We start from the raw sequence: 114732 nt of genomic DNA, 5'->3' as shown, positions 1-114732 counted from the left end.
CGGTGACGGGGCGCGCGATGTGGACGTGCGGTCCGCCGTTCTCCCGGTACCGCCACAGGATCCGGCTGCCGGGAGCCCAGTGGTCCACCGGGCCCGCCGGACCGTCCGCTCCCGGCCCCGTCGCCGCGCTCACCGCTTCTCCGTCTGCCATGGAGAGATATTAGGTGCCATGGCCAATCGCCGCGCCGAAGATCGCGAGAGCGTGCGCCGGCGCACGCCCCCGCGTTCCGCCGGGCGCCGTCACGGACGGGTCATCCGCAGCACGTCCAGCGCCTCGTCCAGCTGTTCGTTCGTCAGGTCGCCGCGTTCGACGTATCCGCCCTCCAGCACGACCTGACGGATCGTCTTCCGCTCGGCCAGCGCCTTCTTGGCCACCTTGGCGGCCTCCTCGTACCCGATGTACTTGTTGAGCGGCGTGACCACGGACGGCGACGACTCGGCGTACTCCCGGGCCCGCTCCCGGTGCGCGACGATCCCGTCCACGGTCCGGTCGGCGAGCAGCCGGGAGACGTTGGCGAGCAGCCGCACCGACTCCAGTACGTTCTTGGCGATGACCGGCAGCATGACGTTCAGCTCGAAGTTGCCGGCCGCTCCGGCGGCGGCGACCGTCGCGTCGTTGCCGGTGACCTGGGCGGCGACCATGAGGACCGCCTCCGGGATCACCGGGTTGACCTTGCCCGGCATGATCGACGATCCCGGCTGGAGGTCGGGCAGCGAGATCTCCGCGAGTCCGGTGCGCGGCCCGGACGCCATCCACCGCAGGTCGTTGGCGATCTTCGTCAGCCCGACGCCGATGGTCCGCAGCTGCCCGCTCGTCTCGACGATGCCGTCCCGGGCGCCCTGCGCCTCGAAGTGGTCGCGCGCCTCGGTCAGCGGCAGCCCGGTCGCGCGGGCCACCTCCTCGATGACGGCGGCGGAGAAGCCCGGCGGGGTGTTGATGCCGGTGCCGACGGCGGTGCCGCCCAGCGGCAGCTCGGCGAGGCGGGGGAGGGACGCGTTCAGCCGCTCGATGCCGTACCGCACCTGGGCCGCGTACCCGCCGAACTCCTGCCCCAGGGTGACCGGCGTGGCGTCCATGAGGTGCGTACGCCCCGACTTCACCACGTCGGCGAACTCCCGCGCCTTGCGCTCCAGGGCGCCGGCGAGGTGGTCCAGGGCCGGGATCAGGTCGCGGGTGACGGCGGCGGTGGCCGCGATGTGGATCGAGGACGGGAAGACGTCGTTGGACGACTGGGAGGCGTTGACGTGGTCGTTGGGGTGCACGTCCCGGCCGAGCCGCTCGGTGGCCAGGGTCGCGAGGACCTCGTTGGTGTTCATGTTGGACGAGGTCCCGGACCCGGTCTGGAACACGTCCACGGGGAAGTGCTCGTCCCACTTCCCCTCGGCCACCTCGGCGGCCGCCTCCCGGATGGCCCCGGCGACGTCCGCGTCGAGCACCCCCAGCTCGGCGTTGACCTTGGCCGCCGCGCCCTTGATCCGCGCGAGCGCCTCGATGTGCGCGCGCTCGATGCGCTGCCCGGAGACGGGGAAGTTCTCCACCGCCCGCTGGGTCTGGGCGCGCCACTTGGCGTGGGCGGGCACGCGGACCTCGCCCATGGAGTCGTGCTCGATGCGGTAGTCGCTCATACCGGGTACAGCGTGCGGGACGGTGCGGATGTTCCGGGCCCGGGCCGCATTCGCCCCCGCCGCCCCTTCCCGTCCCGTCTCCGGGGCTCCGCCCCGGACCCCGCTCCTCAAACGCCGGAGGGGCTGACAGACCAGCCCGTCCGGCGCTTGAGGACGAGGCCGTCCAGGCCGAACGGGGGTCTGGGGGCGCAGCCCCCGGGGACGGGACGGGAAGGGGCGGCGGGGGCGAAGAAACCCTCGGCCGCCCCCTCCGGCGGGCTACGCCAGCCCCGGACCCCGGACCGGAATCGTCGTGAACGTCGGCGCGGGCGCCGGGTCCTGGAAGAAGTCGTTGCCCTTGTCGTCCACCACGACGAACGCCGGGAAGTCCTCGACCTCGATCTTCCAGACCGCCTCCATGCCCAGCTCCTCGTACTCGACGACCTCGACCTTCTTGATGCAGTCCTGTGCGAGCCGGGCCGCGGGACCGCCGATCGAGCCCAGGTAGAAACCGCCGTGCGCGTCGCACGCGTCGGTGACCTGCTTGCTCCGGTTGCCCTTCGCCAGCATCACCTTGGAGCCGCCCGCCGCCTGGAACTGCTCCACGTAGGAGTCCATGCGCCCGGCGGTGGTCGGACCGAAGGACCCGGACGCGTACCCCTCCGGCGTCTTCGCGGGACCCGCGTAGTACACCGGGTGGTCCTTCAGGTACTGCGGCATCTCCTCACCCGCGTCCAGCCGCTCCTTGATCTTGGCGTGCGCGATGTCGCGGGCCACGACCAGCGGACCGGTCAGCGACAGCCGGGTCTTGACCGGGTGCTTGGTCAGCTCGGCCAGGATGTCGTCCATGGGCTGGTTGAGGTCGACCTTGACGACGTCCGAGGCCTCGTCCAGGTGCTCGTCCGTGGTCTCCGGCAGGAACCGCGCCGGGTCGGTCTCCAGCTGCTCCAGGAAGACGCCCTCGGCGGTGATCTTCGCGACCGCCTGCCGGTCGGCCGAGCAGGACACGGCGATGGCGACCGGGCAGGACGCCCCGTGCCGGGGCAGCCGCACCACGCGCACGTCGTGGCAGAAGTACTTGCCGCCGAACTGCGCGCCGATGCCGATCCTCTGCGTCAGCTCGAAGACCTTCTCCTCCAGCTCCTTGTCCCGGAAGCCGTGCCCGAGCGCCGAGCCCTCGGCCGGGATCTCGTCCAGGTAGTGCGCGGAGGCGTACTTCGCGGTCTTCAGCGCGTACTCGGCCGACGTGCCGCCGACCACGATCGCCAGGTGGTACGGCGGGCAGGCGGCCGTACCGAGCGAGCGGATCTTCTCCTCCAGGAACTTCATCATGGAGGACTCGTTCAGGACGGCCTTCGTCTCCTGGTACAGGAACGACTTGTTGGCCGAGCCGCCGCCCTTCGCCATGAAGAGGAACTTGTAGGCGCCGCCGTCGGTCGCGTACAGCTCGATCTGCGCCGGGAGGTTGGAGCCGGTGTTCTTCTCCTCCCACATGGTGAGCGGAGCCATCTGCGAGTAGCGCAGGTTCAGGTTCTTGTACGCGTCGTAGATGCCCCGGCTCAGGGCCTCCTCGTCGCCGCCCGCCGTGAGCACGTTCTGGCCGCGCTTGCCCATGACGATCGCCGTGCCGGTGTCCTGGCACATCGGCAGCACGCCCGCCGCCGCGATGTTCGCGTTCTTCAGCAGGTCCAGGGCGACGAACTTGTCGTTGCCGGACGCCTCGGGGTCGTCGACGATGCGGCGCAGCTGCGCCAGGTGCGCCGGGCGTAGGTAGTGCTGGATGTCGTGAATGGCCTCCTCGGCCAGCTTGCGCAGCGCCTCCGGCTCCACCTTGAGGAAGGTCCGCCCGTCGGCCTCGAAGGTGGAGACACCCTCGGCGGTCACCAGCCGGTACGGAGTGGTGTCCTCGCCCTGGGGGAGCAGATCGGTGTACGCGAACTCAGGCATCTCGCCCATTCCTCACTCGACATCACGCGCGGCTGGATTCCTCAGCAACGACGGCTGGCCTCCATTGGCAGCGCCAACCAGCGTAAAACCTGCCCGTGACGCCGAGCGGGTGAGGTAAGACTCAGTTGGCCGCTCCGGGTCCGCGACAAGGTTGTCCACAGGGCTAGTCGCGATCTATCGCGTTTCGGTACGCTACTGCCGTGGACCTTCAGAAGCACGCCCCAGCCGCACCGCGCACCTCCGAGCTGCGCGCCTCGGACGCCGACCGCGACCGTGTCGCCGACATGCTGCGCGAAGCCCTCGCCGAGGGACGGCTCACCGCCGACGAGCACGCCGAGCGCGTCGAAGGCGTGCTGGCCGCCAAGACGGTCGGCGAGCTGGACGTCTTCGTGCGGGACCTGCCCGCCGGCCACCGCGGCCGGGACACCTTCGACCCGGCCCCCCACCGCCCCACCGCCGGCGCCATCCCGGCGGAGCCCGACGAGAACGTGGTCGCGGTCTTCAGCAGCGCCGTCCGCAAGGGCCGCTGGCGGGCGAACCGCCGCATCCACGCCTACGCGGTCTTCGGCAGCGTCGAGATCGACCTCAGCGAGGCGGTCTTCGAGTACCAGCAGGTGGTCATCAAGGCGTTCTCCGTCTTCGGCAGCGTCGAGGTGCGCGTCCCGGAGAACGTGTCGGTGCGCGGCGCGGGCGGGAGCGTGCTCGGCAGCTTCGAGGTCCACACCCTCGACTCCAGCGAGCCGGAGGCCCCCGTCATCTACATCGACGGCTGGGCCGTGCTGGGCAGCGTGGAGGCCCGTCCCAAGCGCGGAAAGATCGTCGCGGACATCCTCGACCGGGTGCACCGCCGGGTCGAGAAGGGTTTGCGCAAGCACGTGTAGCGCGGCACCGGCAGCGGTTGCGAACCCAGTGCATAGGCGCGCGTACAACGGGTAAGCCTTGACGCATCGTCTCTCGCTAGCGAAGCCGTCGTCAGGAGTAGACCCGTGCTGCAACCGCCGCATTCGTCCCTGCAGGTAGCTGCCGTTCCGGCCCAGCGGGTGCCCGTGCGGGACAGGGACCAAGACGCTCCCTGGCACACCGAGGCGGTGTGCCGGCGCGACGAGGCCGGACTGTTCTTCGCCCCCTCCAAGGAACCGACCGCGGCGCGTCTCTCCCGCGAAGAGGCCGCCAAGCGCGTCTGCGCGCGCTGTCCGGTCATGGTCGAGTGCCGCGAGCACGCCCTGCTCCAACCCGAGCCCTACGGCGTCTGGGGCGGCCTCACCGCCGCCGAACGCCGCGTGGTCCTGGCCCGGCGCCGCCGCCGCGACGTCGAACTCAAGAAGGCCGCCCGCCCGACGGGCCGCATAGCGGCGGCCGGCTAGCCCACAGACACCCGAAGGGGCACCCTCTCCGCACAGAGGGCGCCCCTTCGACGCGGAGGCCCCACGGCCCCTGCCCAACCCGCGGCCCGCCCCGCAGCCGCAACCGACGGCGCCTTCTAATGCCGGGGCCCGCAGCCGCCCAAACGGGCGCGGGGCTGTACCCGATCGTGGACGCGACCCACGGCGCCTTCTAATTCCGGGGCCGCAGCCAACCAGCAGGGGCGCGGGGCTGTATCCGATCTGCGGCCCCGCCGCGTGGGCGCGACTGACGGCGCTTTCTATTGCCGGGGGCCCGCAGCCAACCAGCAGGGGCGCGGGGAACTGCGCGACAAGCCACGACGCCGCCGCAGCCGCCACACACCAGGCACCCCCGACGCACTAGGCGCCCCGCGAACCCGACGGAGTCACTTCGCCCGGTCGAAATCCACCGCGCTGTACGCCCGCAGCTTGCTCAGCCGATGCTCGGAGTCGATCCGCCGCACCGTCCCCGACTTCGACCGCATCACGATCGAGTCGGTCGTCGCCGTCTCCGACCGGTACCGCACCCCCCGCAGCAGCTCCCCGTCGGTGATGCCGGTCGCCACGAAGAAGACGTTGTCCCCGGAGACCAGGTCGTCGGTGGTGAGCACCCGGTCCAGATCGTGCCCCGCGTCGACCGCGCGCTGCCGCTCCTCGTCGTCCTTGGGCCACAGCTTGCCCTGGATCGTGCCGCCCAGGCACTTCACGGCGCAGGCCGAGATGATGCCCTCCGGCGTGCCGCCGATGCCGAGCAGCAGGTCGATGCCCGTACCCTCGCGCAGCGCCAGGATGGAGCCGGCCACGTCGCCGTCGGAGATCAGCTTGATCCGGGCGCCGGTCTCCCGGACCTCCTTGATGAGGCCCTGGTGCCGCGGCCGGTCGAGGATGACGACGGTGACGTCCTCGGGCGTGCGCCGCTTGGCCTTGGCGATCCGGCGGATGTTCACGGCGACGGGCGCGTTGATGTCGACGAAGTCGGCGGCCTCGGGGCCCGTGACCAGCTTGTCCATGTAGAAGACTGCGGACGGGTCGAACATGGAGCCGCGCTCGGCGGCCGCGAGCACCGCGATCGCGTTGGTCATGCCGTTGGCGGTCAGCGTCGTGCCGTCGATCGGGTCGACGGCGATGTCGACCTCGGCCCCGGTCCCGTCACCGACCCGCTCCCCGTTGAAGAGCATCGGGGCCTCGTCCTTCTCGCCCTCGCCGATGACGACGACGCCGTTCATCGAGACGGTGTGGACGAGGGTCCGCATGGCGCGCACCGCGGCACCGTCGGCGCCGTTCTTGTCACCGCGCCCGACCCAGCGGCCGGCGGCCATCGCCGCGGCCTCGGTGACCCGCACGAGCTCCATGGCGAGGTTGCGGTCGGGGGCCTCCGAGGGGACGTCCAGCTCGGACGGGAGATGATGCTCGGTCATCGGAACGCACCTTTCTGATACGACGACGGCCGGATGAGGGTATGGCCACGACTCTATCGTCAGTCCGACAAAATGAGCAGGGGACCCCACGTATGAGCGGATCAGGCACCTGCGACGATAGGGGGCGTGGCAGGTATGAAAGGCAAGCAGAAGTCGGCCCGGGACATGATTCTGTCCCTCGGGGTCATCGTCCTCGCGGCGGGCGTGATCTGGATCTTCATCCCGCACGACGACGGCGAACCGGACGTCAAGCGGGTCGACTACCGGGTCGAGCTGCTCACCGCGCAGCGCGCCGCGTCCTACCCGGTGGCCGCGCCCGAGGGGCTGTCCGAGGACTGGAAGCCGACCTCCGTGCGCTTCCGGGGTGACGACTCCGACGCCTGGCACCTCGGGTTCAGCGCCCCGGACGGCGAGTACGTGGCGATCGAGCAGTCCACGAAGAAGCCGGCCACGTTCATCCACGACGCCAGCCAGGGCGCGCGGGCGACCGAGCGGACCGAGGAGATCGGCGGCCGGACCTGGACGCGGTACACGGGCGGCCGGTACGACGCGCTGGTGCTGCACGGCACCGACGACATGGAGGGCGCGACGACGGTCGTGGCCGGCACCGGGTCGTTCGAGCAGCTCGGCAAAATGGCGGCGGCCCTGAAGCTGACGTGACCGCCCGAGGGGCGGGCCGAGCGGCCCGGCCCGCCGCCCTCACAGGTCATGGCGAAGCCCCCGGCGGGATGCCGGGGGCTTCGTCGCGCGTGCGGTGCCGCGTGCCTCAGACCGTGGTGACGACCTGGTCGTAGGCCAGGCGCGGGGAGCGCGGGAACCAGGCGTCCGGGCCCGGACGGCCGATGTTGACGACCATCAGCGGGGTGTGGTCGTCGTCCAGGAACTCCTTGCGCACGCCCTCGAAGTCGAGGCCGGTCATCGGTCCGGCGGCCAGACCCGCGGCGCGGACGCCGACGATGAAGTAGGCGGCCTGGAGGGCGGCGTTCAGGGTGGCCGCGCCCTCGCGGACCGGGCGCTCGCTGAAGAAGGCGTCCTTCGCGGCGGGGAAGTGCGGGAAGAGCTCGGGCAGCTCCTCGTGGAACTCGTTGTCCGCGGACAGGATCGCGACCAGCGGGGCGGTGGCGGTCTTGGGCCGGTTGCCCTCGGCCATGTGCGCGACCAGACGCTCGCGGGCCTCGGGGGAGCGGACCAGCGTGATGCGCAGCGGTGACTGGTTGAAGGCGGTCGGGCCGTACTTGACCAGGTCGTAGATCGCCTGCACCTGCTCGTCGGTCACCGGCTCGTCGGTGAAGGTGTTCGCCGTGCGGGCCTCGCGGAACAGCAGGTCCTGGGCGGCGGGGTCAAGAACGAGAGACATGCGTGATCTTTCTCCGGGGGTGCGTCGGCTCCGCGCGGCGTGGGACCGGGAGCCCTTGGCGCTGACGACACTACGGCAAAGAAGTTCAAACTTCAACCAAAACGGGATTGCGGTGATCCGCTTCACACGTCCGCCCGGGTGACGGGGCCCTGGCGTGTGCGGCGGCGCGTGTGTCGATAGGGCGCGGTTTCCGCGCGGCGCGTCTATATGACGATGTGAAATTCAAGTCAGCCAGCTCCGGCATTGATGCATCCGGACCAACCGTCGCGGTCGTGGGACTCGGCTACGTGGGACTCCCCACCGCACTCGCCCTCTCCGACGCGGGCGCCACCGTCATCGGCGTCGACAGCAGCCCGGACCGGCTGCGGGACATCGCACGCGGAGCCGTGGACCTGCTCCCGCTGCACCACGCGCAGCTCGCCTGCGCCTCGGCCGGCGACCGCTTCCGGCTCACCCCGGACGCCACGGCGGTGCGCGACGCCGACGCCGTGGTCATCTGTGTGCCCACCCCCGTCGACGCCCGGCGCCGGCCCGACCTCACCGCGCTGTCCTCCGCCTGCGCCTCGGTGGTGGAGCACGCCGTGCCCGGCCAGCTGATCGTGCTCACCTCCACCAGCTACGTCGGCACCACCCGCGACCTGCTGGTCGAACCGCTGCGGGCCCGCGGTCTCACCGCCGACGAGGACGTCTACGTCGCCTTCGCCCCCGAGCGGATCGACCCCGGCAACGAACGCCACACCCCCGAACGCACCCCGCGCCTGGTCGGCGGCGCCGGACCGCGCAGCAGTCGCGCCGCCGCGGACCTGCTGGCCCCGACGGCCTCCGTCGTCCGCACGGTGCCCGACCCCGAGACCGCCGAGATGGCCAAGCTCTGGGAGAACACCTACCGCGCCGTCAACATCGCCCTGGCCAACGAACTCGCCGACGCCTGCCAGTCCCTCGGTCTGGCACCGGTCCCGGTGATCGAGGCCGCGGCGACCAAACCGTACGGCTTCATGCCCTTCTACCCGGGTCCCGGTGTCGGCGGTCACTGCATCCCGTGCGACCCGCACTACCTGCTCTGGCAGCTGGCCAAGGCCCGGCAACAGGCGCCGCTGGTCGCCACCGCTCTCGCGGCCAACAGCCGCCGGCCCGCACGGATCACCGAACGCGCCCTCGACCTGCTCGCCGACTCCGGCGTCCCCGCGCGCGACGCCCGCGTCCTGCTGATCGGCGTCGCCTACAAGGAGGGCGTGGCCGACGTCCGGGAGAGCCCCGCCCTGGAGATCCTCGCCGGGCTCGCCGAGGCCGGCGCGCACGTCGCGTACTGCGACCCCCTGGTGCCCTCGCTCCACGTCGGCGCGGACGCGCTGCACCACGTACCCGACCCGCACACCCGCCCCTGGGACCTGGTCGTCCTGCACACCGTCCATCCCGTGCACGACCTGACGTGGCTGTGCGCCGCCGGCGCCCCGCCCGTCCTGGACACCCGCCAGCGCGGCCCGCTCACCAAGGCGGCGGCGCGGGCCGGTACCGGCGTCCCGCCCGCGGCGGAGGCCACCGCATGACCGTCCTGCGCCCCGGCCACGGCCCGGCCGTCCCGCCCCGCTCCGCCGCCCGCCGGCGCCTCGGCGCCCGCCTCGAGACCCTGCACCCCGGCGTCCGCCGCGACGTCGTACGGCTGCTCACCCTCCTCGCCCTGCTGCCCCTGCTCCTGCTGCTGGCCCGCGGCGCGGTGCGCCTGCCGCACGCCTTCGACCCGCTCGCGCTGTACGGCCTGGCCGTCCTGGCCGGCACCGTCTGCCTCCTCCACCTCGCCTACAGCCGCTACGACGACCCGGCCGTACGCCCGCTGCGCAGCCGCCCGCGCGACGCCGAGGCCTTCCCGGCCCTGCCCGCACAGCCCCGGGTGAGCTTCCTGCTGGCCGTGCGCAACGAACGCGCGCACATCGAGGCCTGCGTGCGTTCCATGGCCGCCGTGGACTACCCCGACCTCCAGCTCGTCGTGGTCGACGACGCCTCCGACGACGGCACACCCGCCGTACTGGAACGCCTCGCCGAGGAACTGCCGCTCACCCTGATCCGGCTGGAGCAGAACCTCGGCAAGAAGGGCGCGCTGGTCCGCGCCTGCGCCGTCGCCGACGGGGACGTGCTGCTGTTCACCGACTCCGACTGCGTCGTCGCGCCGGACGCCGTACGGCACTGCGTCACCGCCCTGGTCCGGCACCCGGAGCTGGGCGCCGTCAGCGGACACTGCCGGGCGCTCAACACCGACGCCGGTCTGCTGGCACGGGTCCAGGACATCTGGTACGAGGGGCAGTTCCGGATCAGCAAGGCCGCCGAGGCCGCCTTCGGCGCGGTCACCTGCGTCTCCGGGCCGCTCGCCGCCTTCCGCCGCGAGGCGATCTACAACTACCTGCCCGCCTGGGCCGAGGACCGCTTCCTGGGCGCCCCCTTCCGCTTCGCCACCGATCGCCAGCTCACCGGCTACGTCCTGGGCCAGGCCTGGCACGGCCGCGCGCTCAAGGACCGGCACGCCGACTCCCCCTTCGTCCGCGCGCACGACTATCCCGAACTGCGCTGGGAGGTCGGCTACACCCGGTCCGCCCGCGTGTGGACCCGGGTGCCGTCCCGGCCCGGCTCCTTCCTGCGCCAGCAGATCCGCTGGAAGAAGAGCTTCATCAGGAACCTCTTCTTCACCGGCGGCTTCATGTGGCGCCGCGGCCCGGCCGCCGCCGCCCTGTACTACGGGCACGCCCTGTGGGTGATCGCCGCACCGGCCCTGGTCGTACGGCACCTGCTGTGGGCCCCGCTGCACCTGGCGGGCTTGCTGACCCTGCTGTACCTGGGCGGGGTCGTCCTCAAGGGCTGCGTCTGGGGCCTCGCCTACCGGCTCGACCACCCGGGTGACCGGGCCTGGCGCTGCCGCCCCCTGATGAGTCTGCTGTCCTGCTGCGTACTGGCCTGGCTGCTGCCGTACGCCCTGCTCACGCTGCGCCGCGGCGTCTGGTCGAGGAGTGCCGCATGAGAGTCCTGCTGCGCGGGCTGGGCCGCTCGCTCGCCGTCGGCCTCACCTGCGCCGTCATCGCCCTGGTGTACCTGTTCGTCGTCACCCGGGGACGGTGGATGTGAAGAGCGACGACTGCCCTGCGACCCTGCCCCGTCGGAGCCGGGACGTACGCCCCCTCCTGCGCGCCGCCCTCGGACTGCTCACGGCGGCCGTCGTGGCCCTGCCCTTCACCGTCGCCTGGCAGTACGACGCCCTCCGGCGCGCGGTGGCCGAACAGACCGCGCCGCCCCTGCCCGGCGGCGACTCTGGCGCCGGCGCGGACGCCAAGGCGACGCCGCCCGCCGGGAGCGCGCCGGTCGTCCTCGCCTACCACGACATCGGCCCCGACGACCGCAGCCGCTACACCGTCTCCCTGGAGCACTTCGACGCCCAGCTGCGCGCTCTGCGCGACGCCGGCTACCGGACGCTGTCCACCCGGGAGTTCACCGACTTCCTGCGCACCGCCCGCACCCCGCAGCCGCGCACCGTCTACCTCACCTTCGACGACGGCACGCACGGACTGTGGACGCACGCCGACCCGGTCCTGGCCAGGTACGGGATGAAGGCCGCCGCCTATCTGATCACCGGGCAGGTGGGGACCCACCGGCCGTACTACCTCTCCTGGCCCGAGATCGAACGGATGGCGCGTTCCGGACGCTGGGACTTCCAGGCCCACACCCACCTCAGCCACGAACGCGCGGCGGTGGACGCCGCCGGACACGAGCGGTCGGTGTTCACCAACCGGCGGTGGCTGGCGGACGAGGGGCGCGCCGAGACCCCCGACGAGTACCGGCGCCGGATCGCCGCGGACCTGGACCGGTCGGCCCGCACCCTCGTGCGGCACGGCCTGCCCCGACCGCGGCTCTTCGCCTACCCCTTCTCGGAACGGCTGGACGAGTCCAACCTGGGCGCGCGCGACGCCGAGGCCCTGCGGTCCGCGCTGCGGCAGCGGTTCACCGCCACCCTCACCAACAGCGCGGCGCGTCCGTCGCCGGCCGGGCCGCGGGCGGCCGCCGTCGGAGAGGTGCAGCGCCTCGAGGTCACGCGGGACACCACCGCGGCCGGTCTGCTGCGCGAACTGGCCCGCTGGGACCCGGTGGCGCCGCGGGACGCCGGCCGGCCGCTGTCCCACCCGGCGCACTGGCAGACGACCGGTGCCTCCGAGCAGGCCGGGCCCGGGATGCTCACCGGCGACAGCCGTCCCCCGGACGGCACCGCGTACGTCTCGGCCGACTACCGCCCGCTGGCCACCGCCGACTGGACCGACTACCGCCTGCGCGCCACCGTCGGCGGCCTGCACGGCACCTCCAACGGCGTGGGCATCACCGTGGGGGCGGGCAGCGACCATCCCGTGTCGCTCTCCGTCGGCCACCACACGGCGAGCCTCACCACGGACGGCCCGGCGGGAACCGGCGACCGGCGCAGCTGCCGGCTCGACCCCTCCGCCACCCACCGGATCGCCGTCTTGGTGACCCCGCGGCAGGTGCGGGTGAGCGTCGACGGCAAGACCTGCACGGCGTTCCGCGCGGGTCGGTGGCGGGTCGCGGAGGGCGCCGGGGGCTTCTCCCTCAACGTGCGCAACGACGGGCCCGAGCGGCAGTGGCCCCGCTTCACCTCGTTGCAGGTGGAGTGACGTGCCTCACAGGCGTTCCGCGATCACTTTCCGCGCCGGCCGCGGTCGACAGGATGCAGGAGCACATCGCCACTCGTACGTCGTCCCAGGGAGCGCATCGACATGACCGCCACCGTGAAGGGCCCGGCCAGTTACTTCCCGTCCATCGAGAAGAAGTACGGCCGTCCGGTCGAGGAGTGGAAGGACCTCATCCGTACCTCGCCACTCACCAAGCACATGGAACTCGTCGCCTGGCTCAAGACCGAGCACGGCCTGGGCCACGGACACGCCAACGCGCTCGTCGCGCACACCCTGGCCGAGGACACGGCGAAGGACGCCTAGCCGGTCAGGCCCCCGGGGTGTCGCCGCCCGCGGCGGCGGCGTCCTCGGCGCCCGCCTCCTCCTCGGCCAGCGCCGCGTCCAGGCGGGCCCGCGCGCCGTCCAGCCGGCGGCGGCAGACCTTCGCCAGCTCCTCGCCCCGCTCCCACAGGGCCAGGGACTCCTCCAGCGTCGTACCGCCGGCCTCCAGGCGCCGGACCACCTCGATCAGCTCGTCCCGCGCCTGCTCGTAACCGAGCGCCTCGGACATCGCCGTCGGCTGCTCCACCTCGCTGGTCATCCACCCACCCTATGCGTCGACTCGTACGGAGAAATCGCCCTCGGAGACCCGAGCGCGCAGCGTCTCGCCGGGCTCCACCTCGCCGGGGTCGCGGACGGCGTGGCCGTCGGCCCGCTGGAGCACCGCGTACCCGCGCTTGAGGGTCGCGGCGGGGGAGAGGGCCACCACGCGCGCGTGCGTGTGCGTCAGCTCGGAGTCGGCCCGGTCGAGGTGGTGCCGCAGCGAGCGGCGGCCACGCTCCAGCAGCGCCGTCACCTGCTCGGCCCGCTCCTCGATCATCCGGTGCGGGTCCTGTATCGACGGCCGGGCCAGCGCGTGGGCCAGCCCGCGCTCCTCGCGGTCGACGAACGCCGCCACGCACCGCCGGGCGCGGTCCCGCAGCAGCCGCACCCGCTCGTACTCCTCGCCGACGTCCGGTACGACCTTCTTCGCCGCGTCGGTCGGTGTGGAGGCGCGCAGGTCGGCGACCAGGTCGAGCAGCGGGCTGTCCGGCTCGTGGCCGATCGCCGAGACGACCGGCGTACGGCAGGCCGCCACCGCCCGCACCAGCTGCTCGTCGGAGAACGGCAGCAGGTCCTCCACGCTGCCGCCGCCCCGCGCGACGACGATGACGTCCACGTCGTCCAGCGCATCCAGCTCCTTCACCGCCTGCACCACCTGCGGCACCGCGTGCACGCCCTGCACCGGGACGTTGCGCACCTCGAAGCGGACGGCCGGCCAGCGGTGCCGGGCGTTCTCCAGGACGTCCCGCTCGGCGGCCGAGGCCCGCCCGCACACCAGGCCGATCAGCTGCGGCAGGAACGGCAGCGGCTTCTTCCGCTCGGCCGCGAACAGCCCCTCGCGCGCGAGCGCCTTCTTCAGCTGCTCCAGCCGCGCCAGCAGCTCACCGACGCCCACCGGCTTGATCTCGGCGGCCCGCAGCGACAGCTGCCCCCGCGGCGCGTACCACTCCGGCTTGGCGTGCACGACCACCCGCGCGCCCTCGCCGACCACGTCCGCCACGGCGTCGAACACCTGCCGGTAACAGGTCACGCTCACCGAGATGTCGTACGACGGGTCGCGCAGCGTCAGGAAGACCACACCCGCGCCCGGCCGGCGCGACAGCTGGGTGATCTGCCCCTCGACCCAGACCGCGCCGAGCCGGTCGATCCAGCCCCCGATCAGCCGGGACACCTCGCCCACGGGCAGCGGGCTTTCGGGAGTCGAGTTGGCAGCCATGCGCCCGAGCGTAACGGCCGGGTCCGACAATCCGGCCCTTCGCGTCCGTCCCCCCTCACGCGCCCGCCCGGTCCGTGTCCCTCCGCCCCCTCCACTGCACCGCCAGCACCACCAGACCCACCGCCAGCCAGATCGCGCCGACCACCTGGGCCGTCCCCGACGCCTCCACGATCACCGCGACCGTGATCGCCGCGCCCAGCACCGGCACCACCAAGTGCCGCCACCAGCTGAGGGTGTCCCCGCGGCGCCGCACCACGAACCAGCCCACCACGCTCGCGTGCAGCAGCGTGAACGCGGTCAGCGCGCCGACGTCGACCACCGAGACCAGGTGGTCGAGACCGTCGTCCCGGCGCGCCGCCCACACCGCCGCCGCCATCGTGATCACCGCCGACACCAGCAGGGCCACCCGCGGCACCCCGGCGTCCGTCCGCGACAGCACCCCCGGCAGCCGCCGGTCCCGGCCCATCGCGAACAGCAGCCGCCCGGCCGCCGCCTGCCCGGCCAGCGCCGCGAACGCCGCGCCGATCGCCTTGCTCACCGCCACCAGATCGTGCAGCCAGGTGCCCACCGACGCGTCCACCGCGTCGTAGAACGCCGAGCCCTGCCGCTCCGGCTCCGCCGCCAGCTGCGCCGACGACACCGGCTCCAGCAGCGCCACCAGGTACGTCTGCGCCACGAACAGCACACCCGCCAGCGCCAGGCAGAACAGCAGCGCCCGCGCGACCTTCGCCGAACCGCCGGTGACCTCCTCGGCGAACGTGGCGATCGCGTCGAAGCCCAGATACGAGAGCACCGCCACCGACACCGCCCCGACCACCGCCGACAGCGCGAACGCCCCCTGGGTGCCGTCCCCCGACAGCGGCGACAGCCAGTCGCGCTCCGCCCCGTCCTGCGCCAGCACCACGATCGCGGTCGCCACGAAGACGAGCAGGACGACGATCTCCATGGCGAGCACCAGGAAACCCACCCGGGCCGCCGTCCGCACCCCCCACAGGTTCAGCAGCGTCGTGACGACCACCGCGATCGCCGTCCACACCCACCGCGACACCTCGGGAACCAGCGCCTCCATCGCGATGCCGGAGAACAGGTACGCCACCGCCGGGATGAGGATGTAGTCCAGCATCGCCATCCACCCGGCGACGAACCCGGCCCCGTTGCCGAGCCCCGCGCGCGCGTAGGCGAACACCGAGCCAGCCTGGGGGACCACCCGCACCATCTGCGCGTAGCTGAATGCGGTGAACGCCATCGCGACCGTGGCGACGAGGTACACCAGCGCCACCGCACCGTGCGACTTGGCGTCCAGCGTGCCGAACACGCCGACCGGCGCCATCGGCGCGATGAACAGCAGGCCGTAGACGACCAGGTCCCTGAAGCCCAGAGTGCGCCTGAGCTGGTGCTCACCACCGGCCCCCGGGGCCGTCGTATCCGCCTGCGACATCGTGCCTCCGCCAGTACTTCGGTTCCCGCCCGGGTTTCCGCCTCGGGCCACGCATCGGAACGTTCCCGCCAGTCTCCCCGGCAACGCCGTACCCACGCGATCTCTGACCCGCCGAACGCGGCCTTACGATGGGTGCCATGACTGCTTCGCCTGGCCGCCGTGTCCTGCTCGCCGCCCCCCGTGGCTACTGCGCGGGTGTGGACCGCGCCGTGATCGCCGTCGAGAAAGCCCTGGAGCAGTACGGGGCTCCGGTGTACGTCCGGCACGAGATCGTCCACAACAAGTACGTCGTGCAGACCCTGGAGAAGAAGGGCGCCGTCTTCGTCGAGCGGACGGAAGAGGTCCCCCCGGGGAACATCGTGATGTTCTCCGCGCACGGCGTGGCCCCCGTCGTCCACGAGGAGGCCGAGCGCGGGAAGCTCGCCACCATCGACGCCACCTGCCCGCTCGTCACCAAGGTCCACAAGGAAGCCGTCCGCTTCGCGAACGACGACTACGACATCCTGCTGATCGGCCACGAGGGCCACGAGGAGGTCATCGGCACCTCCGGCGAGGCCCCCGACCACATCCAGCTCGTCGACGGCCCCGAGGACGTCGCGAAGGTCGAGGTCCGCGACCCGTCGAAGGTCGTCTGGCTCTCCCAGACCACGCTCTCCGTCGACGAGACGATGGAGACCGTCGACGCGCTCCAGGACAAGTTCCCGCAGCTCATCTCCCCGCCGAGCGACGACATCTGCTACGCCACGCAGAACCGCCAGCTCGCGGTGAAGCAGATGGGCGCCGAGGCCGAGCTGGTGATCGTCGTCGGCTCGCGCAACTCCTCCAACTCCAAGCGCCTCGTCGAGGTCGCCAAGCAGGCCGGCTCCCGCGCGGCGTACCTGGTGGACTTCGCCGACGAGATCGACGAGTCCTGGCTGGACGGCGTCACCACGGTCGGTGTCACCTCCGGTGCCTCCGTCCCCGACGTCCTGGTCGAGCAGGTCCTGGAGTGGCTCTCGCGGCGCGGCTTCGAGGACGTGGAGATCGTCAAGGCCGCCGAGGAGTCGATCACCTTCTCGCTGCCCAAGGAGCTGCGCCGCGACCTGCGCGAAGAAGCGGCCTCCCTGGTGGCGGAGCGGGGCGGCTCGGGGACGGCGGGGGACTGACCACCGACCGGGGCACCGCCTGGGTGACTGTCAGTCGTCCGTCGTAACGTAGGGCCATGCAGATCTTCGGCGTGGACATCGGCGGATCCGGGATCAAGGGCGCCCCTGTGGACCTCGACAGGGGCGACCTGGCCCAGGAGCGCTGCAAGGTGCTGACCCCGCACCCGGCAACCCCCGACGGCGTGGCCGACGGGGTCAAGGAGGTCGTCGAGCACTTCGGCTGGACCGGCCCGGTCGGGCTCACCTTCCCGGGCGTGGTGACGGGCGGCGCGACGGTGCGCACCGCGGCCAACGTCGACAAGAGCTGGGTCGACACCGACGCGCGCGCCCTGTTCAGCGAGCGGCTGGGCGGGCTCGACGTGACGGTGGTCAACGACGCGGACGCGGCCGGCGTCGCCGAGATGCACTTCGGCGCCGGGCGCGGCCGCAAGGGCACGGTCATCCTGCTCACCTTCGGCACCGGCATCGGCAGCGCGGTGTTCACCGACGGGGTCCTGGTCCCCAACACCGAGCTGGGCCATCTGGAGCTGGAGGGCCACGACGCGGAGAAGCGGGCCTCCAGCAAGGTCAAGGACGACCACGACATGTCCTGGGAGCACTGGGCCCACCGCGTCCAGAAGTACCTCGCACACGTCGAGATGCTGTTCTCGCCCGAGCTGTTCATCATCGGCGGCGGCGTCAGCCGCAAGTCCCAGAAGTTCCTGCCCCACATCGAGGGCATCCGCGCGGAGATCGTCCCCGCCCAGCTCCAGAACAACGCGGGAATCGTGGGAGCGGCGATGCGCGCGGCGGGCTGAGCGGGGGCGGGCGTCCGTCCTAGCGGGAGCGGGCCGAGCGGGGTGGTCGGGCCGGGGCCCGGTCGGAACAGGGGCTGGTCGGCTGGTCAGGCATGCGGCCGGGTCCGAACAGAGGCCGGGCAGGCCGGGTCTGGGTCCGGGTCCGGGTCCGAACAGGATGCCCGGGTCAGGCAGGCGGCCGGTCCGGACAGGGGCAGGCCAGTGAGGCATGCGGCTGGTCCGGACAGGGGCCACTCCAGACAGGGGCTACTCCGGACGGGGGCCGGTCAGGCCGGGGGCCGGTTGCGGGCGGCGGCCCGTCGCCGTACCAACCGGATCCGGCGGACGATCACGGCCGACCCGGCGACCAGCGTCCCGCCGTACAGCCACCCGGCCTCGGTGGCCAGCGCGGTGACCAGCCCCATCAGCCGCCCGCCGATTCCGTCCCCGCTCTCCGCCACGGGCACCAGGCCCACGGCGAAGGCGATCGGCACGACGACGGGTGCGGTCAGCAGGTCGCCCCGGCGCACCCACAGCGCGGTGAGCAGGCTCACCGGCACGAACAGCACCCCGTACACGGTCAGGGACGCGCCGAAGAGCAGGTCGTCGAGGAAGCCCAGCAGGGTCATCACGGCAGCGCAGAAGAGACCGCTGCCGAGCCCGGTCAACCGCGGATTGGGCATCCCCCGCAGGGCACGCACGACCCGGGCCACCGGTGAACCCGCCCCCGGAGCCGGGCGCACCGGCTGCGCGGGCCGTCCCACCGGCCGCCCGGCCCCCCGGCCCACCGGCGGCCGCGCGGCGGCGGCACCGCCCCGCCCCTGGGCGGGCAGCGGCGCCCCGCTTCGTCGCGGTCCGTACTGGGCAGGTCGCGTCCTGTGTTGCTCCACTGGACCAACTTAGGTCGGTTTATGTGCCGAATAGGCCGACAGACACGCCGCCGGGCGTGTCTTGGCCAAGCGTTCGACTCCGCGCGGGTCCGGTACGGCACACCCCGTAGACTGGTGGATCGGCCCATGCGTGGCCCGCCCCATCCCACCCGCTCCTCCGCATCTCACGTACGGGAAGTCGCAACGTGTCGCTCACGATCGGAATCGTCGGTCTGCCGAATGTCGGCAAGTCGACCCTGTTCAACGCCCTGACCAAGAACGACGTGCTCGCGGCCAACTACCCGTTCGCCACGATCGAGCCCAACGTCGGCGTGGTCGGCGTCCCCGACCCCCGCCTGGCGAAGCTGGCCGGGATCTTCTCCTCCGAGAAGATCCTCCCGGCGACGGTCGACTTCGTCGACATCGCGGGCATCGTGCGCGGCGCGAGCGAGGGCGAGGGCCTGGGCAACAAGTTCCTGGCCAACATCCGTGAGTCCGACGCGATCTGCCAGGTCATCCGCGCCTTCAAGGACGAGAACGTCGTGCACGTCGACGGCAAGGTCTCGCCGAAGGACGACATCGAGACGATCAACACCGAGCTGATCCTCGCCGACCTCCAGACCATCGAGAAGGTCCTCCCGCGCCTCCAGAAGGAGTCGCGCATCAAGAAGGACATCGCTCCCAAGGTCAAGGCCGTGGAGGAGGCCAAGGAGATCCTGGAGAAGGGCGACACCCTCTTCTCCCAGGGCATCCTCCAGGGCACCGAGCGCGCGGAGCTCCTCCACGACCTCCACCTCCTCACGACCAAGCCCTTCCTCTACGTCTTCAACGTCGACGAGGACGAGCTGACCGACGACGACTTCAAGGACGAGCAGCGCGCCCTGGTCGCCCCCGCCGAGGCGATCTTCCTCAACGCCAAGCTGGAGGCGGACCTCGCCGAGCTGGACGAGGACGAGGCCCTGGAGCTCCTCCAGTCCGTGGGCCAGGAGGAGCCCGGCCTCGCCACCCTCGCCCACGTCGGCTTCCGCACCCTCGGCCTGCAGACCTACCTGACGGCCGGCCCCAAGGAATCCCGCGCCTGGACCATCAAGAAGGGCGCCACCGCCCCCGAGGCCGCCGGTGTCATCCACACCGACTTCCAGAAGGGCTTCATCAAGGCGGAGGTCATCTCCTTCGACGACCTGGTCGAAACGGGCTCGGTCGCAGAGGCCCGCGCCAAGGGCAAGGCCCGCATGGAGGGCAAGGACTACGTCATGCAGGACGGGGACGTGGTGGAGTTCCGCTTCAACGTGTAATCGAGCGATTACTGAACGTTGATGCACTTCGTTTGACGTGCAGAACAGGGGTCGAGCTCTCTTGAGCTCGACCCCTGTCGTCAGCGCATCGGCCCTGGCTGGCCAGATTGACGGCTGAGCGCCGTACTTCTCGATAATGCGATGCATATCAGCTCGCTTACGGGCCCAGAGCGTCTCGACTTGAGTCCATAGTCAAGGCGAGGTGGAACATCAGCCGCCCGGCGCTTCCATTGCTGACGAGCTGGGCGACAGGTTGCGTCTCGTCACCGGAAGACCTGCTGCCGTGAGTAGGAGTCTCGCCAATCGACCACATCCGCAGGGCTGTTGTCGGCCCTACGGTTTTGCCTTCGATCATGCGGCCGCCACTTGAACACGAGCTGCGTGAAGCGCTCGTACGTAACTTGGAGTTGATCGAGCCGGGCCTCCGGCCGGTTCAACTCAAGGAGTACCCCCTGCCCAATGCCCACGGCACCAAGGGCAGCATCGATATCTTGGCTCGAGACCGTCACCAGATGTGGGTGGTCGTCGAGCTGAAGCGGTCGCGGTCCAGCGCGCGGCAGGCTCTGCATGAAGTGAACAAGTACGCCGAGCTCCTCTGTCGGGAGAAGCATCTCGCATCTGACCGTATCCGAGCTGTGATCGTGGCAATGCCAGATGACTGGGAGGAGTTGCTGACGGCCGTCAGCAACGCAGCGCGAGACTGGAGCCATGACCTTCGTGGCTACCGGCTCCTCCTGGATGATGGTGGTCATCCCATCGCTGCCGAGCGGGTACAACTGCTGCCGCGAGCCTTCGAGCCCCGCATCACCCCCATTCACAACCTGTTCTTCTTCAAAGCAGAGGAACAGCGGTTGCACGGCTGGAACCTCATCAGCAAGGTTGCCGCCGATCTCGGAGCGCTGGATCTACTGGCGGCGGACTTCGACCGCGTGGCGCAGAAGCAAGGGATCCCTGCCCCGTTCGGCCTCTACCTGGCGGTAGGCCGCGTCGATGAGGCAAGCGCATCGGTGGACCTTCTGAATGGTTATGACGGTCCGGAACCGTTTGCCGCCGAGCATCCTGCCGAGTATCTGGCCCTTTGCGCGATCTGTAACCGCCTGGCGCGCAGCGAGATACCGGGCATGACTATGGAAGGAGCTCGGCCGGGATTGCTGACCAACCTTGCTGACGATCCCAACTGGGCCATTCAAGGCTTCCGAGGCACTGGAGCTTTCGACGGCACAGCAGCTTATGAAGACCGAGACCTATTTCGGTTTCTCTCCGGGGACGATCGAGGTGACGGTCAGGTTCTCTACACGGGGTCGGCGAGCCCGCGGGTAGCAAGCCGCTGGCGAGGGTTCCGGAGAGAGATCCGACAGAGTCTGGCCGGCAACCCGGTGTGGGAGTCGCTGGTTGCAGGTTGGCTTGATGAGGCGAGTGAGAAGGTCGGATACGGGGACATTGGCCTGCACATCTACAACCCCTGCAACCTCCTGCAAGCGATCATCCATGGATGGCCGAGCCGATTGGAGGAGTTCCTTCCTATGGTCATGGGGGAAGCTGTATCCGATGAGGGGCAGCACAGTTCAGTGCGGGGCGCCTTGTGCTGGAACGGTCGAGGTATGTCCCTCCCTGAGGCGGTGCGGCTCGTCCATCAGGACTCTCTGGCCCTGATGAGCAACATGTACGGGGGGACCATGTGGGAGCGTGACCGAGAGCTGCTGGAACTTCTCGGGCTTCAATATGTGCTCTTGGAGAAGATCGGCCCGGGCCAAGCCGAGACATCTGCAGTCGATGAGCGTCGTGTATGGGTGCGACACACGCAGGGCGCTCGCGCCTACTCCGCACGCGCGAACCCATCCGCATACGCACAGGCATGTGCGGACATAGCGGCGAACGGAGAGATTATCTCCGTCACGCAGTACCTCAACAAGCATTCTCGTGAGGTAGAGCTGGTAGCCAGGGAGTATCGCGCCTTCATTCATGTTATTTAGCTCCGCCGGAAACGAGTCAGCGACTGGCCTTCCTCCCCGGCGGGCGCGGCTGTCGACGTTCCTGCCGTTCAATCAGCGAACACGGTGCCTGTCCGCTTGCGGCACTCGACCCCGGCGGCGGCCGTCCTGCTGTTGTGGTGCGCCTCGTCGAGGAACGGGCTACCGGATCAGTTGTCGTCCTGGTCGTCCTCGGACCGCTCCTGGGGCGTGGCAGGCCGGTGAGTGTCGTGAGGGTCGTCCCAGAGGTTCCGGCTTTGTGTGATGTCATCGCGCGCCTCCCACCAGCCTCGTTCCTGTGGGCGTGGGGAGCTGTCCCCCGTCCCCGGCGCGTTGGTGTCCGTCTCGACTTCAGGCTCCGCGGCCGCGTCGGTGGACGCTGGGTCGTCAGCCGATCGCGTGCCGGGCGCCCAGGGGCCCGTGGTCCCTCGGTCGGTCCAGGCCTCCGCCTCCGGATGCTCGACCCCTTCTTCTCCCTGGGCCGGCGTCAGGAACGCCTGCCTGATTTCCTCGGCGGCCTCTTCCAGCCCGGTGGCCTCCAGGCTCCGTACCACGCGATGCACGAATACCGTGTACTCGTCCATCTCCGACTTCAGGCCCAGGGTCGCCAACAGGAGGCCCAGCCGGTCCGAGACCCCTACTTCGTCCTCGAAGTCGGATGTTCCCCCTCCGTAGCCGTCGCCTCCGCTCCACATCGGGTTTCCTGACGTCGTCTCGCTGCCCACGCCTACGGGCGGGACGAGCAGGTGGCGGAAGAGCTCGGGCACCTCCTCGTCGTTGGCCGCTGCCGCGATCTGCGCGAGTGGGCCAATCATGGCGACCGCCTTCTCGATCTCGTCCTCGTGGCGGGCGAGCCACCACACCACCGCGCTGCCCGCGCTCTTGAGCACGTCGTCTCCGAGGTAGTGCCGCATGCTGCGCTCGCGCCGGCGCTCGTACTCCCAGATCTCCTCATCCTTGCGGAGATCCTGGAGCTTGCGCAGACGTTCACGGTCGGCGTGGGCAAGGGTCAGTGTCACATCGGCCGCGAGAGCGGTTACCCGTCCGCTCCGGTCGGGGAGCGCGACGGCCAGTTCGCCCTCGAGGACGTACCGCGCGAAACTCGCCCGCTCGGGCTCCTCCTGATGGAGGATCCGCACGGCCCGGCTGACGATCGAGGACGCGGCGAGTGCCGGGAATGCGCCGTCCGAGCGGTCGGTGGCGTGATCGGGGAGCGGCTGCCACCAGACGGTGGCCGAGAAGAGGAAGTCGTAGCCTTCTGTGGCACTCGGCAGTGCCGCGTCGATCACCCGCGTCTCCCGGTACGGCGGTTCCGCCGGCGCGGCGGGTGGCTCGGGCCCCCCGGGATCGTGCCGGCCGGCGGGCACTCGGTCGTCGCCGGAGGCCGTCATCACCATCAACAGGCAGCCCGAGAGGGCGACCATGGACATGAAGCCCCACATCCACGCTGACCAGTGCAGGAGATGTCCGAGTACAGCCGGTACGAGGCCGCCCATAGCGACGAACAGCAGGCTGGGAAAGCGGTGTTTCATCAGGCCTCTTCCATGGTTCGTGGTCCGGCGCCCGCCTGCTCCGTGCTCTGCGTGCGGGCGTACTGTGCGTCGTCGATGTGCTGCCAGAAGACGGCGGCGACGGCCGCCCGGGGCGGGTGGCGCGCGGAGCTCGCCCAGTCACATGCGATGGCGTAGAGACGGTGGAGAGCCGCTGTACGGCCGTGCGTCGCCCGGACCATCACGTCCAGCGCCGTCTCCCGCGTCCTGTCGGCCGCCGCGATGTTCAGCCAGCTCCTCACCAGCGGGTTCCACAGCGTCGTCGGCGGCTGGGAGAAGATCGCCTCCCAGCCCAGGAACAGGTCCGGCCACGACGGCGGATCGGGGGACCGGCCGCTCGTCATCAGCTCGGTGAGCAGCCGGAGATGGGGCTGCTCAGCCTGGCGCGTCCGGTCTCGCAGGCGGTCGACCAGCAGCCGGTAGAGGCGGCGGTCACGGCCCGCAAGGCCGAGAAGTCCCTCCCCGGCTTCGAGCCCTACTTGGCCCTTACGCAGGGCGAGGTGGTGGAGGCGCACCAGCGCCTGATCCGGGTGGGTCGATGCGAGGCTTTGGACGCAGGCGGCGATGAGCACGCGGGCGAGACCGTCCGACAGGGGCCCTGACCGCACACAGTCGTACATCCGCTTGCGGAACCATCCGCCACAACGCTCGTGGCTGAGCCCGAGTTCGAGGGCCCGTACGGCCAGTGGGTCACAGGACGCACCGGCCGCGCGGTCGGCCCAGCGTGCCACGAGATCGAAGAGGTGATCGGGGCGTGCGACGGCGAGAGAGCCCTCACAGAAGCGGACAACGACGTTCATCCGGTCGTCGGTCGTCAGGCCGTGCAGGCCGGCGGCTTGGCCGATCCAGTCCCTGAGGTCGTCGCGCACCCCGGGGAAGTTCGTCCAGAAGTACGATCGCACGGCATCGGCGTAGGCCAGCCGCTCGAAGCGGATCCGGCCGTCGGGGCCCCGCTCGATCCCCAGCGCCTCCAGGCTCGCTCCGAAGTCGGTTCGCTCGAATTCGGTGGCTTTCCCGTCCTCCTCATGTCCCACCGTTCTCAGCAGCACGTGCCACGCCTCGTAGACGGTGTCGGCGAGAGCCTCCTCGAACACCGCTGTGGTGATCAGCAGGGCACGCTCGGCCGTGGTGCGAACCGTGTCCATCTGTTCACGCACCTCGGCCGCACGGTCGGCCACCGCGTGCATGGCCTGGTCGCACCATCCCGTGATGTCGGTGCCGAATCGGTCGCTGTCGCGAGCGATCCTCACCAGCCCCGCGAACCGGGCCAGTTCCCGCATGGGCGAGCGGTCGAACAGGCGCTGGAGGCCGGCACTCCTCAGGTCGCCGGAGCGGAACGACATTCCGTCCATGCGGAGGTACCGGGTGACCACGGCGACCCCCCGAGGACGGCCCAGCCGCACCGTGTGCGGCTCCAGGTCCGGCACGGGGGCGTGCGCCATGCCCCAAGGAAGGACGACGACCATGTGGGCGTCCGCCTCCTGAACCTGCGACCGGTAAACGGCCAGACGGTGCTGGGCCTCGGCGTACGACTCGTCGCCGGAGATGCCGGACAGGTCGAGGAGGTAGCGGTCGCCCTCTGCAGGCGAGAACGAGACCTCACCCCTGTCCTTGTCCTTGTCCGTGGCGGGAAGCTCGTCGAAGCGGACCGGTTCCTCGATGGTGTCCCCGTCCTTCCCGAGTTCGTGCAGCAGCATGATCGCCGCGGCGCGGCGGCCACTGCCCGGCCTTGCCTCCAGCAGCACCACAGATCCGGGCTTCACCAAGCGCTCGGCGGCGGCGCGGTAGCCCGAGGGCCGGACGAACCGGTCGGCCAGACGCACCCGGTCCTCGCGGACGATGCGGAGAGGCTCGACTCCCCTGCGGATCATCCAGTCCGGCCCGCCGTAGAAGACGTACTGGTGCCCGCCGCCGCTGTACACCGGTCCGCTCGGGTCGTTGACGGTGACATGGTCCCGCTCGGTCATCGTCCGTTGTCCGAACGCCGACGCTTGGGCTCGAAGCGCTGATGGACCGTGCCGCTGTTGTCTCCAGCCGTGAACTGCACCCCGGTGTTGTCGCCTTCGAAGTGGGGCGCGTTGTACTGGTGACCCCGGCCGGTGTGCACGGGGCCCTGCGGCTCGTTGACGAAGGTCCCGGACAGGTCGCCGTTGAGGTTGCCGATGCCGCCGCGCACGCGCTGCTCGACGTCCCGCGCCTGCATCCTGGTGGGCTGGGCGTTCCCGGACGTCTGCTTACGGGGCTGCGCCTGCGAACGCTCGCGTGTCGCACGGGCATCGCGGTCCAGGTCGCCCAGTTCGGGCAGCAGCCGGCCGAGGGCGTCGCCGAGCGCGGCCAGGTCCGCCTCGGCGTTGCGGTGGTCGAACCGCCTGTACTGACACTCCGCCAGTTCCCGCAGGTCCCGCGGGAGCACGGCCGGGTCGATCCGGGTGGCCTTGCCTACGAGGACGGGAAACACGAGGATTCCCCGGTCGAGCGCAGTGCGGATCTCGCGACGTGTCCAGTCCTGTTCGGCCTCGATGGCGGGACGGCCGTCGGCCCCCCGCACCTCTGCCCAGCGCGGGCCGATCACGGCGAGCAGGGCACTGCATTCCTCCACCGCCCTGATCAGTTCCGCCGGGAAGCGGCGTCCGGGCTCGATGGAGTCGCTGGCGAAGAAGATCCGCTCGCGGCCGAACCGCCGGGCCAGTTCCCGGGCGATCATGGTTGCTGCGGACTCCTCATCGCCTGTCCGGTAGTTGACGAAGACGTCGGGCATGAAGGTTCCCTTCCTGAGAGGAGGACGGTCGAAGCGGCACGGCGCCAGGACTTCGTGACCTTTGCCGGGCCGGACCGTGAAGTCCTGACCGTGCGACGGCATAGCGGGTCCACGGGAGTGTGTGGGTGGAGCACCGTCGCGCGCGTCAGGTGCTGCGAACGGTCCGAGGGGCCGGGGAGCGTGGTGTAGCGCGTCGGCCGGGGTCAGAGCTGTACCGCGGGCCGCCCTGGGGTCGCCCGATTTTCGGGGCGGACGAGGCGGCGTCGGGGGGAGGGTCCGTGTCAGCCGTGCGTGCGAGCCGTCACTCGTGCCAACGTCGGCTGCAGGTCGCGCACGGCCTTGCTGCTCCTGAATCGGGAGAGTTCCCGCGCGAGGCGACGGATGTCACTGTCGACCGTCGCCGACGGCACGGCCGGCATCATCCCCAGCAGTTCCCCGGCGATCGCGCACGCGTGTTCGATCTCGCCCGAGGCTGCGTGGGCCAAGGCCCTGCGGAAGCCGTACCGGGCACGCGTGCGCAGCGCGTGAGGCGGGAGACGGCGGCATTCCCGGTCGAGGACTTCGGCTGCAGCCCTGGGGCGGCCGAGGTCGTACAGGCACCAGCCGGTTGTCATGGCCGCCGGGTCGGTCACGTGAGTGGTACCGATCACGGGCTCGGTGCTGTCGGGGGCGTCGTCGCGAGAGAGGAGGTCTCGTGCCTTGTCGAGGCTGCCGAGGCAGGCGCCTTCCTCGCCGGCGAGTGCGTGTCCTTGCGCCTCTCGCTGGGCCGCGAGTCCCCGGATGCGGGCCGGGAGTCCGTCCTTCTGGGCTCGGCGGGCCAGGGCCACGGTACCTGTGGCGTCACCGCTGTAGAGCGTAACCAGAGCGCGCCTTACGAGTGCGTAGGAACCGAGGGACGGATCTCCTCCGGCGCGCGCCAGTTCCGCCGCCTCGCCTGTCCGGACGAGCGCCGTGCGGCTGTCCCCGGACTCCTGGGCCATCCAGCCCGTGAATTCCGCGAACCGAGAGGCGAGCAGGAGCGCGTGGGCCCGAGTGGCGGACTGAGTCTCGGCGGCCAGTCCGGCGACCATGCGCGTCTGCGTCTCCAACAGGGGGAGCAGGACCTTCGGCGCGGTGGACTGGCCTAGGGTTCGCAACTGGTCGAGCTGGGCTCGGAAGGAGTGCAGGAGGGGCCCGGCAGCAAAGGACGCTTCACTGCTGCGCCTGAGGCCGAAGTCGACCAGCGACCCGGTACCCGCTGCCAGGACAGCCCGGCGCCCCACGCTCGAGAGACTCGGCGAGGTATGGAATTCACCGCTTTCCGAGTCGGTGTCGGCGCGGATGGCGAGGCGCTGCAGTTCGCCGTTCGCGCCGAGGAAGGCGTCACACCGCCGCGCCAGTTCGGGTGATGCGGAGCGCTCACCGCGCTCCACCTTGCTGAGGTGTCCCTTGTCGTAGTTGAGCGCCACGGAGAACTCGGTCAGGGACAGCCTCGCGCCCAGTCGTAATCGGCGAAGCTCCGGACCGAAACGTCGACTTGTATTCATCGTCAACCCCCACCTGGACAGCGACCACGAGGGTCGTGCGCCCTCGTGAGGAACTCTCGTTCGTCGTTCACTGGCCGACGCGAAGACCGTGATGGACACCCGCCGTGACGGGTCCGTGTCTCTTCGCGTCCGAGAGTGAGTTTGACACGCGGGGCGCTCGCGGAATCGGGGTTCGACGTGGTTGCCCGTTGCCTCTTTGCCTTCTTCGGTTCTCGACGGGTCCGCGAGCCGGAGGTGACAGGGCGGGAGTGGGTCACTAATGTCAATGTTACTAACATTTTCGTTAGTGCTGTGGAGGTTGTAGGGCATGGTCGATTTCGTGGGTCGTCGGCAGGAACTGGCGACGCTTGAGCGTGAACTGCAGAAGGTCGCCGGGGGTGCCGACGGCGAGCGGCCCGGGCGGTGCGTGATGCTGCGTGGACGGCGGCGGGTGGGTAAGTCGCGGCTGGTCGAGCGGTTCGCGGAGCGTTCCGGGGTCCCGTTCCTGTTCTACGCGGCGACCGGCGCGTCGGCCAAGGACGATCTGGCACGGCTGGCTCGGGACGCCCAGGCATCGACGCTGCCCTTGGCGGGACTGGTGGCCGCCGCGCGGCCGGAAAACTGGGACGCCGCGTTCGACGTACTGGCTGCTGCGCTGCCGGCCGACCGGGCAAGCGTGCTGGTCATCGACGAAGTGCCCTACCTGATGGATGCTGACGGCGCCTTTGAGGGGGTGCTGCAGCGGGCCTGGGACCGGGTACTGGAGACGAAGCCGGTACTGCTGGTCCTCATCGGCTCCGATCTGTCGATGATGGAGGCACTGAACAGCTACGGACGCCCCTTCCACCAGCGCGGCCGTGAGATGGTGCTGGGGCCGCTCAACCCTGCCGAGGTGGGGCAGATGCTCGGCCTGGATCCGGCGGAAGCCTTCGACGCCGCGCTGGTCACCGGCGGGCTGCCGCTGATCTGCGCGGAGTGGCCACCGGGAGCGGGGATGTGGGACTTCCTCGGGGAGGCGCTGAGCGATCCGGTCTCGGCCCTGCTGGTGTCGGCCGAACGCTCGCTGGCTGCCGAGTTTCCGCCTCAGGCCCAGGCGCGTACGGTGCTGGCGGCCATCGGCAGTGGTGAGCGGACCTTCACCAACATCGCCCGTGCCGCCGGCGGAATCGGGGCGACACCGCTTCAGCGAGCGCTGGAGCTGCTCGCCGAGAAGCGGGTCATTGCGGCGGAGCTGCCCGTGTCGCTGCGTCCGTCCAAGGATCGTCGCTACCGGGTGGCAGATCCTTACCTGCGGTTCTGGCTGCATTTGCTCGGCCCGTCCATGGAGGAGATCGAGCGCGGACGAGGTGATCTGACCTTGGCACGGATCCGGGAGAGCTGGACCAGTTGGCGCGGCCGGGCGGTCGAGCCGCTCATCCGCGAGGCGCTGGTCCGCGTACTGCCCGACGACCGGCTACCCGCGGCCCCCGCAGTGGGCGGCTACTGGACCCGCACCAACGACGTCGAGATCGATGTCGTCGGGGCGGACCGTGCTCCCGTCGCCAAGGAGCTCTTCTTCGTCGGTTCCATCAAGTGGCTGGAGCGGTCGTCCTTCGACCGGCACGACCTGGCAGCACTTCTTCGGCACCGGGCCGCTCTCACCGACGAGCCCGTCCCGGTGGTGGCGGTCTCGCGCAGCGGCGTGGACTCTCCGGGTCTCGACGCCGCGTACGGCCCCGGCGACCTGCTCACCGCCTGGACGTTGTGAGCGGCGGACTACGGGTGAAACCCGCGCCAGTGCGCTGATCCGGCGTCCGCCAGTGCGTCGTCGACCGTGTCGCGGAGTTGGGCGCGGGCGGTGATGCCGAGCTTGGGGAAGGCGCGGTAGAGGTGGGAGCCGACCGTGCGGGGGGAGAGGAACAGCTTCTCCCCGATCTCGCGGTTCGTCAGGCCGCGGGCGGCGAGCCGGACGATCTGTTGTTGCTGCGGGGTGAGTTCGGTGAGCGCGCCGGGGGCGGCGCTGTCCGCCTCGATGCCGGCGGCCCGGAGTTCCGCCTTCGCGCGTTCGATCCAGGGGCGGGCGCCGAGCCGCCGGAACGTGTCGAGGGCTCCGGTCAGCAGCGGGCGGGCCTCCGCGATACGACGCCGGCGGCGCAGCCACTCTCCGTAGTCCAGCCGGGTCTGGGCCCGCTCGAAGGGCCACTGCTCGCCCGCCTCGTCCGCCAGCGCCGCCCGGAAGTGCCGTTCGGCGTGTTCCGGTTCGGCGAGCAGGGCGCGGCCTCGTTCGACCAGGGAGGAGGCGCGTACCGACGGGCTGGTGCCCGTGCGCCGTGCCGATCGCTCCAGCAGGACCGCGGCGGGTTCGCGCCGCCCCCCGCGGACGGCCGCCGCGGCGAGTTCGGCCAGGACGGTGGGGGATACGTGGTAGTGGACCGGGTCGCCGTCCTCGGTGAAGGCGGCGCGGAACTGCGCGTACGCGGTGTCGTAGTCCCCCTCGGCCACCGCCGCGAGGCCCAGGGCGCGGCGGGCGAAGACCGCGACGGAGCGGCTCTCCAGGGGATCGACGAGGGCCAGGGCCCGCTCGGCGTTCCGGCGGGCCTCGGCCGGGTCACCGAGCAGCGCCAGCACGGTCGCGTCGAGGGCTCGTGCGCATGCCTCGGCGTGGACCAGTCCGGCCTGCGAGGCCACCTCCGTGATCTCGGCGGCCACCGAGCGGGCCTCGGCCCAGCGGCCCTGCTCCAGATAGGTCCAGCCGGCCGCGCAGGCCAGACCGGCCGGCAGCGGTCCCAGGGCCTGCCAGCGGCCGAACGCCTCGTCGAAGGTCCTGGCGGCCAGCGTGGTCCGGTCGAGGATCCAGGCCACCACGGCGAGGGCCATCAGGGATCCGGCGTCGTCCCCGGCCGCGGCGATCAGCCGGGGCAGCGCCGGGGCCAGGGACGCTCCCGCGCCGGTGGGATCGGAGACGGCCAGGGTCCAGGCCCGCAGCGCACCACCCGCCGGGGAGTCCGGCACCTGGGAGAGCAGGGCCTCGATGCGCTGCCGCTGGGACTCCTCGCCCGAGTAGTAGCGGACCACCGCCGCCGCGGCGAGCGCGTCCAGCAGGTGGGGCGAACTGGCGTCCGCCGCCTCCCCGGCAATGCGCGACAGCAGGGCGAAGGCGGCCGTGTGGTGCGCACCCACGGTCATGAGCTGCCCCGTCGCCAGCGCGGCCCGGCTGATCAGCGCCGGGTCGTCGGTGCGCTTGCCGACCTCGGCGGCCAGGTGTTCCACCCAGCCGAGCTGGCCGGTGAGGACCGCCGCGCCCGCGGCGTCGGCCAGCAGCCGCGCCTGGTCCGCGCGGCGCGGGCTGAGGTGCGCGGCGCGCTCCAAGGCGGCGGCAGCGGCCGCGTGGCCGCCCCGGCGCCGGGCCCGGCCGGCGGTTTCCAGGAGGGCCGCCGCCACCTGCGCGTCGGGGCGCACGGTCGCGGCGGCGAGGTGCCAGGCACGCCGGTCGGGCTCCTCGCCCAGCAGCCCGGCGAGCGCCAGGTGCGCGCTTCTGCGCTCCTCGAAGGGTGCGGCGTGGTAGACCGCCGAGCGGACGAGCGGGTGCCGGAAGGAGACCCCGCGGCTGTCCCGTCGTACGAGACCGGCCCGTTCGGCGGGCGCCCACACCGTGTCGGCCGCCTCGGGCAGGCCCCGTGCGGCCGCCGGGGCGTCCGCCGCGTCGGTGGCGGCGAGCAGCAGCAGGGCGCGGCGGGTGGTGTCGGGCAGGTGCCGCAGGTGCCGGGCGAAGACCCCCTCCAGCCGGTCGGTGACGGGCAGCGGGCCCTCCCGACCGGCGCCCTCCGGCTGTCCGCTCGCGGCGGCACGGGCCAGCTCGACCAGGGCCAGCGGGTTGCCCGCCGCCTCCTGGAGGATCCGGGCCCGGGTACGGCCGGTGGGACGCCCCGGCTGCTCGTCGAGCAGCCGGTTCGCCGCATCCGCGCTCAGGGGACCGATCACCAGGCGCTCGTACCCCTTGTCGAACCCGGGCAGCACGGCCGCGGCACGCACGCCCATCAGCAGCGTCACGGGCTCGCTGTCCATGCGCCGCGCCACGAAGGAGAGAACGTCCAGTGACGCGCGGTCGATCCACTGGGCGTCGTCGACCACCACCAGCAGCGGCGCCGGTTCCGCGAGGTCCGACACCAGGGTCAGCACCGCCAGGCCGACGAGCAGGGCCTCGGGGGGCGCGGCGGGGTCGGCCAGTCCCAGAGCGGCCCCGAGCGAGGAACGCTGCCGTGCGGGCAGTGCGTCCAGGTCGCCGAGTACTGGGCGCAGCAGCTGGTGCAGACCGGCGAAGGCGAGATGCTGCTCGGACTCGCTGCCGACCGCTCGCAGCACCCGGTGGCCGGCACCGCGCGTCCGCCGTACGGCGAGGTCGAGCAGGGCGCTCTTGCCGACACCCGGTTCGCCCTCGACGACCAGCACCGCGCTGCGGGACCGGCCGTCGGCGACGCGCCGCATGAGGTCCGCGGTCTCGGTTTCCCGGCCCAGCACGGTCGGGCCGGGGTCCGCGGCCGGACTCCGGCCCGCTCGAGCGCTTCCACCGTTCGCCACAGCTGCTCCAGAAACTGGCACTTCTCCGACAGTAGCCGGACGGCGCCGCGGTCGTGGCGCAGGGGCGGCGGGGGCGGTGGGGGCGGCAGGGGCGGCGGGGCCACCCCGCCCCGGTTCCGCCCAGCCCCGGTTCCGCCGGCCCCGGTTCCGCCCAGCCCCGGACCCGCACGGCGCAGGCCGGGCCGGCCCGCCGGCCCAGTACGCCGGCCCGCCGCAGCCAGGTGCAGCCCGCCGCAGCCAGGTGCAGTCACCTGACGCATACCGCCGCCCGGCACCCCGACGCACCCTTGCGGGAGAACTGATCGAACTGGAGCGCACCATGGACACCATCACCCTGGGCGACGTCACCGTGACCCGGGTCCGGGAGTACTACGGTCCCGTCGACCTGACGCCCGAGGCGTTCGTCCCGGACAGCCCGGCCCAGGCGTGGGACACGCACCGGTCCTGGCTGGTCCCGGACTTCCTGGACGCCGAGACCCGCATCGTCAACACCGCGATCCAGACCTGGGTCCTGCGCAGCGAGGGCAGGACCATCCTGGTCGACACCGGGGTCGGCAACCACAAGGACCGGCCGTACGCGCCGGTGTGGAGCCGCCTGGACACCGACTTCCTGGGCAATCTCGCCCGCGCCGGGGTGCGCCCCGAGGACGTCGACATCGTGATCAACACCCACCTGCACGTCGACCACGTCGGCTGGAACACCTACCTCGACGGCCGGACCTGGGTACCGACGTTCCCCAACGCCACCTACCTCATGGCCAAGGCGGACTTCGACTACTGGAACCCCGCCAACGAGATCAAGACCCTGCTGGGCCGCGGCAACCAGAACGTCTTCGAGGACAGCGTCGCCCCCGTGCACGAGGCCGGTCTCGCCCTGCTGTGGGAGGGCAGCCACCGCATCGACTCCCACCTGCGCCTCGACCTCGCCCCCGGCCACACCCCGGGCTCGTCGGTGCTGCGGCTGGAGTCCGGCTCCGACCGGGCCCTGTTCGTCGGCGACCTGATGCACAGCCCGATCCAGATCCACGAGCCCGACGCCAACAGCTGTTTCTGCGAGGACCCCGCCGAAGCCCGCGCCACCCGCCACAAGCTCCTGGGCGCGGCGGTCGACAGCAACGCCCTCGTCTTCCCCGCGCACCTCGGCGGCCACGGCGCCGCCGAAGTCGTCCGTTCCGGGAGCAAGTTCGCCATCAAGGGCTGGGCGCCCTTCGCCAAGTACACCGAGACCGAGCAGGCCTGAGAAAGACACGCGAGATGAACCAGCATTCCGGGCCCGTCGTCACCACCGCGCAGGGCGCCGTCCGCGGCCTGCGCCGGGACGGCACCCTCACCTTCCTGAACATCCCCTACGCCGCCCCGCCCCGCGGCGCCGGCCGGTTCGCCCCGCCACGGCCGCACGAGCCGTGGGACGGCGTACTGGACGCCACCGCGCCGGGACCCAGCGCCCCGCAGTCCGCGCGCAGGCTCGGGGACATCGACATGACCCCCTACTTCGGCCCCGGCTGGAGCCGCGGCGAGGACTACCTCACCGTCAACGTCTTCGCGCCCGCCGCCGGGGGTGACGCCCTGCCGGTCATGGTGTTCGTCCACGGCGGCGGTTTCGTCGCCGGATCGACGCGGGCCGCCCTGTACGACGGTTCCGCGTTCGCCCGTGACGGTGTCGTCCTCGTCACCCTCAACTACCGGCTCGGGATCGCCGGGTTCCTCGACGTCCCCGGGGCGCCCGCCAACCGCGGTCTGCTCGACGTCGTCGCCGCGCTGCGCTGGGTGCGGGAGAACGTCTCCGCCTTCGGCGGCGACCCGCGCAACGTCACCCTCTTCGGCCAGTCGGCCGGGGCGACCATCGTCGGCGGCGTCCTCGCCACCCCCGAGGCCGCCGGGCTGTTCCGCCGGGCGATCGTGCAGAGCGGCAGCGGCCGGGGCGCGTTCACGCCCGAGCAGGCCGCCCGTGTCACCCGGGCCGCGGCCGGGGCCCTGGGCATCGAGCCGCACGTGGACGCCTTCGGCGCGATCCCGGACGAGCGGCTCGTCGAGGCGGCCGGGCAGCTGACGGGCATCGACCTGCGGACCGGGACCCACGGCGACCCGCTGATCGGCCTCAGCCCCTTCAGCCTGGTCCTGGACACCCAGCCCGCCGCGTCCGTCGCCGCCGGTCTCGCCGCCGACGTCGACCTGCTCGTCGGCACCAACGCCGAGGAGGGCAACCTCTACCTGGTCCCGGTGGGCACGTACGCCACCTCGACCGCCGCCGACGTCGACGAGGCCGCCGCACGCTCGCACCCCGATCCCGAGCGGCTCGTCGAGACCTACCGCGCGGCGCGCCCCGGGGCGTCCTTCGCGGAACTGCGCTCCGCCATCATGGCCGACGCCCTGTTCGGCGCGGGCAGCCGCGCGCTGGCCGACGCCCATGCCGCCCACCCGCGCTCCGCCACGTATGCCTACCGGTTCGCCTGGCGCTCCCATGCCCTGGACGGCGAACTGGGTGCCACCCACGGGGTCGAACTGCCCTTCGTCTTCGACCTCGCGGACCGGCCGGAACTCCACGGCCCGGACGCCCTGCTCGGCCCCGACGAGGCCCCCGCGGACCTCGCCGGCCGCGTCCACGACACCTGGGTCCGGTTCGCCCGGACCGGCGACCCCGGCTGGGACCCGTACGACACCGACCGCCGGGCCACCATGTGCATCGACGCCGAGTGGACCCAGGCCGACGACCCCCGCGGCCGGGAACGGCGGGTCTGGAGCTGACCGGGGGTCACTCGGGGGCGCGGTGTCCCGACACGCCCAGGCCCTCGACGGCGATCTCCATGAGCCGCGTGGCGTGCCGCGCGGCGTCGGGGGTGTGCTCGGCCGCGAGGGACACCGCGTTGGCGAGGGAGACCAGTTCGACGACGGTGACGTCGTCGCGGACGGTTCCGGCGTGCTGGGCGCGGGCCAGGAGGTCGCCGCCCGCGTCCATCAGCAGCTGCTCGCAGTGCGAATCCGGCGCGGTCGACGCGGTCGACGCGGTCGTGCCCGTTGCCCGCAGCAGGGCACGGGCGGCGCCGCGCGTCACGGCGCCGAAGACCGCCAGGGACGTCAGCCAGGTCGTCAGGGCGGTCGCGGGCGGGTGCTCGCCCGCCAGGGACCGGGCCTCGCCGCAGAGCTGTGCCACGCGCTCCTGGAAGACGGCCTGGAGCAGGTCCCAGCGGGACGGGAAGTGGCGGTGCAGCGTGGCGGAGCCGACGCCGGCCCGCCGGGCGATCTCCTCCAGGGAGGCGTCGGCTCCGCGCCGGGCGACTTCGGCCGCGGCGGCCTCCAGGATCCGGTCGTAGTTGCGGCGGGCGTCCGCGCGTTTGGGCGGGCCCGGGTTCTCCCTGGTCACGCTCGTGGTCTCCTTCCTCCCCGGCAAAACGGGGTGCCACCCCATTCTCGCACCGCCGTCGGACTCCACCGTTTGACAACAAGTGGGGGGTGCCCCCATATTCAGAGAAACGGAGGGGCACCCCGTTTTTGTCCACGACACAGGAGACGAAGGCATGCGCGCCGTACAGTTCGACCGATTTGGCCCGCCCGACGTTCTGCGTGTCGACGACATCCCCGCGCCCCGGCCGGGACCCGGAGAAGTCCTCGTCGACGTGCACGCCGCGAGCGTGGACGCCGGCGAGACCGCCTTCCGCGCGGGCAGGATGCGCCGGGTGACCCGCGCCCGCTTCCCGCGCGGCCTGGGCAGCGACTTCGCCGGCCGGGTCGCGGCCGTCGGCAGTGGCGTACGCGCCTGGGCCGTCGGCGACGCGGTGTGGGGCCTCATGCCGCACCTCACCTTCGGCGCCATCGCCGACCACGTCGCCGTGCCCGAACAACGGCTCGCCCGCGCTCCGGAGAACCTGAGCCCGGTCGAGGCCGCCGCCCTGCCGGTGGTGGGCACCACGGCGATGACGGCCCTGATCGGCAAGGCGCGACTCCAGCCGGGCGAGAGGCTCCTGGTCCGTGGCGCCACCGGCGGCGTCGGCAGCATCGCCGTACAACTGGGCAAAGCGCTCGGTGCGCACGTGACCGCCCTCGCCGGCGCCCGCAACCTCGACTGGATCACCCGGCTCGGTGCGGACGAGGCCGTGGACTACCGCACGACCCGGCCCGGCGACCTCGACCGCTTCGACGTGATCGTGGACGTCGTCGGCACCGACCTGGGGGCCTACCAGGCGCGGCTGGCCCGCGGAGGGCGTCTGGTCGCCCTCTCCTTCGACTCGGACCGCGTCGTCTCCTCGATGCTCGGCATCGCCCTGCGGGCGGCCGCCGCTCCCCGGCGCGTCAAGATGTTCAGCAACAACCCGTCGGCCGACCGCATCGCCGACCTCACCCGGGCCGTCGAGGCGGGAACGATCCGGCCGGTCGTCGACACGGTCTTCCCCGTGGGGGACATCGCGGCGGTCCACCGTCGGCTCGAATCCGGCGGTGTCCGCGGCAAGTACGTCATCGACATGCGGCTTCCCTGAACCGGCCGGACCGGCACGCCGGCGCGATGACCCGCGCCGCCGGTCCAGGACCGCGCCGGCGCGTCAGCGGGGCAACGGGCGACTGGGCCAGCGGGCGAGTGGGCGAGTGGGCCAGCCGGTCTGTGGGACGGCGTGTCAGCGTCTCAGCGCGCACTCCGCCGCCGCCACCACCGTGCCGGTCTGGAGTGCCACCTGGTCGGCCACGGGCACCCAGCGCAGTCGCAGGGACTGCTCGAACTCCGTGCACCAGGTGGTGAAGAGTTCGTCCAGTTCGTGGCGGAGTCCGGCGGCGGCCGGGTCGTCGGCCTCCCGGAGGAGCCGCAGCAGGAGCCCCGCGGCGCGCAGCGGCTGGCGGCGCGCGACCACCTCGAGGGCGCTGATCCCGGCCGTCGTCAGCCGGGGTGAGGTCGTCGTGCGGGGATCCTCGTCCGGCTGTCGGAGCAGGGGCTCCCAGGATGCGGCCACCAGGTCGTACAGGCCGTCGGCCATCCACTCGAGTACGCGTCTGGGCGGGCTGTCCCCGGCCGGCGGCAGGAAGCCCCGGGCCTTCTCGAAGACGGCGGTCACCTGCCGTCCGCCCTCCCGCACCAGCCCCGACAGCTCGCGCAGGGCACCGGCCGGGTCGGGGTGCGGGGACAGGTCGTCGGCCGTACCGGTCGCCCACAGGGGGACCTCGACGATCGCCGTGACACCGCCGTACCTCCGGGGCGCGCACCAGGTGGACAGGCCGATGTTCTCGGACCCGGCCGCCAGCCGGGCGGTGCTGTCCGGCGGAGGCAGGACGTGGATGCCGGGGGCCGGGTTCTCCCAGTACAGGGCGTCGTACGTGCCGTGCTGGACCGGGACGCCGACCGAGGTGGCGGACGCGCGGAAGGGCGCCGCGAGGCCGGGAAGGCCACGGGTCAGCTGGACCCACGTGCCACCGGCGTCGACGCTGTGCAGCGAGCACTGGAGGACGGGCCGCAGCTCGTCGATCGCGTCGAACAGCGCACGGCTCTCCGGGAGCCGCCACCCCTCGATGGGCGCCCACTCCGGCTGCTCCGCCGCGACGGGGCGGAAGGCGGTGCGGTAGTAGCGGTCCAGGGTGTGTCCGGGACCGGCCGTCGCCGCCTCCAGGCCCTCGCTCAGGGCCGCGCCGTCCGGGTCGAGGCACAGGACGATGTCCCAGGTGACGGTGTCGGGGTCGGTCGCCGTGGACCGGCGGTCGCCGTCGGCCACGCGCTCCGCCAAGGCCAGCGCGGTCGCGCCGCCCACCGGCTCGTCCGAGTGCGGCCGGGCCACCACCAGGACGTGCCGAGGCCCGTGGCCCACGGACAGCATCAGGATCGGCCGGCCGGCCCGGGACGTGCCGATCCGGCGCAGGCGGCAGGACCCGGGGAACCGGGAGACCAGCCGCCGCGCCGACTCGGTGACTTCCGCGACCGTGAGGTAGCGGTGCATCGGGCGCGTCCGGTCAGGCGCCGCCGTTGCCACCGCTGTCGCCGGTGGTTTCCTTCTTGTCCAGCGGACGGATCTCGATCTTGTTCGCCATGCCGTCTCCTTCCGATGGTGCCTGCGATGCCCGCCGTGCCCGGGGCACCCGTGGTGCCCGTCGTGCCTCTGGCACACGCGGTGCCTGTGGGTGTGCGGGGCACTCTGTGCCCTTGCCAGCGTTCGCCCACCCCGTCACTGTTGTCAACGTCCCTTGTCGACCGTGCGGTTGGGAAATGCGAGGTTGGCGCGAAAATGACGGTGCACGCGATGCGGCGGCCCCGGATCAAGCCGGAGCACCGCGCCTACCGGACCGTGGACGGTCACGTGCGGATCGGCAGCGTCGTCCACGGCATCGGTGCCGAGGTCAAGGACCCCGACGGCTGGGTCTGGACGCTGGTCCGGGCCATGGACGGGACGCGGGAGGCCGCTGACGTCGTCGCCGAGGTGTCCGGGCGCCACCCGGAACTGCGGCTGCCCGCCCCTGACATCGTCCAGGCGATGGCGGACCTGACCGACGCCGGGTACGTCGAGGACGCCGGTGCGCCGCCGCCTCCGGAACTGTCCGAGCGGGACCGCGAGCGTCACAGCAGGGGCATGACCCTGCTGCGCTGGATGGACCTGCGGCCCAGGAGCAGTGCCTGGGAGCCGCAGGTGCTGCTCCGCCGGGCCCGGGTCCTGCTGGTCGGCGCCGGGGGCACCGGCTCGGCCGCCGCTCGCGACCTGGTGGCTTCGGGGGTGGGGCGGCTGCACTGCGTCGAACCGGACGTGGTCGAACTGTCCAACCTCAACCGGCAGACTCTCTTCGGCGAACGGGACCTGGGCAGACCCAAGATCGACGCGGTGCTCGCCGGGCTGCGCGCGCTCAACGCGGACGCCGAGGTCACCGGCGAGCGGCGCGAGGTGCGCGGCCCGGCGGACCTCGAAGACCTGCTGACCGGTGCCGGCGGTGCCAATGGTTCCGGCGATGCCGATGGTGCCGATGGCCCCGACGGCTCCCCGGGCTACGACGCGCTGCTGCTCGCCGCCGACCGGCCCGCCACGATCCGCAGGTGGGCCAACCAGGTCTGCCTGGCCTCGGGGACGCCGTGGGCGGAGGCGGGCTACCGCGGGCCGCTGGTCAGCGTGGGGGTCTTCACGCCCGGCCGGGGCGCGTGCTGGCAGTGCCTGCGCGACGCCGAGATCGAGCGGCGCGACCTGCGGCTCGCCCCGGGACAGGACGAGGACGTGGCCTCGCCCCGGATGCCGTGGAATCCGGCCAACGCCGTGACCGCGGGCCTGTCCGGCGGGCTGCTGGCCCACGCCGCCCTGATGCTGCTGTGCGGCGTCCCGCCCGTGGAACCCGGCTGCCGGTTCGGCCTCAACCTCATGGTGCCGGGCGACCCGGTCCTGCAACGCTCACCGCGACGCCCCGACTGCCCGGCCTGCCGCCCGGTGGAGCCCGATCCGGCCCCGGCCGCGCGTCCCGGCTCGGGCGACCGGGGTCCGTCGTGACCGACACCGCCGGCCCCGCGGCCGACACCTCCGAGGCCGACACCTCCGACACCGCCAGCGAGGCCGACGCCGCCGCCGACGCCGCCGCCGTGGGCACCGACGCCGACGGCCCGCCCCCGATCGCGCCGACGACCCGTGTCCTCCTGCACGACCTGGCCGTACGACGGGACCGGGACGAGTGGATCGTGGGCCGCATGACCACCCGGACCTTCGTCGCCCTGCCCGCGGCCGGGGCGCGTGCGGTGGAACTCCTGGGCGCGGGGCTGAGCGTGCGGCGCACGGAGGAGTCGCTGCGCGCGGAGACCGGGGAGGAGTTCGACATCGCGGACTTCGTCGGGGACCTGGCCGCGCTGGGGTTCGTGGCCCGGATCGGCGACCACCCCGTGCCGGATGCCGAACCGCCGCGGGCGTCCCTGCCGTGGCTGCGCCCCCGCCACGTCCGCCTCGCCCTGCACCCGGTGCTCCCGCTGCTCGTCGGGGCGCTGCTGGTGGCCGCCGTCGTCGTCCTGGTGCGCCGCCCCGATCTGCTGCCGGGCTACCGCGACCTGCTGTGGAGCCGCCACGGCAGCGTGGTGCTGCTGAGCGGGGCGGCGGCCGGGTGGACGCTGCTGCTGGCCCATGAACTGGCACACCTGGTCACCGCCCGTGCGGCGGGCGTGCCGGGGAAGATGCGGCTGGGCACCCGGCTCCAGTTCCTCGTCATGCAGACCGACATCAGCGGCATCGAACTCGCTCCCCGCAGGCACCGGCTGACGGCCTATCTGGCCGGAATCGCCCTCAATCTGTCCGTCGCCTCGTCCCTGGTCCTGACCCTCGCCCTGACGGAGACCGGCACGACCGCCCACCGACTGCTGGCCGCGGCCCTGCTGCTGGCCCTGCTGCCCCTGCCCTTCCAGTGCATGGTCTTCACCCGCACGGACCTGTACTTCGTCCTCCAGGACCTCACCGGCTGCCGCGACCTGTACGGCGACGGTCTAGCGTACGCCCGCTACCGGGCCCGCCGATCGGTGCGGGCCGTGCGGAGCGTACGCCGCGGGGTGCGTGCGGGGGGCCGGGACGACGACCCCAGTGCCCGGTTGCCCGCGCACGAGCGCCGTGCCGTGCGCGTCTACAGCGTCGTCCTGGTGGTCGGCACGGCCGCCTGCCTGGCGTTCATGGCCGCGGTCACGCTGCCCGTCGACCTCGCCCTCCTGGTCCGCGCGGTGCGCGGCCTGGGGCCGGGCCACGGCCTCGCCGGGAACGCCGACGCGGTGACGGTGCTGGTGGTCCTGGGCGGGGTCAACGTCCTCTGGCTGGTGACCTGGTGGCGCAACCGCCGCTCACGCCGGTCCGCGGGCGCGACCTGACGGCTCCCGGCCCCTTCGACCGTACGGGCCCCGTCAGCGCCCCGTCGTACCGTCGATCAGTTCGCGCAGGATATCCGCGTGGCCGGCGTGTCGGCCGGTCTCCTCGATCATGTGCGTCAGGGCCCAGCGGACGCTGGGCGCGGGGCGGCCGGGACGGGCCCGGGGGAGTGGTGCGCCGAGGTCGGCGCAGGCGTCGAGCACGCGGTTCGCCCGTTCGACGGCTGCGCGGTAGCGGGCGAGGACCTCGGCCACGCCGTCCTCGGGAGCGGCCCGGAAGGTGGCCGGCCAGCTCCGCACCTCTTCCCCGAGGAAGAGGGCGCGCTCGACGTGGGTCAGGTGGTGGAGCAGCCCGAGCAGGTTGGTGCCCGACGGCACGGCGGCCGTGCGGACCCGTGGTTCCGGGGCGCCCTCGACCTTGCCTGCGATCGAGGTCCGCAGATAGTCGAGGAACCCGCGCAGGGTCTCGGCCTCGCTGCCGCCGGTCCGGGGCGGCGGGGTGTCCCGTCGGTGGGTGCGGGGGGTGGTCGACATGGTGACCGGCCTCCTTGAGGCGTGAGGCGTGAGGCGTTTGGCGTGGCGTGCGACGTGGGGCGTTTGGCGTTGGGGCGTAGGGCGTGCCCTGTGCGGCGCCGGCGGAGCCGCGGCGTACGGCCCGTCAGCCCGCGCGGCGGACGAGCAGCACGTGGTCGACGACCTCGGCGGTGCGCCCGCCCGGGCCGGTCGCGGTCCGGCGCGGGGCGTCGGCCCGCTCGACCCGCCACGTCCCCGGGTCCAGGGCGAGGTCCGCGGCGACCTCCTCCGGGGACGGGAACCGCGCGTCGGGGTCCTGGTCCCACGACCACGGCGCGGTCGAACCGTGGTCGACGACCAGCAGCCGCCCGCCCGGACGCAGCGCGTGCGCGGCCGTACGCAGGACCGACGCGCGGTCCAGGTCGAAAGGGGTGTGCAGGTAGTGGGCGCAGACCAGGTCGAACCGGCCCTCGGGAAAGGACGCGCGCAGGTCGTGCCGTACGGCGTCGACCAGGTCGCCGAGGGCGTGCGCACGTGCGTGCCCGGCGAGCCGCTCGGCCGCCACGCCGGAGATGTCCACGGCCGTGACCCGCCAGCCCCGCCGGGCCAGCCACAGCGCGTCGCCGCCGCTGCCGCACCCCAGGTCCAGCGCGTCGCCGGGCGGCAGGCCGGTGACCGTCTCGACCAGGCGGACGTTGGGGCGCGGCGCGTCGGGCGCCGGACGGGCGGCGTACACGCCGTCCCAGAACGTGACCGCGTCGGTGGCACTCATCGGAACTCCTTCGGTCGGCTTTCGCTTGGCCCCGTCGGCTGTTGTGCGGCCTTCGGCCGGTTGTTCCCCGGCCTTCGGCCGGCCCGGTCGGGCGCGAGCGACGGACTGACGTGGCCAGTCTCGGCAGCGACCGCCCGATCCGGCACGAAAACTTGCCGTTATGACAAGGTGGCCCGATGGACGCCGGAACGGACGACGTACTCGACGCGGTGGGCCCACGCCTGCGCGCGCTGCGCCGCGAGCGGGGCATCACCCTCGCCCACCTCTCGGCGGCGACCGGCGTGTCGGAGAGCACGCTGTCCCGGCTGGAGAGCGGGCAGCGCCGCGCCACCCTGGAACTGCTGCTGCCGCTCGCCCGGATCTACGACGTCCCGCTGGACGACCTCGTCGGCGCCCCGCGCACGGGCGACCCCCGTATCCACCTGAAGCCGATCAAGCGCTACGGCATGGTCTTCGTGCCGTTGTCCCGGCGGCCGGGCGGCACCCAGGCGTTCAAGATGATCATCCCGAGCCGTCCCGCGCCGCTCGAACCGACCCCGCAGACCCACGAGGGCTTCGAGTGGCTGTACGTGCTCGGCGGCCGTCTGCGGTTGCTGGTCGGCGAGCGCGACCTGACGCTGTCGCCCGGCGAGGCGGCCGAGTTCGACACCTCCCTTCCGCACTGGCTGGGCAGCGCCGACGGCGGCGCGGTGGAACTGCTCGTGCTGTTCGGTCTTCAGGGCGTGCGGGCCCATGTGCGCAGCGGCTGAGGGCCGTTGGACCGGGCCGGGAGGGGACGCCGTGCGCGAGGGGACGAGCTGAGCGGGAGACGGCCGTCCCGTGGGACACGGCTTCGAGAGGCCCCCGACGAACGGTCCGCGCGGCCGTCCTGAGGGGCGGTCAAGCCCGGCCCGCCACCCGGCGGCACGCCTCCACGTACCCGCGCACCAGCGGCCGCCCCTCGTCCTCGCGGCGCCGGGCCAGAGCGTAGCGGCTGGGGGCCACGCCGCGGACCGGGCGGGTGACGACGCCGCCCAGAGTGATCAGCGGGGCGTTGCCCGTGGCCACGAAGCAGATGCCGAGACCCGCGACCAGGGCCTCGTACGTCTCCTCCGTGCCGGAGATCTCGGCGCCGACGCGCGGCGGCCGGGCGTCCGGTCCGCCCAGTGCGCGCCGTTCGTCCAGCGCCAGCCAGAAGTCGCGCAGCACGCCCGCCTCCGGGGGCAGGGCGAGGAACGGCTCGTCGGCCAGGTCCGCGAAGTCGAGTTCCTCGCGGGCGGCGAGGGGGTGGGTGTCGGGCAGGGCGACCAGGCGGGGCTCCTCGGCGACCACCGTCCAGGCGTAGCGGTCGGCGTCGGGCAGCGGCAGCCACACGTACGCGACGTCGGCGGTGCCGTCGGCCAGGCCCGCGGTCGGGTCCTCCCAGGTCACCTGCCGCAGCCGCAGGACCGCCTCCGGGTGGGCCGCCGTGAAGCGGGAGCGGATCGCCGGCAGCAGACCGCCGCGACCGGGGCTGGTGCTCATGCCGACGACGAGGGTGCCGCGCCGAGCCGCACGCGCCGCCTCCACCGCCGCCGCGCCCTCGGTCCAGTCGGCCAGCACGCGCCGGGCGTGCGGCAGCAGAGCCGTGCCCGCCTCGGTGAGGGTCACACCCTGGCGGTCACGGCGGAACAGCTCGGCGCCCAACTGCCGCTCCAGCGCCCGGATCTGCTTGCTCAACGCGGGCTGCGACACGTACAGGCGCTCGGCCGCCCGCGTGAAGTGCAGCTCCTCGGCCACCGCCGCGAAGTAGCGCAGCTCCCGCACGTGGACGTCCGTCGTCATGCCCATGGGTTATCACCGCGGGTCTTGGACCGGCAACCGCCGTGTGGCCCAGGGTGGTTGGCGTCGGAGCAGGGGAACCGAGGGGACCAGGGAGTCGGAATGAACAAGGTGTGGCTGATCACCGGTGCGAGCAGCGGCTTCGGGCGGGCGATCGCCGAGGCGGCCCTGGCCGACGGCGACGTCGTGGTCGGCGCGGCACGGCGTCCCGAGGCGCTCGACGACCTCGTGGCCGCGCACCCGGACCAGATGGAGGCGCTGCGCCTGGACGTCGCCGACACGGCCGCCGCCGGGGACGCCGTACGGGACGTGCTGGCGCGGCACGGACGGATCGACGTGCTCGTCAACAACGCGGGCCGCACGCACGTGGGCGCCCTGGAGGAGACCGGCGAGGACGAGCTGCGCGCGCTCTTCGACGTGCACGTCTTCGGACCGGCCGCGCTGACGCGCGCGGTGCTGCCGTCCATGCGGGAGCGCCGCTCGGGAGCGATCGTGCAGATGAGCAGCATGGGCGGGCAGATGTCCTTCGCGGGCTTCTCGGCGTACAGCGGCACCAAGTTCGCCCTGGAGGGCATGTCCGAGGGGCTCGCGGACGAGGTCCGGGACTTCGGGATCAAAGTGCTGATCGTCGAGCCGGGTTCCTTCCGCACGGGTCTGTTCGAGGCCGGGAACGCCGGGATCAGCGCGGACGGCGGCGCGTACCCCAAGGTCGGCGAGACCCGCGGGATGATCGCCGCGGGCGACGGCAGCCAGCCCGGCGACCCCGCCAAGGCGGCGGCGGTCATCCGCGCGGCCCTCGCGGCCGAGCACACCCCGTTGCACCTGCCGCTGGGGGACGACGGCGTCAGCGCGGTCCTCGGCCACCTCGGCCGGGTACGCGAGGAGGTCGAGGCCTGGGAGAAGCAGACCCGGGCCACCGCGTTCGACGACTGAGCCCCGGCGCGACGGAATCCCCGGCATGGTTCGGTACACGGCGGGGAGGCCGGTGCCCGGACTCCCCGCCCGACCGTGTCCGTGCCGACCGATCCGTGCCGACCGATCCGTGCCGAACCAGGAGTCCCTCGTGCTCGCGTCCTTGAAGGCCCTCAACCTGCTGGTGATGTTCCTGCTGGAACTCGCGGTGTACGCCGCGGTCGTGCTCTGGGGGGTCGCCGTCGGCGACGCCCGGCCGGTCGAGGTGGCCCTCGGCGTGGGCGCGCCGGTCGTGATGATGACGGTGTGGGCGCTGTTCGGATCGCCGCGCGCCCGGTACCCGGCGCGCGGAGGCGGACGGATCGTCCTGGAAGTGCTGTGGTTCGGCGCCGGTGGCGCCGCCCTGGCCGCCTCCGGCAGACCGCGCTGGGCAGCGGTCTTCGCCGGCGTCTTCCTGGTCAACGCGGCGCTCAGACGGCTGTGGAGGCAGTGACGCCCGGCGCACCCGTTCCCGGCGCACCCGCGCCCCGCGCCCCGCGCCCCGCGCGCCCGCTCCTCGCGCGGCGCGCCCCGCGCAGCGCTCCCTGTGCGCGCCCCCTTACGATGCGCGAGGCCGCACCCGTCGCCGCACCAGCCTCTCGAACAGGAGCACGGTTCCCGTGTCGATACCGCCACCGCCGGGACCCCAGGGGCAGTACCCCCAGGGCCCGTACGCTCCGCAGTGGGGCCACCCGCTCGCGCCGTACCCCCGGCAGGCTCCCGTGAACGGGCTCGCCATCGCCGCGTTCGTGCTCGGCGTGCTGTGCTTCGTGCCGGCGGTCGGGCTCGTGCTCGGCCTGATCGCGCTGGCCCGGATCCGCAAGCGCGGCGAGCGGGGCAAGGGGTTCGCGGTGGCCGGGTGCGTGCTGTCCTCCGTGGGGCTGGCCCTGTGGACGCTGACGCTCGCCACCGGCGCCGCCGCCGACTTCTGGGACGGCTTCCGGGACGCCGCGCGCGGCGAGGGCACCGCCTACTCCCTGGAGAAGGGCCAGTGCTTCACCACCCCGGGAGGCTCCCTCCAGGGGGTGACGTACGACGTCGACGAGGTGCCCTGCACACAGGAGCACGACGGCGAGGTGTTCGCCGCCTTCGACCTGCCGGACGGGTCCTACCCGGGCGACACGGAGATCACGCGCGCCGCCGACGACCGGTGCTACGCCCTCCAGGACGCCTACGCGATGGACCGCTGGGCGCTGCCGGCCGACGTCGACGTGTACTACCTGACCCCGACCTCCGCGAGCTGGCGGACCGGTGACCGCGAGATCACCTGCCTGTTCGGGAACACGGACGAGCGGGACACGCTGACCGGCTCGCTGCGCAACGACGGCGCGCGGCTCGACCCGGACCAGCACACGTACCTCCTCGCGGAGGGCCACCTGAACCGGGCCATGGACGAGGTGCCCGCGGCGGAGGCCGTCGAGGAGGATCTCTCGGGCTACCGGGTCTGGGCGGGGCAGGTCTCGGAGGCGCTCAGGGAGGAGATCGCGATGCTGGACGGGCACGACTGGCCCGCCGGTGCCCGGCGTCCGGTCGCCGAGTTGACCGAGGACCTGCGGTCGGCACAGCGGGAGTGGGGCCTGGCGGCGAAGGCCACCGGTCTCGACGCGTACTTCGAGCACTACAGCAAGGGCTACGACCTCGTCGTGGCCGACAGCACGGTCACCGCCCGCAAGGCTCTGGGCCTTGCCACCACGCAGCCGGACTACGAGGGCGGGAGCGACGGCGGGGGAGACGACCCCGGCGTGGAGGTGTGAGAGCGGCCTCAGTGGGGAGAAAGTGCCTGCGTAAAGCCCTCGGGCCGCACAAGTCATCACATCGAGTGATTCTTTGGCCTTTGCTTGCCTGAGCCAACCTACGGTTGCCACGCTGTTGCTGTCTGTACAACCTGATGGGAGCGGCCAGTGACATTCGGTGAGCAGCCGGCGTATCTGCGTGTCGCGGGTGATCTCCGCAAGAAGATCGCCGACGGCCTGCTGCCGCCCCATACCCGCCTCCCGTCCCAGGCGCGGATCCGCGAGGAGTACGGCGTCTCGGACACCGTCGCGCTGGAGGCCCGCAAGGTGCTGATGGCCGAGGGGCTGGTCGAGGGCCGCTCCGGTTCCGGCACCTATGTGCGCGAGCGGCCCGTCCCGCGCCGCGTCGCCCGCTCCGGGTACCGGCCGGCGGGCGGCGCCACGCCCTTCCGCCAGGAGCAGGCCGACGGCGACGGGCGCGGCACCTGGGAGTCGCGCAGCGAGCAGGCCGAGGCGAGCGGGGCCGTCGCCGAGCGGCTGGGGATCAAGCCCGGCGACCGGGTGATGTGCACGCGGTACGTCTTCCGGGAGGCCGGTGAGGCCGTGATGCTCTCCACCTCGTGGGAGCCCCTGGACCTGACCGGCCGCACCCCGGTGATGCTGCCCGAGGAGGGGCCGCTCGGCGGCATGGGCGTCGTCGAGCGCATGGCCGCCATCGACGTCGTCGTGGACAACGTCACCGAGGAGGTCGGCGCCCGTCCCGGCCTCGCCGAGGAGTTGCTCGCCCTGGGCGGCGTACCGGGGCATGTGGTGCTGGTCGTCCACCGCACGTTCTACGCCTCCGGGCGCGCGGTGGAGACCGCCGACGTGGTCGTCCCGGCCGACCGTTACCGGGTGGCGTACCACCTGCCGGTCCGGTAGTCCGTCAACCAGCGCCACGGCCGGGGGAGTTCAACCGCCCGGCCGCGACCTGAGCCGGTGTGAGATGGCGCACGCCTGTCGTGCGCCTCCCGCGCTCCAGCCCGGCCCCCGCACGGCCTCACGGGCCCGCGGCGCCGCACGCGCCGGCGCCGCGATCCGGCCGTTTCCCCAGGTCGCCTCGCCCGGTCCCGTCATGCCCGCGACCGGAGGTGTCGGGGTGCGCAGACGGCGCGTTCCGCATCGTGCGCCCCCTGCGTTCTGGCTGGTTGCGTACCTCTTTGTGTAAAGCCGTATTCGCTCCGTGAAGGTTGGGCGTAGGCTCGGGCATATGCGGATTGCGGTTTCCTTGGCGGGCGGGGCGCGGCGGGTGCCGCGGGCGGCGGGAACGGGAAGCGGAGGGGCGCGATGAACGACAGCACGGTCACTCTTCCCTGGCTGGTCTTCCGGCAGGACGACAACGGCAATCGCTACCGCGTGGGCAGGTACGCGACCCGGGCGGAGGCCCAGCAGATCGCGGACACCCTCGACGGTCGCGGGCACAAGCAGCTCTACTGGGTCGAGAAGCTCGGCACGGCCGGAACGGCCACGACGGACTGACCCACCGTGGACCGATCACCGCGGACCGGCCGACCCTGGTCCGGCCGACCCCGGACCGACCCACCGTGGACCGACCTGCCGCGGACCGACCCACGGCGGCGGGCCGGGCAGGCCGTAGGCTCCGGCGCATGACGGAACGGATCGTGGTGGGCGCCGCCCTCGTCGACGGCGGGCGCCTGCTCGCCGCGCGCCGCAGCGCACCCGCCGAACTGGCCGGACGGTGGGAGCTGCCCGGCGGCAAGGTCGAGCCGGGCGAGACGCCCGAGGCGGCACTCGTGCGCGAACTGCGCGAGGAACTCGGGGTGGCGGCCGAGCCCGGTGAGCGCGTCCCGGGGCAGTGGCCCCTGAGGGCGCCGTTCGTCCTCCAGGTGTGGACCGCCCGCCTGCGCCCCGGCTCCGCCGCCCCCGAACCCCTTGAGGACCACGACGAACTGCGCTGGCTGACCCCCGGCCAGGTCTGGGACGTGCCCTGGCTCGACCAGGACGTACCGGCCGTCGAGCGGGTGCTCGCCCACCTCGGGCGCGAGGTCGGGCCCCGGTGAGCGGTACCGCGCCCGGATAAAGGGTATGTGCCCATTAACCCCATGAAAACGGACAGGGTGGGGTCGTCGGCCGGGGAAGTGATCGGCGTGAGTGACGGCGAGGGCGACTGTGCCGAGTGGGTCTTCCCCGCGGCGCCGGACGCCGTGCGCACCGCCCGCTCCCTGGTCCGCCGCACGCTGGGCGAGTGGCGGCTCGACAGCATCGGGGACATCGCCGCCCTGCTGGTGAGCGAGCTGGTCACCAACGCGCTGCGGCACGCCACCGGCCCCATCGGTGTCCGCCTGGTGTGCGACCCCGCCGGAGCCGCCGGGGCTGCCGGGGTTCTGCGGGTGGAGGTCTCCGACCCGCTGCCCGACCCGCCCCGCGAGCGCGTCGCCCGCCCCGACGACGAGGACGGCCGGGGTCTGCAATTGGTGGCGTCCGCCGCGCGCCGCTGGGGGACCCGCCCCGGTGAGGCGGGGAAGACCGTGTGGTTCGAACTCGCCCTGCCGCGCTAGCGCGACAGTCCCGTGACGCACCGTCGCCGTCGCGCCGGTCGAACGTCCGTAATGTCCCGACATCGTCCCTGGCCCCGGCCGTCAACCGGTTCAGGCCAGTGGCAGTTGTGGAACTGCGTGATTCGATGCCGTGTCCGCTGGTTAGAAGACTGGAAGTGTTGTCGCGGTCCGGACCGAAAACCATCGGGACCGTGCTGTGATCGTGAACACCGTGTCGTGCGGCGCCGTAGTGCTGGATACTGCGGGCAGCCGCCTCCGGTGACCGGTGCCGGATGCGGTGAGCTGGAGGGGACGGTTCGCGTGAGCGAGATACCAGCGAGGGCCAAGGAGCCCACGGAGTCCACGGAGTCCGAGGGCCCGTCGGCAGACGCGCCACTCGGTGACGCGGTGTGGCAGAGCAGCCCGCCCGGCTCCATCTACGACTACATCAAGGTCGCCTCCTTCTCCATCGGCCCCGACGGGCTCGTCGACCAGTGGAGCCTGCGTGCGGAGCAACTGCTCGGCATCCGGGCCGAGGACGCGGTGGGCACCGATCCCATCGAGGCCTTCATCGATCCCGACCTGCGCGAGCGCGGCCAGCGCAAGATGACCGAGATCCTCGACGGGCGGGAGTGGACCGGCGTGGTCCCCTTCCGGACCCCGGACGAGGACGAAGGAACCGGCCGACAGGAGACCAACCGACAGGAGACCGGCGGGCAGGAGACCGGCCGGCAGCCGGGAGAGCGGCGCGGACGGCGCGGGCTGGCCGAGGTGTACGTCATGCCGACGCGCACCGAGGACGGGGAGAAGGCCGCCGTCTGCATCGTCGTCGACGTCCGCGTCCTGCGCAGCATCGAGACCGATCTGGCCGCGTCGCAGGCCATATTCGGCCAGTCTCCGTTCGGCTTCCTGCTGATCGACCCCGACCTGCGGGTGCGCCGCGCCAACCAGCGGTTCGCCTCCATCTTCGGCGGCACCCCCGACGACCACCGCGGCAAGGGCGTCCACGACTACCTGCCGCGCGCCGAGGCCGACCGGGTCTCGGCGACCCTGCGCCGGGTCCTGGAGACCGGCGACTCCATCACGGACATGCACGTCACGGGCTTCGTGCCGAGCTCGGAGGAACGCCGCCACTGGTCCGTCAACCTCTACCGCGTGCACAGCGGTTCCGGCCGGCCCATCGGCGTCGCCTGGCTCGGCACCGACATCACCGCCCGCCGCCAGGCCGCCCGCGAGGCCGCCAACGCCCGGCGCAACCTCGCCCTCCTCAACGAGGCCGGCGCCCGCATCGGTAACTCCCTCGACCTGGAGACCACCGCCCGCGAACTCCTCGACGTCGTCGTCCCCGGCTTCTGCGACCTGGCCACCGTCGACCTCTACCAGGGCTTGCTGGTCGGCGACGAGACCCCGCCCGGACTCGCCGACGGCAGCGCGGAACTGCGCCGCGTCGCCTTCTCCAGCGCCGTCTCCGACGCCCCGTTCCTCGGCACCGGCGAGCGGGTCAAGCTCGGTGCCGTCCACCACTACCCGTTCAACTCGCCCTGTGCCGACGCCCTGCGCACCGCCCGGCCGCGCTCCGTCCCCGCCGAGGACGGGGGCCTCGTGCAGTCCACGCTCGCCGTGCCGATGGTCGCCCACGACACGGTCGTCGGACTCGTCCAGTTCGCCCGTACCAAGGGCAGCGAGCCGTTCGGCGACCGCGACCGCGACCTCGCCGTGGAACTGGCGGCGCGCGCCGCCGTCTGCATCGACAACGCCCGGCTCTACCGGCGCGAGCACGAACGCGCGCTGATCCTGCAACGCTCCCTGCTCCCGCCCGGGGACCCGGAGGCCTCCGGTCTCGACATCGCCTGCCGCTACCTGCCCGGCGAGGCGGCCACCGGCCGGGCCAGCGAGGTCGGCGGCGACTGGTTCGACGTCATCGAACTCCCCGGTCACCGCACCGCGCTCGTCGTCGGCGACGTCATGGGCCGCGGTCTGCGCGCCGCCGTCGCCATGGGCGAACTGCGCACCGCCGTACGCACCCTGGCCCAGCTCGACCTCGAACCGGCCGAGGTGCTCTCCCAGCTGGACGAGATCGCCCGCGGCCTCGGCGCGCCCGGAGGGGTCCAGCAGGCCACCCGGGCGGCCCGCCGCCCCCGCGAGGCCGACCTGTCCGAGGTCTACCTGGCGACCTGCGTGTACGCCGTCTACGACTCGGTGACCAGGCGCTGCACCTTCGCCAACGCGGGCCACCTGCCGCCCGTCCTGCTCGAGCCCGGCGAGACCGCGCTGATGCTGGACGTGCCGCCCGGCCTGCCGCTGGGCGTCGGCGGGGAGCCCTTCGAGGAGGTGGAGGTCGAACTGCCCGAGGGTGCCCTGCTCGCCCTCTACACCGACGGCCTTGTCGAGAGCCGCGACCACCCCCTCGACGAGGGCCTCCAGGCCTTCGTGGGCGCCCTCACCGACCCCGCCCAGCCCCTGGAGGACGTCTGCGACCAGGTCCTCAACACCCTCGACAGCCACCACGGCGAGGACGACATCGCGCTGCTCATGGCCCGCGTCCAGGGCCTGCCCAGCGAGAGCGTCGGCGACTGGACCCTGCCGCGCGAGCCGCGCAGCGTCGGCCGGGCCCGCGAGTACGCCCGCGCCCAGCTGCTCGCCTGGGACATGGAGCCGCTGGTCGACACCACGGAACTGCTCGTCAGCGAGCTGGTCACCAACGCGCTCAGGTACGGCGAGGGCGAGATCAGGCTCCGCCTGCTGCTCGACCGCACCCTGGTCTGCGAGGTCTGGGACTCCGGCCTGGTCCAGCCGCGCCGGCGCCGCGCCCGCGACACCGACGAGGGCGGCCGCGGGCTGCAACTGGTCGGCCTGCTCAGCGCGGCCTGGGGCTCACGGCGTACGCCACGCGGCAAGACGGTCTGGTTCGAGCTGCCCCTGCCGGGTGCCGACACCCAGCTCACCGACCCGGCGGAGGCCCTGCTGAGCCTGTTCTGACCCGGCCCGGAGTCGTCCGGGTGCGGGCCCGCCGGGTGCGGCGCACATGCCCGTACCCGGCCAGCAGCAGCGCCGCCCCGGCCGCGACCAGGGGCGGCACCAGATCGCCGGAGATCATCGCCACGCACCCCCGACCGCAACCGGAAGACCGGTTCGAGTCGTCCCCGCTGGCACCACGCTCGCAGCGTATGCACGGCGACCGGCCACCGCGACCGGAGCCGGGCCACAGGGAGGGGACACCGTGGAGGACACGGAACCGAGAAACACGGAACCGGGAAGCATCGAACCGAGAAACACGGAACTGGGAAGCACCGAACCGGGAAGCACCGGACCGAAAGCCGCCGACGGCGAGGACGGGCCACCGGGGCCACCCGCACCCGACGACGAAAGCGGCACGGATGGTGCGGATGGGAACCGGGACGCCGAAGGCGAAGCCGAGGCGACCCGACGAACACGCCGCCGCACCCGCACCCGCACCCGCACCCGCACCCGCACCCGCACCCGCATCCGCCGGACGGCCCTAGCCGTCCTCCTGGTCCTGCTCGTCCCCCTCCTCACCGCCGAGACAGCCCTCCGCATCAACTACATGGGCGACCCCGCCGACGGCACCTACACCAGGAACCGCGACGCGATCTGGCTCGGCCACGCGTGGGTCGACGGCCGCAAGGACGACGCGGACCTCGCCGCCTTCGCCCGCCGCGTCAAGGCGACCGGCATCCGCGACCTCTACGTCCACACCGGCCCGATGGAGCACGACGGCACGCTGCCGAAGTCCCTCTACCCCAGGGCCCGCTGGCTGGTGGACGCCGTGCACCGCGAGATGCCCGGCGTCCGCGTCCAGGCCTTCCTCGGCGACGTCCTCGCCACCGAGAGCCCCGACGGCATGCGCCTGGAGAAGGCCGACACCCGCGCCGCCGTCGTCGGCTCGGCCCGCCAGGTCCTGGACGTGGGCTACGACGGCGTCCACCTCGACCTGGAGCCCCTGCACTCGGGCGACCGGAACTACCTCTCCCTCCTGGACGACGTCCGCGCCGTCACCCGCGCCCGGGACGCGCAGCTCTCCGTCGCCGCCCACCAGATCGACCCGCTGCCCGGCTTCCACTCCTTCTGGGGCACGGTCGCCGGACACCCCAAGTGGTGGTCCCAGGAGTTCTTCGGCCAGGTCGCCCGCCGCGTCGACCAGATCGCCGTCATGTCGTACGACACCATGCAGCCGCTGGAGAGCCTGTACGGCGGCTACGTCGCCCAGCAGACCTCGCTGGCCCTGGAGGCCACCCCGCCGACCACCCACCTCCTGATGGGCCTGCCCTTCTACCACGAGAACCGCTTCGGCCACTGGAACCACGCGGAGACCGTCGCCGCCGCCGTCCGCGGCGTCCGCCTCGGCCTGTCCCGCACGGACGCCGGCCGCGAGAGCTTCGGCGTCGCCGCGTACATCGACTTCGCGGCGACGGACGAGGACTGGGAGTCGTACCGCGACGGCTGGGTCCGCTAGGCGCCGTCCCGGGACCGGCGCCCGATCTTCGACCCCAGCCAGACCAGCGGGTCGTACTTGCGGTCGACGGCCCGTTCCTTCAGCGGGATCAGCGCGTTGTCCGTGATCTTGATGCCCTCGGGGCAGACCTCCGTGCAGCACTTGGTGATGTTGCAGTAGCCGAGGCCGTGGTCGTCCTGGGCCGTGCGGGACCGGTCCAGGCCGGTGTCACCGGCGGCGTCCAGCGGGTGCATGTCCAGCTCGGCGACGCGCATGAGGAAGCGCGGGCCTGCGAAGGCGGGCTTGTTCTCCTCGTGGTCGCGGACCACGTGGCAGGTGTCCTGGCACAGGAAGCACTCGATGCACTTGCGGAACTCCTGCGAGCGGTCGACGTCCTCCTGCATCATCCGGTACTCGCCCGGTCCGAGGTCGGCGGGCGGTACGAAGGCCGGGACCTCGCGGGCCTTGGTGTAGTTGAAGCCGACGTCGGTCACCAGGTCGCGGATCACCGGGAAGGCGCGCAGCGGCGTGACGGTGACCGTCTCCTCGCGGGTGAACACGGACATGCGGGTCATGCACAGCAGCCGGGGCCGCCCGTTGATCTCCGCCGAGCACGAACCGCACTTGCCCGCCTTGCAGTTCCAGCGCACCGCGAGGTCGGGGGCCTGGGTGGCCTGGAGGCGGTGGATGATGTCGAGGACCACCTCGCCCTCGTTCACCTCGACCGTGAAGTCCTCCAGGCCGCCGCCCTCCACGTCACCGCGCCACACCTTGAAGCGGGCCTCGTAGCCGCTCATTCGGACCGGCCCTCCAGTTCCTCGTCGGCGAGGTACTTCACCAGCTCCTCCTTGTCGAAGAGGGCGAGCAGGTCGGGCCGGATCGGCTCGGTGGTCTGCCGCTCCAGGGCGATCCGGCCGCGCTCCGGGTCCGCTTCCGCGCGTTCGCCCGTCGGGTCGGCCAGCGAGCAGAGCAGGTTGGCCGGGCGCCAGCGCCGGTCCATCGACGGATGGTCCTCGCGGGTGTGCCCGCCGCGCGACTCGGTGCGCTCCAGCGCGGCCCGCGCCACGCACTCGCTGACCAGCAGCATGTTGCGCAGGTCCAGGGCGAGGTGCCAGCCCGGGTTGAACTGCCGGTGCCCCTCCACGCCCGCCCGGCGGGCGCGCACCCGCAGCTCCGCCAGCTTCTCCAGGGCCTGCTTCATCTCCGCCTCGCGGCGGATGATGCCCACCAGGTCGTTCATGGTCTGCTGGAGTTCCTGGTGCAGGGTGTACGGGTTCTCCGGCGGCCCGGCGCCGGGCTCGTGCGCCTCGGCGGAGAACGGCCGCAGCGCCTCCGCGGCGGCGGCGGCGACCTGCGCGTCGTCGACCCGGGTGCGCGCGCCCCCGTCCGTCCGCCCCTCGGCGTACTCGGCGGCGTGCCTCCCGGCCCGGCGCCCGAACACCAGCAGGTCGGACAGCGAGTTGCCGCCCAGCCGGTTGGAGCCGTGCATGCCGCCGGCCACCTCACCGGCCGCGAACAGCCCCGGTACGCCGCGCGCGGCCGCGGTGTCGGAGTCGACGGCGACGCCGCCCATCACGTAGTGGCAGGTGGGCCCGACCTCCATCGCCTCGGCCGTGATGTCGACGTCCGCCAGCTCCTTGAACTGGTGGTACATGGAGGGCAGCCGGCGCCGGATCACCTCGGCGGGCATCCGGGTCGACACGTCGAGGAACACCCCGCCGTGCGGTGACCCGCGGCCCTCCTTCACCTCGGCGTTGATCGCGCGGGCGACCTCGTCGCGGGGGAGCAGCTCGGGCGGGCGGCGGTTGTGGTCCGGGTCGTCGTACCAGCGGTCGCCCTCCGCCTCCGACTCGGCGTACTTCTCCTTGAAGACGTCCGGGATGTAGTCGAACATGAACCGCTTGCCCTCGGAGTTGCGCAGCACCCCGCCGTCGCCGCGCACCGACTCGGTGACCAGGATGCCCTTCACCGAGGGCGGCCAGACCATGCCCGTCGGGTGGAACTGCACGAACTCCATGTTCAGCAGCGGCGCCCCGGCCAGCAGCGCCAGGGCGTGACCGTCGCCCGTGTACTCCCACGAGTTCGACGTCACCTTGAACGACTTGCCGATGCCGCCGGTGGCGATCACCACCGCCGGTGCCTCCAGGACGAAGAAGCGGCCGCTCTCGCGTTCGTAGCCGAAGACGCCCGAGACCGTCCGGCCCTCCTGGAGCACGCGGGTGACCGTGCACTCCTGGAAGACCTTCAGCCGGGACTCGTGGTCGCCGGTCTCGCGGAAGTCCTCCTGCTGGAGCGAGACGATCTTCTGCTGGAGGGTGCGGATCAGCTCCAGGCCCGTGCGGTCGCCGACGTGGGCGAGGCGCGGGTACTCGTGGCCGCCGAAGTTGCGCTGCGAGATCCGGCCGTCCTTCGTACGGTCGAAGAGCGCACCCCAGGTCTCCAGCTCCCACACCCGCTGCGGGGCCTCCTGGGCGTGCAGTTCGGCCATCCGCCACTGGTTGAGGAACTTGCCGCCGCGCATGGTGTCGCGGAAGTGGACCTGCCAGTTGTCGCCGGAGTTGACGTTGCCCATGGAAGCGGCGATGCCGCCCTCGGCCATCACGGTGTGCGCCTTGCCGAACAGCGACTTGCAGATCACGGCCGTACGGGCGCCCCGTTCGCGGGCCTCGATCGCGGCGCGCAGCCCGGCGCCGCCCGCGCCCACCACGACGACGTCCCATTCCTGCCGGTCGACCACGGACATCAGAAGGCCTCACTCATCAGAAGAAGCGCGGATCGTCGAAGGCACCGGACGCGACCAGATACACGTAGAAGTCGGCGAGCGCCACGCTCACCAGCGACGCCCAGGCGAGCTGCATGTGCCGGGCGTTGAGCCGGCCGACCAGCTGCCACATCCGGTAGCGCACGGGGTGCCGGGAGAAGTGCCTGAGCTTGCCGCCGACGATGTGCCGGCAGGAGTGGCAGGAGAGGGTGTACGCCCAGATCAGCACGATGTTGGCGAGGAACACCAGGGTGCCGAGCCCCATGTGGCCCCACGCGTAGTGCTCGTCGCGGAAGGCGAGCACGGTGTCGTAGGTGAGGATCAGCGCGACCAGCAGCGCCGCGTAGAAGAAGTACCGGTGGACGTTCTGGAGGATCAGCGGGAAGCGGGTCTCGCCGGTGTACTTCTTGTGCGGCTCGGCCACCGCGCAGGCCGGCGGGGACGCCCAGAAACCCCGGTAGTAGGCCTTGCGGTAGTAGTAGCAGGTCAGGCGGAAGCCGAGCGGGAAGATCAGAATGATGATCGCGGGGGAGATGCCCCACCAGGTGCCGAACAGCTCCCAGTTGGGGCCGCCGCGCATCGGCTCGCAGTTCTCCGCCAGACAGGGGGAGTAGAAGGGCGAGACGTACGGCGCCGCGTAGTAGTCGGCGTTCGCGAAGGCCCGCCAGGTCGAGTAGACGACGAAGGCCAGCAGGCCCGCGGCGGTGGCGGCCGGTGCCAGCCACCAGCGGTCGGTGCGCAGGTGCGGGGCGCGGATGGCGGCGCGCGTCGGGGTGTGGACGCCACCGTCCGGGGGCCGGTCTTCGGTGGCTGGAGGTTCGGTGCCAGTGGCCACGGGCGACTCCGGTCGGTCGGGTCGGGTTGAGGACCTGTCTCGAGTCCCCGGGACGGCCTAGGGGGCGCGGCGGTCGCGGGCGCCGAGACCCTCGTCGTCCGAATCCGTCCACAGTGAGCCGTCGTACGGCGTGTCGGGGATCGGGACGAGGTCCGGACGCCTGGGCGCGTCCGGCGGGGCGACCGCCGCCCGCAGCAGCGCGACACTCTCGCGCAGGTGGTCGGCGTCGGCGCGGACCCGGCGGACGTCCAGGCCACCGCTGCCCAACTGCTGTTCCAGCCGGGTCACCGTCCGGGACAGGTCGTCCAGGCTGCGCTGTGCCGATGACAGATCGTCGTGCACGGACAAGACGTGACCTCACTTCCGTCGGACACGGCAGCGGCCGGCCGGCCCTGGGGGGTTACGTTCATGCGCCTGAGAGTGTCGCGCGTCACACCAGTCGCTGGGAAGGGATGTGCAGCGATTGGCCGGGGCGTGTCGGTGCACCGCGGGTGGCGTTGCGCCGCACGGGTGACGTTACGCACCGTCGTCGCCGTGTCTCCCAGCGTGGCGGAACCGTTTCCCCTTCAGTGGCCGCATCCCCGTCCGGATACAAATGATCAACTTGAATACCGCACATACGGCAAATGCGGCACCACGCAGCAAACGCGGCCTTCCGGAGGTAGCAGAGATGTCCCACGTCGGCGTCGGACCGCGCGCGGTCATGCGTTCGGTCGCCTTCCTCACCGCGGGTGTCCTCGCGGTCCCCGCGCTGGCCGGCTGCACCTCCGAGGACCCGTCGGGCAAGCCGCTCGCCGAACAGGACGTCGCCGCCGCGGCCCGCGCCCGGATCTCCGACGGCGGCACCCTGCGCTGGGCCGTGGACTCCGTGCCGGACACGCTGAACGCCTTCCAGTCCGACGCCGACGCCACCACGACCCGCGTCGCGCAGGCCGTGCTGCCCTCGATGTTCCGGATGGACGAGACGGGCAGCCCGGTGCGCAACCCCGACTACCTGGAATCGGCCGAGGTCGTCGACACCGAGCCCAAGCAGGTCGTCGTCTACAAGCTGAACCAGCAGGCCGTCTGGAGCGACGGCCGGGAGATCGGCGCCGCGGACTTCGCCGCCCAGTGGCGCGCCCTGTCCGGCAAGGACAGCGCGTACTGGACCGCCCGCAACGCGGGCTACGACCGGATCGAGAAGATCGAGCGCGGCGCGAACGACCTGGAGGTCAAGGTCACCTTCAGCCGGCCCTACGCCGACTGGAAGGCGCTGTTCACGCCCCTGTACCCGAAGGACGTCACGGGCACCCCCGACGCCTTCAACGACGGCGCCCGGCGGACCCTCAAGGTCAGCGCCGGCCCCTTCGCCGTCAAGAAGGTCGACACCAAGGGCGACCAGGTCGTCCTCACCGGCAATCCGCGCTGGTGGGGCGAGCCGGCGAAGCTCGACCAGATCGTGCTGCGCGCCGTCCCCCGCGACGAGCGGGTCTCCGAACTGGTCGCCGGCGAGCTCGACCTCGCCGAGATCGACCCGGAGACCGCCGACGAGGTCGGCCTGGCCGCAGGGCCCCGCGGCCCCGCCACCGGCACCCCGCTCATGGGCCCCGGCGGCACCCCGGCCCCGGGGGCCCAGGGGAAGTCGGCCGCCGAGGCGCTGCGCTCCTGGGCCGTCGCCAACGGCTCCGACGAGGAGGCCGCCGAGGAGGAGGTCCTCGCCCGCGAGGAGCGGCGCGAGGCGGAGGCGAAGGCCCGGCGCCGCCAGCAGGCCCTGAGCGGCTTCGAGGTCCGCAAGTCGCTGGAGCCCGCCTACACCCAGCTCGCCCTCAACGGCGCCGACGGCCCCCTCGCCGACGAGCGCGTCCGCCGGGCCGTGGCCCGCGCCCTGGACCGCCAGAAGCTGGCCGAGGCGGTGCTCAAGCCGCTCGGCCTGCCCACCGAGCCCGTGGGCAGCCACCTCGCGCTGTCCGGCCAGCCCGCCTACGCCGACGGCAGCGGCGCCCTCGGCGAGCAGAACGCCAAGGAGGCCCGGGCCCTGCTCGCGGACGCCGGCTGGGTCCCCGGCGGTCCGGTGAAGAAGAAGGACGGCGAGGAGGCGGCCGGCGCCGAGAAGGACGAGAAGGACCAAGGCGAGAAGGACGGAAAGAAGTCCGAGGGCGACGACGACGGCACGTACATCGTCGGCGAGGACAACAAGAACGAGGACAACAAGAACGAGGACAACAAGAACGAGGACGACAAGAGCGACGGCGACCGGAACGACGGCGGCGACGACGCCAAGGACGGCGCCGACCGGGAGAGCGGCGAGAAGCACAGCAGCGGCAAGAACACCGCACAGGGCGGCGCGCCCGGCGCCTACGCCCCCAAGGGCACCGCGGCCCCGGCCGGCGCGGCGGCCGCCCCGCTCGCCAAGGACGGCAAGGCGCTCACCCTCCGCTTCGTGCTCCCCTCCGGCCCCGGCTCCGGGACCCTGCGCACCGTGGCCGACCGCATCACGGACATGCTCGAGGAGATCGGCATCGGCACCGAGGTCACCAAGGTGTCGGACGAGAGCTACTTCAAGGACCACATCGCCGCCGGCGAGTACGACCTGGCGCTCTACTCCTGGCCCGCCTCCGCCTTCCCCGCCACCGACGCCCGCCCCATCTACGCCAAGCCCGTCCCGGCCGCCGACGGCTCCCTGAACGTCGCGCAGAACTACACCCGGGTCGGCACCGACCAGGTCGACCAGCTTTTCGACCGGGCCATGACCACCCTGGACCAGAAGGAGGCCCGGGACCTGCTGCGCAAGGCGGACTCGCGGATCTGGGCGGCGGCCGGCTCCGTCCCCCTCTACCAGCGCCCCCAGCTGGTGGCGGCCCGCGAGAACCTGGCCAACGCGGGAGCCTTCGGCTTCGAGACGCCGGTCTACGAGGACATGGGCTTCCTCAAGAAGGGCGCCCAGGGGTCCCGGCCCTCCGCCCCGGCCCCGTCCTCGCCCTCGTCCTGAACCCTCCCGGCAAGCCGCAGTCTCCGGAGCCCCGTACCATTGGGTGAGGCCGTGGCATGTACCGCCCGGCAGGCCCGCGTGACACGGACGTCCGCGAGGGCCGTCCTCACACGCTCCGGGAGTACGCCTCACATGACCGCGTCTACAACGCGTCACGACATCCGCAACGTCGCCATCGTTGCCCATGTCGACCACGGCAAGACCACGATCGTCGACGGAATGCTCAAGCAGGCCGGTGCCTTCGCCGCGCACCAGCTCGAAGGCGTCGACGACCGCATGATGGACTCGAACGACCTGGAGCGTGAGAAGGGCATCACGATCCTCGCCAAGAACACGGCGGTGAAGTACCACCCCAAGGATGGCGGCGACGTCATCACCATCAACATCATCGACACCCCCGGCCACGCCGACTTCGGCGGCGAGGTCGAGCGCGGTCTGTCGATGGTCGACGGTGTCGTGCTCCTCGTGGACGCCTCCGAGGGCCCGCTGCCACAGACCCGCTTCGTGCTGCGCAAGGCGCTCGCCCAGCGGCTGCCGATCATCCTGTGCATCAACAAGACGGACCGTCCGGACGCCCGGATCGACGAGGTGGTCAACGAGACCTACGACCTCTTCCTCGACCTGGACGCCGACGAGGAGCAGATCGAGTTCCCGATCGTCTACGCCTGCGGCCGGGACGGCGTCGCCTCCCTCACCAAGCCCGAGGACGGCACGGTTCCGACCGACTCCACCAGCCTGGAGCCGTTCTTCTCGACGATCCTGGACTACATCCCCGCGCCGACCTACGACGCGGACGCCCCGCTCCAGGCGCACGTCACCAACCTCGACGCCGACAACTTCCTCGGCCGCATCGCGCTGCTGCGCGTCCACCAGGGCGAGCTGAAGAAGGGCCAGACCGTCGCCTGGATGAAGCGCGACGGGTCCGTGCAGAACGTGCGGATCTCCGAGCTGATGATGACCGAGGCGCTCACCCGCAAGCCCGCCGAGAAGGCCGGCCCCGGTGACATCTGCGCGGTCGCCGGCATCCCGGACATCATGATCGGCGAGACCCTGGCCGACGTGGAGAACCCGGTACCGCTGCCGCTGATCACGGTGGACGAGCCCGCGATCTCCATGACCATCGGCACCAACACCTCCCCGCTGGTCGGCCGCGGTGCCACCGGCAAGGGCGCCGACAACAAGGCGGCCGTCAAGGACCGCAAGGTCACCGCCCGCCAGGTCAAGGACCGGCTGGACCGCGAGCTGATCGGCAACGTCTCGCTCCGCGTCCTGGACACCGAGCGCCCGGACGCCTGGGAGGTGCAGGGCCGCGGCGAGCTGGCGCTGGCCATCCTGGTCGAGCAGATGCGCCGGGAGGGCTTCGAGCTGACCATCGGCAAGCCGCAGGTCGTCACCAAGGAGGTCGAGGGCAAGACGTACGAGCCCGTCGAGCGCATGACGATCGACGTGCCCGAGGAGCACATGGGCGCGGTCACGCAGCTGATGGGCGTACGCAAGGGCCGGATGGACAACATGTCCAACCACGGCTCCGGCTGGGTCCGCATGGAGTTCGTGGTGCCCTCGCGCGGCCTGATCGGTTTCCGTACGGAGTTCCTCACCCAGACCCGCGGCACCGGCATCGCGCACTCCATCCACGAGGGCCACGAGCCCTGGTTCGGCACCCTCACGACCCGTAACAACGGCTCGCTGGTCGCCGACCGCTCGGGTGCCGTCACCGCGTTCGCGATGACGAACCTCCAGGAGCGCGGCGTGCTCTTCACGGACCCCGGCACCGAGGTGTACGAGGGCATGATCGTCGGCGAGAACTCCCGCGCCGACGACATGGACGTGAACATCACCAAGGAGAAGAAGCTCACCAACATGCGGTCGTCCTCGGCCGACTCGTTCGAGGCGATCGTCCCGCCGCGCAAGCTCTCCCTGGAGCAGTCCCTGGAGTTCTGCCGCGACGACGAGTGCGTCGAGGTGACCCCGGAGGCCGTTCGCATTCGCAAGGTGAACCTGGACGCCCGCGAGCGCGCCCGCGCCGCGAGCCGCGCCAAGCACGGCTGACCCGCCCGCCGCTCCGGCGGCGGCGTAGCCCGGGTGCCCCCATCATGGGGGCACCCGGGCTTTTTTCAACCGGTTTTTCGGACGCCGGGCGTCCGTTCCGACCGCCCGAGCCCTCCCATGTGTCCGACATGCGGAGATCGGCGCCCGATAGCCATGTAACACGTCCGTTTCGCGGCCTTCTCGTCCCGAACGGTTTGTCCAGATTTTGGAAGAGATACCCCTCAGCCGTGACCGAATTGAGATTTAAAGACGGTGGTCGGTTCTTCTGCTCATGGCAGATAGTTAGCCGCGTAACGCTCGGGTCAATGGGTCAAGCGCTGTGGGGACAGTGCCGACTCACGAGCACCAAGGGGTGACTGAGCTTCCGTCAGGGGTGTCGGAAGCCAGATGAATTGCCCCTCCTGTCGGTGAACACGTGGAGTCATGAGGAGGAGTCCCATGCGCGGTGTCACGAACACCAGGTGGGTCACACGGTCCGTCGTCCGTAGCTGTGCACCGTCGGACGGCGACCGACTCTGAGGAGCGGGCCGGCCGCTGAAGTCCGGGCATCCGGCTACGCGCGTCCGGCTGCGGGTTTCCGGTGTCCTCCGGAACGTCCCGACGCTTCTTCATGATCCGTACCCGCGACGGCGCACACCCCGCGCCCGTCGCCCGGTCCGGCACACCCACACCTGTGAAACGGACGAATTGTGACGAGTCCAATCGACATTGAGGACGGCGGAACGGCAGCCGTCGCCGACGCTGCTCCGCAGCCCGCCAAGGCGGGGGAGGAGAAGGGGCACGAAGGCCGGTCACCCGGGCAGTTGATGTGGATCCGGTTCAAACGCGACCGGACCGGGGTGGTCTCCGCGTGCATCGTGATCCTCTACTTCGCCGTCTCCGCGCTGGCCCCGCTCATCGCGAAGGTGTACGGGAAGAACCCCTACACGCTGTACGCACGGGAGCCCGAATACCCCTTCCTCCTGGACGACTTCGCCATGCCCACCGGCTCCTTCGGCGGCATGTCGGGCGACTTCTGGTTCGGCGTCGAACCCAAGCTGGGCCGTGACGTGTTCACCATGCTGCTGTACGGCATGCGCACGTCCCTGTACATGGCCGTGCTCGTCACCACGCTCTGCGTCGTCACCGGCGTGCTCATCGGGATGGTCAGTGGCTTCTTCGGCGGCCGGGTCGACTACTGGCTCGGCCGGGTCACCGACTTCTTCCTGGCCTTCCCGCAGCAGCTCTTCTTCATCGCCTTCATGCCCGTCGTGACCGCGATGTTCGTCTCCCCGCAGGACGAGACCCCCACCTATCTCAGGGCCGTGGCCATCACGCTGGTGATGTGGTTCCTCGGCTGGATGGGTCTGGCCCGTCTGGTGCGCGGGTCGGTACTGACGCTGCGGGAGCGGGAGTTCGTGGAGGCGGCCAAGGTGTCCGGGGCCTCTCCCTGGCGCATCGTGCGCAAGGAGATCCTGCCGAACATCGTCACCCCGATCCTGGTGCAGGCCACCTACATCCTCCCGAGCACGATCCTGTCCATCGCCTTCCTGTCGTACATCGGTGTGGGCTTCGTCGAACCGACCCCGGACTGGGGCCGCATGTTCGCCATCGGTGCCGACGTGTACGAGCAGGACCCGATGTTCATGTTCTTCCCCGGAGTGGCGTTGGTCGTCTTCGTCCTCTCCTTCAACCTTCTCGGCGACTCCGTCCGGGACGCTTTCGACCCCAAGACCGGACGGTAACCGTCCATTGGTGGGTGGGGGCGCTGCCACCCCCGGGCCGGGCTTCCGGACCGTCAGGCAGCACTCGTGGACAACTATCGACAGGCAGGTGGACCGGCATCATGAAGCCCATCAGAACCCGCACCACGCGCACCACGCGCGCCATAGCCGTGGCCATCGTGGCCGGCGCGCTGGTGCTGACCGGCTGCTCCGGCGACAACGACGGCGGCAGCGGCAAGGGCAAGAGCGACGCCAAGGACCAGAAGGACGCCGCGCAGCAGCAGGACCCGGTGGCCTACGGCGACGCAGCGGCGTCCACCGGTCCGGCCGAAGACGTCACCGGATCGAAATCCGGCGGATTCATCAACGTCTACATGCAGTCGGACATGACCCACTTGGACCCGGGTCAGATCTACGTCAGCGACGCCGGCCAGTTCGCCAACCTGATCCACCGCGGTCTGACGAACTTCCAGGAGGACGACAAGGGCAACCTGACCGTCGTCGGCGACATCGCCACGGACTCCGGCCAGTCCTCCGACGGCGGCAAGACCTGGACGTACAAGCTCAAGGACAACATCAAGGACGACCAGGGCAACCCCATCACCTCGGCGGACGTCCGGCACACCATCGAGCGCCAGTACTCGAAGGTGATCTTCGACGGTCCGACCTACGTCCAGTCCTGGCTCTCGGGCAACGACTACCGCAAGGCGCTGCCGGACGGCCCCTACAAGGGCAAGCACCTGCCGGACTCGGTGCTGGAGACGCCGGACGACAAGACGGTCGTCTTCCACTTCTCCCAGCCGCGCCCGGACCTGCCCCAGGCCCTCGCCATGGCCGGCTACGCCATCGTGCCCGAGAAGCGGGACACGAAGGAGAAGTACGACGACGCCCCGGCCTCCCTCGGTCCCTACAAGATCGAGGAGTACAAGCCCGGCAAGTCGATGAAGCTGGTCAAGAACACGCAGTGGGACCCGAAGACGGACTCGGTGCGCCACCAGTACGTCGACGGTTACAACTTCAGCAGCACCATCGACCAGGCCAGCCAGACCAAGCGGCTCATCGCCGACCAGGGCGAGGCCAAGAACGCCATCCAGTTCACGGACTCGGTCGACCCGGCCCAGATGTCGAAGGTCATCAGCGACCCGGCGGCGAAGAAGCGCACCATCCAGGGCTACCAGGTCTACGTGTGGCAGCTCAGCTTCAACCTGGACCGCCTGAAGGACAAGAAGGTCCGCGACGCGATCACCTACGCGATCCCGAACCAGTCCATGGTCCAGGCGGACGGCGGCCGTTACGGCGGCGAGGTGGCCGGTGGCCTGCTCGCGCCCACCCTGCCGAACTTCGACCCGAAGTACGACCCGTTCGGCAAGCTGAAGAACCCGAACGGCGACCCGGAGAAGGCCAAGGCGCTGCTCAAGGAGGCCGGCGTCCAGGAGGGCACCAAGCTCACCTACGCCTACTCCAACACCCCGCGCGGCCAGGCCCAGATGGTCATCATCAAGGACGCCCTGGCGAAGATCGGCTTCGACGTCCAGGCCAAGGAGATCGACCGGGCGAGCTTCTACGAGCAGGTCGGCAAGCTGAACAACCCGTACGACCTGTACATGACCGGCTGGGGCCAGGACTGGCCCAACGCGTCCACGGTCATCACCCCGGTCTACGACGGTGAACTGGTCGCCGACGGCGCGTCCAACTACTCGCACATCGACGACGCCCAGGTCAACCAGCTCATCAAGACGGCCCTGACGCAGGAGCCCGAGGAGGCGGCCAAGACCTGGGAGAAGGCCCACCACCGCATCGTGGAGGAGGTCAACCCGGCGGCCCCGGTCTACTACTCGAAGCAGATCCAGCTCTACGGGTCGAACATCGGCGGCGCGCGGTACAGCAACGAGTCGAGCTACATCGACATCAACGACCTGTACCTGAAGCAGCCGTAGCCCGTCGGTTCGGCTGACCGTGGGGGTGCGCGCCACGCGGGGCGCACCCCCACGGAGGACTTCTCCACCTGCCGCCGCTGTCCCGAAGAGAGCATCCACCTGCCATGCTTCAGTTCCTCGTCCGCAGGCTGATCGGCGCATGCGTGATCATCTTCCTGATCGGCGCCTTCACCTTCTTCCTGTTCTATACGATCCCCCAGGACTTCGCCGAGCTGTCCTGCGGCAGAAACTGCTCCCCGGAGAACATCGCGGTGATCCGCGAGAACCTCGGCCTCGACAAGCCCATCGCCGCCCAGTTCTGGGAGTTCATGTCGGGCATCGTGAGCGGCCGGGACTTCAACCAGGGGCACTGCTCGGCACCGTGTCTGGGCATGTCCTTCGACACCGGGCAGTTCGTCTGGGACTCGATCATGGACCGGTTCCCGCTCACGCTCTCGCTGACGGTGGGCGGCCTGGTCATCTTCCTGATCCTGGGCCTCGGTTCGGGTCTGATGGCAGCCTGGAAGCGCGGCACCGTCGTGGACAAGGTCGTCAGTGGCGCCTCGATCGTCCTCAGCTCCTTCCAGATCTACTTCCTCGGCCCGATCGTCCTCGGCATCCTCGTCTACCAGTCGGGGATCATGGACAACCCGAAGTACGAGCCGTTCACGGAGAACCCGATCGCCTGGGTGGTCGGCATGATCATCCCCTGGTGCGTGATGGCCACGATCTTCACCGCCCAGTACACCCGTATGGCGCGGTCGACCATGATCGAGCAGCTCCAGGAGGAGCACGTCCGCACCGCACGGGCCAAGGGCATGAAGCAGCGCTACGTCTTCTTCCGCTACGCCTGGCGCGGCTCGCTGATCCCGATCGTCACGATTCTCGGCATGGACCTCAGCGCGCTGCTGTCCGGGGCGGTGGTGACGGAGTTCACCTTCGACCTGGCCGGCATCGGCCGTCTCGCGGTCGACTCGTCGTTGACCAAGGACCTGCCGGTGACGATGGGCGTCATGCTGTTCGGAGCCTTCTTCATCCTGCTCCTGAACATCCTGGTCGACCTCGCCTACGCCTTCATCGACCCGCGCGTGCGGCTCAGCTAGGAGAACTCCGTGAGCACTCTGACCAAGACCGAAGGCGAGGCGGCCCCGGCCGGGCCGGAGTCCTTCCTCTCGGTCCGCGACCTCCAGGTGCGGTTCTCCACCGAGGACGGCGTCGTCAAGGCGGTCGACGGCCTGTCCTTCGACGTCGAGCGCGGCCGGACCCTCGGCATCGTGGGGGAGTCGGGCTCCGGCAAGTCCGTCACCAACCTCACCGTGCTCGGCCTGCACAATCCCAAGACGACCACGGTCGACGGCGAGATCGTCCTCGACGGCAAGGAACTGGTCACGGCGACCGAGAAGGAGCTGGAGAAGCTCCGCGGCAACAAGGTCGCCATGATCTTCCAGGACCCCCTGACCGCCCTGTCGCCGTACTACACGGTGGGCCGGCAGATCGCCGAGCCGTTCATGAAGCACACCGGCGCGTCCAAGAAGGAAGCGCGGGCGCGGGCGATCGAGATGCTGACCAAGGTCGGCATCCCGCAGCCCAAGAGCCGCGTGGACGACTACCCGCACCAGTTCTCCGGCGGTATGCGCCAGCGCGCGATGATCGCCATGGCCCTGGTCTGCGACCCCGACCTGCTCATCGCCGACGAGCCGACCACGGCCCTGGACGTCACGGTGCAGGCCCAGATCCTGGACCTCCTCAAGGACCTCCAGCAGGAGTTCGGCTCTGCCATCGTTTTCATCACGCACGACCTCGGGGTCATCGCCGACATGGCCGACGACCTGCTCGTGATGTACGCGGGACGGGCCGTGGAGCGCGGCAGCGCCGCCGAGGTGCTGCGCAGCCCGCGGCACCCCTACACCTGGGGCCTGCTCAGCTCGATGCCGCGCCTCGGCGGCAGCCTCGACCAGCCGCTCAGCCCGATCCCGGGCACGCCGCCCAGCATGCTCAACCCGCCGTCCGGGTGCCCCTTCCACCCGCGCTGCGCGTTCAAGGGCGAGGTGGGCGGCGACCGGTGCGCCACCGTGCGTCCCCCGCTCGGCGAGGGACGTGCCGCGGCCTGCCATCTGACGGCGGAGCAGAAGCAGACCATCTTCATCGACAAGATCCAGCCCCGGCTGCGCTAGGGAGACCGATTCATGAGCGACGAACTCACCCTTCCCGCGCAGCAGGGCCCCGTTGCCGCCCCGCCCGAGGCGCTGCTGAGGGTCCAGGGCCTGACCAAGCACTTCCCGGTCTACGGCGGCTTCCCGATCAAACGCAAGGTGGGCGCCGTCCAGGCGGTGGACGACGTCGACCTGACCGTCGGCGCCGGGGAGAGCGTCGGCCTGGTGGGCGAGTCCGGCTGCGGCAAGTCCACCACGGGCCGGCTCATCACCCGGCTCCTGGAGCCGACCGGGGGGAAGATCGAGTACGCGGGCCGGGACATCAGCCACGCCTCACGCCGGCAACTGGCGCCCGTCCGTTCCGAGATCCAGATGATCTTCCAGGACCCGTACTCCTCGCTGAACCCCCGGCAGACCGTCGGCACGATCATCAAGTCGCCCATGGAGGTCAACGGGATAAACCCGAAGGGCGGCCGGGACAAGAAGGTCCGCGAACTGCTCGAACTCGTGGGTCTCAACCCCGAGCACTTCAACCGCTTCCCGCACGAGTTCTCCGGCGGCCAGCGCCAGCGCATCGGCGTGGCCCGCGCCCTGGCCCTCAACCCGAAGCTGATCGTGGCCGACGAGCCGGTCTCCGCGCTCGACGTGTCCATCCAGGCACAGGTGGTGAACCTGCTCCAGGAGGTCCAGCGGGAACTGGGCATCGCCTTCCTCTTCATCGCCCACGACCTGGCCGTCGTACGGCACTTCTCGCAGCGCGTCGCGGTCATGTACCTCGGCAAGGTGGTCGAGGTCGGCGACCGGGTCTCCATCTACAGCAGGCCCCGGCACCCCTACACCCACGCCCTGCTGTCGGCGGTCCCCGAGGTCTCGACGTTCGACGAACCGGAGGACCGCGAGCGCATCCGCCTCGCCGGCGACGTGCCCTCCCCGATCATGCCGCCGTCCGGCTGCCGGTTCCGCACCCGCTGCTGGAAGGCGCAGGACAAGTGCGCCAACGAGGTCCCGCCGCTGGTGCGCGTCGCGGGCAACCACGAGGGCCACCTGACCGCCTGCCACTTCCCGGAGGAGCCGACGACCGCGGCCCGCGACGAGGACATCGTCCTGGACCCGGCGCTGGTGGCCCTGGAGGACGTGGAGAAGGACTGACCCCGCCACGGCGACACAGACCGAGGGCCCGCGCCTGGGGAGGCACGGGCCCTCGGTTTCCCTGGAAGCGGACGAGTCCGGGCTCGGGTCAATGGGCCATGGACGGTCCCTTCCGCGGGCGGTGCCGACAGAAAGGGGTGTTGTCAGGCGGCCGCCCGGGGGCTCTTGGTCAGACGGGGCGAGGGTACGTCATCCGTCTCCGGGTAGTGGCAGGCGGTCAGGTGTCCGGCCTTGTTGCCCTCCACCTGCACCAGCGGCGGAGCCTCGGACGCGCACTTCTCCGTCGCCTTCCAGCACCGGGTGCGGAAGCGGCAGCCCGAGGGCGGGTTGATCGGCGAGGGCACGTCGCCGACGAGCCGGATGCGCTCGCGGGGCGTGTCCTCCACCGTGGCCTCGGGCACGGCGGAGAGCAGGGCCCGGGTGTAGGGGTGACGCGGGTTGTCGTACAGGTCGTCGCGGTCGGCGATCTCCACGATCTTACCCAGGTACATGACCGCGACGCGCTGCGAGAAGTGCCGCACGACGGCGAGGTCGTGGGCGATGAAGACGAACGCGATGCCCAGCTCCCGCTGCACCTTCTGGAGCAGGTTGACGACCTGGGCCTGGATGGACACGTCGAGCGCGGAGACCGGCTCGTCGGCCACGATCAGCTTCGGGTCGAGGGCCAGGGCGCGGGCCACGCCGATGCGCTGGCGCTGGCCGCCGGAGAATTCGTGCGGGAAGCGGTTGAAGTGCTCGGGGTTGAGACCCACGATCTCCAGCAGCTCGCGCACGCGGTTCTCCCGGCCGCCGGCCGGGTTGATGTTGTTGATCTCCATCGGACCCGCGATGATCTTGCCGACCGTCTGCCGCGGGTTGAGGGAGGCGTACGGGTCCTGGAAGATCATCTGGATCTCGGACCGGATCGGCGCGAGCGCCCTGCGGCCCGCGTGCGTGATGTCCTGGCCCTTGTAGAGGACCTTGCCCTCCGTGGGCTCCAGCAGGCGCGTGATCAGCCGGCCGGTCGTCGACTTGCCGCACCCGGACTCGCCGACCAGGCCCAGGCTCTCGCCGGCGCCCACGGTGAAGTCGAGGCCGTCCACGGCCCGGACCGCACCGACCGTGCGGGAGATCGGGAAACCGCCCTTGATCGGAAAGTGCTTGGTCAGGCCGCTGACGTCCAGGAGCGTTTCCGCGTTGCTCATGATGGTGAAGTCCTGTCTCTTGTACGTCAGTTGTGCCGCGAGGCGAGGGAGTCGGCGAACAGCTCCTTGCGCTGCTCCTTGGGCAGGTGGCAGGCGGAGCCGCGGCCGTCGAGCACCTCGAGCACCGGCTGCTCCGAGGAGCACAGCCCGCCCGCGACCTTCTCGACGAAGGCGCACCGCGGGTGGAACCGGCAGCCGGAGGGCGGGTTGAGCAGCGAGGGAGGCGAGCCCGGGATCGGCTCCAGCGGTACGTCGACCGGTCCGTCCAGGCTCGGCATGGAACTCATCAGGCCCAGCGTGTAGGGGTGCTGCGGGTCGCGCAGCACCTCCTCCTTCGTACCGCGCTCCACGCACCGGCCGCCGTACATCACCAGGACGTCGTCCGCGATGTCGGCGATGACCCCGAGGTCGTGCGTGATGAAGACGATGGCCGTGCCGAACTCCTGCTGGAGGTCCTTGAGCAGGTCCATGATCTGCGCCTGCACCGTCACGTCCAGGGCCGTGGTCGGCTCGTCCGCGATGAGCAGCTCGGGGTCGCAGACCAGGGCCATGGCGATCATCGCGCGCTGGCGCATACCGCCGGAGAACTGGTGCGGGTAGTCGTCCACCCGCATCTCCGGCTGCGGGATGCCCACCCGGCGCAGCATCTCGATCGCCCGCGCCCGCGCCTCCTTCTTGGAGGCGCCGGTGTGCTTGCGGTACGTCTCGCCGATCTGCTTGCCGATGGTGTGGTACGGCGACAGCGAGGCCAGGGCGTCCTGGAAGATCATCGCCATCTTGTTGCCGCGCAGCCGCTCCAGCTCCCGCTCGGTGGCGGTCAGGAGGTCCTTGTCGTCGAGCAGGATCTCGCCGTCGATCGAGGTGTGGTCCCGGTCGTGCAGGCCCAGGATCGTCAGGTTGGTGACCGACTTGCCCGAGCCCGACTCGCCGACGATGCCGAGCGTCTTGCCCTTGGCGAGGTCGAAGGAGAGCCCGTCGACGGCCTTGACGATGCCGTCCTCGGTGGAGAAGTGGACCTTCAGGTCCCTGACGGAGAGGAAGGGCTGCTGTTCGGTGCTCGTCACGGGGACGCTCCAGGAGGTGATGCGGGGGGTAGCCGGGTGAGGCGGTGGGAGAGGCGACTGTGGCGGGCGGAGATCAGGCGAGCCGGATCCGCGGGTCGATGAGGGCGTAGACCGCGTCGACGACGATGTTGAACATCACGATGGCGCCGGCCGCCAGCACGGTGACGCCGAGCAGCATGGGCAGGTCGCTCTTGAACACGGACTCGATCGCGAGCCGGCCGATGCCCTGGATGCTGAAGGTCGTCTCGGTGATGATGGCACCACCGATCAGCACACCGAGGTCGACGCCGAAGATGGTGACGATGGGGCCCATCGCACCGCGCCAGGCGAAGCGGAAGAAGACGTTGCGCCTCGACAGGCCCTTGGCCCGCGCGGTGCGCACGTAGTCCTCGCTGAGCTGCTCCACCATCTGGGAGCGCGTCATACGGGTGTAGTTGGCGGTGAAGATGATCGACAGCACCAGCCAGGGCAGCAACAGGCCGGACATCCAGGCGACCGGGTCGTCGGTCAGCGGCGTGTACGACGGCTGGCTCAGGATGCCGAGCTCACCGACCAGGAAGAACATGGCGATGTAGCCAACGAAGTAGATCTGCAGCGAGGAGCCGAGCAGCGACACGGAGCTGGCGAACTTGTCCAGGAACTTGCCCTGCTTCGAGGCCGCGAGCATGCCGGCGCCGATGCCGATGATCAGGAAGAAGATGGCCGCGCCGAAGGCGAGCGACAGGGTCGTGGGCAGCCGGTCCATGATCGTGCCGTAGACGGGCTCGCTGTTGGCGAACGAGTAGCCGAGGCAGGGAGCGTCGCAGCGGCCGTAGCCGGCGTAGTCGCGGCCCGCGAAGATACCGGTGAGCCAGTGCCAGTACTGCATGACGATCGACTCGTCGATGCCCAGGTTCTTCCGGATCTGCTCAAGGTTTTCCGGCGTGCAGTTCTTGCCGCAGGACATCATGGCGGGGTCGCGCGGCACGGCGTAGAAGAGCCAGAAGGTGATGGCGCTGATGATCAACAGAATGACCAACGCGCCGAAGACTCGGCGGACTAGGAAGCGGAACATGGGGCGTGACTTTCCGGACGGGGCGCCGTCGCCGGGGTGAGAGGGGGGTGGGCCTCAAGGGGGCGGCCATGGGTGTGGCCGCCCCCCTGTGCGTCTGCGCGCTTACTTCTTGACGTACAGCTTGCAGAGGGCGATGCAGGTGTTGCCGTAGTCGAACACCACGTTGCCGATCTTCGATCCGTACATCCAGTTGCGGATGGAGTGGTAGTCGGGCACGACGGCCGCGAGCTCCATGATCTGGCGGTCGATGGCGCCCCAGGCCTTGTTGGCCGCTTCCGCGTCGGCGATCTTGGACGCGGCGTTGATCGCCTTGTTCACGCTGGGGTCGTCGAGCTGGGCGTAGTTGCTGCGGCCGTCGCCGATGTTCTCGCCGCTCCAGCACGGGTAGAAGACCGAGTAGCCGTTCGGCCAGTCCGGGCTCCAGCCGGCCGCGAACAGGTCGTAGCCGTTGTCGATCTTGCCGATCTGGGTGTAGAAGGTCGACTTGTCGAGCTGCTTGTTGACGACCTCGAAGCCCGCGGCCTCCAGGGCGTTCTTGATCGCGACGGCCTGCTTCAGCGCGTTGTCCGAGGTCTGGTACGCGATGACCAGCTTCTGACCGACCTTGCCGGCCTCCTTCAGCAGCGCCTTGGCCTTCTCCGGGTCGCCGCCGGGCTTCTTGTCGACGCCGTACAGGTCGAATTCCTCGTGGCCGGGGGTCACCGGGCTGAGGATCGTGGTGGCCAGCTCACTGGTGGAGGCGCCGCCGCGGATCGTCTGGAGCTGCTGGTGCGGCCAGGCCCAGTTGATGGCCTGACGGACCTTGACGTCCTTGATGCGGGTGGTGTTGATCGGCCAGTAGTAGGTGACCGTGTCCACCGCGGTGAGGACGCGCTTCTTCAGGTTCGGGTCGGTGAGCACCTTGGCGATGCGCTCCGGCGCGACCTCGTTGAAGATCGCCATGGCCTGCTGGTCCTCGCCGGAGTCGGCGATGAAGCGGTCGGTGGCGGCCAGCGGCTGGTAGCCGAACCGGAAGCGGTACTCGTCCGGGTAGGCGTTGCGGATCGCGTCCGTCTTCGGGTCCCAGTGCTCGTTGCGCACGTAGGTCAGGGACTTGCCGACGCTGCGCTCGCTGATCTTGTAGGGACCGCAGGAGAACGGACGGCTGTCGTACTTCTGCTTGGTGTCCTTCGCCTTGGGCACGAGGGAGAAGCCGCGCATGGCCAGCGTGAAGTTGAAGTCGGCGCGGGGCTCGTTGAGGCGGAAGGTGACGGTCTTGCCGTCGATCTCGATGGAGTCGAGGTGCTTGCCCTCGTAGGGGCCCTTGTACTTGTCGCCGCCGACCAGGAACTGCTGCACGTAGCGCGGGCCCTCGGTGATGAAGTCCGCGAAGAGGCGCTCGTAGGTGTGGCGGACGTCGTCCATGGAGAGGTCGGAGCCGTCCTCCCACTTCACGCCGTCCTTGATGGTGAAGGACCAGGTCTTGCCGCCGTCCTTCATCGTGCCGGCGTCGGTGGCGACGTCGCCGACCAGGGTGCAGCCGCCCTTGTCGTCGATCTTGTAGCCGGTCAGACCGCGCATGATCGGCACGGTGATGGCGCCCTCGGTCGAGACGTAGATCTGCGCCGGGTCCATGTGGTCCATGTCGAACTGGTCGAGCGAGTGGATGATCCCGCCCTTCACCGCGCCCTTGACCTCCGGCGCAGGACCGGTCGAGTCGGCCTTCGTGCCGACCAGGATCTCGACGGTCTTGGAGCCGCTGACCTTCGGGGCGTCGCTCTTGCCGCCGCCCTTGTTGTCGCTGCCGCCACAGGCGGTCAGGACCGAGGAGGAGGCCGCGACGACACCGGTCGCTATGAGGAAGTTTCTGCGGGAGAAAGCCATGGAGAACCTACCAAGGGTGGTCATACGGGACGGAGATGGCCGGCCGGACTCCTGTGTACGGACCGGGGAAGGAACGGATCAGCGCTTGGTCTTCGGGTCGAGCGCGTCGCGCACCGAGTCGCCGAGCAGGTTGAAGGCGAGAACGAAGATCACCATGGAGAGGCCCGGGAAGAGCATGAAGGTGATGTCCTCGGTGTAGAACTGGGCGCCTCGCTGGATCATTACGCCCCAGTCCGGCGTCGGGTCGATCATGCCGACGCCGAGGAATGCCAGCCCCGCTTCCGCGGTGACGAACATCGGCAGCATCAGCGTGGTCTGGATGATGATCGGAGTCCAGAGGTTCGGGAGCAGCTCCTTGAAGACGATGCGCCAGGGAGACGCGCCCGTGACCTTCGCCGCCTCCACGAACTCCCGCTCGCGCAGTCCGAGCACCTGGCCGCGCAGCAGCCGGGCGAGGGACGCCCAGCCGAAGCCGGACAGCACGATGATGAGGGAGATGGCCCGCAGGGAGGTGGGGATGTTCTCGTCCGGCGCGACGAACAGGCCGTAGATGACCGGCATGAACGCGATGAAGAACAGCGTGGACGGGAACGACAGCAGGATGTCGATGATCCGGCCGACGAAGTAGTCCGTCTTGCCGCCGAGGTAGCCCGCCGTGGTGCCGATCACGACGCCGAGGACGGCCGTGACCACCGTGGCGGCCAGCGCGAGTCCCAGCGAGGTCCGGATGCCGTACAGCAGGAAGGTGAACACGTCCCGGCCGAGCTGCGGCTCGATGCCGAACCAGAACTCCGAGCTCATACCGCCGTTGGGACCGGCCGGGTACGAGAAGGCGTCGAGCAGTTCGGGGCGCTGGCTGGCGTACGTGGTGTACGGGTCCTTGCCGTACAGCTTGGCTATGAGGGGCGCCGCGAGCGCGATCACGAAGAAGAAGATCACGATGCACGCCGATATGACGCCCGTGCGGTCACGCTTGAAGCGCTTCCAGGCCAGTCGGCCCGGCGAACGGCTTTCGCTGCCCTTGGGGGTGGCGGGCGTGGGTGACTTGTCGACGGTTTCGTCGGTCACCTCGAGCGGGGCGGCCGCTGATGGAGTTGGGGGGGTCATGGTGCTCCTGGCCCAAGGGAGGGTCTGATGACTCCGCAGGGCGTCCCCCTACGGGCTACGCCGGACTTTTTCAACGCAATTCGTTCAAGGTCAATAAAATCTGGCTCGAGTTGACTTTCTCTTTACCTTCTTTGCTTCATCTTGATCATTCCGTAGCTACGCGTGTAGCGCGCCGTGATCGATCCGTGCTTTACATCGGGCCAACTGGACGAATCAGGCAAGGTGTTCGTTATGTGGACGCCGAGTCGTCGGAATGCGTACACCGGAGGGTCGCAAAGTAACGACTTCGCATCTCATTTCGGTGATCCATTGCGCGGTCGATCGAGGGAATTCCCGCCCTCGCCGCCGGCCCCCGCCGCCGGGCCGCGAGTACGGCCGCTGGGCGCGCCGGCGCAGCCCGCCCGTGCGTGATCCATGCGGAAAACGAACGCCCGGTCCCCACAGTGGGAGGTGCTGGTGACAGCAGACCGACGACACCTTCAGGGGACCGCGTGAACGTACAGATCCTGGGTTGTACCGAGCTTCGTGCCGCCGATGGCCAAAACATTGCGGTCAGTCCCACCGTCAGTCGCCTCCTGGCCACGCTGGCCTGGTCCGCCAACTCCTTCGTCACCGACGAGGACACGATCGGCCGGGTCTGGGAGAGCAGGGTCCCGGTCCGCCCCCGCGACGCCCTCTACACCTTGGTGACCCGGCTGCGGAAGGCGCTGCGGGCGGTCGGCGCCCCCGGTGCGCCGTGCGACGTGGTCCGCAGGCCGGGCGGCTACACCATGGTCGCGGCGGAGGAGGCCGTCGATGTCCTCGGCTTCCGTGCCCTCGTGCGGCAGGCCAGGAACGCGCAGTGCCGGGGAGCGGAGGAGGCGGCCTTGCAGTTCTACGAGCAGGCGCTGGCCCTGTGCCACGGCCGGCCGCTGTCCGATGTCCGGACGGCGTGGGCGGACGCCGCCCGGATCACGTTCGAGCGGGAACTGCGCACCGTCCGGACCAACAGCGCGGAACTGGCGCTCGGGCTCGGCCGCTGCGGCGACTACGTGCCGCTGCTCCACGAGCTGGCCGCCGCCCACCCCCTGGACGAGCGGATCGCCAGCCTGCTGATGCTGGCGCTCTACCGCAGCGGGCGCCAGGACGAGGCGCTGCGCTGCTTCCGTTCCACCCGCGCGCGGCTGGTCGCGGAGCTCGGCGTCGAGCCCGGGAGCCGGCTGCGCATGCTGCACGAGCGGATCCTGCGCAGGGACGAGGTCGTGCAGGGCGGCCGTCCGGTGTGGGCGGCCATGGCGTCCTAGGGCCGCGGCACCTGCTGGCCCGCGAGGTCGTCGAAGTGGTCGGCGAGATAGCGCGCGAAGCGCTCCTCCGTGTCGTCCGGCAGGCAGGGGCGCGCACCCCGGGCGCGGGGGCCCCGGTCCGGCGGGGTGCCGGCGCCCGGGTGTCCGGTGGCCGTCCGGTGGGAGGACGGGACGCCGATCTCGTCGAACAGGACGCGGGCCTCGTCCCGGTGCCCGGCGGCGGCCCGGGTGTCGCCGACGGCCTCGCAGACGCTCGCGAGGGCGGTCGCCGCACGGGCCAGCACCAGGCGCTGACCCGAGTTGCGCGCCTGGCCGACCGCTTCGCGTGCCGCCTCGAGGGCGGCGCCGGTCTCACCGGTCTCCCGGAGGGCCACGGCGCCGAGGGTCCGGATCCGGGGCAGCGTGAGGGGACTGCCGTTCACCGCGAGCCGGCCGGCCGTCTCCAGTACCGCCGCCGCTTCCCGGTACCGCTCCTGCGCGCAGTGCAGGGCCCCGCGCACCAGCAGGATCTCGATCAGGCCGGTCCGGTGCCCGGTCTCCTCGGCGACGGTCCGGGCCTCGTCGAGGTGGGCGGCCGCCTCCGGCGTGCGGCCCGTGCGCAGCTTCACGGCGGCGAGACCCACCAGGGAGTCGACCTGGCAGTTGCGGTTGCCGACGCGCTGGGCGAGCCCGAGCGCGTCCTCGTAGGCGAGGAGGGCACGGGCGTCCTGGCCCGCGTCGTCGCGCACCCGGCCGAGGGTCTCCAGCATCACGGCTTCCGCGTAGAGCGACGCGGCGCCGCGGGAGACCTCCAGGCCCTGCCACAAGGTGGCGGCGGCCTCCCGGAACCTCGCCTGCTTCTGCTGCACCAGCGCGTGGTTCACCAGCGTCATCGAGTGGAGGTGCTCCTGCCGCCCGTCGTGCAGCGCGAGCGCCGCGGTCACCGCCTCCTCGGCCTCGGCGAGCCGTCCCAGCGCGAGCTTCAGGGACGCCGTGTTGGTCAGCATGATCTTCTCGGGCTCCGTCATGCCGAGGGAGCGGTAGAGGGTGAGGGCGCGGTCGTAGAAGGGCAGTGCCTCGCTCGGCTCGCCGAGCAGCTTCAGCGTCACCCCCCTGCCCTGAGCGCTCCGCGCCTCTCCCGACAGCCACCCGGCGTCGCGTGCCGCGGCCTGCGCACTCTCGTAGGCGCCGAGGGCCCCTCTGAAGTCTCCGCTGCGCCACCGGGCGTGGCCGGAGGAGAGGTGGACGACCGCCTGGCCCCGCCGGTCGCCGCCGCGTTCGGCCGCCCGGCCGGCGAGCGCGGCCAGCCGCAGCCAGTCGGCGAGCGGGCGGCGGTGGTGGAACAGGTCCTGGAGCGCGTCGACGATCTGCCAGGCGAACCGGGCGGGTCCGTGCTCGGCCGCGTACGCGATCGCCGCCGCGATGTCCTCCCACTCCTCGTCGAACCAGGCGAAGGCCTCCTCCGGGGTGCGGAACGTGCGGGGGGCGGACCCGCCGACGGGCTCCGGAAGGGGCTGCGGGCAGTACAGGCGGCACGTCGCCGCGACCCGGGAGACGCTCTGGAGGTAGTGGTCGAGGAGGCGGTCGACCGCCCGGGCCCGCTCCGCCTCGGCGTCCTCCGCCACCACCCGTTCCGCGGCGTATTCGTGCACGAGGTCGTGCCAGGTCATACGGCCGTACGCGTCGTCGCGCAGCAGGTGCACCCGCTGGGCGAGCCGCAACAGGTCGGCGGTGCGCGTCTCGTCCAGTCCCGCGGCGGCCGCGGCCGCCGCGACCGAGCGGCCGGTGCCCGGGAGCAGACCCAGGGAGCGGAAGGCCCACCTGGCCTCGTCGGGCAGCGTTCCGTACGACAGGTCGAGCGCGGCCCGGACGGCGACGCTCTCCTCCCCCTCGACGTGCAACCGGGCGAGCCGGCCGCGTTCCGCGAGGCTCGTGACGTAGGCCCGCACGCTCCCGGACCCGGCGCCGATCCAGGAACCGGCGACGCACAGGGCCAGGGGCAGGTGGTCGCAGAGTTCCACCAGGTGGGCCGCCGCCGCGGGGTCGGCCGCTACGGCCTCGGCACCGATCGAGGCGCCGAACAGCTCCAGGGCCTCCTCGCGGGACAGCACGTCGCAGGTCACCCGGTGGGCCCCGTCCAGCACGAGCCCGTTCAGTTTCCGCCGGCTGGTCACCAGCGCGAGCGACCCGCTGGCCGCGGGGAGGAGCCGGCGTACCGTCGAGGCGTCGGCCACGTCGTCGAGGAGGACGAGGACCCGGCGGTCCGCCAGGAGCGTGCGGTAGAGCGCGGTCTGCGCGTCCAGGCCCAGCGGTATGTCGTGCGGCGCGCATCCCAGGCCCTGCAACAGCAGGGGCAGCGCCTCCTCCAGGGACATGGGTTCGGCGTTGTCGAAGCCCCGCATGTCCAGGAAGAGCTGCCCGTCGGGGTAGTCGTCGGCTATCCGGTGCGCCCAGTGCAGGGCCAGCGCGGTCTTCCCGGCGCCCGCGGGCCCCACGAGCACGGCGGGAGCACCGCCGTCCCGCCGGCAGGCGTCGAGCAGGCGCAGCTCCGCGTTCCGGCCGACGAAGCGGTGGGGGGCCCGCGGCAACTGGCGGGGCACCCGCCGGGACCTGGCGGGCTCGGCGGGGGCCGGCGCCGCCGTCCGGGGGGCGGCACCTCCGGCGAGCAGCTTGCGGTGCAGTCCCGTGAGTTCGTCCGAGGGGTCGACGCCGAGTTCCCGCACCATGCGGTTGCGCAGGCCGGTGTAGACGGCCAGGGCGTCCGGCGACCGCCCGTCCAGGGCCAGGGCGCGCATCAGCAGCGCGTGCGGGCGTTCGCGCAGCGGGTGCTCGGAGGTGAGCCGGACCAGGTCGGCGACGGCGGAGCGCGGCCGGCCCAGTTCCAGTTCGGCCTCCGCCCTGCCCTCCTCGGCGGCGATGCGCAGTTCGGTCAGGCGCCGGCGTTCCGCTTCCATGGTCGGCAGATCGGGCAGCGGGTCGCCGCGCCACAGCGCGAGGGCGTCGTCGTGGTAGCGGTACGCCTGCGCCCACTCCTCGTGCGCCAGCGCCCGCAGCCCGTCCCTGATCAGCGCTTCGAAGAGGAACGCGTCGACCTCCGCGGGAGCGGCGCGCAGGACGTACCCGGGCTTCTGGGTGGCCAGCAGGGCGGCTCCGTCCACGCCGAAGGCCTGCCGGACCTCGGAGACCAGGGCACGGATCCGTGCGGCCGACGCGCTGGGCATCCGTTCGTCCCACAGGCCCCGTGCCAGCCGGTCCACGGAGACGACACGGTCGGCGTGCAGCAACAGGACCGCGCACAGGGCGCGTTGACGGCCGGTGAGAAGGACGGCGGTCTCGTCGACGCGGATCTCCAGCGGGCCGAGCAGACGGAACCGGGGCGAGCGGTTGTGCATCGGGGAAAGGTAGACCAGCACCGCGCCCGCGGGCTATGAGGCTCCTCTCAGTAACCGCGTCGCCACGCGCGTGCCGCCAGCCGCACGCGCTTGACCCGTTCGCCGTGGCGTCTCCACCACAGGCGGGCCCACAGCGCCTGCATGCCGCACAGGACCAGGACGGTGGTGAGCGCGTCGAGCCGCAGCCACCAGCCGGATCCGTCCACCAGGTGTACGAGGGACCGGCGCAGCAGCGGCCAGGTGACCTCGGTCAGCACCCGGAAGCCGATGGCCAGGCAGACCACGCTGCCCACGCCCACGGCGACGGCGTACGCCTGGACGAAGCGCCGCTCGCGGGAGGGCAGCGACCGCAGGGGGTGCGGGGCCCGGCGGCCGAAGGGCAGCGCGGCCACATGGCGCAGACAGCGGGCCGTGTCGGTGAACAGGTTGCGGCAGCCCGTCAGGTCCTGGACGACGAAGTACAGGTCCGTGCGCATGAACACGAGGCACTGGTTCGCCAGCGCCAGGAACAGGGTCGCCACGATCACCGGCAGCAGCACCCCGTCCGCTCCCCAGCCGCGGGCCAGCAGGCAGCCGCCCCAGATCACCGCGTCCAGGACGATGCCCGACAGGTACACCGTCAGCCGCTCCCGCCGGCCCTTGAGCCAGATGCCCGACACCTCGGTCTGCGCCACCAGGAACTGAAGGCGGGTGCCGAGCCGGATCCGGCCGGGCACGCCCGCCGCCCGGGCCGTCAGCAGGTGCGCCGCCTCGTGCAGGGCGATGAGGCACCAGCCGATCACGCACTGGACCAGCACCGTGAAGGTGCCGTACTCCGTCCACAGGAAGCTGTCCCAGGAGGGGAAGGTGCCCGGACGCGTCAGCGCGACCGCGAGACCCGCGACCGGGACCAGGAGCAGGACGGCGTGCAGCACCGGGTTCAGGAGCAGGCGCACATGGTGCGGCCGCACCCGGGGGAACGAGACCGCGGCCGGCGCGACGGGGAAGCGCCGCTCGCCGATGGACGCCACCAGCCCGGCCGACGCGAGCCGCTCCACGAACGCCCGGACGTCGACGTCGCGGCCGGTGGCCGTACGCAGGCTGCTCCTGGTCTCCTCCACCGTCCGGCCGGCGGACAGCAGCCGTACCGCGTCCATGCCGATCGCGGGCAGGGCGACGATCTCGTCGGTGCCCTGCCGTCCGACGATCCACTCGTCGCGGTCGGGGCGGAACTCCAGGCCGTGGAAGGAGACCCGGAGCCCTTCCGGACCACCGGTCAGGGGTTGCACAACGGGCACTCGGGCCGGGCGGGATGCCGCACGTGGACGAGGTGGTCGGGGGCGATCAGATTCAGGCCGCGCACGTAACCGGGAGCGGTCGAGCCCGTACCCGTGATCAGCGAGACGACCTCGTTGGCGATCAGCTGCCCGGAGATCCCGGCGGCCGGTGCCAGGGCTCCCGTGCCGCCCAGGTCCGGATGCCAGCCCGGTTTCAGCCGGGCCTCCTCGCCGGCACCGACGCAGGCGAAGCACGGACCCTCGGGACCGTAGACACCGACCGTCACCAGCGGGCCGTTGTAGCCGGCGGTCACCCAGGGAATCCGCAGTGCGGCGCAGACCCTGCTGGTCATGGTGTTGATGACGTCGTTGCGCGGCTCGTCCGCACCCAGTACGAAGACGTCGCAGCCGGCGACGAGTTCACGCAGCGCGTCCTGCGTGTCCACCCGCCGCACGTCGTAGGTGAACGTCGCCGCGGAGTTGACCGCGGCGAGGCGTTCGGCGGCCACCCGTGCCTTGGCCCGGCCCACGTCCGCCTCGGTGTACAGCGCCTGCCGGGTCAGGTTGGACACCTCGACACGGTCGGGATCCACGAGATGCAGGGACCCGACGCCGACCGCGGTCAGCGCCCAGGCGGCGTGGCTGCCGGCGCCTCCGACGCCCAGCACGGTCACCCGGGCGCGTCCGATGCGCCGCTGGGCCTCCCAGGGGTCGCTCCCCGGACGCAGATCGACGCGCCGGAAGTAGTCGTGGTTGCGGCTGTAGCGCTCGAGCTCGCCGTCCGTGAACCCCTCGGGACGGCCGGTGGCCGCGTCTTCCACGTACCCGGTGCCGATCAGCTCCCGCACCAGCCGCCGGGCTCCGTCGGCACCGAGGCGGGGGTGCCGCTCGGCCAGCGCCGTCTCGATGTCCCGGCGTGGAGCCGTCCCGTCCATCCGGGTCAGGGCGTCCCATGCCCAGCCGTGGGGGTCGGTGATCTCCGCCGCGATTCCGTAGACCTCGCCGCCGAGGCGGACCGTTCCGTCGTCGAACCGGTGCGGGATGTGTTCCCGTTTCACTCGTGGACGTCTCACAACCAGCCTTCCCGGAGTGCTTCTGCGACGCAACGGTCCGCCGTGGGCCGGTGATTGCCCGGCGGCTACCCGGCGACTACCTGGCGACTGCCTTGCTGTCGATGGTCTCGATCTTGTCGAGCAGGCGGATCTCGATCAGCTCGGTCTGCCCCTCCGGCTCCGTCACCACGGGGAGCGCCCTCTCGTCGTCCTGCGTGCCGCGCGTGCTGTCCTGCATGTGTCTTCCTCTCTCCTGGATGTGCGTTTCCCTGGTCCGCCGTGATCCTCCGACGAAGCTCCGAACGGAGCCCCGAGGTAGCCCCGGAGCAGCCCCGGAGCAGCCCCGAAGGTCACAGCCGCCGCCACACCGCGCCGAGAACCCGTTCCACGGGAAAGGGCCCCATCTGGCGCGAGTCGAAACTGACGGACGCGTTGTCCCCGAGCAGCAGCAGATGGCCCGGCGGTACCCGGCCGGCCGCCGCGTCCCGGCTGCCGCACGGATCGCCGGCCACGGCGGAGACCCGTTTGAGCAGCCACTGACGCTCGGTCACCGGCGCTCCGGGACTGCCCAGTCCGGCCGGCGCGGAAATCCAGCTGCGGTGCTCCGTGTCCGGGAGCTCCACGACGACCACGCCGCCGCGGCGCGGGACGACACCACGCCGCACCAGGACCCGGTCGCCGGGCCGGTACGCCGGCAGCATGCTGTGTCCCGTGACGGTGACCGAGACGAGGCGCCGGCGCAGCAGTGCCGTCCCCGCGACGACGAGTCCCGCGCACCCGCCCACCACGGCCCACCTCACGACACCGCTCCTTCCACGGCGGCCGGCCCATGTTCCGGCAGGTGCGCGGATTCCCCCGTGTACCCGGCGGCCTGGAGCCCGAAGAGCCGGGCGTACGAGCCGTCACGGGCCATCAGGGCGGCGTGGTCACCTCTCTCCGTGATCCGTCCCTCGGAGAGGACGACGATGAGGTCGGCCTCCCGTACGGAACCCAGCCGGTGGGAGATGAGCAGACTCGTCCGCCCGCGGTGGAACTCGCTCAGCCGCGCGTGCAGTTCGTGCTCGGCCTCGGCGTCGAGACCGGAGGTGGGCTCGTCCAGGATCAGGAAGTCGCGCTGCTCGCGCACCAGGGCACGGGCCAGGGCCAGCCGCTGCATCTGGCCCCCGGACAGCAGGACGCCGGTGGTCGCGTCGTCCTGCTCCTCGCCCGGGAAGAAGGTCCGGGTGACCAGGGTGTCGTATCCGCGGGGGAGGCCCTCCAGCGTCCGGTCGATGCCCGCGTTGCGGGCCGCCTCGGCGACGCGCGAGGAGGAAGCCAGCGCGTCCAGGTCGCCGAGCGCGATGTTCTCCCGTGCGGTGAGGTCGTAGTGCATGAAGTCCTGGAAGACCGCGCTCGTCCGCCGGCGCAGGTCCTCCGGGTCGAACTCGCGGAGGTCGACGCCGTCCCAGAGGATCGCGCCGCGCGTCGGGTCGTAGAACCGGCACAGGAGCTTGACCAGCGTGGACTTGCCCGCTCCGTTGAGACCGACGAGGGCGGTGCTCCGTCCCTGGGGGATGAACAGGTCGACCCCCCGGAGTATCCACGGCTGGTCCGGGCCGTAGCGGAACCAGACGTCGCGCAGTTCGAGTCCGTGTGCCAGGGCGGGGGCGGGCAGCGGAGCGGCGGCACGCGGCAGGTCGGGTTCCGTGCCGACGACGTCCTGGTAGTGACCGAACAGCACCAGCGCCTGGTGGGCCTGGGCCGCGCCGGCCGACAGCTGGCCGACGGAGCTCTGCACCCCGGCGACGGCGGCGATGAAGATCGCGACGTCTCCCAGCGTGAGCCCGCCGGACAGCGCGCTGTGGATGGCCCAGACCAGGCCGGTCCCGGACACCAGCGCCGCGAACAGCGCCAGCAGGGACTGGGTCGAGAGCTCACGGCGGTCCATCCCGCGCCGCGCGGCGTTCGAGGCGAGCCGCTCCGTCTGCATCCGGCCCAGCAGGAAGCCGCCGATGCCGAACAGCCGTACTTCCTTGGCGGCCTCGACGTTGGAGAGCAACTGGTCGAAGAAGAATTCGCGGCGTTCCCGCGGGCTGATGCGCCAGATCATGTCCGCCCTGCGACGGGACAGCACGATCTCGGCGACCAGCACGGGCACCGCGAAGACCAGGACGAACAGGGCCATCAGCGGCGCGAGGACCAGGAGGGAACTGAGGAAGCCCACGATGGTGACGCCCGCGCGCACGGTTCCCAGCATCCCTGCCACCACCTGGCCGGGCGCGCTCTTGCCCGACTGCTTGGCCAGGCGCAGCTTGTCCAGGAAGCGCGGGTCCTCGAAGGGCCCGATTCCGACGAACCGGCCCACCGCGGTGAACAGCCGCCCCTGCGCCAGGGTTCCGGTGGCCCGCTCGACCTCCGCCTGCAGATAGCCGGAGACGTGCGGGACGACGGCCTGCACGACGCCGACGAGGGCCAGCCCGACGGCCAGCGCCACCAGCGTGTTCACCGGCGCCTGGGCGCCCAGCTCGTCGAGGGCGAGCTTGGTGAGCCAGCCGGCGGCGACCGGGAAGGCCCCGCTGAGCAGGTCGAGCGCGGCATAGGCGGCCAGCTGGAACGGGGCGGCCTCGCGGGCGAGGGAGAGAACGCCCCGGACCGGGACGAGCCCTTGTCTGAACATGAGCGCTAACTCCGGGCGAGGGCCGACGCGGACAGCTCGGAGACGCTGCCGGCGAGCCGGGCCGAACTGCCGGACGCCACCGTCACCCTGCCCTCTGCGTCCACCACGAGGTACGTGGGGAACATCGACACCCCCAACTCGCCGATCAGAGTGGGTGCCTGCTTCTCGCCGGCGACGACGTGGGCCAGGTCGCCGAGCTGGTCCCGGTAGAGGGCGGCGCCGTCCGGGTCCCCGACGACGAAGGAGACGACGCGGTCCCGGTCGACACCCGCGTCGCGCAGGAACTTCGCGTATCCCGGCAGCTGCTGCTCACAGCCGCTGCACCCGACCGACTGGAAGGAGAGGATCCACGGCTGCGAGCCGGGAACGGGCAGCCGCACCTCGGTCCCGTCCATGTCGAGGAGTCCGGGCACCGGCGGGACGACGGTGCCCACGGCGGGTAGCTCGTCCGGGCGGCGGCGGCTCAGCGCTCCCTCCTGGGTCAGCGGATCGAGGAGCTTCTTGACGCGCAGCGCGACGGCCACGGAGAGACCGCACGCGGCGGAAGCGACCAGCAGGGCGAGGACGGCGAGCGCGATGCTCATAGGGACTCCAGTTCTCAGGTGGTGCGCGGGGGGCGGAAGAAGGAGACCAGTTCCCCGAGGTGGAGCAGGGCGACGCCGAAGACCGCGGCGGGTGCCACGACCACGGCGTAGGAGACCGGGCCGGGACCGCCGCCGGTGCGCACGGTGGCCCACCAGGTGAGGACGCAGACGGTCAGGAGCAGGACGTTGCGCAGGACGTGCACTTCGGAGACGGGCGTGTCGTCCGCTCCGGCGCAGCCGCAGGACGCGTCCGGGCGCGACCGCATCAGGCCGATCAGGTATCCCGTGAAGGCCAGCAGCAGCAACGTGGCCGCGGCACACCCGAGCCAGGCCCACGGGCGGATCAGCAGCAGTCCCGCGGCGGCCACCTCGACGGCGGGGACCGCGAGGGCCAGGGCCGCCGAGAGGCCGCCCCCGAGCCGCGGCAGGGTGGTGGCGACGTGCCGGCGAAAGGCGGAGACGTCCCGGAGCTTGAGCAGGCCCGACCAGAAGAGCACGGTGGCCAGACACAACTGGCCGAATGCTACTGCCATGTCTGTCCATTCCCGCTAGATGTGGATCGGGTGGCCGATGGCCGCCGTGCACCTGCTCGGGCACGGCGGCCACGGGTCTCAGACGTAGCAGCGCACCGAGCAGTTCGGGTTGTAGCAGCACTTGTACTCGTAGAACTGGCCACCCGAGCTGCTGCGCTCCATCCAGCAGCCCGGCGCGCAGCCGGCGGCGGCGGACGTCTGGGGCAGCAGCTTGTCGGCGATACGGCTCAGCATCTTGGACATGGAGTTCTCCTTGTCGTGTTTCTCCGTCGGGGCGTCAGGCGGGCGCCCGGCCTCGGTCCCCAGGCTCCACCGGCGGACTTTCCGTCGTCTTTCAGCGGCCTTTCCGGCGCCGTGAGCGGGTGGCGGAGCCGGTGGGCGGCCGCCCCCGGGCCGCGGGGCACCCCGGATGGTGGGACTGAACGTGCGGAGTGCCTGCAATCCGCCGATATTGACTGAAATGGGGCAACGGACGAGTCAGGGCACGAGGAGGCACTCCATGCGCGGAGCCACGCACGCCAAATGGGCCGCTTGCGCGGCGGCGGTAGTCCTCGCGGCGACGGCCTGCGGCGGCGGAGGCGGGGACGGCGGCAGCGGCGGGGGCGGTGGCGGCGTGCTCAGCTCCTCCTGGGGCGACCCCCAGAACCCGCTGGAGCCGGCCAACACCAACGAGGTGCAGGGCGGCAAGGTCCTCGACATGATCTTCCGGGGGCTGAAGAAGTACGACCCCGAGACCGGCGAGGCCAAGAACATGCTCGCCGAGAAGATCGACACCTCGGACTCGCAGAACTTCACCGTCACCGTCAAGGACGGCTGGACCTTCAGCAACGGCGAGAAGGTCACCGCGCAGTCCTTCGTGGACGCCTGGAACTACGGCGCGAGCCTGAAGAACAACCAGCGCAACGCGTACTTCTTCGCGTACATCGACGGCTACGACAAGGTGCACCCCGAAAGCGGCTCGCAGAGCGCCGACACGCTCTCCGGGCTGAAGGTGACCGGCCCGCGCACCTTCACCATCAAGCTCAACCAGAAGTTCTCCAGCTTCCCCGACACCCTCGGCTACGCCGCCTTCGCGCCGCTGCCCAAGGCGTTCTTCGACGACCACGACGCCTGGCTGAAGAAGCCGGTCGGCAACGGCCCCTACCAGGTCGACAACTACACCCGCGGTTCCCAGATGTCCCTGCGCAAGTGGGACGACTACCCCGGCCCGGACAAGGCGCAGAACGGCGGCGTGGACCTCAAGGTCTACACCGACAACAACACCGCCTACACCGACCTGATCGCGGGCAACCTCGACCTCGTCGACGACGTCCCGGCCTCCCAGCTCAAGAACGTCAAGAACGACCTCGGCGACCGGTACATCAACACCCCGGCCGGCATCATCCAGACCCTCGCCTTCCCGTTCTACGACAACGACTGGAACAAGTCCGGCTCGGAGAAGGTCCGCAAGGGCCTGTCCATGGCGATCGACCGCAAGCAGATCACCGACACGATCTTCCAGAACACCCGGACCCCGGCCACCGACTGGACCTCACCGGTCCTCGGCGAGGAGGGCGGCTACAAGCCGGGCCTGTGCGGGGACGCCTGCGAGTACAACGCCGAGGAGGCCAAGAAGCTGGTCAAGGAGGGCGGCGGACTCCCCGGCGGCCAGGTCAAGATCACGTACAACGCCGACACCGGCTCCCACAAGCAGTGGGTCGACGCGGTCTGCAACTCCATCAACAACGCCCTGGACAACGACCGCGCCTGCGCCGGGAACCCGGTCGGCACCTTCGCCGACTTCCGCAACCAGATCACCGACAGGAAGATGAGCGGCCCCTTCCGCGCCGGCTGGCAGATGGACTACCCGCTCATCCAGAACTTCCTCCAGCCGCTCTACTACACCAACGCCTCCTCCAACGACGGCAAGTGGTCCAACGAGGAGTTCGACGGGCTCGTCGACAAGGCCAACGGCCAGACCGACACCGCCGAGGCCGTCAAGACCTTCCAGCAGGCCGAGGAGGTCGTCCGCGACAACATGGCCGCCATCCCGCTCTGGTACCAGAACGGCAGCGCCGGCTACTCGGACCGGCTCTCCAACGTGAAGCTCAACCCGTTCAGCGTCCCGGTCTACAACGAGATCAAGGTCGGCTGAGGGGGCGGGCTCCATGGGACGCTACGTCGTCCGGCGGCTGCTCCAGATGATCCCGGTCTTCATCGGGGCCACGCTGCTGATCTTCCTGATGGTCAACGTGATGGGCGACCCCATCGCGGGTCTGTGCGGCGACCGGGAGTGCGACCCGGCGACGGCCGCGCAGCTGCGGCACGAGTTCGGCCTCGACCAGCCCGTGTGGCAGCAGTACGCCACCTACATGGGCAACGTCTTCACCGGCGACTTCGGCACCGCCTTCAACGGCCAGCCGGTCACCGAGCTGATGGGGACGGCGTTCCCGGTCACCATCCGGCTCACCATCGTCGCGATCCTCTTCGAGATCGTCGTCGGCATCATCCTGGGCGTCGTCACCGGCCTGCGCCGCGGCCGCCCCGTCGACACCGGGGTGCTGCTGCTGACCCTCGTCGTCATCTCGGTCCCCACCTTCGTCACCGGCCTGCTGCTCCAGCTGCTGCTCGGCGTCAAGTGGGGCTGGATCGACCCGGCCGTCTCCTCCGAGGCGGCCTTCGGCGAGCTGATCGTCCCCGGCCTGGTCCTCGCCTCGGTGTCGCTGGCCTACGTCACCCGGCTGACCCGCACCTCCATCGCCGAGAACCGGCGCTCCGACTACGTCCGCACCGCCATCGCCAAGGGGCTGCCCCGCCACCGGGTCATCACCCGGCACCTGCTGCGCAACTCCCTGATCCCCGTCGTCACCTTCATCGGCACCGACATCGGGGCGCTCATGGGCGGCGCCATCGTCACCGAGCGGATCTTCAACATCCACGGCGTCGGCTACCAGCTCTACCAGGGCATCCTGCGCCAGAACACCCAGACCGTCGTCGGCTTCGTCACCGTCCTGGTCCTCGTCTTCCTCGTCGCCAACCTCGTCGTCGACCTCCTGTACGCCGTACTCGACCCGAGGATCCGCTATGCCTGAACAGGAGCCCTACGAGCCCGAACGCGCCATCGCCGGCACCGGCATGGGCGGCACGATGGACCTCGGCGCGAGCGAGGCGGTCACGCTGGAGCAGCCGCCGGGCCCGGACGGGGCCGACCCGCGGGACAAGCCGCGCAGCCTGTGGTCCGACGCCTGGCACGACCTGCGCCGCAACCCCGTCTTCATCATCTCGGCGCTGGTGATCCTCTTCCTGATCGTCATCTCCCTGTGGCCGTCCCTGATCGCCTCCGGCAGCCCCCTCAAGTGCGACCTGGCCAAGGCGCAGGAGGGCTCCCAGTCCGGCCATCCCTTCGGCTTCAACGGCCAGGGCTGCGACGTCTACACCCGCACCGTCTACGGCGCCCGCACCTCGGTCGCGGTCGGCATCCTGGCCACCCTCGGCGTCGCGATCCTCGGCAGCGTCCTCGGCGGCCTCGCCGGGTTCTTCGGCGGCGGCGGGGACGCGGTCCTGTCCCGGATCACCGACATCTTCTTCGCCATCCCGGTCGTCCTGGGCGGTCTCGTCCTGCTCTCCGTCATCACCAGCAACACCATCTGGCCGGTCATCGGCTTCATCGTGCTGCTCGGCTGGCCGCAGATCTCCCGCATCGCCCGCGGCTCCGTCATCACCGCCAAGCAGAACGACTACGTACAGGCGGCCCGGGCGCTGGGCGCCTCCAACTCCCGGCTCCTGCTGCGGCACATCGCGCCCAACGCCGTCGCCCCGGTCATCGTCGTGGCGACCATCGCGCTCGGCACCTACATCTCCCTGGAGGCGACCCTGTCCTTCCTCGGCGTCGGCCTGAAGCCGCCCAGCGTCTCCTGGGGCATCGACATCTCCTCCGCCGCCCCCTACGTGCGCAACGCCCCGCACGCGCTGCTGTGGCCGTCGGGGGCGCTCGCCATCACCGTCCTCGCGTTCATCATGCTCGGCGACGCGGTGCGCGACGCCCTCGACCCGAAGCTGAGGTGAGCGACCGCATGCTGCTCGAAGTGCGCGACCTGCACGTGGAGTTCCGCACCCGCGACGGTGTCGCCAAGGCCGTCAACGGGGTCACCTACGGCGTGGACGCGGGCGAGACCCTCGCGGTGCTCGGCGAGTCCGGCTCCGGCAAGTCCGTCACCGCTCAGACGATCATGGGCATCCTCGACGTCCCGCCCGGCCGGGTCACCGCCGGAGAGATCCTCTTCGAGGGCCGGGACCTGCTGAAGCTCAAGGAGGAGGAGCGCCGCAAGATCCGCGGTGCCGAGATGGCGATGATCTTCCAGGACGCGCTGTCCTCGCTCAATCCCGTCCTGACCGTGGGCGACCAGCTCGGCGAGATGTTCACCGTGCACCGCGGCATGTCCCGCAAGGACGCCCGCGCCAAGGCCGTCGAGCTGATGGACCGGGTCCGCATCCCGGCCGCCAAGGAGCGGGTGCGGCAGTACCCGCACCAGTTCTCCGGCGGCATGCGCCAGCGCATCATGATCGCGATGGCGATGGCCCTGGAACCCAAGCTGATCATCGCCGACGAGCCGACCACCGCCCTGGACGTCACCGTCCAGGCCCAGGTCATGGACCTGCTCGCGGAACTCCAGCGCGAGCTGCACATGGGGCTGATCCTCATCACCCACGACCTCGGCGTGGTCGCCGACGTCGCCGACAAGATCGCGGTCATGTACGCGGGCCGGATCGTGGAGACGGCCCCGGTCCACGACATCTACAAGGCCCCGGCCCACCCGTACACCCGCGGCCTGCTGGAGTCGATCCCGCGCCTGGACCAGAAGGGCCAGGAGCTGTACGCCATCAAGGGCCTGCCGCCCAACCTCACCCGCATCCCGCCCGGCTGCGCCTTCCACCCCCGCTGCCCGATGGCCCAGGACGTCTGCCGCACCGACGTACCGCCGCTGTACGACGTCACCGAGTCCGACGCCGAGCGGGGCAGCGCCTGCCACTTCTGGAGGGAGTGCCTGCATGCCTGAGACCACCGAGCCGATCCTCGAAGTCCGCGGCCTGGTCAAGCACTACCCGCTGACCTCCGGCATCCTCTTCAAGAAGCAGGTCGGCGCGGTCAAGGCCGTCGACGGCGTGGACTTCGAACTGGCCCGCGGCGAAACCCTCGGCATCGTCGGCGAGTCCGGCTGCGGCAAGTCCACGGTCGCCAAGATGCTGGTCAACCTGGAGAAGCCGACGGCGGGGGAGATCCGCTACAAGGGCGAGGACATCACCCGGCTGTCGGGCCGGGCCCTGAAGTCCGTGCGCCGGAACATCCAGATGGTCTTCCAGGACCCCTACACCTCCCTCAACCCCCGTATGACCGTCGGCGACATCATCGGCGAGGCCTACGACATCCACCCGGAGGTGGCCCCGAAGGGCGACCGGCGCAAGCGGGTCCAGGACCTGCTGGACGTGGTCGGCCTGAACCCGGAGTACATCAACCGCTACCCCCACCAGTTCTCCGGCGGCCAGCGCCAGCGCATCGGCATCGCGCGGGGCCTGGCGCTGCGCCCGGAGATCATCGTCGCCGACGAACCGGTCTCCGCCCTCGACGTGTCCGTGCAGGCCCAGGTGATCAACCTGATGGGCCGCCTCCAGGACGAGTTCGACCTGTCCTACATCTTCATCGCCCACGACCTGTCGATCGTCCGGCACATCTCCGACCGGGTCGGCGTGATGTACCTGGGCCGCATCGTGGAGACGGGCCGGGACGCGGAGATCTACGACCACCCGACCCACCCCTACACCCAGGCGCTGCTGTCCGCCGTGCCGGTGCCCGACCCGGATGCCCGGGAGCACCGCGAGCGGATCATCCTGGCCGGCGACGTCCCGTCCCCGACGAACATCCCCTCCGGCTGCCGCTTCCGCACCCGCTGCTGGAAGGCGCGCGAGCGGTGCGCGCTGGAGGTGCCGGCCCTGGCCGTCCCCGCCGAGTTCCGCTCGGTCTCCGGGCCCGCGGCGCATGACTCCGCCTGCCACTTCGCGGAGGAGAAGCAGGTGGTGCCGCCCGAGGGGGAGAGCGAGGGCGACGGCAGGGACGAGGGCGGCGGCGACGGCAGCGGGCCGGGGTGACATGGTCCCCGGCCCGCTTACGGCACCCGCACGGCCGTACGCCGATCAGCGTCGCGGGCCCGTGTGTCGGGACCGCTTCGCCGAAGTTACCCGCGTGTCAAAGGCGTTGGCGTACGGGTGACGCGGGGGCGTCACGCCGGGGCGGGCAGCGACCGCTTGAGGAAGTCCACCTGGAGCCGCAGCAGGTTCTCCGCGACCGACTCCTGCGGGGTCATGTGCGTGACGCCGGACAGGGGGAGCACCTCGTGCGGGCGGCCGGCCGCCAGCAGGGCCGAGGACAGCCGCAGCGAGTGGGCGACCACCACGTTGTCGTCCGCGAGGCCGTGGATGACCATCATCGGCCGGTGCGGCTCGGCGGCGTCGACCAGGCCGGCGTCGTCGATCACCGAGTTGCGGCGGTAGACGTCCGGCTGCTCGCCGGGGTCGCCGAGGTACCGCTCCTGGTAGTGGGTGTCGTAGAGCCTGAGGTCGGTGACCGGGGCGCCCACGACGGCGGCGTGGAAGACGTCCGGCCGGCGCAGCGCGGCCAGCGCCGCCAGGTAGCCGCCGAAGGACCACCCCCGGACGGCGACGCGGTTCAGGTCGAGCGGGAAGTCGGCCGCCAGGGCGTGCAGCGTGTCCACCTGGTCCTGGAGCACGACGGCGGCGATGTCGTCCTTGACGGCCTTCTCCCAGGCCGGGGAGCGTCCCGGAGTGCCCCGCCCGTCGGCGACGACGACCGCGAACCCCTGGTCCGCGAACCACTGCGAGGTGAGATGGGCGTTGTGCGCGGCCACGACGCGCTGGCCGTGCGGGCCACCGTAGGGGTCCAGGAGGACCGGGAGGGGGGTGTCACCGTGGTAGTCCGTTGGCATAAGCACGGCGCACGGGACGCGCCGTGCGCCCCCCTGGGTGAGGGTCACGCGCGGGGACAAACCGGGGTCTTCCGCATACGAGGCGATGGTCGCCGCGTGCTTCCCATCCCGCAGTACCCGTACCCGGGCTCCCGGCCGGTCGAGGGTCGCGGAGACGAGCACCGTCACGCCCCCGGCGCGTACCGCCGAGTGCACACCGGGCTCCTGCGACAGGCGTTCGACGCCCAGTTCGTTCACCCGGTAGACGTGCACCTCGCCGATCTCCGCCTCGGTCGCCTCCTCGCCCGCCGAGGCGGAGACCAGCACGTCGTCGGCACCGACGTCCAGCACCGCCCGCAGGTGCAACTGGGCCCCGGTGAGCAGTCGTTCGCCCACCGCGAGCACCCGCGCGCCGCCCTCGTCGGCGATCCGCACCAGGTTCCCCGAAGGGCTCCAGCAGGGCACCCCGGGGAAGAGTTCCAGCCAAACTGGATCTTCGTCGGCGTGCACCATCCGGGTCGTGCCCGACTCGGTGTCCACCGCCAGGAAAAGCTGGCTGCGCTGGTCGCGCGCCTGTACGAGGAGCAGCGGAGCACCCGCCGCTGACCAGTGCACTCGCGCCAGATACGGATACCGCGCCCGGTCCCAGAGCACCTCCGTGCGCCCCCCGTCGAGGCCGACGAGGAACAGCCGTACGTCCGCGTTGGCGGTGCCCGCGGCCGGGTACGGCACGTGTTGTGGATCACGTTCGGGGTGGGCCGGGTCGGAGATCCACCAGCGCTGCACCGGCGTGTCGTCCACGCGTGCCACCAGCAGCCGGTCCGACTCCGGACCCCACCAGAAGCCCCGGCTGCGCGCCATCTCCTCGGCCGCCACGAACTCGGCGAGCCCGTAGGTGACGCCCTCGCCGTCCGCCTCGGCCAGCGCCCTGTCGCCGTCCCCCTCGGCGCCCACGACGCGCAGGGCGCCCTGGGCGACGTACGCGACGTGCCGGCCGTCGGGGGAGGGGCGCGGGTCGATCACCCGCCCGGGGGTGGGCAGTTCGCGCGCGGTGCCGACCCGCAGCTCGGCCGCGAAGAGCCGCCCCGACAGCGCGAAGGCGGCCAGTTCGACCGCCGCGTCGGTGGCGTAGCCGACGATCCCGGCACCGCCCTCGCGGCTGCGCTCGCGCCGGGCCCGTTCCTCGGGCGACAGGCGTTCCTCGGTGCCGCCGAGCAGGGCGCGAGGGTCGGCGGCGACGCGCTCCCCGCCCTCCTCGACGTCCAGGACCCACAGGGCATTCGCCCGGTCCGTACCGGTACCGGAGCGCAGGAAGGCGACCCGTGAACCATCGGGTGCCACGGTGAACGAACGCGGCGCGCCGAGCGTGAACCGCTGGGTGCGGGCGTGCCGTTTGGGGAAGGAGTCGGACTCGGTCGTCATGCCTCGACCATATTGGCCATGCGCCCCCTTGTGCGGCCGTGCGCCGAGAGATGCGCGCGCACGGATAGTTATGATCACTAGCGCATAGTGGGTATCAACCAGGTGCCCCGCTGCGTGGATTTATCTGCTTCGAGCTCGACTGCGACCGACCCCCCCCGTGTCCCTGGGCCCATTGGAGGTGAGCCGCCGTGGCACTCTCGATTTCGGCGGTTGTGCTGCTGGCGATCATCGTCTTCCTGCTGGTCAAGAAGTCAGGCTTGAAGGCGGGCCATGCGATCGTGTGCATGCTTCTCGGCTTCTACCTGGCCTCCTCGACGATCGCTCCCACGATCACTGACCTGACGACCAACATCGCGGGGATGATCAGCGACATCAACTTCTGACCGGGCCGGGTTCGCGGGCGGCCTCGACGCGGAAGCCGCCCGCCCGGCTGCCGTAGCCGGTGGAGGGGCCCGGGACGGGTTCCGTACGGCCCGTGCGGGCGTGAGGACGGGAGCCGGGCCTCATAGGGTGGACCCCATGACGGAACTCCCCGGCCGGCGTCTGCTGCTGGTGCACGCGCACCCGGACGACGAGTCGATCAACAACGGCGTCACGATGGCCCGGTACGCGGCCGAGGGCGCGCACGTGACGCTGGTGACCTGCACCCTCGGCGAGCGGGGCGAGGTCATTCCGCCCGCGCTCGCCCACCTCTCCGGCGCCGCCCTCGGCGGGCACCGCAGGGGTGAGCTGGCGGACGCGATGCGCGCGCTCGGCGTCGAGGACTTCCGGCTGCTCGGCGGACCGGGGCGGTACGCCGACTCCGGGATGATGGGACTGTCCGACAACGACGACCCCGGCTGCCTGTGGCAGGCGGACGTCGACGCGGCCGCCGCCCTGCTCGTCGACGTGATCCGCGAGGTGCGCCCCCAGGTGCTCGTCACCTACGACCCGGACGGCGGCTACGGCCACCCCGACCACATCCAGGCCCACCGCATCGCCATGCGCGCGGTGGAGCTGGCGGACGAGGCCGGGTGCCCCGTCGCCAAGGTCTACTGGAACCGCGTGCCGCGCTCCCGGGTGGAGGACGCCTTCGCCCGGCTCCGGGACGCCCTGCCGGGCCTGCCGTTCGAGAAGGCGGCCGGCGTCGAGGACGTTCCGGGTGTCGTCGACGACGAGCGGATCACCACCGAGATCGAGGGCGAGGGCACCGCGTACGCCGCCGCCAAGGCCGCCGCGATGCGCGCGCACGCCACCCAGATCACCGTCGCCGAACCGTACTTCGTCCTCTCCAACGACCTAGCCCAGCCCCTCCTGGCCACCGAACACTACGAGCTGGTGCGCGGCGAGCGGGGCGGCGGCGACGGGCGCGAGAGCGACCTGTTCGCCGGGGTCGGCGAAATCACCGCGACCCACGAGAGCGGGGTGGCCTCGTGAGCGGCGGCCGCAACGAGCCCCCGGGCTCCGCCCTCGCCCAGCCGCTGCGCCCGCCCTCGCCCGGGCGGGCCGCCCTGTACGCCGGGCTCTTCGTGCTCGGCGCCGTCCTGGGCGTGGCGGGCGCGCTGCTGCAACCGGCCTGGTTCCCCGGCGGACTGCTGCTCGCGCTGGCCGCCGAGGCGGGGCTGTGCCTCGGCGCGGGCCGGGCCGCCGGGCGCCGCGGCGGGGCCGTCGCGCCGGCCCTCGGCTGGGCACTCGCCGTGGTGCTGCTCACCACCAGCCGGCCGGAGGGCGACTTCCTCTTCGCCGCCGGAGCCGGCTCCTATCTCTTTCTGCTCGGCGGGATCGCCGTTGCTGTGATCTGCGCCACCCTCGCGCCGGTGCGGCAACCGGACGGCGGCTCCGCCCGACTTCGCAAGTGACGTACCGCTTCGCCGTGCCGCGGGCGTGCGAGTCCCGTGTGGGTTTCCCCGGCGGTCACGGGATACGCGCGAGAAGTGGCCAGTATGGTGGTGCGCGCCGCCGAGCCGCCCGCTGATGGCGTGACGGGCGGCGGAGCCAACCGGGAGAACCTGCCTTGAGTCGTGAAACTGACAGTTCGTCCTCCGGGCCCCACGGGCGCGGCGGAGCCGCATACCCGTCGGGCACCCCGCCCTACGGGACACCCACGGCTTCCGACGCCGGTGCGGACGCGAGCCGTTCGGCCGCCCGACCGGAGGAGCGCAAGACCGAGACGACGCTGACGACCCGGATCCGGATCAACATTCCCGGGTCGCGGCCCATTCCGCCGGTCGTCGTGCGCAAGCCCGTCGCGGACGGCGCGGACAGCGCGGACGCCGCCGACGACACGGAGACGACGGGCGAGCGGCCCGCGCCGGCGCCGAGCGCCGCCGCGCCCGCGGCCGCCGCCCCCGAGGCTCCCGCCGAGAGCGCGCAGTCCGCCGAGGAGAAGCCGACCAGCGACTGGTTCGCGCCACGCAAGTCGGGTCCGGGCAAGGGCACTCCGGGTGGCGGCTCCACCAACGGTGCCGGTCTGCCGGGCGGTTCGGCGGCCCCCGCCGCACCGGGTGCGCAGAGCGGACCCGGCGCGGGTGGCGGTGCGGGTGCTGCGGGTGCCGGTGGCCGGCCGGGCGGCGGGAGTGGCCGTCCTGGCGGCGTCGTCGGCTCCATGAGCGCGCCCGGCGGTTCCCGGCCCGGGCCCGCGGGCGGCGCCGCCCGCTCCGGTGCGACCGGCGGGCCGGTGGCGCCCGGGCACGGGGGCGGCACCGGTTCCTTCGACGTCACCGAGGCGCTGGCGGCCGGCCCCCTGGGCGGCAACGGCAACAGCAACAGCAACGGCAACGGCGTCCGGCCGGGCGCCGACGCCGGTACCGGGCCGCGCCGCGACGACCTGCCGTACTTCGCGGGGGAGGGGCAGGGCGACCCGGGCCCCGGCGCCCCCGGCGTACAGCAGAACGGCCTGAACGGGCAGTCCCCGTACGGCAACGGCCCCCAGGGCCCCGCGGGCCCGACGAGCGGCCCGGTCACCGGGGACGGCCGGCTGTCGCCGCCCCCGGCCGGCGACCTCGGCGACCTGGGCATGTCCGGCGGCCCCGGAGCACCGGCCGGGCAGCGCGAATCCGCCCCGAACGGCCTGCGCGGCCCGGGGAACCTCGGCGGGCCGGGCGGCCCCGGCAGGCCGGCGGGCCCCGGCGCGGGTCCGGACGCCGGGCGTCCAGGGCCCGGCGGCGGGCTCAGCGACGACACCGCGATCCTCACCCCGCAGCGGCCGGTGCCCCCCGGCATGGGCAACCCGGACAACATCTCCGGCAACACCGTCACCAGCGGCATCCCCGTCGTACCCGGCGAGCGCACCGGGCCGTTCCCGGGCGGATCCGGCGACGGACCGCTGCCGCACAACCCGCCCAAGCTGCCCGAGCCGGTCGCCGCGCCGCCGGCGAGCCCCGCCAAGCCCGCCAAGAAGAAGAGGCGCGGGAAGCTCCCGCTGCTCGTCGGCGCTCTGGTCGTCGTCGCCGGTGTCACCTACGGTGCCGGCCTGCTGATGAACCGCTCCGACGTGCCGAAGGGCACCACCGTGCTCGGCGTCGACATCGGCGGCGGCACCCGCGACGACGCCGTCGAGAAGCTGGACAAGGCCCTGGGCGAGCGTGCCGCCAAACCGCTCAAGCTCACGGTGGGCGGCGACACCGTCTCCCTGAAGCCGGACCAGGCGGGGCTCCAGCTCGATACCCAGGCCACGGCCAGCGACGCGGCGACCAGCGACTACAACCCGATGTCCGTGATCGGCTCGCTCTTCGGCCAGAAGCGGGTCGTCGACCCGGTCATGCCCGTCGACGAGGAGAAGCTGCACGCGGCCCTGGAGAACGCCGCGGGCGGGGCCGGTTCGGCGACCGAGGGCACCATCAAGTTCGAGTCGGGCAAGGCCGTCCCCGTGTACGGCAAGACCGGCAAGGGCATAGACGTGGCCAAGTCGACCGAGGCCGTGCAGGCCGCCTACCGCGCCCAGGTGGAGACCGGCACCGCCACCGCGGTGAACGTGCCGACGACCACCAAGGAGCCCACGGTCTCCAAGGCCGAGGTCGACCGGATGCTGAAGGAGTTCGCCGAGCCGGCCATGTCGGACCGCGTGACCGTGCAGACGGACCCGGCCCACTCCATCCCGATGAGCCCCGAGAAGTCGCTGTGGAAGTTCCTCAGGGTCACCGCCGTCAACGGCAAGCTCGTCGACAAGCCCGACCTGAACGCCCTCAAGGAGCTGTACGGCCAGACCTTCGACGGTGTGCTCATCACCCGGGCCAACGGTGAGAAGACCGCCGTCACCCCCCAGGACGTCTACGGCGCCATGCGCCAGGCCCTGAAGAGCAAGACCGACCGGGTGGCCGTCATCGACACCGACCCCAGCTGACGCGGGCACCGACGAGAGGGGCGCCCGGCACCCGCCGGGCGCCCCTCTCGTCGTACGCGGCCGGGGACCGCATGACCTCTGTCATCCGGCACCCGGGACCACCGGCACTGCCCCCGCCCGACCGCGCCTGTGGATGCCCACCACCACCTTCCCGCAGTGGCTGAGGGACATCGCCGAGTGGCTGCCGACGCACGCGTACGCTGCGCTCGGGCAGTCGATCGAACGGAGTCGTGCCCCGCACGCACAGGACCTCGCCGTCCTCGCCGTCTCCTTCGTGCCCTTCGCGGGCGGCGCGGCCTGGCTGTACGGGAAGGACACGCTGAAGGCGTGAGCGGCGTCGGCATCGGGCAGCGCCCGGAGAACCGCAGGCAGAAGACCGTCAAGGTGATGTGGACGGCCATCTGGCTGGCCTATCTGAGCGCGCCCGTCGGCGACCTGCTGCACGGCGGTCACGCCGCCGGTGTCCAGGTCCTCGGCTGGCTCGGCCTCGCCGCCTTCGTGACCTGGTACATGCTGCTGCTCTTCCGCACCGGCCGCGGCGAGGGGACCCACCTCGTCCTCGGCTCCCTCGCCGTCCTCGCGGCCCAGTCCACGCTCCTCGCCGTCACCCTGGGCCGCGCGTGGCTGGTCCTCTTCGTGTACGTCGCGGTCGCGTCCGGTGCCGCCCTGCCGCCGCGCCTGGCCCGCTGGGCGATCCCGGGCGCCTCGGCGCTGCTGACCGCCGTCGCGCTCGCGGTGCCGGACGGGACCTCCTTCATCGCCGCCCTGCTGCTCCCGGCGCTGCTGGGCGGCTTCGCCATGACCGGCGTGCGGGAGCTGATCCGGACCACCCTCGCGCTGCGCGAGGCCCGCGCCACCGTCGCCCAGCTCGCCGCCAACGAGGAACGGCTGCGCCTCGCCCGCGACCTGCACGACCTGCTCGGCCACTCGCTCTCGCTGATCACGCTGAAGAGCGAGCTGGCGGGCCGCATGCTCCCCGACCACCCCGACAAGGCCGCCCAGCAGGTCGCCGACATCGAACAGGTCAGCCGCCAGGCCCTCGTCGACGTCCGCGAGGCCGTCACCGGCTACCGACGCGCCCGTCTCGCCACCGAACTCGCGGGCGCCGAGGTCGCCCTGACGGCCGCCGGGGTGGTCGCCGAGCTGCCCGCCGCACCGGACCTGACCGGCGTCCCCGAGGAGTCCGAGACGGCCCTCGCCTGGGCGCTGCGCGAGGCGGTCACCAACGTCGTACGGCACAGCGGCGCCCGGCGCTGCGCGGTGGAGCTGCTGGGCCGCCAGACGCTGGACGGCGCGATGCTGGAGCTGTCCGTGGAGGACAACGGCTCCGGCCGCCCCGCCTCCGCGCCCGCCCCGGGCAACGGCCTCACCGGGCTCGCCGAACGCCTGGAGAAGGCCGGCGGCACACTGGAGGCGGGCGGGTCCCACCGGGGGTTCAGGCTGGTCGCGCGCGTCCCGGCGGGCGCGGCCGCCGACGTAGGATCCGGGGCATGAGCCGCACGATCAAGGTCCTGCTGGCGGAGGACCAGGCGATGGTCCGCGAGGCACTGGCCGCGCTGCTCGGCCTGGAGGAGGACATCGAGGTCGTCGCCCAGGTGGCGCGGGGCGACGAGGTACTGGACGCGGCCCGTGCGCACGGTGTGGACGTGGCCCTGCTGGACATCGAGATGCCCGGCGCGACCGGCATCGAGGCGGCGGCCTTGCTGCACCGGGAACTCCCGGCCGTGAAGCTGGTCGTCCTCACCACCTTCGGCCGCCCCGGCTATCTGCGCAGCGCCATGGAGTCCGGCGCCGACGCCTTCCTGGTCAAGGACGCCCCGGCCGCCCAGCTCGCCGAAGCGGTCCGCAAGGTGCTGGCGGGCGAGCGGGTGATCGACCCGACCCTGGCCGCGGCGGCCCTCGCCGAGGGCGCCAACCCCCTGACCGACCGCGAACGCGAGATCCTCCGGGCCGCCGCCGACGGCTCCACCAACGCCGAACTCGCCACGGCCCTCCACCTCTCCCAGGGCACGGTCCGCAACTACCTCTCCACGGCCATCCAGAAACTGGCGGTGAGGAACAGAGCGGAAGCAGTCCAGGTGGCCAGAAACAAGGGCTGGCTGTAGCACCAGCCACCGCCGCTGGCGCCCCGCAGCTGCGGGCAGTCGTGGCGCTGGGGCGGCACGGGTGGGCGCGGAGGCACCCCGCTGGCGCCCCCCCGCTGACGCCGGGCGGCCCCCCGGCCGCCACCCACCGAAGCTCAGTTCAACATCGCCCGAGCGGCGCGGGCCTCCCCGCGCACCTCTTCCGCGACCGCCTGATCCACCGCCCCCACCACCTCCGCGTACGCCTCCAACTCCCCGGCCCCCGCCGCGAACTCCCCCCGCTGTACCAACAGCCGCGCCCGCTCGTACCGCAACCGCGCCGCATGCGCCGGCAACAGCAGCGCCAGGTCGACCGCCCACAGACCCACCGCCGACTGCTCCGGCCGCCTGGCCGCCCACGCCCGGATGTTGTTCAGCACCCGGGACACGACGTCCAACGGCGCCGCGGGCTCCAGCATCGACTCCCGCAGCCGCGCCCCCGTCGCCCCCGCGACCAGTACCTCCGCGTCCTGCCCGCTCAGCACCCGGCCCCCGTCGAACGGGTCGACGAGCACCCGCTCCTCCGACGCCCCGGAGTGCGACCCGGACTCCGGCTCCGGCTCCGGCCCCGACTCCGAACCGAGCCCGACCACGAAGTGCCCCGGCAGCGCGACCCCGTACACCGGAGCCCCCGCCCGCCGGGCCACCTCCAGCCACACCACCGACAACAGGATCGGCAGCCCGCGCCGCCGCCGCAGCACCTCGTGCAGCAGCGACGACTCCAGCCGCTGGTAGTCGGCCGCGGCCCCGTGGAACCCGTACCGCTCGCCCAGCAGGTCCCGCAGCGCCACCGCCCAGGCCCGCGGCGAGCCCGGCCGGAACGGCAGCTGCCCGGCCAGCCGGTCCAGTTCCACCTGGGCGGCGTCCAGCCCCGCCTCGTCCAGCGTCCCGTCCGCCTCCGCGCCCACCAGCAGGCACAGCGTGGCCAGGTCGGGCCGCTCGGACCGGGCCTCTTCGGCGAACCGCCGCCGCAGTTCGGCCGAACGGTCCGGCGACGGGGGCTGGGGCGGATGAGGATGACGCATGGCCGGATCGTGCCCTTTCACAGCGATGTCACAGCGATCTCACGGCAACGGGTCACCGGTCGGTCCCGGCATCCCCGGGCTCCCGGTAGTGGTGGTAGGCGTGGTGCACCGCGAAGCCCATCCCGGCGTACAGCGCCCGGGCCCCCGCGTTGTCCGTCTCCACCTGGAGCCAGGCCGCCGACGCGCCTTCGTCGAGCGCCCGCCGGGCCAGCGCGGCCATCACTTCGGTCGCGAGCCCCCGGCGCCGCTGCGCGGGGTCGACCTCGACGGCCGCGAACGAGGCCCAGCGCCCGTCCACGACACACCGGCCGATCGCCGCCGGGACACCGGCCGCGTCCGCACCCGGCACCGTCGCGAACCACACCGACGGCCCCGCCCCCAGCACCCGCAGGGCCACGTCGCTCACGCCCTTGCGCTGGTACCGGGCCAGCCACGCCTCGTCCGCCTCCCGGGACAGGACCACACCGGTGCCCTCGGCCAGATCGGCGACCGGCGCGAGTCCGCCCGTCCACACCTCGGCCGTCACCTCCCGGACCCAGCCGCGCCCCTCCAGCTCCGCGCACAGCAGCTCCTGCGTGCCCTCGGCGCCGGTGGCGGTCTGGACGTACGCGGGCAGCCCGCGCTCGCCGTACCACCGGCGTACGGCGGTCAGCGCCTCGTCCAGCGGCAGCCCCGGATCGCCGAGCGGCAGCACGGAGTTGGCCCGCCGGGTGAAGCCCCCGGCCGCCCGCAGCTGCCACGCGCCGAGCCGCTCGCTCTCCACCGGGGGCCAGGCCCGCGCGGCGACCCGCGCCAGCTCCTCGTAGGACGCGGCGGGACCGCGACGGCGGGCGGGCGCGGCCGGCACGACCTTTCCGGCGACCAGGGCGGACTCCGCGACACGGACGACTTCGCCACTCTTTCGTGTGATCAGCAGCACACCGTCGGTCCATGATGTGAGAACGCCGACCGTGTCGGTGAACTTCTCGCCCGCGACACCAGCTTCGCTCAAGCGCCGTACGGAGACTCGTTTGCCCACGTCAGCAGCGGTGATACGGACCTCAAGTCGCCCTGCGGCAGAGATTTCCACGGGTCTGTCCACCCCTCCTGTTCGGATCATGCCCAAGAACGGAGATACTAGGGGTGGGCATCGACGACGCCGCGCTCCCGCGCGCCAGGCGGCGGAGCCTGAGGAGGCCCGCCAGCGCCCTATCGAGGAGGAACGACAGCGTGACCTACGTCATCGCGCAGCCTTGTGTCGACGTGAAGGACAAGGCGTGCATCGAGGAGTGCCCGGTCGACTGCATCTACGAGGGCCAGCGGTCCTTGTACATCCACCCGGACGAATGCGTCGACTGTGGTGCCTGTGAGCCGGTCTGCCCGGTCGAGGCGATCTTCTACGAGGACGACACTCCCGAGGAGTGGAAGGACTACTACAAGGCGAACGTCGAGTTCTTCGACGAGCTCGGTTCGCCGGGCGGGGCCAGCAAGCTGGGGCTGATCGAGCGCGACCACCCCTTCGTCGCCGCGCTGCCGCCGCAGAACCAGTAAGAGCGGCCCGCACCCGCGCCGCCTCGGTCCCGTACGGCCTGATCGCATCGATCGGCGCCGCACGGGACCGAGGCGTTTGCCGTACCGGCGCCGACGAGGAAAGGGAGCCACCCACCGTGTCATCAGTCTCCGACCGACTTCCCACCTTCCCCTGGGACAAGCTGGAGCCGTACAAGAAGACGGCCGCGGCGCACCCCGGCGGCATCGTCGACCTCTCGGTCGGCACCCCGGTCGACCCGGTCCCCGAGCTGATCCAGAAGGCCCTGGTGGACGCGGCGGACTCCCCGGGCTACCCGACCGTCTGGGGCACCCCGGCGCTGCGCGACGCGATCACCGGCTGGGTGGAGCGCCGCCTCGGCGCCCGCGACGTCACCCACCGCCATGTCCTCCCCATCGTCGGCTCCAAGGAACTCGTCGCCTGGCTCCCGACCCAGCTGGGCCTCGGCCCCGGCGACCGGGTGGCCTTCCCGCGCCTGGCCTACCCGACGTACGAGGTCGGCGCGCGTCTGGCCCGCGCGGAGTACGAGGCGTACGAGGACCCGACCGAGCTGGACCCGGCCGGCCTGAAGCTTTTGTGGCTCAACTCCCCGTCGAACCCGACGGGGAAGGTCCTGTCCAAGGCCGACCTGACCCGGATCGTGGCCTGGGCCCGCGAGCACGGCGTCCTCGTCGTCTCCGACGAGTGCTACCTGGAGCTGGGCTGGGAGGCCGACCCGGTCTCGGTCCTGCACCCGGACGTCAACGGCGGCTCGTACGACGGCCTGGTCGCCGTCCACTCCCTCTCCAAGCGCTCCAACCTCGCCGGCTACCGCGCGGCCTTCCTGGCCGGCGACCCGGCCGTCCTGGGGCCGCTCCTGGAGATCCGCAAGCACGGCGGCATGATGACCTCGGCGCCGACCCAGGCGGCCGTGGTGGCGGCCCTCGGCGACGACGAGCACGTCCGCGTCCAGCGCGAGCGCTACGCGGCCCGCCGCACGGTCCTGCGCGAGGCCCTGCTGGGCGCCGGCTTCCGCATCGAGCACAGCGAGGCCAGCCTCTACCTCTGGGCCACCCGCGACGAGTCCTGCTGGACCACGGTCGCCCACCTGGCCGACCGCGGCATCCTGGTGGCCCCGGGCGACTTCTACGGCCCCGCAGGCGAGAACTTCGTCCGCGTAGCCCTGACAGCCACGGACGACCGCGTCCAGACGGCGGTAGAGCGCCTGAAAGGCTGACCGCCGCACCGGCGCAGGACACCAAAACGCCGGGCCCTGGGAATCCCAGGACCCGGCGCCGTACAGCCCGGCGCAGCCGCCGTCAGCCGAGCGGAAGCCCCTGCACCGGCAGCCCGCCCTTGCCCAGCGCGTCCGTCGGCAGCCCACCCTTCGTGGCGGTGGAGGCCGTGTCACCCACGATGTCCCCGGCGGAGCCCGCCGCGTCCCCGGCCGCGTTCTGCGCCGCCGGCGTGGCCTTCTTGACGACCGATCCACCGGTCTTGCCGGCGGTCGGCACGGCCTTCTTGACGGCCTTGCCGCCGGTGTCGCCCGCGGTCTCGGTGACGCTCTCGGCCGCGGAGGCGGCGGTGTTGCCGACGTTCGCCCCGTCCAGGGCGGTCAGGCCCCCGAGGTTCGGGGTGGCAGGCAGTTCGGGAGCCGCGCTGGCGGAGCCGGCCGCACCGACCCCGGCGGCCGCTCCCGCAGCGACGAGCAGCGCGGCACGGGCGATCCGGCGGGTCAGGGGGAGGGACATGATGCTCCTTGGACGTAAGTCGACAACGACGATGGGAAATCCGACCGGGCCCGGAGGACGACCGGTGCGTGACCGGAGAGCGGTCGACCGGGCTCGGACGCAGTGACTACCGCTCGAAGGCGACGAAGGTTGCGGCGACCCAACGTAAAGAGTTGGTAATGCGTCGCATTATCAGGTGCACGGAAAAACGGGCAAAAGGGCGCCGGTCGGAAAGTCTGCTGAATCCTTACGGCCCTTGATTTCCCTGGGCTCCGACGCATTCCGGGGTGAGGGTGCGAAAACCCGTGCTCCGCGTCGACTTCGCGCCGACGCGGGTCACTCGCGCAGATGACGCTTCGTACAGGCGCGCTACGGGGTGGACGTGATGCGCACCGCTCCCGCCGTCCGCTCCGCACCCTTGGCGCCCGCGGTGCCGGTCGGGTTCCACTTGCTGTCCGTGTTGCCCGCGGTCCACTCCCGGCCCGCGTAGGTGACCCGCTGGATGTGCAGCGAGGACGCGTTGGCCACCGCCCAGTGCGCCAGCTGCCAGCCGCGCCGCCCGCGCTCCCCGGCCGTCCCGTCCGCCCCGTCCGCCCCGGAACCGGTCCCGCCGGTCACCGGCAGGGTCACGGTCCGCTCGTCGGAGCCGGCCGCGGGCCGGGGAGAGGCGGAGTCGCCGCCCACCTCCGCGCCCGCGGGACGGAGTACGTCGTGCCCGAAGTCCCGTACCAGCGCCGCGCGTACCGCGTCCGGCCCCTTCTCCTGGGTCGTGCCCGGGCGCCCGTCGCAGGTCAGGGTCGCCGCGGACCGTCCGGTGAGCGCGGCGGCGAGCAGCTCGGCGTCCGGCTCGTGCTTGGCGTAGGCGTCCGGGAACGCGCTGCGCTGCACCCGCTGGGCGGCCTCGGTCAGCGGCAGGTCCAGATAGCCGGGCACCTCGAGCAGGTGGTCGTAGAACAGGCCCGCCGAGTACGCCGGATCCATGATCTCCTCGGGCTTGCCCCAGCCCTGCGAGGGCCGCTGCTGGAACAGGCCGAGCGAGTCCTTGTCGCCGTGGTCCAGGTTGCGCAGCGTCGACTCCTGGAGCGCGGTCGCCAGCGCGATCGTCACGGCCCGGTCGGGCAGCTTGCGCGCGGTGCCCACCGCGGTGATCGTCGCCGCGTTCACCGCCTGCTCCGGGGTGAACTCGTAGGTCTTCCGGTCGCCCTTGCCGCCGGCCACCTTGCACCCCGGAGCGCCCGCGCCCCCGGTGACGTACTGCACCGCCAGATATCCGGCGACCGCGAGCAGGACCATGGAGGCGGCGCCCGAACGGGCGAGGCGGCCACGGCGTTTGCGGGGTGGGGACGGCTGGAGCACGCGTACAAGGTACTGGAGGGTAGGGTCCGGTGTCCGCCGGGTACGCACTCTGCCCGAAAGGGCAGCGCGTTAGGGTCGGGGCCATGGCCGATACCCCGCTTGACCTCACGTTGGACGCCGCGGAGCTTACCGCGCGGCTCGTCGACCTCCCGTCCGAGAGCGGCACCGAGGAGCCGCTGGCGGACGCGATCGAGAGCGCGCTGCGGTCCCTGCCCCACCTGTCGGTCGAGCGGTACGGCAACAACGTCCTCGCGCGCACCGACCTGGGCCGCGCGGAGCGCGTGATCCTGGCCGGCCACATCGACACCGTGCCGATCGCCGACAACGTCCCCTCCCGGCTGGACGAGGACGGGGTGCTGTGGGGCTGCGGCACCTGCGACATGAAGGCGGGCGTCGCCGTGCAGCTGCGCATCGCGGCCACCGTCCCCGCCCCCAACCGCGACCTGACCTTCGTCTTCTACGACAACGAGGAGGTCGCCGCCGAGCTGAACGGCCTCAAGCACGTCGCCGAGGCCCACCCGGAGTGGCTCGAGGGCGACTTCGCGGTGCTCCTCGAACCGTCCGACGGCCAGGTGGAGGGCGGCTGCCAGGGCACCCTGCGGGTGCTGCTGAAGACGGCGGGGGAGCGGGCGCACTCGGCGCGCTCCTGGATGGGCTCCAACGCCATCCACGCCGCCGCCCCGATCCTCGCGCGCCTGGCGGAGTACAAGCCGCGGTACCCGGTCATCGACGGCCTGGAGTACCGCGAGGGCCTCAACGCGGTCGGCATCAGCGGCGGGGTCGCGGGCAACGTCATCCCCGACGCGTGCGTGGTCACGGTGAACTTCCGCTACGCCCCGGACCGCAGCCCCGAGGACGCCCTAGCCCACGTGCGCGAGGTCTTCGCGGACTGCGGGGTGACGGAGTTCGTGGTCGACGACCACAGCGGCGCGGCCCTGCCGGGGCTGTCCCACCCGGCCGCGGCGGCCTTCATCGAGGCGGTGGGCGGCACCCCGCAGCCCAAGTACGGCTGGACGGACGTGTCCCGTTTCTCCGCGCTGGGCGTCCCGGCGGTCAACTACGGCCCCGGCAACCCGCACTTGGCGCACAAGCGCGACGAGCGGGTCGAGGTGGCGAAGGTCCTCGCGGGCGAGGAGCGCCTGCGGGCGTGGCTGACGGCTTGATCCGCTACGGGACGGCTTGATCCACTACGGGTTTGGGCCGCTGCGTGGCGGACATGCTGAGGTCCCTCGTACGTAACCCGCGTAGATCTACGCTGAGGTGGAAGAACCCGCAACTGGAGGGAGCGCGCATGGCTACCGGCAACCCCGAGGGCAAGAAGCGGCCACCGGAGGAGCAGCGCCTCGGCCCCGTCCTCCGGCGGCGGGGCCAGGTGCAGGAGAGCACCACGGACCAGCGCCTGCTGGACGAGCGTGCCCCGACGGACTGGGTCCACACCGACCCCTGGCGCGTCCTGCGCATCCAGTCGGAGTTCATCGAGGGCTTCGGCACGCTGGCCGAACTGCCGCCCGCCATCAGCGTCTTCGGCTCCGCCCGCACACCGGCGGACTCACCGGAGTACGACGCCGGCGTGCGGCTGGGACGCGGCCTGGTGGAGGCGGGCTTCGCCGTCATCACCGGCGGCGGGCCCGGCGCCATGGAGGCGGCCAACAAGGGCGCCCTGGAGGCGAAGGGCACGTCGGTCGGCCTGGGCATCGAACTGCCCTTCGAGCAGGGGCTCAACCCCTACGTCGACATCGGCCTGAACTTCCGCTACTTCTTCGTGCGCAAGATGATGTTCGTGAAGTACGCGCAGGGCTTCGTGGTCCTGCCCGGCGGCCTCGGCACCCTCGACGAGCTCTTCGAGGCCCTCACCCTGGTGCAGACCCAGAAGGTGACCCGCTTCCCCATCGTCCTGTTCGGCTCCGCGTACTGGGGCGGCCTGGTCGACTGGCTCCGCGGCACCCTGGTGGCCCAGGGCAAGGCCGCGGAGAAGGACCTCATGCTCTTCCACGTCACGGACGACGTGGACGAGGCCGTGGCCCTGGTCTCCAAGGAGGCGGGCCGCTAGCGGCAGGTCACGGGCGGGGCGAAGCCCTGGGCCGACCCCCGCCGAAGCCCTGGGCCGACCCCCGCCGACGTCCTGGGCCGACTCCGCCGAAGTTCTGGGCCGAGCCTCGCCGAAGCCCTAGGCCACGCCCCGCCGGGCCACCGCCGGCGCCCGGTGCCCGGCGATCGTCGCCACCATGTCCAGCACCTGCCGCGTCTCCGCCACCTCGTGCACCCGGTACACCCTGGCGCCCAGCCACGCCGAGACCGCGGTCGTCGCCAGCGTGCCGATCAGCCGTTCCTTCACGGGCCGGTCCAGCGTCTCCCCGACGAAGTCCTTGTTCGACAGGGACACCAGCACCGGCCACCCCGTCTCGGCCATCTCCCCGAGCCGCCGGGTCGCCTCCAGGCTGTGCCGCGTGTTCTTCCCGAAGTCGTGCCCGGGGTCGATCAGCACCGACTCCCGCGGCACGCCCAGCCCCACCGCCCGCTCGGCCAGCCCCAGGGTCACCTGGAGGATGTCCGCCATGACGTCCTCGTACGTCACCCGGTGCGGACGCGTCCGCGGTTCGGCGCCGCCCGCGTGGGTGCACACCAGCCCCACCCCGTACCGGGCGGCGACCTCCGCGAGCTTCGGGTCGACGCCGCCCCACGCGTCGTTCAGCAGGTCCGCACCCGCCTCGCACACGGCCTCGCCGACCTCGTGCCGCCAGGTGTCCACGCTGATCACGACGTCCGGGAAGCGCCGCCGGACCTCCGCGACGAAGCCCACCGTGCGCCGCGCCTCCTCCGCGGCCGACACCTCGTCCCCGGGGCCGGCCTTCACCCCGCCGACGTCGATGATCGCGGCGCCCTCGGCCACGGCCTGCTCCACGCGCGCGAGGGCGGGCTCGTCGCGGAAGGTCGCCCCCTGGTCGTAGAAGGAGTCCGGGGTCCGGTTCACGATCGCCATGACCACCGGCTCGTGCGCCGCGAATTCACGCCTGCCCAGCCTGAGCATCCCCTGCGACATCTTCTCGTCCACACCGTTCTCTCGTGCCGTTCCCGACCTCGGGCGCGCGGTCCTTCGACGGCCGCGGCCCCGACTGCCAGACTCGCATGGCACGATCGGACCCGACACAACCGACTCCGGCACAACCGCCGGCTCGACTCCTGCCGGACTCCGACCGACTCCGACCCGACCATGGGGGCCCCAGCGATGGTCATGTTCCTGTTCCTCGTCATCGCGCTGGCCGTCGTCGTGGCCGCGGTGACGCTCGCCGTGGTGGGCGGCGGCGAGAGCGGGCCGCTGCCCGACGCCGCACCCGAGCGGGTACGGGACGCGCTGCCCCCGGACCGTCCGGTGGACCGCGGCGACGTGGAGCGGCTGCGCTTCCCGCTGGTGGTCCGCGGCTACCGCATGGCGGACGTCGACGACGCCCTCGGCCGCCTCGGCGCCGAGCTGGCCGAGCGGGACGCCCGGATCGCCGACCTGGAGTCCGCGCTGGCGGGTGCCCGGGCCGCGGCGGTCCACCGCCACGTCATCATGGACAAGCCGGCCCAGGAGGAGCAGCAGTGAGCGCCGGGGAAGCTGTCGCGGGCCCGGACGGCGCGCTGCGCTGCCCCTGGGCGCTGTCCACCGCGGACTACGTCACGTACCACGACGAGGAGTGGGGCCGCCCGGTCCACGGCGACGACGCCCTGTACGAGCGGCTCAGCCTGGAGGCCTTCCAGTCCGGCCTGTCCTGGATCACGATCCTGCGCCGCCGCACCGGCTTCCGCAGCGCGTTCGCCGGCTTCGAGATCGCCAAGGTCGCCGCCTTCACCGACACCGACCGCGAGCGCCTCCTCGCCGACGCCGGCATCATCCGCAACCGGGCCAAGGTCGACGCGACCCTGGCCAACGCGCGGGTGCTGGCCGGGTGGGCCCCCGGCGACCTGGACGAGCTGATCTGGTCGCACGCCCCGGACCCGGCCGGACGCCCGGCGCCGAAGACCCTCACCGACGTCCCGGCCGTGACCCCGGAGTCCACCGCCCTGTCCAAGGCCCTGAAGAAGCGGGGCCTGCGCTTCGTCGGCCCGACGACCGCGTACGCGCTGATGCAGGCCTGCGGCCTGGTCGACGACCACCTGGCCACCTGCGTCGCCCGCCGGAACTGAGGGGGGACTACCGGCCCAGGTACTTCGGCTTCTCCTTCTCGACGAACGCCCGGACCGCGATCGCGTGGTCCTCGGAGGCCCCGGCCCGCGACTGGAGCTCGTCCTCCTTGTCCAGCGTCTCGGAGAGCGAGTGCGTCAGGCCGTACGCCATCGCCTCCTTCAGCGCCGCGTACGCCACCGTCGGACCCCCGGCCAGCGCCCGCGCCGTCTTCTCCGCCTCGGCGCGCAGGTCGGCGGCGGGGACGACCCGGGTGGCGATGCCCAGCTCGTACGCCTCCTGGGCGCCGATGCTGCGCGGGAAGAGCAGCAGGTCGGCGGCGCGTCCGGGGCCGACGACGCGCGGCAGCGTCCAGGAGATGCCGGAGTCCGCGGTGAGCGCCACGCCCGCGAAGGACGTGTTGAACGCCGCCGTGTCCGCGACGATCCGGTAGTCCGCCGCGAGCGCGAAACCGAGGCCCGCCCCCGCCGCCACGCCGTTCACGGCGGCGACCACCGGCTTCTCGGCCCCGGCGAGCGCCCGGACGATCGGGTTGTAGTGCTCGCGCACCGTGCTCATCGTCTGCCCCGAGCCCGTCTCCCGGTCGGCGGCCAGCAGCCCGATGTGCTCCTTGAGGTCCTGGCCCACGCAGAACGCCCGCTCCCCGGCCGCGGTCAGCAGCACCGCCCGTACGGCGTCGTCCGCAGCCGCGGAGCGCACCGCGTCCCGGAGCGCGACCTTGGTCTCGATGTTCAGCGCGTTCATCGCCTCGGGGCGGTTCAGCGTGATCGTCGCGAGCCCGTCGCTCACTTCGTAGAGCACGGTGTCGGCCATGGGAAATCCCCTCCGCGTCGTGTCGTGCGGTGCCATGCGGTCTCATGCGGTGGCACGCGTCCGGGAGACAGCATGACGGAGATCACCGGGAACGGATCGTTCATGAGGTGTGACCTGCGTCAAAGAAGACCGGTCCGTATCCATTCGGTGGAAGTGGTCGAGGGCGCGCAGTATCGCAGTCACATCGCCGAATTGAGTGGTTTTGATCGCGCGCGTTGCCCAAGCGATGCCGACCGATGTTGGTCATCGGGTCCTGGGATGCGGGATAATGGCTGGGAAGCAATGTGTTCGATGCCGGTGTCGCGCGTCCATGCCGGACTGCGCGTGCCCTCACGGGCCGTCGGCGGTGACGGTGAGCTGGTATCAGGAAGGGGAACGAGCATGGCGGCCATGAAGCCGCGGACGGGCGATGGCCCGCTCGAGGTGACCAAGGAGGGGCGGGGCATCGTCATGCGCGTTCCGCTCGAAGGCGGCGGGCGGCTCGTCGTCGAGCTGACCCCCGATGAGGCCGACGCGCTCGGCGACGCCCTCAAGAAGGTCGTCGGCTGACGCGCGAGCGACCATACCCGTTCAGTCGCCCCGGTACCGCTCCTGGTGCCGGGGCGGCTGTCGTGCGGCGCCTTTCCCGGTGCCGTGCGACGGCCTCTCCCGGGCGGCGGTCCCTCGTTCTCGCGCGCCGGTCCCTCGTTCTCGCGTGCCGGTGCTCTTCCTCAGCGCTTCACGGCGCACAGCAGTCCGTCGCCCACCGGGAGCAGTGACGGCACCAGTTCCTGGCTCTCCCGCACCGCGCGCAGGAGCTCCCGCACCCGCAGCACCTCGGTGGGCTGCGGTCCCGAGTCGATCGTGCGGCCGGCGCCGAAGACGCCCTCGAAGGCGACGAGGCCCCCGGGACGCAGCAGGCGCAACGATTCAGCGAGGTAGTCCAGGTACTCCAGCCGGTCGCCGTCGCAGAAGACCAGGTCGTATCCGGCGTCCGCGAGCCGGGGCAGCACGTCCAGGGCGCGCCCGGGAATGAACCGGGCCCGGTTGCTGGCGAAGCCCGCGGCCCGGAAGGCCTGCCGGGCGAACTGCTGGTGCTCCGGCTCCGGGTCGACCGTCGTCAGTACCCCGTCCGGCCGCATGCCGTGCAGCAGATGGATCCCGGACACACCGCAGCCGGTGCCGATCTCCGCGACCGCCTTGGCGTCCACGGCGGCGGCGAGCAACCCCAGGGCGGAGCCGGTGCCCGGGGTCACCGAGCGCAGACCCGCCTCGCGGGCCCGGTCGCGTGCCCAGAGCAGCGCGTCGTCCTCGGCGACATAGGCGTCGGCGAACGCCCAGCTCGTCTGCCGGTTGCCGGTAATGACCCTCTCCTGTCCCCGTCGTTGCCTCGGCGTGACTGTATCCGTTGGCGTCGGGAACCCGCAGATGGGACCAGTCGTTAAAAGGGGAAGCAAGAAGGCGGAACGAGGAGACGGCCGAGCGGGCCGGGGACGAGCCGTACCGGCTCAGATCAAATTCTCGTAAAACCGCTTATCCGGAGCTAACGGGCGAGGTGGCTATGGTAGGGGCTCCACTGGACACCACCAGAGCCGACAGGGGAGGTGCGGCCGCACCCGCGGATCGGGGCGGAGTGCTGCGGCGCTTCCTCGGATCGGCAGGCAGGCCGAAATCCGTGAACGACACCGCTGCTGACCACAGCCACTCCGACGGTCCCGCCACGGGACCCGCCCAGACCGCGACCTTCTCCAGCGACGCGGACGGACAGGCGTGGACTCCGCCCACCTGGGAGGAGATCGTCAGCACCCACAGCGGCCGGGTCTACCGCCTCGCCTACCGCCTCACGGGCAACCAGCACGACGCCGAGGATCTCACTCAGGAGGTCTTCGTCCGCGTCTTCCGGTCCCTGTCGACCTACACGCCGGGCACCTTCGAGGGCTGGCTCCACCGCATCACCACCAATCTCTTCCTGGACATGGTCCGCCGCAAGCAGCGCATCCGGTTCGACGCGCTCGGTGACGACGCGGCCGAGCGCCTGCCCAGCAGGGAGCCCACCCCGCAGCAGCTCTTCCACGACGCCCACTTCGACGCGGACGTCCAGCAGGCCCTGGACACCCTCGCGCCCGAGTTCCGCGCCGCCGTCGTCCTGTGCGACATCGAGGGGCTGTCGTACGAGGAGATCGCCGCGACCCTCGGCGTCAAGCTCGGCACGGTCCGCTCCCGCATCCACCGCGGCCGTTCCCAGCTGCGCAAGGCGCTCGCGCACCGGTCCCCGAAGGCGCGGGCCGAACGCCGCTCGTTCGCGGCCGGCGTTCCCGCACTGGGAGGAGGGGGCACGAGCGCGTGAGTGGGTCACGGCCTGAGCCCGAGGGACACCTCGCAGAGCAGCATCTGGGAGACCGACTCTCCGCCCTGGTGGACGGCGAGCTCGGTCATGACGCGCGTGAGCGCGTGCTGGCGCACGTGGCGACCTGCCCGAAGTGCAAGGCGGAGGTCGACGCCCAGCGCCGGTTGAAGGACGTCTTCGCCCAAGCGGCCCCACCGGCCCCGTCCGAGAGCTTCCTGGCCCGCCTCCAGGGCCTCCCCGGCGGCGGTGACGCGGACGACGGCGGCTCACCGTTCGCCGGACTGGCCGGAGGCTTCGGCACGTCCGCGGGTTCCGGCGTCTTCGGTTCCGGGCGGGGCGGGCGCTTCGAGTTCGACTACGTCCCGGCCCGGCCGCACGCCTCGGTGCTGCCGCCCTCCTCGTCGGGGCGCGGCTTCCGCATCCACGACCTGCACAGGGACGTGCACCGGCAGGAGTCCGACCGCTCGGCCTCCCGCGGCCTGCGGTTCGCCTTCGCCGCCGCCGGAGCGGTGTCGCTGGCCGCGATCGCGCTGGGCGGTGTCACCCTCGGCACACCGGACACCACCACCGAGGCGCGCGGCTCGGGCAGCGGCAGCAACGCGACGCCGCTGCGCACCCCGGGCTCGACCGCGGCCACCGGCTCCGAGAGCCAGCGCCGGCGCACGGGTGCTCCGCTGCTCCAGCAGGGCCAGCGCGCACTGGGCGACACCCCCGTCGCCTCCACCACGGCCTCCGCGCCGCTGCTGCCCGGGATGCCCGCCCCGGCCGGGAACGACGCGCGGCAGCAGGCCGTACGGGCGCTGACCACTCCGGTGACGGCCGGTGCCGCCGCCATGTCCCCGCTGATACGTCCGCTGGAG

The 114732-nt window shown here is 71.8% G+C and carries 100 protein-coding genes and 1 pseudogene (2 of these 101 running past the window's edge); 56 read left to right on the top strand and 45 right to left on the bottom strand.

From position 1 onward, the window contains the following. From B9W62_RS13765 to B9W62_RS13755, 3 genes are all read right to left on the bottom strand, one after another. Window positions 1-151, bottom strand: partial view of a cytidylyl-2-hydroxypropylphosphonate hydrolase gene (locus B9W62_RS13765; RefSeq protein ID WP_087807465.1) — the beginning only. 560 nt of this gene lie to the left of the window's left edge; only the first 151 of its 711 coding nucleotides appear in the window; its start codon is at window positions 149-151; its stop codon lies beyond the left edge, outside the window. Between the two features lie 89 nt (window positions 152-240). Next, window positions 241-1626 carry a class II fumarate hydratase gene (locus B9W62_RS13760; RefSeq protein WP_087807464.1) on the bottom strand — a complete coding sequence of 462 codons (1386 nt, stop codon included), beginning with the start codon at window positions 1624-1626 and terminating at the stop codon, window positions 241-243. A gap of 258 nt (window positions 1627-1884) precedes the next feature. Further along, window positions 1885-3552, bottom strand: coding sequence for a fumarate hydratase (locus B9W62_RS13755; protein ID WP_179235477.1), 1668 nt, complete (start codon window positions 3550-3552; stop codon window positions 1885-1887). A 200-nt stretch (window positions 3553-3752) separates the two neighbouring features. Here B9W62_RS13755 and B9W62_RS13750 point away from each other — a divergent pair, with 200 nt between their 5' ends. Then, window positions 3753-4433: a DUF1707 SHOCT-like domain-containing protein gene (locus B9W62_RS13750; protein ID WP_087807462.1), complete on the top strand. Its 681-nt coding sequence runs from the start codon at window positions 3753-3755 to the stop codon at window positions 4431-4433. Between the two features lie 105 nt (window positions 4434-4538). Beyond that, window positions 4539-4916, top strand: a complete 378-nt coding sequence (locus tag B9W62_RS13745) for a WhiB family transcriptional regulator (RefSeq protein WP_087807461.1) — start codon at window positions 4539-4541, stop codon at window positions 4914-4916. A gap of 404 nt (window positions 4917-5320) precedes the next feature. Here the strand turns inward: B9W62_RS13745 and glpX are convergent, their stop codons facing one another. Next, complete coding sequence (gene glpX / locus B9W62_RS13740) at window positions 5321-6352, bottom strand: class II fructose-bisphosphatase (protein WP_087807460.1); 1032 nt, start codon at window positions 6350-6352, stop codon at window positions 5321-5323. 135 nt (window positions 6353-6487) lie between these two features. Here glpX and B9W62_RS13735 point away from each other — a divergent pair, with 135 nt between their 5' ends. Then, window positions 6488-7012 carry a DUF4245 domain-containing protein gene (locus B9W62_RS13735; RefSeq protein WP_087807459.1) on the top strand — a complete coding sequence of 175 codons (525 nt, stop codon included), beginning with the start codon at window positions 6488-6490 and terminating at the stop codon, window positions 7010-7012. A gap of 106 nt (window positions 7013-7118) precedes the next feature. Here the strand turns inward: B9W62_RS13735 and B9W62_RS13730 are convergent, their stop codons facing one another. Beyond that, on the bottom strand, window positions 7119-7709 hold the full coding sequence (locus B9W62_RS13730) for a malonic semialdehyde reductase (RefSeq protein ID WP_087807458.1): 591 nt from the start codon (window positions 7707-7709) through the stop codon (window positions 7119-7121). A 215-nt stretch (window positions 7710-7924) separates the two neighbouring features. Here B9W62_RS13730 and B9W62_RS13725 point away from each other — a divergent pair, with 215 nt between their 5' ends. The 4 genes from B9W62_RS13725 to B9W62_RS13705 all read left to right on the top strand — a co-directional run bounded on the left by B9W62_RS13725 (window position 7925) and on the right by B9W62_RS13705 (window position 12691). Further along, window positions 7925-9256, top strand: a complete 1332-nt coding sequence (locus B9W62_RS13725) for a nucleotide sugar dehydrogenase (protein WP_087807457.1) — start codon at window positions 7925-7927, stop codon at window positions 9254-9256. Further along, the gene (locus B9W62_RS13720; RefSeq protein WP_087807456.1) at window positions 9253-10716 is read left to right on the top strand and encodes a glycosyltransferase family 2 protein; all 1464 of its coding nucleotides are present in this window, start codon (window positions 9253-9255) and stop codon (window positions 10714-10716) included. The genes B9W62_RS13725 and B9W62_RS13720 overlap by 4 nt, the downstream gene beginning before the upstream one ends. Window positions 10717-10816: 100 nt before the next feature. After that, the gene (locus B9W62_RS13710; RefSeq protein WP_087807454.1) at window positions 10817-12370 is read left to right on the top strand and encodes a polysaccharide deacetylase family protein; all 1554 of its coding nucleotides are present in this window, start codon (window positions 10817-10819) and stop codon (window positions 12368-12370) included. 102 nt (window positions 12371-12472) lie between these two features. Then, the gene (locus tag B9W62_RS13705) at window positions 12473-12691 is read left to right on the top strand and encodes a DUF4287 domain-containing protein (protein ID WP_087807453.1); all 219 of its coding nucleotides are present in this window, start codon (window positions 12473-12475) and stop codon (window positions 12689-12691) included. Between the two features lie 4 nt (window positions 12692-12695). On the opposite strand, the gene B9W62_RS13700 is transcribed toward B9W62_RS13705, so the two are convergent. Genes B9W62_RS13700 through B9W62_RS13690 form a run of 3 tightly spaced genes read right to left on the bottom strand, consistent with a single transcriptional unit; the run spans window position 12696 to window position 15624 of the window. Beyond that, the gene (locus B9W62_RS13700; protein WP_087807452.1) at window positions 12696-12968 is read right to left on the bottom strand and encodes an exodeoxyribonuclease VII small subunit; all 273 of its coding nucleotides are present in this window, start codon (window positions 12966-12968) and stop codon (window positions 12696-12698) included. Window positions 12969-12977: 9 nt separating this feature from the next. After that, window positions 12978-14186, bottom strand: a complete 1209-nt coding sequence (gene xseA / locus B9W62_RS13695; RefSeq protein WP_087807451.1) for an exodeoxyribonuclease VII large subunit — start codon at window positions 14184-14186, stop codon at window positions 12978-12980. A 55-nt stretch (window positions 14187-14241) separates the two neighbouring features. Continuing rightward, window positions 14242-15624, bottom strand: coding sequence for an APC family permease (locus B9W62_RS13690; protein WP_087807450.1), 1383 nt, complete (start codon window positions 15622-15624; stop codon window positions 14242-14244). 128 nt (window positions 15625-15752) lie between these two features. Between B9W62_RS13690 and B9W62_RS13685 the strand changes: the two genes are divergently transcribed. After that, window positions 15753-16769, top strand: a complete 1017-nt coding sequence (locus B9W62_RS13685) for a 4-hydroxy-3-methylbut-2-enyl diphosphate reductase (RefSeq protein WP_087807449.1) — start codon at window positions 15753-15755, stop codon at window positions 16767-16769. 56 nt (window positions 16770-16825) lie between these two features. Further along, window positions 16826-17566 (top strand): polyphosphate--glucose phosphotransferase, encoded by a 741-nt coding sequence (ppgK, locus tag B9W62_RS13680; RefSeq protein ID WP_087807448.1) that lies wholly within the window; start codon window positions 16826-16828, stop codon window positions 17564-17566. Window positions 17567-17832: 266 nt separating this feature from the next. Here ppgK and B9W62_RS13675 read toward each other — a convergent pair whose 3' ends face one another. Beyond that, entirely contained in the window at window positions 17833-18435 is a 603-nt protein-coding gene (locus B9W62_RS13675) for a DUF6542 domain-containing protein (RefSeq protein ID WP_087807447.1), read from the bottom strand. Between the two features lie 185 nt (window positions 18436-18620). Here B9W62_RS13675 and ychF point away from each other — a divergent pair, with 185 nt between their 5' ends. Then, complete coding sequence (ychF, locus tag B9W62_RS13670) at window positions 18621-19709, top strand: redox-regulated ATPase YchF (RefSeq protein ID WP_087807446.1); 1089 nt, start codon at window positions 18621-18623, stop codon at window positions 19707-19709. A 353-nt stretch (window positions 19710-20062) separates the two neighbouring features. Continuing rightward, a complete protein-coding gene (locus B9W62_RS13665) occupies window positions 20063-21682 on the top strand; it encodes an endonuclease NucS domain-containing protein (RefSeq protein ID WP_087807445.1) in 1620 nt (539 codons plus the stop codon). A 167-nt stretch (window positions 21683-21849) separates the two neighbouring features. Here B9W62_RS13665 and B9W62_RS13660 read toward each other — a convergent pair whose 3' ends face one another. From B9W62_RS13660 to B9W62_RS13645, 4 genes are all read right to left on the bottom strand, one after another. After that, window positions 21850-23211: a hypothetical protein gene (locus B9W62_RS13660; protein WP_087807444.1), complete on the bottom strand. Its 1362-nt coding sequence runs from the start codon at window positions 23209-23211 to the stop codon at window positions 21850-21852. Next, entirely contained in the window at window positions 23211-25196 is a 1986-nt protein-coding gene (locus tag B9W62_RS13655) for a hypothetical protein (RefSeq protein ID WP_087807443.1), read from the bottom strand. The genes B9W62_RS13660 and B9W62_RS13655 overlap by 1 nt, the downstream gene beginning before the upstream one ends. Further along, window positions 25193-25987, bottom strand: a complete 795-nt coding sequence (locus B9W62_RS13650; RefSeq protein WP_087807442.1) for a toll/interleukin-1 receptor domain-containing protein — start codon at window positions 25985-25987, stop codon at window positions 25193-25195. The genes B9W62_RS13655 and B9W62_RS13650 overlap by 4 nt, the downstream gene beginning before the upstream one ends. Before the next feature lie 281 nt (window positions 25988-26268). Next, entirely contained in the window at window positions 26269-27513 is a 1245-nt protein-coding gene (locus B9W62_RS13645; protein ID WP_087807441.1) for an NsdA family TPR-like regulatory protein, read from the bottom strand. Window positions 27514-27820: 307 nt separating this feature from the next. On the opposite strand from B9W62_RS13645, the gene B9W62_RS13640 reads away from it, so the two are divergent. Beyond that, window positions 27821-29239, top strand: coding sequence for an ATP-binding protein (locus B9W62_RS13640; protein ID WP_087807440.1), 1419 nt, complete (start codon window positions 27821-27823; stop codon window positions 29237-29239). Window positions 29240-29247: 8 nt separating this feature from the next. Here B9W62_RS13640 and B9W62_RS13635 read toward each other — a convergent pair whose 3' ends face one another. Beyond that, window positions 29248-32049 (bottom strand): ATP-binding protein, encoded by a 2802-nt coding sequence (locus tag B9W62_RS13635; RefSeq protein ID WP_256976323.1) that lies wholly within the window; start codon window positions 32047-32049, stop codon window positions 29248-29250. Window positions 32050-32368: 319 nt separating this feature from the next. On the opposite strand from B9W62_RS13635, the gene B9W62_RS13630 reads away from it, so the two are divergent. Together B9W62_RS13630 and B9W62_RS13625 are read left to right on the top strand one after the other, a co-directional pair. Further along, complete coding sequence (locus B9W62_RS13630) at window positions 32369-33289, top strand: MBL fold metallo-hydrolase (protein ID WP_087807438.1); 921 nt, start codon at window positions 32369-32371, stop codon at window positions 33287-33289. 14 nt (window positions 33290-33303) lie between these two features. After that, window positions 33304-34794, top strand: a complete 1491-nt coding sequence (locus B9W62_RS13625; protein WP_087807437.1) for a carboxylesterase/lipase family protein — start codon at window positions 33304-33306, stop codon at window positions 34792-34794. A 7-nt stretch (window positions 34795-34801) separates the two neighbouring features. Here B9W62_RS13625 and B9W62_RS13620 read toward each other — a convergent pair whose 3' ends face one another. Then, a complete protein-coding gene (locus tag B9W62_RS13620) occupies window positions 34802-35410 on the bottom strand; it encodes a TetR/AcrR family transcriptional regulator (RefSeq protein ID WP_087807436.1) in 609 nt (202 codons plus the stop codon). A gap of 154 nt (window positions 35411-35564) precedes the next feature. On the opposite strand from B9W62_RS13620, the gene B9W62_RS13615 reads away from it, so the two are divergent. After that, complete coding sequence (locus tag B9W62_RS13615; protein ID WP_087807435.1) at window positions 35565-36521, top strand: NAD(P)-dependent alcohol dehydrogenase; 957 nt, start codon at window positions 35565-35567, stop codon at window positions 36519-36521. Window positions 36522-36656: 135 nt separating this feature from the next. Here the strand turns inward: B9W62_RS13615 and B9W62_RS13610 are convergent, their stop codons facing one another. Then, window positions 36657-37961: a M14 family zinc carboxypeptidase gene (locus B9W62_RS13610; protein WP_087807434.1), complete on the bottom strand. Its 1305-nt coding sequence runs from the start codon at window positions 37959-37961 to the stop codon at window positions 36657-36659. 285 nt (window positions 37962-38246) lie between these two features. Here B9W62_RS13610 and B9W62_RS13605 point away from each other — a divergent pair, with 285 nt between their 5' ends. Beyond that, window positions 38247-39485, top strand: a complete 1239-nt coding sequence (locus B9W62_RS13605) for a ThiF family adenylyltransferase (protein ID WP_087807433.1) — start codon at window positions 38247-38249, stop codon at window positions 39483-39485. After that, entirely contained in the window at window positions 39482-40831 is a 1350-nt protein-coding gene (locus B9W62_RS13600) for a hypothetical protein (protein ID WP_373433683.1), read from the top strand. Before B9W62_RS13605 ends, B9W62_RS13600 begins: the two co-directional genes overlap by 4 nt. 33 nt (window positions 40832-40864) lie before the next feature. On the opposite strand, the gene B9W62_RS13595 is transcribed toward B9W62_RS13600, so the two are convergent. Both B9W62_RS13595 and B9W62_RS13590 read right to left on the bottom strand, forming a co-directional pair. Continuing rightward, on the bottom strand, window positions 40865-41362 hold the full coding sequence (locus B9W62_RS13595; protein ID WP_087807432.1) for a DinB family protein: 498 nt from the start codon (window positions 41360-41362) through the stop codon (window positions 40865-40867). 124 nt (window positions 41363-41486) lie between these two features. After that, on the bottom strand, window positions 41487-42113 hold the full coding sequence (locus B9W62_RS13590; RefSeq protein ID WP_087807431.1) for a class I SAM-dependent methyltransferase: 627 nt from the start codon (window positions 42111-42113) through the stop codon (window positions 41487-41489). 176 nt (window positions 42114-42289) lie between these two features. Here B9W62_RS13590 and B9W62_RS13585 point away from each other — a divergent pair, with 176 nt between their 5' ends. Further along, entirely contained in the window at window positions 42290-42862 is a 573-nt protein-coding gene (locus tag B9W62_RS13585; protein ID WP_087807430.1) for a helix-turn-helix domain-containing protein, read from the top strand. Between the two features lie 130 nt (window positions 42863-42992). On the opposite strand, the gene B9W62_RS13580 is transcribed toward B9W62_RS13585, so the two are convergent. After that, entirely contained in the window at window positions 42993-43922 is a 930-nt protein-coding gene (locus B9W62_RS13580) for a LysR family transcriptional regulator (RefSeq protein WP_087807429.1), read from the bottom strand. Window positions 43923-44015: 93 nt separating this feature from the next. Between B9W62_RS13580 and B9W62_RS13575 the strand changes: the two genes are divergently transcribed. The 9 genes from B9W62_RS13575 (at window position 44016) to B9W62_RS13535 (ending at window position 53608) form a co-directional block, all read left to right on the top strand. Next, window positions 44016-44846 (top strand): oxidoreductase, encoded by an 831-nt coding sequence (locus B9W62_RS13575; protein ID WP_087807428.1) that lies wholly within the window; start codon window positions 44016-44018, stop codon window positions 44844-44846. Between the two features lie 130 nt (window positions 44847-44976). Then, window positions 44977-45318 (top strand): YrdB family protein, encoded by a 342-nt coding sequence (locus B9W62_RS13570; protein WP_256976322.1) that lies wholly within the window; start codon window positions 44977-44979, stop codon window positions 45316-45318. Between the two features lie 166 nt (window positions 45319-45484). After that, window positions 45485-46618, top strand: a complete 1134-nt coding sequence (locus tag B9W62_RS13565) for a DUF4190 domain-containing protein (RefSeq protein ID WP_087807426.1) — start codon at window positions 45485-45487, stop codon at window positions 46616-46618. Window positions 46619-46765: 147 nt separating this feature from the next. Further along, window positions 46766-47518 (top strand): GntR family transcriptional regulator, encoded by a 753-nt coding sequence (locus B9W62_RS13560; RefSeq protein ID WP_087807425.1) that lies wholly within the window; start codon window positions 46766-46768, stop codon window positions 47516-47518. A gap of 405 nt (window positions 47519-47923) precedes the next feature. After that, on the top strand, window positions 47924-48115 hold the full coding sequence (locus tag B9W62_RS13555; protein WP_087807424.1) for an SPOR domain-containing protein: 192 nt from the start codon (window positions 47924-47926) through the stop codon (window positions 48113-48115). A gap of 128 nt (window positions 48116-48243) precedes the next feature. Continuing rightward, window positions 48244-48657 (top strand): (deoxy)nucleoside triphosphate pyrophosphohydrolase, encoded by a 414-nt coding sequence (locus B9W62_RS13550; RefSeq protein ID WP_087807423.1) that lies wholly within the window; start codon window positions 48244-48246, stop codon window positions 48655-48657. 57 nt (window positions 48658-48714) lie between these two features. Further along, window positions 48715-49155 (top strand): ATP-binding protein, encoded by a 441-nt coding sequence (locus tag B9W62_RS13545; protein WP_087807422.1) that lies wholly within the window; start codon window positions 48715-48717, stop codon window positions 49153-49155. A gap of 300 nt (window positions 49156-49455) precedes the next feature. Further along, window positions 49456-52113 (top strand): SpoIIE family protein phosphatase, encoded by a 2658-nt coding sequence (locus B9W62_RS13540; RefSeq protein ID WP_087807421.1) that lies wholly within the window; start codon window positions 49456-49458, stop codon window positions 52111-52113. A gap of 241 nt (window positions 52114-52354) precedes the next feature. Continuing rightward, the gene (locus B9W62_RS13535; protein ID WP_087807420.1) at window positions 52355-53608 is read left to right on the top strand and encodes a glycoside hydrolase family 18 protein; all 1254 of its coding nucleotides are present in this window, start codon (window positions 52355-52357) and stop codon (window positions 53606-53608) included. Here the strand turns inward: B9W62_RS13535 and B9W62_RS13530 are convergent. The 4 genes from B9W62_RS13530 to B9W62_RS13515 are packed head-to-tail and all read right to left on the bottom strand — an operon-like array spanning window position 53605 to window position 57531. Next, entirely contained in the window at window positions 53605-54384 is a 780-nt protein-coding gene (locus tag B9W62_RS13530; protein ID WP_087807419.1) for a succinate dehydrogenase/fumarate reductase iron-sulfur subunit, read from the bottom strand. The two genes, B9W62_RS13535 and B9W62_RS13530, sit on opposite strands and share 4 nt — an antisense overlap. Then, window positions 54381-56330, bottom strand: a complete 1950-nt coding sequence (locus tag B9W62_RS13525; RefSeq protein ID WP_087807418.1) for a fumarate reductase/succinate dehydrogenase flavoprotein subunit — start codon at window positions 56328-56330, stop codon at window positions 54381-54383. The genes B9W62_RS13530 and B9W62_RS13525 overlap by 4 nt, the downstream gene beginning before the upstream one ends. 16 nt (window positions 56331-56346) lie before the next feature. Next, entirely contained in the window at window positions 56347-57183 is an 837-nt protein-coding gene (locus B9W62_RS13520) for a hypothetical protein (protein WP_087807417.1), read from the bottom strand. Between the two features lie 57 nt (window positions 57184-57240). Then, window positions 57241-57531 carry a hypothetical protein gene (locus tag B9W62_RS13515; RefSeq protein WP_087807416.1) on the bottom strand — a complete coding sequence of 97 codons (291 nt, stop codon included), beginning with the start codon at window positions 57529-57531 and terminating at the stop codon, window positions 57241-57243. 322 nt (window positions 57532-57853) lie between these two features. Between B9W62_RS13515 and B9W62_RS13505 the strand changes: the two genes are divergently transcribed. The 7 genes from B9W62_RS13505 to B9W62_RS13475 all read left to right on the top strand — a co-directional run bounded on the left by B9W62_RS13505 (window position 57854) and on the right by B9W62_RS13475 (window position 69121). After that, entirely contained in the window at window positions 57854-60151 is a 2298-nt protein-coding gene (locus tag B9W62_RS13505; protein WP_087807414.1) for an ABC transporter family substrate-binding protein, read from the top strand. A gap of 132 nt (window positions 60152-60283) precedes the next feature. Further along, the gene (typA, locus tag B9W62_RS13500) at window positions 60284-62200 is read left to right on the top strand and encodes a translational GTPase TypA (RefSeq protein WP_087807413.1); all 1917 of its coding nucleotides are present in this window, start codon (window positions 60284-60286) and stop codon (window positions 62198-62200) included. Between the two features lie 689 nt (window positions 62201-62889). Beyond that, window positions 62890-63924, top strand: a complete 1035-nt coding sequence (locus B9W62_RS13495; RefSeq protein ID WP_087807412.1) for an ABC transporter permease — start codon at window positions 62890-62892, stop codon at window positions 63922-63924. A gap of 101 nt (window positions 63925-64025) precedes the next feature. Next, the gene (locus B9W62_RS13490; protein WP_087807411.1) at window positions 64026-65840 is read left to right on the top strand and encodes an ABC transporter substrate-binding protein; all 1815 of its coding nucleotides are present in this window, start codon (window positions 64026-64028) and stop codon (window positions 65838-65840) included. A 104-nt stretch (window positions 65841-65944) separates the two neighbouring features. After that, on the top strand, window positions 65945-66922 hold the full coding sequence (locus B9W62_RS13485) for an ABC transporter permease (protein ID WP_087807410.1): 978 nt from the start codon (window positions 65945-65947) through the stop codon (window positions 66920-66922). A gap of 9 nt (window positions 66923-66931) precedes the next feature. After that, window positions 66932-67993: an ABC transporter ATP-binding protein gene (locus tag B9W62_RS13480; protein ID WP_087807409.1), complete on the top strand. Its 1062-nt coding sequence runs from the start codon at window positions 66932-66934 to the stop codon at window positions 67991-67993. Window positions 67994-68005: 12 nt separating this feature from the next. Next, entirely contained in the window at window positions 68006-69121 is a 1116-nt protein-coding gene (locus B9W62_RS13475) for an ABC transporter ATP-binding protein (protein ID WP_087807408.1), read from the top strand. A gap of 143 nt (window positions 69122-69264) precedes the next feature. Here the strand turns inward: B9W62_RS13475 and B9W62_RS13470 are convergent, their stop codons facing one another. From B9W62_RS13470 to B9W62_RS13450, 5 genes are all read right to left on the bottom strand, one after another. Then, complete coding sequence (locus B9W62_RS13470) at window positions 69265-70305, bottom strand: ABC transporter ATP-binding protein (protein ID WP_087807407.1); 1041 nt, start codon at window positions 70303-70305, stop codon at window positions 69265-69267. 26 nt (window positions 70306-70331) lie between these two features. Beyond that, window positions 70332-71369, bottom strand: coding sequence for an ABC transporter ATP-binding protein (locus B9W62_RS13465; RefSeq protein WP_087807406.1), 1038 nt, complete (start codon window positions 71367-71369; stop codon window positions 70332-70334). A 73-nt stretch (window positions 71370-71442) separates the two neighbouring features. Next, entirely contained in the window at window positions 71443-72423 is a 981-nt protein-coding gene (locus B9W62_RS13460; protein WP_087807405.1) for an ABC transporter permease, read from the bottom strand. Window positions 72424-72525: 102 nt separating this feature from the next. Then, window positions 72526-74286, bottom strand: a complete 1761-nt coding sequence (locus B9W62_RS13455) for an ABC transporter substrate-binding protein (protein WP_087807404.1) — start codon at window positions 74284-74286, stop codon at window positions 72526-72528. 78 nt (window positions 74287-74364) lie between these two features. After that, the gene (locus tag B9W62_RS13450; RefSeq protein ID WP_256976318.1) at window positions 74365-75393 is read right to left on the bottom strand and encodes an ABC transporter permease; all 1029 of its coding nucleotides are present in this window, start codon (window positions 75391-75393) and stop codon (window positions 74365-74367) included. A gap of 491 nt (window positions 75394-75884) precedes the next feature. Here B9W62_RS13450 and B9W62_RS13445 point away from each other — a divergent pair, with 491 nt between their 5' ends. Then, on the top strand, window positions 75885-76676 hold the full coding sequence (locus tag B9W62_RS13445) for an AfsR/SARP family transcriptional regulator (RefSeq protein WP_087807402.1): 792 nt from the start codon (window positions 75885-75887) through the stop codon (window positions 76674-76676). On the opposite strand, the gene B9W62_RS13440 is transcribed toward B9W62_RS13445, so the two are convergent. The 9 genes from B9W62_RS13440 to B9W62_RS40160 all read right to left on the bottom strand — a co-directional run bounded on the left by B9W62_RS13440 (window position 76673) and on the right by B9W62_RS40160 (window position 86371). Next, on the bottom strand, window positions 76673-80047 hold the full coding sequence (locus B9W62_RS13440; protein WP_087811892.1) for an AfsR/SARP family transcriptional regulator: 3375 nt from the start codon (window positions 80045-80047) through the stop codon (window positions 76673-76675). The two genes, B9W62_RS13445 and B9W62_RS13440, sit on opposite strands and share 4 nt — an antisense overlap. A 47-nt stretch (window positions 80048-80094) precedes the next feature. Then, on the bottom strand, window positions 80095-81315 hold the full coding sequence (locus B9W62_RS13435; protein ID WP_087807401.1) for a hypothetical protein: 1221 nt from the start codon (window positions 81313-81315) through the stop codon (window positions 80095-80097). After that, window positions 81303-82361 (bottom strand): HesA/MoeB/ThiF family protein, encoded by a 1059-nt coding sequence (locus tag B9W62_RS13430; RefSeq protein ID WP_256976317.1) that lies wholly within the window; start codon window positions 82359-82361, stop codon window positions 81303-81305. The genes B9W62_RS13435 and B9W62_RS13430 overlap by 13 nt, the downstream gene beginning before the upstream one ends. A 91-nt stretch (window positions 82362-82452) precedes the next feature. Beyond that, a complete protein-coding gene (locus B9W62_RS40165) occupies window positions 82453-82593 on the bottom strand; it encodes a hypothetical protein (protein WP_160166081.1) in 141 nt (46 codons plus the stop codon). Window positions 82594-82705: 112 nt separating this feature from the next. Next, entirely contained in the window at window positions 82706-83155 is a 450-nt protein-coding gene (lepB, locus tag B9W62_RS13425) for a signal peptidase I (protein WP_218781987.1), read from the bottom strand. Further along, complete coding sequence (locus B9W62_RS13420) at window positions 83152-85011, bottom strand: ABC transporter ATP-binding protein (RefSeq protein ID WP_087807399.1); 1860 nt, start codon at window positions 85009-85011, stop codon at window positions 83152-83154. Before B9W62_RS13420 ends, lepB begins: the two co-directional genes overlap by 4 nt. Window positions 85012-85016: 5 nt before the next feature. Continuing rightward, window positions 85017-85595 carry a TlpA family protein disulfide reductase gene (locus B9W62_RS13415; RefSeq protein ID WP_087807398.1) on the bottom strand — a complete coding sequence of 193 codons (579 nt, stop codon included), beginning with the start codon at window positions 85593-85595 and terminating at the stop codon, window positions 85017-85019. Between the two features lie 14 nt (window positions 85596-85609). Continuing rightward, complete coding sequence (locus tag B9W62_RS13410) at window positions 85610-86128, bottom strand: MauE/DoxX family redox-associated membrane protein (protein WP_087807397.1); 519 nt, start codon at window positions 86126-86128, stop codon at window positions 85610-85612. A 78-nt stretch (window positions 86129-86206) separates the two neighbouring features. Next, window positions 86207-86371 (bottom strand): hypothetical protein, encoded by a 165-nt coding sequence (locus B9W62_RS40160; RefSeq protein ID WP_160166082.1) that lies wholly within the window; start codon window positions 86369-86371, stop codon window positions 86207-86209. 256 nt (window positions 86372-86627) lie between these two features. Between B9W62_RS40160 and B9W62_RS13405 the strand changes: the two genes are divergently transcribed. Genes B9W62_RS13405 through B9W62_RS13385 form a run of 5 tightly spaced genes read left to right on the top strand, consistent with a single transcriptional unit; the run spans window position 86628 to window position 92251 of the window. Further along, a complete protein-coding gene (locus B9W62_RS13405; RefSeq protein ID WP_087807396.1) occupies window positions 86628-88262 on the top strand; it encodes a peptide ABC transporter substrate-binding protein in 1635 nt (544 codons plus the stop codon). Window positions 88263-88275: 13 nt separating this feature from the next. Continuing rightward, window positions 88276-89199 (top strand): ABC transporter permease, encoded by a 924-nt coding sequence (locus tag B9W62_RS13400; protein WP_087789635.1) that lies wholly within the window; start codon window positions 88276-88278, stop codon window positions 89197-89199. After that, window positions 89192-90172 (top strand): ABC transporter permease, encoded by a 981-nt coding sequence (locus tag B9W62_RS13395; RefSeq protein ID WP_179235475.1) that lies wholly within the window; start codon window positions 89192-89194, stop codon window positions 90170-90172. Before B9W62_RS13400 ends, B9W62_RS13395 begins: the two co-directional genes overlap by 8 nt. A gap of 8 nt (window positions 90173-90180) precedes the next feature. Beyond that, a complete protein-coding gene (locus B9W62_RS13390) occupies window positions 90181-91164 on the top strand; it encodes an ABC transporter ATP-binding protein (protein ID WP_087807395.1) in 984 nt (327 codons plus the stop codon). Further along, the gene (locus tag B9W62_RS13385) at window positions 91157-92251 is read left to right on the top strand and encodes an ABC transporter ATP-binding protein (RefSeq protein ID WP_087807394.1); all 1095 of its coding nucleotides are present in this window, start codon (window positions 91157-91159) and stop codon (window positions 92249-92251) included. Before B9W62_RS13390 ends, B9W62_RS13385 begins: the two co-directional genes overlap by 8 nt. A gap of 131 nt (window positions 92252-92382) precedes the next feature. Here B9W62_RS13385 and B9W62_RS13380 read toward each other — a convergent pair whose 3' ends face one another. Beyond that, complete coding sequence (locus B9W62_RS13380; RefSeq protein WP_087807393.1) at window positions 92383-94506, bottom strand: S9 family peptidase; 2124 nt, start codon at window positions 94504-94506, stop codon at window positions 92383-92385. A 188-nt stretch (window positions 94507-94694) separates the two neighbouring features. Between B9W62_RS13380 and B9W62_RS13375 the strand changes: the two genes are divergently transcribed. The 7 genes and pseudogenes from B9W62_RS13375 to B9W62_RS13345 all read left to right on the top strand — a co-directional run bounded on the left by B9W62_RS13375 (window position 94695) and on the right by B9W62_RS13345 (window position 100932). Then, window positions 94695-94889 carry a DUF2304 family protein gene (locus B9W62_RS13375; RefSeq protein ID WP_087807392.1) on the top strand — a complete coding sequence of 65 codons (195 nt, stop codon included), beginning with the start codon at window positions 94695-94697 and terminating at the stop codon, window positions 94887-94889. Window positions 94890-95025: 136 nt separating this feature from the next. Continuing rightward, window positions 95026-95922 carry an N-acetyl-1-D-myo-inositol-2-amino-2-deoxy-alpha-D-glucopyranoside deacetylase gene (gene mshB / locus B9W62_RS13370; RefSeq protein ID WP_087807391.1) on the top strand — a complete coding sequence of 299 codons (897 nt, stop codon included), beginning with the start codon at window positions 95026-95028 and terminating at the stop codon, window positions 95920-95922. Continuing rightward, window positions 95919-96344: a DUF6113 family protein gene (locus tag B9W62_RS13365; RefSeq protein WP_087807390.1), complete on the top strand. Its 426-nt coding sequence runs from the start codon at window positions 95919-95921 to the stop codon at window positions 96342-96344. Before mshB ends, B9W62_RS13365 begins: the two co-directional genes overlap by 4 nt. 155 nt (window positions 96345-96499) lie before the next feature. Then, window positions 96500-98827 carry a YML083C domain-containing protein gene (locus tag B9W62_RS13360; protein WP_087807389.1) on the top strand — a complete coding sequence of 776 codons (2328 nt, stop codon included), beginning with the start codon at window positions 96500-96502 and terminating at the stop codon, window positions 98825-98827. A gap of 127 nt (window positions 98828-98954) precedes the next feature. After that, window positions 98955-99158, top strand: a pseudogene (locus B9W62_RS13355) (ABC transporter permease); the annotation flags it as partial. Further along, a complete protein-coding gene (locus tag B9W62_RS13350; protein WP_087807388.1) occupies window positions 99155-100321 on the top strand; it encodes a sensor histidine kinase in 1167 nt (388 codons plus the stop codon). The pseudogene B9W62_RS13355 and the gene B9W62_RS13350, both read left to right, overlap by 4 nt. Next, window positions 100318-100932, top strand: a complete 615-nt coding sequence (locus B9W62_RS13345) for a response regulator transcription factor (RefSeq protein ID WP_087807387.1) — start codon at window positions 100318-100320, stop codon at window positions 100930-100932. Before B9W62_RS13350 ends, B9W62_RS13345 begins: the two co-directional genes overlap by 4 nt. Window positions 100933-101066: 134 nt before the next feature. Here B9W62_RS13345 and B9W62_RS13340 read toward each other — a convergent pair whose 3' ends face one another. Next, a complete protein-coding gene (locus B9W62_RS13340; RefSeq protein ID WP_087807386.1) occupies window positions 101067-101975 on the bottom strand; it encodes a transglutaminase-like and tetratricopeptide repeat-containing protein in 909 nt (302 codons plus the stop codon). A gap of 52 nt (window positions 101976-102027) precedes the next feature. Next, the gene (locus B9W62_RS13335) at window positions 102028-103044 is read right to left on the bottom strand and encodes a GNAT family N-acetyltransferase (RefSeq protein ID WP_087807385.1); all 1017 of its coding nucleotides are present in this window, start codon (window positions 103042-103044) and stop codon (window positions 102028-102030) included. A 140-nt stretch (window positions 103045-103184) separates the two neighbouring features. Here B9W62_RS13335 and fdxA point away from each other — a divergent pair, with 140 nt between their 5' ends. Together fdxA and B9W62_RS13325 are read left to right on the top strand one after the other, a co-directional pair. After that, window positions 103185-103505 carry a ferredoxin gene (fdxA, locus tag B9W62_RS13330; RefSeq protein WP_003973842.1) on the top strand — a complete coding sequence of 107 codons (321 nt, stop codon included), beginning with the start codon at window positions 103185-103187 and terminating at the stop codon, window positions 103503-103505. A gap of 116 nt (window positions 103506-103621) precedes the next feature. Beyond that, the gene (locus B9W62_RS13325; RefSeq protein ID WP_087807384.1) at window positions 103622-104719 is read left to right on the top strand and encodes a bifunctional succinyldiaminopimelate transaminase/glutamate-prephenate aminotransferase; all 1098 of its coding nucleotides are present in this window, start codon (window positions 103622-103624) and stop codon (window positions 104717-104719) included. Between the two features lie 82 nt (window positions 104720-104801). Here the strand turns inward: B9W62_RS13325 and B9W62_RS13320 are convergent, their stop codons facing one another. Both B9W62_RS13320 and B9W62_RS13315 read right to left on the bottom strand, forming a co-directional pair. Beyond that, window positions 104802-105233 carry an ATP-binding protein gene (locus B9W62_RS13320; protein ID WP_087807383.1) on the bottom strand — a complete coding sequence of 144 codons (432 nt, stop codon included), beginning with the start codon at window positions 105231-105233 and terminating at the stop codon, window positions 104802-104804. Between the two features lie 348 nt (window positions 105234-105581). After that, window positions 105582-106505 (bottom strand): VldE C-terminal domain-containing protein, encoded by a 924-nt coding sequence (locus B9W62_RS13315; protein WP_179235993.1) that lies wholly within the window; start codon window positions 106503-106505, stop codon window positions 105582-105584. 146 nt (window positions 106506-106651) lie between these two features. On the opposite strand from B9W62_RS13315, the gene dapE reads away from it, so the two are divergent. Together dapE and B9W62_RS13305 are read left to right on the top strand one after the other, a co-directional pair. Further along, complete coding sequence (gene dapE / locus B9W62_RS13310; RefSeq protein WP_087807381.1) at window positions 106652-107731, top strand: succinyl-diaminopimelate desuccinylase; 1080 nt, start codon at window positions 106652-106654, stop codon at window positions 107729-107731. 128 nt (window positions 107732-107859) lie between these two features. Continuing rightward, window positions 107860-108618: an LOG family protein gene (locus tag B9W62_RS13305; RefSeq protein WP_087807380.1), complete on the top strand. Its 759-nt coding sequence runs from the start codon at window positions 107860-107862 to the stop codon at window positions 108616-108618. A gap of 117 nt (window positions 108619-108735) precedes the next feature. On the opposite strand, the gene folP is transcribed toward B9W62_RS13305, so the two are convergent. Further along, window positions 108736-109596, bottom strand: coding sequence for a dihydropteroate synthase (gene folP, locus B9W62_RS13300; RefSeq protein ID WP_087811889.1), 861 nt, complete (start codon window positions 109594-109596; stop codon window positions 108736-108738). Between the two features lie 204 nt (window positions 109597-109800). Here folP and B9W62_RS13295 point away from each other — a divergent pair, with 204 nt between their 5' ends. Both B9W62_RS13295 and B9W62_RS13290 read left to right on the top strand, forming a co-directional pair. Then, window positions 109801-110154 (top strand): DivIVA domain-containing protein, encoded by a 354-nt coding sequence (locus B9W62_RS13295; protein ID WP_179235991.1) that lies wholly within the window; start codon window positions 109801-109803, stop codon window positions 110152-110154. Next, window positions 110151-110735 (top strand): DNA-3-methyladenine glycosylase I, encoded by a 585-nt coding sequence (locus B9W62_RS13290; RefSeq protein ID WP_087807378.1) that lies wholly within the window; start codon window positions 110151-110153, stop codon window positions 110733-110735. Before B9W62_RS13295 ends, B9W62_RS13290 begins: the two co-directional genes overlap by 4 nt. 7 nt (window positions 110736-110742) lie before the next feature. Here the strand turns inward: B9W62_RS13290 and B9W62_RS13285 are convergent, their stop codons facing one another. Further along, complete coding sequence (locus tag B9W62_RS13285) at window positions 110743-111546, bottom strand: 2-cyclohexenylcarbonyl CoA isomerase (protein WP_087807377.1); 804 nt, start codon at window positions 111544-111546, stop codon at window positions 110743-110745. A 381-nt stretch (window positions 111547-111927) separates the two neighbouring features. On the opposite strand from B9W62_RS13285, the gene B9W62_RS13280 reads away from it, so the two are divergent. Next, window positions 111928-112095 (top strand): DUF3117 domain-containing protein, encoded by a 168-nt coding sequence (locus B9W62_RS13280; RefSeq protein WP_003966491.1) that lies wholly within the window; start codon window positions 111928-111930, stop codon window positions 112093-112095. Between the two features lie 161 nt (window positions 112096-112256). On the opposite strand, the gene B9W62_RS13275 is transcribed toward B9W62_RS13280, so the two are convergent. Beyond that, window positions 112257-112955 carry an O-methyltransferase gene (locus tag B9W62_RS13275; protein WP_078884611.1) on the bottom strand — a complete coding sequence of 233 codons (699 nt, stop codon included), beginning with the start codon at window positions 112953-112955 and terminating at the stop codon, window positions 112257-112259. 245 nt (window positions 112956-113200) lie between these two features. Here B9W62_RS13275 and sigE point away from each other — a divergent pair, with 245 nt between their 5' ends. Both sigE and B9W62_RS13265 read left to right on the top strand, forming a co-directional pair. Continuing rightward, window positions 113201-113872: an RNA polymerase sigma factor SigE gene (sigE, locus tag B9W62_RS13270; protein ID WP_087807376.1), complete on the top strand. Its 672-nt coding sequence runs from the start codon at window positions 113201-113203 to the stop codon at window positions 113870-113872. Then, window positions 113869-114732, top strand: the 5' portion of a protein-coding gene (locus tag B9W62_RS13265) for an anti-sigma factor family protein (RefSeq protein WP_087807375.1). The gene runs 141 nt beyond the window's last position; the window shows 864 of its 1005 coding nt (coding positions 1-864); it begins with the start codon at window positions 113869-113871; its stop codon lies off the right edge, out of view. Before sigE ends, B9W62_RS13265 begins: the two co-directional genes overlap by 4 nt.

Source organism: Streptomyces sp. CS113 (assembly GCF_002188365.1).
GTDB classification, from domain to species: domain Bacteria; phylum Actinomycetota; class Actinomycetes; order Streptomycetales; family Streptomycetaceae; genus Streptomyces; species Streptomyces tendae.
The sequence above is the reverse complement of the archived record's forward strand: the minus strand, read 5'-3'. Positions and strand labels throughout refer to the sequence as shown.

What these genes read in the sequence shown, in the direction of transcription:
- B9W62_RS13700 (WP_087807452.1), bottom strand. Translation starts at nt 12,968, where the DNA reads ATGACCAGCGAGGTGGAGCAGCCGACGGCGATGTCCGAGGCGCTCGGT.
- B9W62_RS13455 (WP_087807404.1), bottom strand. Translation starts at nt 74,286, where the DNA reads ATGGCTTTCTCCCGCAGAAACTTCCTCATAGCGACCGGTGTCGTCGCG.
- B9W62_RS13585 (WP_087807430.1), top strand. Translation starts at nt 42,290, where the DNA reads ATGGACGCCGGAACGGACGACGTACTCGACGCGGTGGGCCCACGCCTG.
- B9W62_RS13625 (WP_087807437.1), top strand. Translation starts at nt 33,304, where the DNA reads ATGAACCAGCATTCCGGGCCCGTCGTCACCACCGCGCAGGGCGCCGTC.
- B9W62_RS40165 (WP_160166081.1), bottom strand. Translation starts at nt 82,593, where the DNA reads ATGCAGGACAGCACGCGCGGCACGCAGGACGACGAGAGGGCGCTCCCC.
- dapE (WP_087807381.1), top strand. Translation starts at nt 106,652, where the DNA reads ATGGCCGATACCCCGCTTGACCTCACGTTGGACGCCGCGGAGCTTACC.
- B9W62_RS13340 (WP_087807386.1), bottom strand. Translation starts at nt 101,975, where the DNA reads ATGCGTCATCCTCATCCGCCCCAGCCCCCGTCGCCGGACCGTTCGGCC.
- B9W62_RS13410 (WP_087807397.1), bottom strand. Translation starts at nt 86,128, where the DNA reads ATGGCAGTAGCATTCGGCCAGTTGTGTCTGGCCACCGTGCTCTTCTGG.
- B9W62_RS13315 (WP_179235993.1), bottom strand. Translation starts at nt 106,505, where the DNA reads ATGGTCCTGCTCGCGGTCGCCGGATATCTGGCGGTGCAGTACGTCACC.
- B9W62_RS13320 (WP_087807383.1), bottom strand. Translation starts at nt 105,233, where the DNA reads ATGTCCCTCCCCCTGACCCGCCGGATCGCCCGTGCCGCGCTGCTCGTC.
- B9W62_RS13295 (WP_179235991.1), top strand. Translation starts at nt 109,801, where the DNA reads ATGTTCCTGTTCCTCGTCATCGCGCTGGCCGTCGTCGTGGCCGCGGTG.
- B9W62_RS13705 (WP_087807453.1), top strand. Translation starts at nt 12,473, where the DNA reads ATGACCGCCACCGTGAAGGGCCCGGCCAGTTACTTCCCGTCCATCGAG.
- B9W62_RS13665 (WP_087807445.1), top strand. Translation starts at nt 20,063, where the DNA reads ATGCGGCCGCCACTTGAACACGAGCTGCGTGAAGCGCTCGTACGTAAC.
- B9W62_RS13580 (WP_087807429.1), bottom strand. Translation starts at nt 43,922, where the DNA reads ATGGGCATGACGACGGACGTCCACGTGCGGGAGCTGCGCTACTTCGCG.
- B9W62_RS13380 (WP_087807393.1), bottom strand. Translation starts at nt 94,506, where the DNA reads ATGACGACCGAGTCCGACTCCTTCCCCAAACGGCACGCCCGCACCCAG.
- B9W62_RS13685 (WP_087807449.1), top strand. Translation starts at nt 15,753, where the DNA reads ATGGGTGCCATGACTGCTTCGCCTGGCCGCCGTGTCCTGCTCGCCGCC.
- B9W62_RS13285 (WP_087807377.1), bottom strand. Translation starts at nt 111,546, where the DNA reads ATGGCCGACACCGTGCTCTACGAAGTGAGCGACGGGCTCGCGACGATC.
- B9W62_RS13400 (WP_087789635.1), top strand. Translation starts at nt 88,276, where the DNA reads ATGGGACGCTACGTCGTCCGGCGGCTGCTCCAGATGATCCCGGTCTTC.
- B9W62_RS13450 (WP_256976318.1), bottom strand. Translation starts at nt 75,393, where the DNA reads ATGACCCCCCCAACTCCATCAGCGGCCGCCCCGCTCGAGGTGACCGAC.
- B9W62_RS40160 (WP_160166082.1), bottom strand. Translation starts at nt 86,371, where the DNA reads ATGTCCAAGATGCTGAGCCGTATCGCCGACAAGCTGCTGCCCCAGACG.
- B9W62_RS13655 (WP_087807443.1), bottom strand. Translation starts at nt 25,196, where the DNA reads ATGACCGAGCGGGACCATGTCACCGTCAACGACCCGAGCGGACCGGTG.
- B9W62_RS13650 (WP_087807442.1), bottom strand. Translation starts at nt 25,987, where the DNA reads ATGCCCGACGTCTTCGTCAACTACCGGACAGGCGATGAGGAGTCCGCA.
- B9W62_RS13525 (WP_087807418.1), bottom strand. Translation starts at nt 56,330, where the DNA reads ATGTCCGTGGTCGACCGGCAGGAATGGGACGTCGTCGTGGTGGGCGCG.
- B9W62_RS13280 (WP_003966491.1), top strand. Translation starts at nt 111,928, where the DNA reads ATGGCGGCCATGAAGCCGCGGACGGGCGATGGCCCGCTCGAGGTGACC.
- ppgK (WP_087807448.1), top strand. Translation starts at nt 16,826, where the DNA reads ATGCAGATCTTCGGCGTGGACATCGGCGGATCCGGGATCAAGGGCGCC.
- B9W62_RS13610 (WP_087807434.1), bottom strand. Translation starts at nt 37,961, where the DNA reads ATGCACCGCTACCTCACGGTCGCGGAAGTCACCGAGTCGGCGCGGCGG.
- B9W62_RS13760 (WP_087807464.1), bottom strand. Translation starts at nt 1,626, where the DNA reads ATGAGCGACTACCGCATCGAGCACGACTCCATGGGCGAGGTCCGCGTG.
- B9W62_RS13460 (WP_087807405.1), bottom strand. Translation starts at nt 72,423, where the DNA reads ATGTTCCGCTTCCTAGTCCGCCGAGTCTTCGGCGCGTTGGTCATTCTG.
- B9W62_RS13605 (WP_087807433.1), top strand. Translation starts at nt 38,247, where the DNA reads ATGACGGTGCACGCGATGCGGCGGCCCCGGATCAAGCCGGAGCACCGC.
- B9W62_RS13440 (WP_087811892.1), bottom strand. Translation starts at nt 80,047, where the DNA reads ATGCACAACCGCTCGCCCCGGTTCCGTCTGCTCGGCCCGCTGGAGATC.
- B9W62_RS13405 (WP_087807396.1), top strand. Translation starts at nt 86,628, where the DNA reads ATGCGCGGAGCCACGCACGCCAAATGGGCCGCTTGCGCGGCGGCGGTA.
- B9W62_RS13395 (WP_179235475.1), top strand. Translation starts at nt 89,192, where the DNA reads ATGCCTGAACAGGAGCCCTACGAGCCCGAACGCGCCATCGCCGGCACC.
- B9W62_RS13385 (WP_087807394.1), top strand. Translation starts at nt 91,157, where the DNA reads ATGCCTGAGACCACCGAGCCGATCCTCGAAGTCCGCGGCCTGGTCAAG.
- B9W62_RS13485 (WP_087807410.1), top strand. Translation starts at nt 65,945, where the DNA reads ATGCTTCAGTTCCTCGTCCGCAGGCTGATCGGCGCATGCGTGATCATC.
- B9W62_RS13390 (WP_087807395.1), top strand. Translation starts at nt 90,181, where the DNA reads ATGCTGCTCGAAGTGCGCGACCTGCACGTGGAGTTCCGCACCCGCGAC.
- B9W62_RS13490 (WP_087807411.1), top strand. Translation starts at nt 64,026, where the DNA reads ATGAAGCCCATCAGAACCCGCACCACGCGCACCACGCGCGCCATAGCC.
- B9W62_RS13550 (WP_087807423.1), top strand. Translation starts at nt 48,244, where the DNA reads ATGACGGAACGGATCGTGGTGGGCGCCGCCCTCGTCGACGGCGGGCGC.
- folP (WP_087811889.1), bottom strand. Translation starts at nt 109,596, where the DNA reads ATGCTCAGGCTGGGCAGGCGTGAATTCGCGGCGCACGAGCCGGTGGTC.
- B9W62_RS13530 (WP_087807419.1), bottom strand. Translation starts at nt 54,384, where the DNA reads ATGAGCGGCTACGAGGCCCGCTTCAAGGTGTGGCGCGGTGACGTGGAG.
- B9W62_RS13660 (WP_087807444.1), bottom strand. Translation starts at nt 23,211, where the DNA reads ATGAAACACCGCTTTCCCAGCCTGCTGTTCGTCGCTATGGGCGGCCTC.
- B9W62_RS13590 (WP_087807431.1), bottom strand. Translation starts at nt 42,113, where the DNA reads ATGAGTGCCACCGACGCGGTCACGTTCTGGGACGGCGTGTACGCCGCC.
- B9W62_RS13305 (WP_087807380.1), top strand. Translation starts at nt 107,860, where the DNA reads ATGGCTACCGGCAACCCCGAGGGCAAGAAGCGGCCACCGGAGGAGCAG.
- B9W62_RS13420 (WP_087807399.1), bottom strand. Translation starts at nt 85,011, where the DNA reads ATGTTCAGACAAGGGCTCGTCCCGGTCCGGGGCGTTCTCTCCCTCGCC.
- glpX (WP_087807460.1), bottom strand. Translation starts at nt 6,352, where the DNA reads ATGACCGAGCATCATCTCCCGTCCGAGCTGGACGTCCCCTCGGAGGCC.
- B9W62_RS13475 (WP_087807408.1), top strand. Translation starts at nt 68,006, where the DNA reads ATGAGCGACGAACTCACCCTTCCCGCGCAGCAGGGCCCCGTTGCCGCC.
- xseA (WP_087807451.1), bottom strand. Translation starts at nt 14,186, where the DNA reads ATGGCTGCCAACTCGACTCCCGAAAGCCCGCTGCCCGTGGGCGAGGTG.
- typA (WP_087807413.1), top strand. Translation starts at nt 60,284, where the DNA reads ATGACCGCGTCTACAACGCGTCACGACATCCGCAACGTCGCCATCGTT.
- B9W62_RS13555 (WP_087807424.1), top strand. Translation starts at nt 47,924, where the DNA reads ATGAACGACAGCACGGTCACTCTTCCCTGGCTGGTCTTCCGGCAGGAC.
- B9W62_RS13470 (WP_087807407.1), bottom strand. Translation starts at nt 70,305, where the DNA reads ATGAGCAACGCGGAAACGCTCCTGGACGTCAGCGGCCTGACCAAGCAC.
- B9W62_RS13720 (WP_087807456.1), top strand. Translation starts at nt 9,253, where the DNA reads ATGACCGTCCTGCGCCCCGGCCACGGCCCGGCCGTCCCGCCCCGCTCC.
- B9W62_RS13615 (WP_087807435.1), top strand. Translation starts at nt 35,565, where the DNA reads ATGCGCGCCGTACAGTTCGACCGATTTGGCCCGCCCGACGTTCTGCGT.
- B9W62_RS13640 (WP_087807440.1), top strand. Translation starts at nt 27,821, where the DNA reads ATGGTCGATTTCGTGGGTCGTCGGCAGGAACTGGCGACGCTTGAGCGT.
- B9W62_RS13575 (WP_087807428.1), top strand. Translation starts at nt 44,016, where the DNA reads ATGAACAAGGTGTGGCTGATCACCGGTGCGAGCAGCGGCTTCGGGCGG.
- B9W62_RS13630 (WP_087807438.1), top strand. Translation starts at nt 32,369, where the DNA reads ATGGACACCATCACCCTGGGCGACGTCACCGTGACCCGGGTCCGGGAG.
- B9W62_RS13755 (WP_179235477.1), bottom strand. Translation starts at nt 3,552, where the DNA reads ATGCCTGAGTTCGCGTACACCGATCTGCTCCCCCAGGGCGAGGACACC.
- B9W62_RS13730 (WP_087807458.1), bottom strand. Translation starts at nt 7,709, where the DNA reads ATGTCTCTCGTTCTTGACCCCGCCGCCCAGGACCTGCTGTTCCGCGAG.
- B9W62_RS13645 (WP_087807441.1), bottom strand. Translation starts at nt 27,513, where the DNA reads ATGAATACAAGTCGACGTTTCGGTCCGGAGCTTCGCCGATTACGACTG.
- B9W62_RS13595 (WP_087807432.1), bottom strand. Translation starts at nt 41,362, where the DNA reads ATGTCGACCACCCCCCGCACCCACCGACGGGACACCCCGCCGCCCCGG.
- B9W62_RS13690 (WP_087807450.1), bottom strand. Translation starts at nt 15,624, where the DNA reads ATGTCGCAGGCGGATACGACGGCCCCGGGGGCCGGTGGTGAGCACCAG.
- B9W62_RS13345 (WP_087807387.1), top strand. Translation starts at nt 100,318, where the DNA reads ATGAGCCGCACGATCAAGGTCCTGCTGGCGGAGGACCAGGCGATGGTC.
- B9W62_RS13415 (WP_087807398.1), bottom strand. Translation starts at nt 85,595, where the DNA reads ATGAGCATCGCGCTCGCCGTCCTCGCCCTGCTGGTCGCTTCCGCCGCG.
- B9W62_RS13505 (WP_087807414.1), top strand. Translation starts at nt 57,854, where the DNA reads ATGTCCCACGTCGGCGTCGGACCGCGCGCGGTCATGCGTTCGGTCGCC.
- B9W62_RS13735 (WP_087807459.1), top strand. Translation starts at nt 6,488, where the DNA reads ATGAAAGGCAAGCAGAAGTCGGCCCGGGACATGATTCTGTCCCTCGGG.
- mshB (WP_087807391.1), top strand. Translation starts at nt 95,026, where the DNA reads ATGACGGAACTCCCCGGCCGGCGTCTGCTGCTGGTGCACGCGCACCCG.